The 113483-nt window shown below is 61.4% G+C and carries 112 protein-coding genes, 2 tRNA genes and 4 pseudogenes (2 of these 118 running past the window's edge); 73 read left to right on the forward strand and 45 right to left on the reverse strand.

What is annotated here, in order from left to right; translation table 11 throughout:
• Window positions 1–41, forward strand: the 3' end of a protein-coding gene (locus BN69_RS08855; protein WP_014891251.1) for a hypothetical protein. Its footprint begins 172 nt before the window's first position; only the last 41 of its 213 coding nucleotides appear in the window; the start codon falls outside the window, past its left edge; it ends in the stop codon at window positions 39–41.
• A 120-nt stretch (window positions 42–161) separates the two neighbouring features.
• Here BN69_RS08855 and ahcY read toward each other — a convergent pair whose 3' ends face one another.
• Window positions 162–1571, reverse strand: coding sequence for an adenosylhomocysteinase (gene ahcY / locus BN69_RS08860; protein WP_041927259.1), 1410 nt, complete (start codon window positions 1569–1571; stop codon window positions 162–164).
• A 670-nt stretch (window positions 1572–2241) separates the two neighbouring features.
• Between ahcY and BN69_RS08865 the strand changes: the two genes are divergently transcribed.
• From BN69_RS08865 to BN69_RS08890, 6 genes are all read left to right on the forward strand, one after another.
• On the forward strand, window positions 2242–3102 hold the full coding sequence (locus BN69_RS08865; RefSeq protein ID WP_041926887.1) for a hypothetical protein: 861 nt from the start codon (window positions 2242–2244) through the stop codon (window positions 3100–3102).
• A 135-nt stretch (window positions 3103–3237) separates the two neighbouring features.
• The gene (locus BN69_RS08870) at window positions 3238–3972 is read left to right on the forward strand and encodes a response regulator (protein ID WP_014891254.1); all 735 of its coding nucleotides are present in this window, start codon (window positions 3238–3240) and stop codon (window positions 3970–3972) included.
• Window positions 3973–4421: 449 nt separating this feature from the next.
• On the forward strand, window positions 4422–5267 hold the full coding sequence (locus tag BN69_RS08875; RefSeq protein ID WP_244435087.1) for a HAMP domain-containing sensor histidine kinase: 846 nt from the start codon (window positions 4422–4424) through the stop codon (window positions 5265–5267).
• A 47-nt stretch (window positions 5268–5314) separates the two neighbouring features.
• Window positions 5315–6643, forward strand: a complete 1329-nt coding sequence (locus tag BN69_RS08880; protein WP_014891256.1) for a glycosyltransferase — start codon at window positions 5315–5317, stop codon at window positions 6641–6643.
• A 316-nt stretch (window positions 6644–6959) separates the two neighbouring features.
• A complete protein-coding gene (locus BN69_RS08885; protein ID WP_014891257.1) occupies window positions 6960–7463 on the forward strand; it encodes a tellurite resistance TerB family protein in 504 nt (167 codons plus the stop codon).
• Complete coding sequence (locus BN69_RS08890) at window positions 7460–8245, forward strand: SDR family NAD(P)-dependent oxidoreductase (RefSeq protein WP_014891258.1); 786 nt, start codon at window positions 7460–7462, stop codon at window positions 8243–8245. Before BN69_RS08885 ends, BN69_RS08890 begins: the two co-directional genes overlap by 4 nt.
• A gap of 76 nt (window positions 8246–8321) precedes the next feature.
• Here the strand turns inward: BN69_RS08890 and BN69_RS08895 are convergent, their stop codons facing one another.
• The 4 genes from BN69_RS08895 to mgtE all read right to left on the reverse strand — a co-directional run bounded on the left by BN69_RS08895 (window position 8322) and on the right by mgtE (window position 12062).
• Window positions 8322–9083 carry a bestrophin-like domain gene (locus BN69_RS08895; RefSeq protein ID WP_014891259.1) on the reverse strand — a complete coding sequence of 254 codons (762 nt, stop codon included), beginning with the start codon at window positions 9081–9083 and terminating at the stop codon, window positions 8322–8324.
• A 183-nt stretch (window positions 9084–9266) separates the two neighbouring features.
• On the reverse strand, window positions 9267–9455 hold the full coding sequence (rpmF, locus tag BN69_RS08900; RefSeq protein ID WP_014891260.1) for a 50S ribosomal protein L32: 189 nt from the start codon (window positions 9453–9455) through the stop codon (window positions 9267–9269).
• 137 nt (window positions 9456–9592) lie between these two features.
• Window positions 9593–10597: a glycoside hydrolase family 25 protein gene (locus BN69_RS08905; protein ID WP_014891261.1), complete on the reverse strand. Its 1005-nt coding sequence runs from the start codon at window positions 10595–10597 to the stop codon at window positions 9593–9595.
• Window positions 10598–10649: 52 nt separating this feature from the next.
• Window positions 10650–12062, reverse strand: coding sequence for a magnesium transporter (gene mgtE, locus BN69_RS08910; protein WP_014891262.1), 1413 nt, complete (start codon window positions 12060–12062; stop codon window positions 10650–10652).
• A 20-nt stretch (window positions 12063–12082) separates the two neighbouring features.
• Between mgtE and BN69_RS08915 the strand changes: the two genes are divergently transcribed.
• Window positions 12083–13102: a polysaccharide deacetylase family protein gene (locus BN69_RS08915; RefSeq protein ID WP_014891263.1), complete on the forward strand. Its 1020-nt coding sequence runs from the start codon at window positions 12083–12085 to the stop codon at window positions 13100–13102.
• A 134-nt stretch (window positions 13103–13236) separates the two neighbouring features.
• Here BN69_RS08915 and BN69_RS08920 read toward each other — a convergent pair whose 3' ends face one another.
• Window positions 13237–14115 carry a hypothetical protein gene (locus tag BN69_RS08920; protein ID WP_014891264.1) on the reverse strand — a complete coding sequence of 293 codons (879 nt, stop codon included), beginning with the start codon at window positions 14113–14115 and terminating at the stop codon, window positions 13237–13239.
• A gap of 476 nt (window positions 14116–14591) precedes the next feature.
• On the opposite strand from BN69_RS08920, the gene BN69_RS08925 reads away from it, so the two are divergent.
• Window positions 14592–14837: a hypothetical protein gene (locus BN69_RS08925; protein ID WP_014891265.1), complete on the forward strand. Its 246-nt coding sequence runs from the start codon at window positions 14592–14594 to the stop codon at window positions 14835–14837.
• A gap of 97 nt (window positions 14838–14934) precedes the next feature.
• Here the strand turns inward: BN69_RS08925 and BN69_RS08930 are convergent.
• Window positions 14935–15019: transfer RNA gene (locus BN69_RS08930), tRNA-Leu, on the reverse strand.
• A gap of 154 nt (window positions 15020–15173) precedes the next feature.
• On the opposite strand from BN69_RS08930, the gene lipB reads away from it, so the two are divergent.
• The gene (lipB, locus tag BN69_RS08935; RefSeq protein WP_041927262.1) at window positions 15174–15863 is read left to right on the forward strand and encodes a lipoyl(octanoyl) transferase LipB; all 690 of its coding nucleotides are present in this window, start codon (window positions 15174–15176) and stop codon (window positions 15861–15863) included.
• Here the strand turns inward: lipB and bioB are convergent.
• Together bioB and BN69_RS08945 are read right to left on the reverse strand one after the other, a co-directional pair.
• Entirely contained in the window at window positions 15860–16843 is a 984-nt protein-coding gene (bioB, locus tag BN69_RS08940) for a biotin synthase BioB (protein ID WP_014891267.1), read from the reverse strand. The two genes, lipB and bioB, sit on opposite strands and share 4 nt — an antisense overlap.
• A complete protein-coding gene (locus tag BN69_RS08945; protein WP_014891268.1) occupies window positions 16840–17376 on the reverse strand; it encodes a hypothetical protein in 537 nt (178 codons plus the stop codon). The genes bioB and BN69_RS08945 overlap by 4 nt, the downstream gene beginning before the upstream one ends.
• A 163-nt stretch (window positions 17377–17539) precedes the next feature.
• Here BN69_RS08945 and ppc point away from each other — a divergent pair, with 163 nt between their 5' ends.
• The gene (gene ppc / locus BN69_RS08950; RefSeq protein WP_014891269.1) at window positions 17540–20350 is read left to right on the forward strand and encodes a phosphoenolpyruvate carboxylase; all 2811 of its coding nucleotides are present in this window, start codon (window positions 17540–17542) and stop codon (window positions 20348–20350) included.
• Window position 20351: 1 nt separating this feature from the next.
• Here ppc and BN69_RS08955 read toward each other — a convergent pair whose 3' ends face one another.
• Window positions 20352–21317 carry an alpha/beta fold hydrolase gene (locus BN69_RS08955; RefSeq protein WP_014891270.1) on the reverse strand — a complete coding sequence of 322 codons (966 nt, stop codon included), beginning with the start codon at window positions 21315–21317 and terminating at the stop codon, window positions 20352–20354.
• Between the two features lie 294 nt (window positions 21318–21611).
• On the opposite strand from BN69_RS08955, the gene BN69_RS08960 reads away from it, so the two are divergent.
• Window positions 21612–21950 carry a rhodanese-like domain-containing protein gene (locus BN69_RS08960; protein WP_014891271.1) on the forward strand — a complete coding sequence of 113 codons (339 nt, stop codon included), beginning with the start codon at window positions 21612–21614 and terminating at the stop codon, window positions 21948–21950.
• Window positions 21951–21977: 27 nt separating this feature from the next.
• On the opposite strand, the gene BN69_RS08965 is transcribed toward BN69_RS08960, so the two are convergent.
• Window positions 21978–22979 (reverse strand): cytochrome c oxidase subunit II, encoded by a 1002-nt coding sequence (locus BN69_RS08965; protein WP_014891272.1) that lies wholly within the window; start codon window positions 22977–22979, stop codon window positions 21978–21980.
• Window positions 22969–24117: a c-type cytochrome gene (locus BN69_RS08970; RefSeq protein WP_014891273.1), complete on the reverse strand. Its 1149-nt coding sequence runs from the start codon at window positions 24115–24117 to the stop codon at window positions 22969–22971. The genes BN69_RS08965 and BN69_RS08970 overlap by 11 nt, the downstream gene beginning before the upstream one ends.
• Before the next feature lie 299 nt (window positions 24118–24416).
• On the opposite strand from BN69_RS08970, the gene BN69_RS08975 reads away from it, so the two are divergent.
• The 4 genes from BN69_RS08975 to BN69_RS08990 are packed head-to-tail and all read left to right on the forward strand — an operon-like array spanning window position 24417 to window position 28001.
• Entirely contained in the window at window positions 24417–25157 is a 741-nt protein-coding gene (locus tag BN69_RS08975; protein ID WP_244435070.1) for a class I SAM-dependent methyltransferase, read from the forward strand.
• Between the two features lie 53 nt (window positions 25158–25210).
• Entirely contained in the window at window positions 25211–25888 is a 678-nt protein-coding gene (locus tag BN69_RS08980; protein WP_014891275.1) for a transaldolase family protein, read from the forward strand.
• Window positions 25889–25945: 57 nt separating this feature from the next.
• Window positions 25946–26377, forward strand: a complete 432-nt coding sequence (locus tag BN69_RS08985) for a hypothetical protein (protein ID WP_148277076.1) — start codon at window positions 25946–25948, stop codon at window positions 26375–26377.
• Between the two features lie 10 nt (window positions 26378–26387).
• Window positions 26388–28001, forward strand: coding sequence for a GMC family oxidoreductase (locus tag BN69_RS08990; RefSeq protein ID WP_014891277.1), 1614 nt, complete (start codon window positions 26388–26390; stop codon window positions 27999–28001).
• A 32-nt stretch (window positions 28002–28033) separates the two neighbouring features.
• Here the strand turns inward: BN69_RS08990 and BN69_RS08995 are convergent, their stop codons facing one another.
• Entirely contained in the window at window positions 28034–29143 is a 1110-nt protein-coding gene (locus BN69_RS08995) for a glycerol dehydrogenase (RefSeq protein ID WP_014891278.1), read from the reverse strand.
• A gap of 447 nt (window positions 29144–29590) precedes the next feature.
• Here BN69_RS08995 and BN69_RS09005 point away from each other — a divergent pair, with 447 nt between their 5' ends.
• The 3 genes from BN69_RS09005 (at window position 29591) to BN69_RS20045 (ending at window position 32600) form a co-directional block, all read left to right on the forward strand.
• Window positions 29591–30241 (forward strand): FABP family protein, encoded by a 651-nt coding sequence (locus BN69_RS09005; RefSeq protein ID WP_014891280.1) that lies wholly within the window; start codon window positions 29591–29593, stop codon window positions 30239–30241.
• Window positions 30242–30760: 519 nt separating this feature from the next.
• Entirely contained in the window at window positions 30761–32131 is a 1371-nt protein-coding gene (locus BN69_RS09010) for an HTH domain-containing protein (protein WP_014891281.1), read from the forward strand.
• A gap of 220 nt (window positions 32132–32351) precedes the next feature.
• Window positions 32352–32600, forward strand: a complete 249-nt coding sequence (locus BN69_RS20045) for an MGMT family protein (protein WP_158491306.1) — start codon at window positions 32352–32354, stop codon at window positions 32598–32600.
• 69 nt (window positions 32601–32669) lie between these two features.
• Here the strand turns inward: BN69_RS20045 and BN69_RS09020 are convergent, their stop codons facing one another.
• From BN69_RS09020 to BN69_RS09035, 6 genes and pseudogenes are all read right to left on the reverse strand, one after another.
• Window positions 32670–32987, reverse strand: coding sequence for an ArsR/SmtB family transcription factor (locus tag BN69_RS09020; protein ID WP_014891283.1), 318 nt, complete (start codon window positions 32985–32987; stop codon window positions 32670–32672).
• Window positions 32988–32994: 7 nt separating this feature from the next.
• Entirely contained in the window at window positions 32995–33447 is a 453-nt protein-coding gene (locus tag BN69_RS09025; RefSeq protein ID WP_014891284.1) for an SRPBCC family protein, read from the reverse strand.
• Window positions 33448–34007: 560 nt separating this feature from the next.
• Window positions 34008–34124, reverse strand: a pseudogene (locus tag BN69_RS20050) (HTH domain-containing protein); the annotation flags it as partial.
• A 42-nt stretch (window positions 34125–34166) separates the two neighbouring features.
• Window positions 34167–34658 (reverse strand): annotated as a pseudogene (locus tag BN69_RS19160) (chromate resistance protein ChrB domain-containing protein); the annotation flags it as partial.
• A gap of 526 nt (window positions 34659–35184) precedes the next feature.
• On the reverse strand, window positions 35185–35412 hold the full coding sequence (locus BN69_RS19785) for a GDCCVxC domain-containing (seleno)protein (protein ID WP_014891287.1): 228 nt from the start codon (window positions 35410–35412) through the stop codon (window positions 35185–35187).
• 1 nt (window position 35413) lies between these two features.
• Window positions 35414–35920 carry a mercury transporter MerT gene (locus tag BN69_RS09035; RefSeq protein ID WP_148277077.1) on the reverse strand — a complete coding sequence of 169 codons (507 nt, stop codon included), beginning with the start codon at window positions 35918–35920 and terminating at the stop codon, window positions 35414–35416.
• On the opposite strand from BN69_RS09035, the gene BN69_RS09040 reads away from it, so the two are divergent.
• From BN69_RS09040 to BN69_RS09070, 7 genes are all read left to right on the forward strand, one after another.
• On the forward strand, window positions 35919–36332 hold the full coding sequence (locus BN69_RS09040) for a MerR family transcriptional regulator (protein ID WP_014891289.1): 414 nt from the start codon (window positions 35919–35921) through the stop codon (window positions 36330–36332). The two genes, BN69_RS09035 and BN69_RS09040, sit on opposite strands and share 2 nt — an antisense overlap.
• 43 nt (window positions 36333–36375) lie before the next feature.
• Complete coding sequence (locus BN69_RS09045) at window positions 36376–37011, forward strand: class I SAM-dependent methyltransferase (RefSeq protein WP_014891290.1); 636 nt, start codon at window positions 36376–36378, stop codon at window positions 37009–37011.
• A 763-nt stretch (window positions 37012–37774) separates the two neighbouring features.
• Window positions 37775–38176, forward strand: a complete 402-nt coding sequence (locus BN69_RS09050; protein WP_014891291.1) for a FixH family protein — start codon at window positions 37775–37777, stop codon at window positions 38174–38176.
• Window positions 38177–38229: 53 nt separating this feature from the next.
• Window positions 38230–39420, forward strand: a complete 1191-nt coding sequence (locus BN69_RS09055) for a TolC family protein (RefSeq protein WP_244435071.1) — start codon at window positions 38230–38232, stop codon at window positions 39418–39420.
• Window positions 39417–40841, forward strand: a complete 1425-nt coding sequence (locus BN69_RS09060) for an efflux RND transporter periplasmic adaptor subunit (RefSeq protein WP_014891293.1) — start codon at window positions 39417–39419, stop codon at window positions 40839–40841. The genes BN69_RS09055 and BN69_RS09060 overlap by 4 nt, the downstream gene beginning before the upstream one ends.
• A complete protein-coding gene (locus BN69_RS09065; protein WP_014891294.1) occupies window positions 40838–43999 on the forward strand; it encodes an efflux RND transporter permease subunit in 3162 nt (1053 codons plus the stop codon). Before BN69_RS09060 ends, BN69_RS09065 begins: the two co-directional genes overlap by 4 nt.
• Before the next feature lie 692 nt (window positions 44000–44691).
• Window positions 44692–46956 carry a copper-transporting P-type ATPase gene (locus tag BN69_RS09070; protein ID WP_014891296.1) on the forward strand — a complete coding sequence of 755 codons (2265 nt, stop codon included), beginning with the start codon at window positions 44692–44694 and terminating at the stop codon, window positions 46954–46956.
• A 340-nt stretch (window positions 46957–47296) separates the two neighbouring features.
• On the opposite strand, the gene BN69_RS09075 is transcribed toward BN69_RS09070, so the two are convergent.
• From BN69_RS09075 to BN69_RS09095, 5 genes are read right to left on the reverse strand one after another with little or no spacing between them, the layout of a single operon-like run.
• Entirely contained in the window at window positions 47297–48106 is an 810-nt protein-coding gene (locus BN69_RS09075; protein ID WP_014891297.1) for a class I SAM-dependent methyltransferase, read from the reverse strand.
• Between the two features lie 36 nt (window positions 48107–48142).
• Complete coding sequence (locus BN69_RS09080; RefSeq protein WP_051013260.1) at window positions 48143–48682, reverse strand: ArsR family transcriptional regulator; 540 nt, start codon at window positions 48680–48682, stop codon at window positions 48143–48145.
• The gene (locus BN69_RS09085) at window positions 48679–49203 is read right to left on the reverse strand and encodes a GNAT family N-acetyltransferase (RefSeq protein ID WP_041926892.1); all 525 of its coding nucleotides are present in this window, start codon (window positions 49201–49203) and stop codon (window positions 48679–48681) included. Before BN69_RS09085 ends, BN69_RS09080 begins: the two co-directional genes overlap by 4 nt.
• Window positions 49204–49563 carry a type II toxin-antitoxin system TacA family antitoxin gene (locus tag BN69_RS18765; RefSeq protein ID WP_244435072.1) on the reverse strand — a complete coding sequence of 120 codons (360 nt, stop codon included), beginning with the start codon at window positions 49561–49563 and terminating at the stop codon, window positions 49204–49206.
• A gap of 24 nt (window positions 49564–49587) precedes the next feature.
• Complete coding sequence (locus BN69_RS09095; protein ID WP_014891301.1) at window positions 49588–50022, reverse strand: hypothetical protein; 435 nt, start codon at window positions 50020–50022, stop codon at window positions 49588–49590.
• A 127-nt stretch (window positions 50023–50149) separates the two neighbouring features.
• Between BN69_RS09095 and BN69_RS09100 the strand changes: the two genes are divergently transcribed.
• From BN69_RS09100 to BN69_RS09135, 8 genes are all read left to right on the forward strand, one after another.
• Window positions 50150–51721: a recombinase family protein gene (locus tag BN69_RS09100; protein WP_256364812.1), complete on the forward strand. Its 1572-nt coding sequence runs from the start codon at window positions 50150–50152 to the stop codon at window positions 51719–51721.
• Window positions 51721–52617, forward strand: coding sequence for a plasmid partitioning protein RepB C-terminal domain-containing protein (locus BN69_RS09105; RefSeq protein WP_014891303.1), 897 nt, complete (start codon window positions 51721–51723; stop codon window positions 52615–52617). The genes BN69_RS09100 and BN69_RS09105 overlap by 1 nt, the downstream gene beginning before the upstream one ends.
• 176 nt (window positions 52618–52793) lie before the next feature.
• Window positions 52794–53543, forward strand: coding sequence for a plasmid partitioning protein RepB C-terminal domain-containing protein (locus BN69_RS09110; protein WP_473086666.1), 750 nt, complete (start codon window positions 52794–52796; stop codon window positions 53541–53543).
• A 587-nt stretch (window positions 53544–54130) separates the two neighbouring features.
• Window positions 54131–54577: a hypothetical protein gene (locus BN69_RS09115; RefSeq protein ID WP_041926894.1), complete on the forward strand. Its 447-nt coding sequence runs from the start codon at window positions 54131–54133 to the stop codon at window positions 54575–54577.
• A 1-nt stretch (window position 54578) separates the two neighbouring features.
• A complete protein-coding gene (locus BN69_RS09120; RefSeq protein WP_041926895.1) occupies window positions 54579–55022 on the forward strand; it encodes a PIN domain-containing protein in 444 nt (147 codons plus the stop codon).
• Window positions 55019–55999: a CBASS cGAMP-activated phospholipase gene (locus BN69_RS09125; RefSeq protein ID WP_014891307.1), complete on the forward strand. Its 981-nt coding sequence runs from the start codon at window positions 55019–55021 to the stop codon at window positions 55997–55999. Before BN69_RS09120 ends, BN69_RS09125 begins: the two co-directional genes overlap by 4 nt.
• A gap of 90 nt (window positions 56000–56089) precedes the next feature.
• On the forward strand, window positions 56090–57394 hold the full coding sequence (locus tag BN69_RS09130) for a HEPN/Toprim-associated domain-containing protein (protein WP_041926896.1): 1305 nt from the start codon (window positions 56090–56092) through the stop codon (window positions 57392–57394).
• A 204-nt stretch (window positions 57395–57598) separates the two neighbouring features.
• Window positions 57599–58387, forward strand: coding sequence for a hypothetical protein (locus BN69_RS09135; protein WP_244434897.1), 789 nt, complete (start codon window positions 57599–57601; stop codon window positions 58385–58387).
• A gap of 62 nt (window positions 58388–58449) precedes the next feature.
• Here the strand turns inward: BN69_RS09135 and BN69_RS09140 are convergent, their stop codons facing one another.
• Window positions 58450–58812, reverse strand: a complete 363-nt coding sequence (locus tag BN69_RS09140; RefSeq protein WP_014891310.1) for a TIR domain-containing protein — start codon at window positions 58810–58812, stop codon at window positions 58450–58452.
• A gap of 167 nt (window positions 58813–58979) precedes the next feature.
• Here BN69_RS09140 and BN69_RS09145 point away from each other — a divergent pair, with 167 nt between their 5' ends.
• The 4 genes from BN69_RS09145 (at window position 58980) to BN69_RS09160 (ending at window position 64875) form a co-directional block, all read left to right on the forward strand.
• Entirely contained in the window at window positions 58980–60197 is a 1218-nt protein-coding gene (locus BN69_RS09145; RefSeq protein WP_014891311.1) for a hypothetical protein, read from the forward strand.
• A gap of 161 nt (window positions 60198–60358) precedes the next feature.
• On the forward strand, window positions 60359–62488 hold the full coding sequence (locus tag BN69_RS09150) for a ParB/RepB/Spo0J family partition protein (protein WP_014891312.1): 2130 nt from the start codon (window positions 60359–60361) through the stop codon (window positions 62486–62488).
• A gap of 70 nt (window positions 62489–62558) precedes the next feature.
• On the forward strand, window positions 62559–63599 hold the full coding sequence (locus BN69_RS09155; RefSeq protein WP_014891313.1) for a DUF7146 domain-containing protein: 1041 nt from the start codon (window positions 62559–62561) through the stop codon (window positions 63597–63599).
• Between the two features lie 337 nt (window positions 63600–63936).
• Complete coding sequence (locus BN69_RS09160) at window positions 63937–64875, forward strand: DUF2493 domain-containing protein (protein WP_014891314.1); 939 nt, start codon at window positions 63937–63939, stop codon at window positions 64873–64875.
• Window positions 64876–64948: 73 nt separating this feature from the next.
• Here BN69_RS09160 and BN69_RS09165 read toward each other — a convergent pair whose 3' ends face one another.
• Window positions 64949–65656, reverse strand: a complete 708-nt coding sequence (locus BN69_RS09165) for a superoxide dismutase (RefSeq protein ID WP_014891315.1) — start codon at window positions 65654–65656, stop codon at window positions 64949–64951.
• A 236-nt stretch (window positions 65657–65892) separates the two neighbouring features.
• On the opposite strand from BN69_RS09165, the gene BN69_RS18770 reads away from it, so the two are divergent.
• Both BN69_RS18770 and BN69_RS09175 read left to right on the forward strand, forming a co-directional pair.
• A complete protein-coding gene (locus BN69_RS18770) occupies window positions 65893–66201 on the forward strand; it encodes a TonB-dependent receptor plug domain-containing protein (RefSeq protein ID WP_041927268.1) in 309 nt (102 codons plus the stop codon).
• A 174-nt stretch (window positions 66202–66375) separates the two neighbouring features.
• Window positions 66376–66876 carry a hypothetical protein gene (locus BN69_RS09175; protein ID WP_014891317.1) on the forward strand — a complete coding sequence of 167 codons (501 nt, stop codon included), beginning with the start codon at window positions 66376–66378 and terminating at the stop codon, window positions 66874–66876.
• A gap of 132 nt (window positions 66877–67008) precedes the next feature.
• Here BN69_RS09175 and BN69_RS09180 read toward each other — a convergent pair whose 3' ends face one another.
• Complete coding sequence (locus BN69_RS09180; RefSeq protein WP_014891318.1) at window positions 67009–67359, reverse strand: hypothetical protein; 351 nt, start codon at window positions 67357–67359, stop codon at window positions 67009–67011.
• Window positions 67360–67411: 52 nt separating this feature from the next.
• On the opposite strand from BN69_RS09180, the gene BN69_RS09185 reads away from it, so the two are divergent.
• Complete coding sequence (locus BN69_RS09185) at window positions 67412–67735, forward strand: DUF736 domain-containing protein (protein ID WP_014891319.1); 324 nt, start codon at window positions 67412–67414, stop codon at window positions 67733–67735.
• A gap of 145 nt (window positions 67736–67880) precedes the next feature.
• On the opposite strand, the gene BN69_RS20055 is transcribed toward BN69_RS09185, so the two are convergent.
• Window positions 67881–68261 carry a helix-turn-helix domain-containing protein gene (locus BN69_RS20055; protein WP_014891320.1) on the reverse strand — a complete coding sequence of 127 codons (381 nt, stop codon included), beginning with the start codon at window positions 68259–68261 and terminating at the stop codon, window positions 67881–67883.
• 294 nt (window positions 68262–68555) lie between these two features.
• Between BN69_RS20055 and BN69_RS09195 the strand changes: the two genes are divergently transcribed.
• The 5 genes from BN69_RS09195 to BN69_RS09210 all read left to right on the forward strand — a co-directional run bounded on the left by BN69_RS09195 (window position 68556) and on the right by BN69_RS09210 (window position 71193).
• A complete protein-coding gene (locus tag BN69_RS09195; protein ID WP_014891322.1) occupies window positions 68556–68825 on the forward strand; it encodes a DNA -binding domain-containing protein in 270 nt (89 codons plus the stop codon).
• Between the two features lie 246 nt (window positions 68826–69071).
• Window positions 69072–69287: a transcriptional regulator domain-containing protein gene (locus BN69_RS19800; RefSeq protein ID WP_244434898.1), complete on the forward strand. Its 216-nt coding sequence runs from the start codon at window positions 69072–69074 to the stop codon at window positions 69285–69287.
• 124 nt (window positions 69288–69411) lie between these two features.
• A complete protein-coding gene (locus BN69_RS19805) occupies window positions 69412–69813 on the forward strand; it encodes a DUF2285 domain-containing protein (RefSeq protein WP_244434899.1) in 402 nt (133 codons plus the stop codon).
• 158 nt (window positions 69814–69971) lie between these two features.
• Window positions 69972–70256 carry a helix-turn-helix transcriptional regulator gene (locus BN69_RS09205; protein WP_014891325.1) on the forward strand — a complete coding sequence of 95 codons (285 nt, stop codon included), beginning with the start codon at window positions 69972–69974 and terminating at the stop codon, window positions 70254–70256.
• Between the two features lie 13 nt (window positions 70257–70269).
• Window positions 70270–71193, forward strand: coding sequence for a replication initiator protein A (locus tag BN69_RS09210; protein WP_014891326.1), 924 nt, complete (start codon window positions 70270–70272; stop codon window positions 71191–71193).
• 113 nt (window positions 71194–71306) lie between these two features.
• Here the strand turns inward: BN69_RS09210 and BN69_RS09215 are convergent, their stop codons facing one another.
• A complete protein-coding gene (locus BN69_RS09215; protein WP_014891327.1) occupies window positions 71307–71579 on the reverse strand; it encodes a hypothetical protein in 273 nt (90 codons plus the stop codon).
• Between the two features lie 35 nt (window positions 71580–71614).
• Here BN69_RS09215 and BN69_RS09220 point away from each other — a divergent pair, with 35 nt between their 5' ends.
• From BN69_RS09220 to acpS, 7 genes are all read left to right on the forward strand, one after another.
• Window positions 71615–72079 carry a DUF2840 domain-containing protein gene (locus tag BN69_RS09220; RefSeq protein WP_014891328.1) on the forward strand — a complete coding sequence of 155 codons (465 nt, stop codon included), beginning with the start codon at window positions 71615–71617 and terminating at the stop codon, window positions 72077–72079.
• A 2-nt stretch (window positions 72080–72081) separates the two neighbouring features.
• Window positions 72082–72585, forward strand: coding sequence for a S26 family signal peptidase (locus tag BN69_RS09225; RefSeq protein ID WP_014891329.1), 504 nt, complete (start codon window positions 72082–72084; stop codon window positions 72583–72585).
• Window positions 72586–72710: 125 nt separating this feature from the next.
• Window positions 72711–73433 carry a lytic transglycosylase domain-containing protein gene (locus BN69_RS09230; RefSeq protein WP_148277242.1) on the forward strand — a complete coding sequence of 241 codons (723 nt, stop codon included), beginning with the start codon at window positions 72711–72713 and terminating at the stop codon, window positions 73431–73433.
• 238 nt (window positions 73434–73671) lie between these two features.
• Window positions 73672–75420, forward strand: a complete 1749-nt coding sequence (locus BN69_RS09235; RefSeq protein ID WP_014891331.1) for a relaxase/mobilization nuclease domain-containing protein — start codon at window positions 73672–73674, stop codon at window positions 75418–75420.
• Between the two features lie 107 nt (window positions 75421–75527).
• The gene (locus BN69_RS09240; RefSeq protein ID WP_014891332.1) at window positions 75528–77531 is read left to right on the forward strand and encodes a conjugal transfer protein TraG; all 2004 of its coding nucleotides are present in this window, start codon (window positions 75528–75530) and stop codon (window positions 77529–77531) included.
• A gap of 9 nt (window positions 77532–77540) precedes the next feature.
• The gene (locus BN69_RS09245; protein WP_014891333.1) at window positions 77541–77978 is read left to right on the forward strand and encodes a ribbon-helix-helix domain-containing protein; all 438 of its coding nucleotides are present in this window, start codon (window positions 77541–77543) and stop codon (window positions 77976–77978) included.
• Window positions 77979–78007: 29 nt separating this feature from the next.
• On the forward strand, window positions 78008–78424 hold the full coding sequence (gene acpS / locus BN69_RS09250) for a holo-ACP synthase (RefSeq protein ID WP_014891334.1): 417 nt from the start codon (window positions 78008–78010) through the stop codon (window positions 78422–78424).
• Here the strand turns inward: acpS and BN69_RS09255 are convergent.
• Genes BN69_RS09255 through BN69_RS09280 form a run of 6 tightly spaced genes read right to left on the reverse strand, consistent with a single transcriptional unit; the run spans window position 78400 to window position 82897 of the window.
• Window positions 78400–79314, reverse strand: coding sequence for a nucleoside triphosphate pyrophosphohydrolase family protein (locus tag BN69_RS09255; protein WP_014891335.1), 915 nt, complete (start codon window positions 79312–79314; stop codon window positions 78400–78402). The two genes, acpS and BN69_RS09255, sit on opposite strands and share 25 nt — an antisense overlap.
• A gap of 18 nt (window positions 79315–79332) precedes the next feature.
• Window positions 79333–80493 carry a nucleotide kinase domain-containing protein gene (locus BN69_RS09260; protein ID WP_244434900.1) on the reverse strand — a complete coding sequence of 387 codons (1161 nt, stop codon included), beginning with the start codon at window positions 80491–80493 and terminating at the stop codon, window positions 79333–79335.
• A complete protein-coding gene (locus BN69_RS09265; protein ID WP_051013440.1) occupies window positions 80490–81341 on the reverse strand; it encodes a thymidylate synthase in 852 nt (283 codons plus the stop codon). The genes BN69_RS09260 and BN69_RS09265 overlap by 4 nt, the downstream gene beginning before the upstream one ends.
• Window positions 81334–82215: an ImmA/IrrE family metallo-endopeptidase gene (locus BN69_RS09270; RefSeq protein ID WP_014891338.1), complete on the reverse strand. Its 882-nt coding sequence runs from the start codon at window positions 82213–82215 to the stop codon at window positions 81334–81336. Before BN69_RS09270 ends, BN69_RS09265 begins: the two co-directional genes overlap by 8 nt.
• Window positions 82216–82223: 8 nt before the next feature.
• A complete protein-coding gene (locus tag BN69_RS09275; protein ID WP_014891339.1) occupies window positions 82224–82595 on the reverse strand; it encodes a helix-turn-helix domain-containing protein in 372 nt (123 codons plus the stop codon).
• Window positions 82592–82897, reverse strand: a complete 306-nt coding sequence (locus BN69_RS09280) for a hypothetical protein (RefSeq protein WP_014891340.1) — start codon at window positions 82895–82897, stop codon at window positions 82592–82594. Before BN69_RS09280 ends, BN69_RS09275 begins: the two co-directional genes overlap by 4 nt.
• 96 nt (window positions 82898–82993) lie before the next feature.
• Here BN69_RS09280 and BN69_RS20060 point away from each other — a divergent pair.
• From BN69_RS20060 to BN69_RS18780, 12 genes and pseudogenes are all read left to right on the forward strand, one after another.
• A pseudogene (locus tag BN69_RS20060) lies at window positions 82994–83086 on the forward strand (DUF4143 domain-containing protein); the annotation flags it as partial.
• 224 nt (window positions 83087–83310) lie between these two features.
• The gene (trbB, locus tag BN69_RS09285; RefSeq protein ID WP_014891341.1) at window positions 83311–84267 is read left to right on the forward strand and encodes a P-type conjugative transfer ATPase TrbB; all 957 of its coding nucleotides are present in this window, start codon (window positions 83311–83313) and stop codon (window positions 84265–84267) included.
• Entirely contained in the window at window positions 84260–84583 is a 324-nt protein-coding gene (locus BN69_RS09290) for a TrbC/VirB2 family type IV secretion system protein (protein WP_014891342.1), read from the forward strand. Before trbB ends, BN69_RS09290 begins: the two co-directional genes overlap by 8 nt.
• On the forward strand, window positions 84583–84867 hold the full coding sequence (locus BN69_RS09295; protein ID WP_014891343.1) for a VirB3 family type IV secretion system protein: 285 nt from the start codon (window positions 84583–84585) through the stop codon (window positions 84865–84867). Before BN69_RS09290 ends, BN69_RS09295 begins: the two co-directional genes overlap by 1 nt.
• A 12-nt stretch (window positions 84868–84879) precedes the next feature.
• Window positions 84880–87315, forward strand: coding sequence for a conjugal transfer protein TrbE (trbE, locus tag BN69_RS09300; RefSeq protein WP_014891344.1), 2436 nt, complete (start codon window positions 84880–84882; stop codon window positions 87313–87315).
• A complete protein-coding gene (gene trbJ / locus BN69_RS09305) occupies window positions 87312–88055 on the forward strand; it encodes a P-type conjugative transfer protein TrbJ (protein ID WP_014891345.1) in 744 nt (247 codons plus the stop codon). Before trbE ends, trbJ begins: the two co-directional genes overlap by 4 nt.
• Before the next feature lie 12 nt (window positions 88056–88067).
• On the forward strand, window positions 88068–88478 hold the full coding sequence (trbK-alt, locus tag BN69_RS09310) for a putative entry exclusion protein TrbK-alt (protein WP_014891346.1): 411 nt from the start codon (window positions 88068–88070) through the stop codon (window positions 88476–88478).
• 6 nt (window positions 88479–88484) lie between these two features.
• Window positions 88485–89762: a P-type conjugative transfer protein TrbL gene (trbL, locus tag BN69_RS09315; RefSeq protein WP_014891347.1), complete on the forward strand. Its 1278-nt coding sequence runs from the start codon at window positions 88485–88487 to the stop codon at window positions 89760–89762.
• Entirely contained in the window at window positions 89762–90445 is a 684-nt protein-coding gene (trbF, locus tag BN69_RS09320; protein WP_014891348.1) for a conjugal transfer protein TrbF, read from the forward strand. Before trbL ends, trbF begins: the two co-directional genes overlap by 1 nt.
• Entirely contained in the window at window positions 90442–91437 is a 996-nt protein-coding gene (trbG, locus tag BN69_RS09325; RefSeq protein WP_014891349.1) for a P-type conjugative transfer protein TrbG, read from the forward strand. Before trbF ends, trbG begins: the two co-directional genes overlap by 4 nt.
• Complete coding sequence (locus BN69_RS09330) at window positions 91434–92651, forward strand: TraB/TrbI/VirB10 family type IV secretion system protein (protein ID WP_014891350.1); 1218 nt, start codon at window positions 91434–91436, stop codon at window positions 92649–92651. Before trbG ends, BN69_RS09330 begins: the two co-directional genes overlap by 4 nt.
• The gene (locus BN69_RS18780) at window positions 92648–92932 is read left to right on the forward strand and encodes a DUF2274 domain-containing protein (protein ID WP_083858720.1); all 285 of its coding nucleotides are present in this window, start codon (window positions 92648–92650) and stop codon (window positions 92930–92932) included. The genes BN69_RS09330 and BN69_RS18780 overlap by 4 nt, the downstream gene beginning before the upstream one ends.
• On the opposite strand, the gene BN69_RS20065 is transcribed toward BN69_RS18780, so the two are convergent.
• The 5 genes from BN69_RS20065 to BN69_RS09355 all read right to left on the reverse strand — a co-directional run bounded on the left by BN69_RS20065 (window position 92883) and on the right by BN69_RS09355 (window position 96533).
• Window positions 92883–93866 carry a LysR family transcriptional regulator gene (locus tag BN69_RS20065; RefSeq protein ID WP_014891351.1) on the reverse strand — a complete coding sequence of 328 codons (984 nt, stop codon included), beginning with the start codon at window positions 93864–93866 and terminating at the stop codon, window positions 92883–92885. The genes BN69_RS18780 and BN69_RS20065 overlap by 50 nt on opposite strands.
• A gap of 9 nt (window positions 93867–93875) precedes the next feature.
• Window positions 93876–94496, reverse strand: coding sequence for a PepSY domain-containing protein (locus tag BN69_RS19815; protein ID WP_014891352.1), 621 nt, complete (start codon window positions 94494–94496; stop codon window positions 93876–93878).
• Window positions 94493–95065, reverse strand: a complete 573-nt coding sequence (locus BN69_RS19825; protein WP_014891353.1) for a TonB-dependent receptor — start codon at window positions 95063–95065, stop codon at window positions 94493–94495. Before BN69_RS19825 ends, BN69_RS19815 begins: the two co-directional genes overlap by 4 nt.
• Window positions 95066–95158: 93 nt before the next feature.
• On the reverse strand, window positions 95159–95758 hold the full coding sequence (locus tag BN69_RS09350; RefSeq protein ID WP_014891354.1) for a hypothetical protein: 600 nt from the start codon (window positions 95756–95758) through the stop codon (window positions 95159–95161).
• 64 nt (window positions 95759–95822) lie between these two features.
• Window positions 95823–96533 (reverse strand): CerR family C-terminal domain-containing protein, encoded by a 711-nt coding sequence (locus BN69_RS09355; RefSeq protein ID WP_148277079.1) that lies wholly within the window; start codon window positions 96531–96533, stop codon window positions 95823–95825.
• Window positions 96534–96978: 445 nt separating this feature from the next.
• Here BN69_RS09355 and BN69_RS09360 point away from each other — a divergent pair, with 445 nt between their 5' ends.
• The 5 genes from BN69_RS09360 to BN69_RS09380 all read left to right on the forward strand — a co-directional run bounded on the left by BN69_RS09360 (window position 96979) and on the right by BN69_RS09380 (window position 103510).
• The gene (locus BN69_RS09360; RefSeq protein ID WP_014891356.1) at window positions 96979–97314 is read left to right on the forward strand and encodes an HlyD family secretion protein; all 336 of its coding nucleotides are present in this window, start codon (window positions 96979–96981) and stop codon (window positions 97312–97314) included.
• Between the two features lie 84 nt (window positions 97315–97398).
• Window positions 97399–98415 (forward strand): HlyD family secretion protein, encoded by a 1017-nt coding sequence (locus BN69_RS09365; protein WP_014891357.1) that lies wholly within the window; start codon window positions 97399–97401, stop codon window positions 98413–98415.
• On the forward strand, window positions 98412–101144 hold the full coding sequence (rbbA, locus tag BN69_RS09370; protein WP_014891358.1) for a ribosome-associated ATPase/putative transporter RbbA: 2733 nt from the start codon (window positions 98412–98414) through the stop codon (window positions 101142–101144). The genes BN69_RS09365 and rbbA overlap by 4 nt, the downstream gene beginning before the upstream one ends.
• A 1-nt stretch (window position 101145) precedes the next feature.
• Window positions 101146–102270, forward strand: coding sequence for an ABC transporter permease (locus BN69_RS09375; RefSeq protein ID WP_014891359.1), 1125 nt, complete (start codon window positions 101146–101148; stop codon window positions 102268–102270).
• A 388-nt stretch (window positions 102271–102658) separates the two neighbouring features.
• Window positions 102659–103510 carry an ROK family protein gene (locus BN69_RS09380; protein WP_014891360.1) on the forward strand — a complete coding sequence of 284 codons (852 nt, stop codon included), beginning with the start codon at window positions 102659–102661 and terminating at the stop codon, window positions 103508–103510.
• Here the strand turns inward: BN69_RS09380 and BN69_RS09385 are convergent.
• A complete protein-coding gene (locus tag BN69_RS09385; RefSeq protein ID WP_244434902.1) occupies window positions 103459–105273 on the reverse strand; it encodes an ABC transporter ATP-binding protein/permease in 1815 nt (604 codons plus the stop codon). The genes BN69_RS09380 and BN69_RS09385 overlap by 52 nt on opposite strands.
• A gap of 162 nt (window positions 105274–105435) precedes the next feature.
• On the opposite strand from BN69_RS09385, the gene BN69_RS09390 reads away from it, so the two are divergent.
• Together BN69_RS09390 and BN69_RS09395 are read left to right on the forward strand one after the other, a co-directional pair.
• Window positions 105436–107565 (forward strand): glycoside hydrolase family 3 N-terminal domain-containing protein, encoded by a 2130-nt coding sequence (locus tag BN69_RS09390; RefSeq protein ID WP_014891362.1) that lies wholly within the window; start codon window positions 105436–105438, stop codon window positions 107563–107565.
• A gap of 18 nt (window positions 107566–107583) precedes the next feature.
• The gene (locus tag BN69_RS09395; RefSeq protein ID WP_014891363.1) at window positions 107584–109170 is read left to right on the forward strand and encodes an alpha-amylase family glycosyl hydrolase; all 1587 of its coding nucleotides are present in this window, start codon (window positions 107584–107586) and stop codon (window positions 109168–109170) included.
• A 106-nt stretch (window positions 109171–109276) separates the two neighbouring features.
• Here BN69_RS09395 and BN69_RS19830 read toward each other — a convergent pair.
• Window positions 109277–109838 (reverse strand): annotated as a pseudogene (locus BN69_RS19830) (transposase); the annotation flags it as partial.
• 453 nt (window positions 109839–110291) lie between these two features.
• Complete coding sequence (locus BN69_RS09405; RefSeq protein WP_041926900.1) at window positions 110292–110564, reverse strand: hypothetical protein; 273 nt, start codon at window positions 110562–110564, stop codon at window positions 110292–110294.
• On the opposite strand from BN69_RS09405, the gene BN69_RS18785 reads away from it, so the two are divergent.
• Window positions 110496–112124 (forward strand): recombinase family protein, encoded by a 1629-nt coding sequence (locus BN69_RS18785; RefSeq protein ID WP_014891365.1) that lies wholly within the window; start codon window positions 110496–110498, stop codon window positions 112122–112124. The two genes, BN69_RS09405 and BN69_RS18785, sit on opposite strands and share 69 nt — an antisense overlap.
• Here the strand turns inward: BN69_RS18785 and BN69_RS09420 are convergent.
• Window positions 112081–112157: transfer RNA gene (locus BN69_RS09420), tRNA-Met, on the reverse strand. The genes BN69_RS18785 and BN69_RS09420 overlap by 44 nt on opposite strands.
• A 645-nt stretch (window positions 112158–112802) precedes the next feature.
• Window positions 112803–113483, reverse strand: the 3' portion of a protein-coding gene (avs3b, locus tag BN69_RS09425) for an AVAST type 3 anti-phage protein Avs3b (protein ID WP_305808442.1). The gene runs 39 nt beyond the window's last position; the window shows 681 of its 720 coding nt (coding positions 40–720); its start codon lies off the right edge, out of view; it ends in the stop codon at window positions 112803–112805.

A 113483-nucleotide genomic window follows, 5' to 3' on the forward strand; every position in this document is an offset into this window, starting at 1 on the left:
GCTCCGAGGCGCGGCCATGGTCCTCCGCGGCGAAGAGGTGACAAAGCCCCTTCGACGCTCAGATCGGACCGCGAGGCTCTAGGCTCGCACTTTTTGCACGCTCTCGGCCATGCGGGGCCTGGAGGCGCGCGGTCCAGCGGCGCGCCCCGTCGGCCGCTCCGTCAATACCGGTAATGCTCCGGCTTGAACGGGCCGTTCTTCGGCAGGTTCAGATATTTTGCCTGCTCGTCGGTCATCTGCGTCAGCTTCACGCCGATCTTGGCGAGGTGCAGCGAGGCGACCTTCTCGTCGAGATGCTTGGGCAGCGTGTAGACGCCGACAGGATACTGGCCCTGCTTGGTCCACAATTCGATCTGCGCCAATGTCTGATTGGTGAAGGACGCCGACATCACGAAGGAGGGATGGCCCGTCGCGCAGCCGAGGTTCACGAGGCGGCCTTCGGCGAGCAGCAGGATGCGCTTGCCGTCGGCGAACTCGATCTCGTCGACCTGCGGCTTCACATTGTGCCACTTCAGGTTCTTTAGGCCGGCGACCTGAATCTCCGAGTCGAAATGGCCGATGTTGCAGACGATGGCGCGGTCCTTCATGGCGCGCATATGGTCGACGGTGATGACGTCGACATTGCCCGTCGCCGTGCAGAAGATGTCGCCGCGCGGCGCGGCGTCTTCCATCGTCGTCACTTCATAGCCTTCCATCGCCGCCTGCAGGGCGCAGATCGGGTCGATTTCGGTGACGAGCACGCGGCAACCGGCGTTGCGCAGCGAAGCGGCCGAGCCTTTGCCCACGTCGCCATAGCCGGCGATGACCGCGACCTTGCCGGCCATCATCACGTCGGTGGCGCGGCGCACGCCATCGACCAGCGACTCGCGGCAGCCATAGAGATTGTCGAATTTCGATTTGGTGACCGAGTCGTTGACGTTGATCGCCGGCCAGAGGAGCTTGCCCTCCTTGTGCATGACATAAAGGCGATGCACGCCGGTGGTCGTCTCTTCGGTGACGCCTTTGATCGCCTCGGCGTTGCGCTTGTAGAAGCCCGGATTGGCCTTCAGGCGCTTCTTGATCGAGGCGTAGAGAACCTCTTCTTCCTCATTCGATGCGGTTTCGAGGAAGGCGACGTCGCCCTGCTCGGCGCGCAGTCCAAGATGGATGAGCAGCGTCGCGTCGCCGCCGTCATCGAGGATCATGTTCGGGCAGCCGCCGTCGCCCCATTCGAAGATCTTGTGGGTGTAATCCCAATAATCTTCGAGGCTCTCGCCCTTTTTGGCGAAGACCGGCGTGCCGGTCGCGGCGATGGCGGCGGCGGCGTGGTCCTGCGTCGAATAGATGTTGCAGGAGGCCCAGCGCACGTCGGCACCAAGCGCCTTCAGCGTCTCGATCAGCACCGCCGTCTGGATGGTCATGTGCAGCGAGCCGGCGACGCGCGCGCCCTTGAGCGGCTGCGACGGGCCATATTCGGCGCGGGTCGCCATCAGGCCGGGCATTTCCGTCTCGGCGATGGCGATCTCCTTGCGGCCCCAGTCGGCCAGCGAAAGGTCGGTGACGGCGAAATCGTTAAAGTGATGTGCGGTCATGCGAAATCCTTCTGTTTCTCGTGCGCGCTCGGTCGCGGCTGTCATTCCTGACGCCTCGCCTGGGCGAAGCGAGGGCGAATCCGAGCAAGACCTTCCCTTGGCGACCCCTCGGCAAGCGAAGCGGTCGGCAATCCACAGCTACGCCAGCATCTCTACGTCGGCGCTGGATTCCCGGACAAGCCTGCGGCCTGCATGGAATGACGCGCCAATGGAATGAAATGCGAAGCGAACGGCTCAACCAAATTCCCGCCGCCGGTCCAGCCCAGCGGCTCGGAGCCAGCCTATAGCAGGGGCGGCCGAGAAAGGCAATAAAGATATAAAGATTTCTTTATGTGCTTACGCACAAGACACCTAGCTGCAATCGCGCAGGCGCTTGAAGAAGCTCGGCGGCTGTCGTGAGCCAGAGCTTCTCTGCAGGTGAATGGCTTCACAAGCGCCATCCGGGAGACTGCAGCCGGGCGGCGGGCGGCGGGCGACCTCCGTTTCGGTAAGTCATGGCCCAAATTAAACCCGTGATTAATCTTACGAAATACAGATACGCCCGGCTGTCAGAAACAAAATGAAATTGGCAAGCCGGAATCTCGACACTCCTGTGCGGAACATTCGGGCGTCCACCCGCCCGGCCAAGCCGTGAGCAATAAAACTGTTCTGCTAGGCATCAGAGACTAAAGTGACAAACGCTTTTCATATCACAGATCGCATTCGTTATTTGTTAAACAAACGCAAAAAGCTTGCATTATTTACGCACCACAAGTGCGCATCGACTTGGCTAACATCGATAGTTGCAGACATTTGCCGCGAGAATAATTTGAAATACATCGCGATCCCGTGGGGACGCCAATGCCCAGAGTCGGGATATACTATGGAAATGGCGCTCAACTCCGGCAATGATGTCATTGTCGCGCTGAATGCTGACTATTCTGGTATAAACAAACATATATCTGCGAACATGCAATGCATGCATGTGATAAGAAATCCCCTGAGCGTCGTCGTCTCCGCATACTACTCCCACCTCCGAACACATCCGATTGATGGATGGGACTTCCTGGCGCGTCAGAGGAATGTTTTAGGTGAAGTCGACAAAGACGTCGGCATGGCCTTGACCTTGTCATTTCTGGAATCGAGTCACTTTCAGCCAGAGACGAACGGTCCTTTATACGACATGAGCGCGTGGAAATATGACGATTCACGAATCGTTACGTTACGCATGGAGGACATAACCGCAAACGCAGCAAACTTCTTTCGCGAAATGTCTCGAACGGAGGTCTTAAGAAATGCATCGATGCCCGATCCTGATAGGTTTTCGTTTGCTGCGATGACCGGCCGGCAACAGGGCGTGATAGATCTCTCGTCGCACTATCGCTGTGGAAGCAGCACTGAATGGCGAGATGCTTTGCCGAGAGGCGTTATCTTATATGTACTTCATCATTACCGAGATTTTTTGCTGCGGTTCTATCCTGAAGTTATTTTTGAAGCCGGCTCCTTGAGCGACGCCAGCGTTCGTTCGAATTCGGACTGCCTCCGGGCGTGAGGTGGCGGGATGGCGTTCGACTGGAGGCTGTAATAGGCTGCCTTGCACGCGACAAAATGAAACAAACGCGCCAGAATCTCGACACAGCCATGCGGAACTTTAAGTTCGCAACTCGTCGCCGGCGCGGCGACGCGCGTGGATGAACTCCCGACCTTGAACGAACCCGCATCAAGCGCCGCCGATAGCCGATGGATCCTCATTGTAGAGGACGACGAGGATATTCGATCGCTCTTATCGAAATATCTCAGCGACAACGGGTTTGAGGTGATGCTTGCCCGTGACGGCAGACAGATGGACGAGGTCCTCGCGAACGCGCAGGTCGATCTCATCGTGCTCGACGTCAACCTTCCCGACGAGGATGGATTTTCCATCTGCATGCGCTTGCGGAACTCGGGAAGCCCCCCATTGATCATGCTGACCGCGCGCGGCGAAGACACTGACCGCATTCTTGGCATCGAACTCGGGGCCGACGATTATCTGGTCAAACCCTTCGTGCCCCGCGAACTGCTCGCGCGCATCGGGGCCGTCCTGCGCCGGACCGCCCCGGATCTTGAGTCGTCCCAGAAATTGAACGCCTATGGGTTTTCTGGATTCCTCCTCGACTCCTCCACACGGCGCCTGCTGGGTCCGACCGGCGTACGGGTGATCCTGACGAGCGCGGAATTCGACCTGCTGCTGACGCTCTGCCGCAATCCCGGGAAAATATTCTCGCGCGACGAACTGAAGGCGTCGTCCACGACCGAGCGGAGCGTCGACATCCTGATCAGCCGGCTTCGTCAAAAGATCGAGAATGACCCGCGCGACCCGACGCTCATTCAGACGGTCCGCTCGATGGGCTACACATTCACGGCGAAAGTCAGCGTTCATTGAAAACGTCTGCGCTCCGAAACATCAATGTGCAGCTCGGACTTCTCCTCCTCCTATGCGTCGGCCTGTTCCACGTGGCGGTGACGACGATCCTTTTCCTGTCGGAACCCGCTCCCGGCCACCCGCGCGACCGGAGCGCCTCCATTGTCGTGGCGACTCTGACGGCGTTGGACGCCGCTTCCGCAGCGGAGAGGCCGGCCATCGCCGCAGCCCTGAACGCAAACCTTCCCGGGTTTCACGTCGCGCTCTCAGAGCCGGGAGTCGCCGCGCGCAACGGGGGCAAGCCAGTTTATTTCCAATCTCGCCTTCCCGTCGGGGTCGAGATCGGAGCGCACGATGACAACAAGCGATTTAGCGGGTCATTGCACGACGGTCAGCAATTCCTGCTCGACGCTCCGACCCGGCCTCCCGGATTTCCGCGGTTCGCGATCATCACCCTGGGCTTCGTCGCGGTGAGCTTGTTCGTCTTCTCCCTATGGGCCGCGCTGTCGCTTACGCGCCCCCTGACGAATTTCGCGGACGCCGCCGAATCCTTCGGCCTCGACAGCGTGCCGGCGCAGCTCGCCGAGACAGGCCCCGAAGAGGTCCGCAAGGCGACGCGGGCGTTTAATCGCATGCAGCGTCGTATCGCCGAGATGGCCTCTCAGCGAACGCGGATGTTGACGTCGGTCAGCCACGATCTTCGGACCCCGATCACGCGCATGCGTCTGCGCGCCGAATACATCGAAAGCAGCGAAACGAAAGCGAAACTGCTGCGCGACCTCGATCAGATGGAGGCGATGGTCGGCGGCTGCCTGGACTACCTGCGCGGCGGTTTCCAGCAGGAAGTCGTGGCGCTGGATCTGGCGAGCCTGCTGCAGGCGATTGTCGATCAGTTCGTCGACGTCGGCGCCGATGCGCGCTACGAGGGGATCGATCGCGTCAATGTTTTGGGCAGTCCGGACGATCTCGAACGCGCATTCTCCAATCTTATAGACAATGCGGTGAAATACGGGGAGAGCCCTGAAGTCCGGCTGTGGGAAAGCGATGACGCGGCAATCGTCGAGATCGCCGACAGGGGTCCGGGAATCCCCCAGGAAAAAAGGGATTTGATGCTGGAGCCTTTCGAGCGAGGAGACGTCGACGCGTCGTCGAACGCAAACGCGGGCTTCGGGCTGGGCCTGGCGATCGCCCGCGGGATCGTGGAAGCGCACGGCGGACGCCTCACCTTGGATGAGCGGACCGGCGGCGGCCTGATCGCGAGGGTGTCGCTGGCCAAAGCCGAACTCGAAACAAAACGAAACAAACTGAGCAAATAAATGTCTCCAGGCGATCCGACCTTGATGACCCAAAGAGGATCATCGGGATGTCGATACATCAGTCAGCTCCGGGCCGCGCCGCGCTATCGGGAAAAACCGTCGCAGTCGTGCATCCTGCGTGGCATTCCTGCGGAACGCACCAGGTCATCGCCAGTCAAATAAAGGCCTATAAGAAACTTGGCGCGCGCGTGCTCTCCATTGCGCTTATGGACGACGTCACGCCCGCGATCGGCCGCGGCGCGCGCTGGGAGAACTACAGGGCGCATAGTCGGGACCTCGCCGCCGATGAGAGATATGAATCATCCGCCACGATCGCGGACCTCTTCAGGACAGCGCTCCTAAAGGACGGCTGGCTGCCCTTGATCCATGGCGACCACGCAAGCTGGCTCGTGGAGCTGGTGAAGCGCGCGCCTCTGCCCGAAGCGCTCGACACGGGCGCCATTGACCTGATCCACGCCAACCATTTCTTCGTAATGCCCTTCGTCGAAAGAATGCGCGAAAGGCGCCGCATTCCCGTCGTGCTGGACACTCACGACATTCAGGCGCGGCAGTACGAGCTGCGCAATCGCGCCGGGTTTAGCATCCCGCCGCATGTTCGCTACAACAGCATGCTCGCGATCGAACTCGAATGGATCGAGCGCGCCGACCTATGCATTCACTTGAATTCGGAAGAATATGCGACGTTCGGCCAGCTGCTGCCTCAGTCTCCTCACGAACTGATCTATCCGTCGATCGCGCCCGTGGCTCCCCAGCCCAATGGCGATCGGGCTATTTTTGTCGCCGGAGACAACGCCGCCAACTACATCAGCATCCGATGGTTTCTGAAATATATCGCGCCGCATGTTCCTGAGATGTCGATTTCGATTTTTGGCGACATCGCCGATGGCGTGAAAAGGCGCGACAGGCCGCTGTATGAAAAACACCGCAATCTTTTCCGCGGCAGGATCGCCGACATAGACTCCGCCTACGCCGACGCAGCGATGATTCTCCTCCCGACAAGAGAAGGGCACGGCCTTTCAATCAAGACCGTGGAAGCTCTGTCCAGTGGACTGCCGATCGTCGCGACGTCGAAGGCGTTCAGGGGCATGGAGATCGATCCGTCACGGCTTCGCAACGTCCATATTGCGAACGACGCCAGCGAATTCGCCGCCGCCATGGTCAAGTGTCCGGCCATGAGCAAAGGAAGCGATCCGATGGCGAGCGATACGCGCGCGCTCTACGAAGACAGATATTCTTTGGAAGGCTTTGCGCGTCGGCTCGGGGACGTCGCATGCAAGTTGATGGCGAACGCGCGCTATACGCCGTTGGATGCTGGATACAAAGCAACAGCGACCGGAGCCTCGACCGACTCCCGCTCGGCGCCGTTCGCCGGCTGATTGATCACGCCGGCGACCTGCGGCGAAACGCCGATCGGCCGCCCAGATCTAACATCCCTGCAGTCGATCGCCGGGCCGCCCGAAAGCGCGCGTCCGCGTTCTCGGCGCACATTCTGGAGACGACGAATATGACGGCGGGGTCTCGACTGGCGGCCCGCCGCCCTTCGACCGGCCTTTCGTGGCGAGCTGAACGACGAACGCTGCCGAGAGGGTCGTAGGCGGCGGATTGGCCGGATCGGCCTCACCGCCTACCCTTCCCGCTCCCCATGATCTATACGGATCACGACCCAACTCCCGTCCGGTAGCTTCGCCGCCCATGTTCTCAGCTCTCAAAAACTTCATCAACGACCTCACCGGCGAGACCGAGCGGCCCAAGGCCTTCGAGGCCGCCGACTATCAGCTGGCCGCCGCCGCGCTGCTCGTCCATATCGCCTCGGTCGACGGCGAATTCGACGCCAAGGAAAGGGCGCGCATTCATCAGCTCGTCGAGGCGCGTTTCGGCCTTCAAGGCGACGCGGCGGCCGAACTGATCGACTCCGCGCAGGAGAGCGAGCGCGACGCCGTCGACCTCTATCGCTTTACCAGCGTGCTGAAGCGCCGGCTCGATGAGGACGGGCGCCGGCAGATCGTCGGCATGCTCTGGGACATGGCGCATGCCGACGGCGCCGTTCACGAATTCGAGGAGAACGTCGTCTGGCGCGTCGCCGAATTGCTGGGCGTCTCGACGCGCGAACGCGTCGAGCTGCGCCGCGAGTTCCGCGACGCCGCCGCGCCGGCCCCAACCGGTCCCTGGTCGCCGAGCGAGGATGGCGACCAGTGACGCGCCCCGTCACGGTCATCACCGGCGCGTCCGACGGCATCGGGGCGGCGCTCGCCCGCGTCTTCGCCGCCAACGGCCATGAGCTCGCGCTCGTCGCCCGTCGCGGCGAGCGGCTGGAGGCGCTGGCCGACGAAATCGCCGCCAATGGCGCCGTCCGCCCGCTTCCCGTCGAACTCGATGTCGCAACCGAGGGCGCCGCGGACGCTCTTTCGGCGCGCTTGGCGGAGGCCGGCGCCGCCCCGCAATTCCTGGTGAACAACGCGGGATTTGGCCTCCTGGGCCGGGCCATCGACCTCGACGCCGCCGAGCAGCTCGCGATGCTCGACCTGAATACGCGCGCACTGACCGCGCTGACCTTGCGCTTTCTGCCGTCAATCGTCGCGGCGAAGGGCGGCGTGCTTAACGTCGCCTCGGTCGCGGCCTTCATGCCGGGGCCGGGCTTCGCCGTCTATTACGCCACCAAGGCCTATGTGCGTTCGCTCAGCGAAGCGCTTTCACAGGAATTGAAACCGCTGGGGGTGAAGGTCGCCTGCCTGTGCCCCGGTCCCGTGCAGACCGGCTTCCAGGCGCGGGCCGGCCTCGATTTCTCGGGCATGATGGGCGCGATGAAGCCGGCGATGCTGCCGGCGGCGGAAGTGGCCCGCCAGGGCTATGAGGGCTTGATGGCCGGCAAGCGCATCATCGTGCCGGGCCTCGTCAACCGCATGTTCGTCTGGGGCTCGGCGGCCGCGCCGCGCGCGCTGCTGCTGCCGTTGCTCGCGACGGCCCAGAAGCGGCGCTGACGCCGCCGGCGAAAACTGTCCGGCGGCCACGGCTTCGGCAAGGCTCAGCTGGCCGCCTTTGCTTACGGGAAGCGCTCTAGCCAGTTTTTATAATATCGACTGCAGATTTCAAAGGGTCGGTTGGAACAGTGAAGAATCCCTGGAACGGCCGATCGAGCTCCACCAGCAGAAAGATCGCCCCCGACACGCATAAGGAGGCCGTAACAAGCCCAAGCGCCGCTGTCCAATGATGGTGCGAAATGACGCCGAAATTAAAGAAAACCGTCACGAGCAGAGCGATCAGGAATATGACCACCTCCAGCGGTATATTGGCGTTCAAGTCGTTATATATTTTCCATCTTATGCCGGAAATTTCTTGGGTTAAATTAAGCGCGGCGGTCTTCGCCCATGATTTTTTCTCATCTTTCGCTTCTAAAGTGAGCACGGCTTCTCGAAATGAATCGATCTTGGCTTTTTTAAAAGCCTCCTTTTGATCGATGTTATTGCCGCTCGCGACCTGCAAGAGATCAATCTGACCCTGCACAGTGCGTATGATTTTTGTTCTCGCTTCGTTGGCTTCGTCGCCAAACAAATCCAACACGCGATGCAACAAAACAACCTTTGACGCTTGCGTTCTGACCTCGTCAACCTTCTTATCGAAATTGTTTTTTGCCGTTACCAATAAAAAACCGAGGCATACCGCAAGCAGTGAAGCAATCATATTTCTCACGGCTTTGAATTGATCCCTGGATATGCCGTCGAGCCAGCTCTCTTTCAGACGTAAAGTAATAGAAAATCCAAAAATGCCTGCAAGCAACGTTGCAAAAAAGGTTACTATAGCTATATCAACGCTATTCACGAGTATTTCCTCCGCAGGATCCTACCCGGTAAGTACGCCTTTTTTCAGAAGCCGCCCAGACCTTCGTCTGGCCGAAGCGATCCCCGACCGCCGGGAAATGCTAAATCCTAGCGCATACGACTGTTCGGAAACAAAAAAAGCGAGCCTCGCAGCCCGCTTTCATTTCCTCACGCGCCGGCGCGATTATTCCTCGACGGATTTCGGCTTCAGCACCTGACGGCCGCGATACATGCCGGACTTGAGGTCGACATGATGCGGCCGGCGAAGTTCGCCGGAATCCTTGTCCTCGATATAGGTCGGCGCCTTGAGGGCGTCGGCGGAGCGACGGAAGCCTCGCTTCATCGGCGAGGTCTTTCTTTTCGGAACGGCCATTTATTCTCTCTCTAAACGAAGGCCGCGGGCGGGAGCGCCGCGCGGCGGAAACTGGCGTTGCGCCTATACGCCAAATCTCGCCCCATGGCTACCCCGGCGACGGCTTTTACACGGGCGATGGGGCCTGCGGCTTTCCCCTATTGGACGGCGGCAGGTGGGACGGGAGCGCTCGCCGCCTTGTCATAGGCGTTCTTTTCGCTGCCTGACAGCATCGCCGGATCTTCCTCGATGAGCTGCTTTCCGCCGCGATCGTCGGTGGGCCGCGCGGCGACGGGCGCCGCCGCCAGGCCGGTCTGATGCGCGAGCCAGCTTCGCCAGTGATCGGCGGAGCCGTTGAACGTGTTCTGGTCCACTGCGCCGGTGATGCCCGGCACGCGCCCGTCCGAGCGATACTGCCAAAAAGTCCATTTGCGGTCGCCGTAACGCACCTGTGGGTGATATTTCGTCGAGCGCACCCAGATCGGATATTCGGACAGCGCGTCGGAGTGCAGAATCGCCTGATAGAAGTCGACCGAGGAATAGATGATCGGCTTCTTGCCGTAATGGCGCTCCATCTGCGTGAGCATGTCCTTCATGTCGCGCAGCACTTCCTCGCGATAGAGCGTGCGCTTGCAGGTTCCCGACGTCGGCGTCGCCTCGACATCGAGCACGGGCGGCAGCGCGTCGGGCTCATTCGGCACGACGCTGGCGAAATTGCCGATCTCTTCATGCGGCTGGCGGCACCAGTAAACGAAGTGATAGGCGCCGCGCGGCACGCCGGCCGCCTTCGCCGCCGCCCAATTGTAGGCGAATTTCGAATCGACCCGGTCGCCGCCTTCCGTGGCCTTGATGAAGGCGAAGGAGACGCCCGCGTCCTTGACCTGCTCCCAGTCGATATTGCCCTGATATTTCGAGACGTCGATGCCGTGGACGGCGAATTCGGCGCTGCGCGTCGCCGGAAATTTATGCAGATCCGACTCCGGCACGGCGTAGGCGAGAAAGCTCGGGTCGCGCTTGGGATTGATCAGCGGCGCGCTGGTCTGGAACCGCGGCCGGCGCGAGAAGCTCGGGTCATAGGAGCTGCCGCAGCCCGCGAGCGTCGTCGCCAGGGCGGCGCAGACCAGGGCGGCGGAAATCAGCGAAAAAAATTTCAACGGGCGCATTTCTCCAGATTATCCCGCAGGCGGTAACGGAGCGTAAACGCGCCGACGCGCCTCAGCCCAAATGGAACCACAAACTGGCGATTGTAAGGAAGGCCCCGTAGCCGACCACATCGGTGATGGTGGTCACGAAAGGCCCCGAAGCGACCGCAGGATCGAACTTGAGCTTGTCGAAGGCGAGCGGCACGACGATTCCGCCCAAGGCGCCCGCAACGAGATTCGTGAACATCGCCATGGCTATCACTGGCCCAAGTCCAACATTATGGAACCAGTTGGCGGCGACGATGCCGGTCACGAGGCCAAAGGCCGCGCCATTGACCGCGCCGATGGCCAGCTCCCTGAGAATAATCCGCAGGGCGTTGGCGCGGGTCAGCTCGCGGGTGGCGAGCGCCCGCACGGCGACGGTCATGGTCTGGGTCGCGGAATTGCCGCCCTGTCCCGCGACGATCGGTCCGAGCACCGCCAGCGCCACCATTTGCTCCAGCTGCGACTGAAAGGTCTTGAGCACGCTGGAGGTGATGAAGGCGGTCAGCATATTGACCGAGAGCCAGGTGAAGCGGCTCCGCGCGATCCACCAGAAATTGTCGGTCAGCTCTTCTTCGGGGTTCACGCCGCCGAGCGCCAGGATCTCGTCCGAGGCCTGCTCCTGAATGACGTCGACGATGTCGTCGATGGTGAGAACGCCGACGAGCCGTTCGGATTCATCCACAACCGGAACCGAGACGAGATTGTAGCGCTCGAAGAGCCGCGCCGCCTCGGCGCCGTCCTCGGTCGCATTCACCCGCCGCCGATCCTCCTGCATGATCTCGTCGAGCCGCGCGCTTGGCTTGGCCCGCACCAGAGCGTCGAGAAAAACGGTCCCCAGCAAACGGTAGCCGGGATCGACGACGAAAACTTCGAAGAAGTTTTCGGGCAGATTCTCTTCGCCGCTCTCGCGAAAAAAATCGAGCACGCGCCCCGCCGTCCAGAACGGCGGCGCGGCGACAAAAGTCGTCTGCATCAGGCGCCCGGCGGAATCCTCGGGATAGTCCAGCGAGCGGCGCAGGACGATCCGCTCTTGCGCCGGGAGAGCGTCGAGGACCTCCGCCTGTTCTTTCGGCTCCAGACCTTCGAGAATGGCGACGGCGTCGTCGCTTTCGAGTTCGCGCACGCCCTCGATGAGCGTCTCGACCGGAAGTTCCTCGAGGATGTCCTCGCGGGTCGCTTCGCCGACCTCCATCAGGGCCGTAAAGTCGAAGTCCGCGCCCATCAGCTCCACGAGGCGCGGTCGCGCTTCGTGGCTTAGGAGCTCCAGCAGGGCGCCAAGATCCGCCTCATGCAGGTCGCCGACGAGTTCGTGAATCCGCTCCGAGTCGCCCAGCGCGATCGCGCCTTCGACGTCCAGAACGAATTCCCGGCTGAGAGACGCCTCTCCGCCGTCGCGGAAGTCCTCGGCGGGGGGCGCCGTATCTTCATGATCGAGCGGCATGGGCGGTCCCGCGCTATATTATGGTCGCGCTCTTAACCCGAGGGCGCGAGAAATCAAACCGGCAAGCCGTCATGACCGCCATTTTTCTACTGTTGAAAAGATCTGAGGCGCCCGTCGCCGCTCCCCTCCTGCGGTTCGCGCTCATGCTGCTGGCGGCTTTGGCGGCCGCCGGCGGTCTTAATGCGCCGCCCGCCGCCGCCGCGGAACGGACCTGCGGACCCGACGCGCTCGGCGTGTCCCGCGTCGTCGAAATCGACCGCTCCAAGGGAACGGCGGTCGGCCTGCAAAGCTATCCGCGCACGCTCGATTTGCGCGATCATGAGGTGGTGCTGACGTTCGATGACGGACCGGCGTCTCCCACGCCGCAAGTGCTCGACGCGCTCGCCAAGGAATGCGCGCGCGTGACCTTCTTTCTGATCGGCCGGAATGCGGAAAGCCTGCCTGCTCTGGTGAAGCGCGCCGCCGCGGACGGCCACACCATCGCTCACCATTCCTACAGCCATCCGGACAAGACCCTGAGGCTCATGAGCGAGGACGCCGCCAAGGCCGACATCGACAAGGGGATCACCGCCGTGAATAAGGCGCTCGGCGCGACGGCAGCGCCCTTCTTCCGCTTTCCCGGCTTCGCCGATACGCCCGCGCTCGTCGCCGACCTCACGTCGCGCGGCTACACGATTTTCGGCTCGGATTTGTGGGCCTCGGACTGGTCGCATATGACGCCCAAGGCCGAACTCGATCTCGTGCTGTCGCGGCTTGAAAAGAACCGCAAGGGAATCGTGCTCTTCCATGATTCGCAGGCGATCACCGCGCAGATGCTGCCCGAATTCCTGCGCGAACTGAAAAAACGCGGCTATTCGCTTGTCCACATGGTTCCGGGCGACGCGCCGACCCCGATCGTCGCCGCCGGCCCGGATTGGACCTCGACGACAGAGCCGATCATCGCCAAGACGCTTGGGCCAAAGGCGAAGCAGGCGCCGAAGGAGCATGGCCATGAGCATGAGTCTGGCGCGCAAGAGGCGCCCAAATCCGGCGCGCCTTAGCGCGATGTGATCGGGAGGCGCGCTCCAAGGCTGCGCGAGGCGCCCGCCTAGATCACGCTGCTTTTTGGCGGAATCGCCAAATGCGGCGCGATCGAATTCCAAAGTTTGGAGCGCGTTCGTTCGCGAGCCGCGCTCTACCCGCTGCGATCGCAAATATAGGCGCTCTTTGAACCCCAGCAGGCGCCGCTCTTGTATACGTTTCCGAGATTTTTGCCGCCCAGCGCCACAGACCAGCTTTTTCCCCTGGCCGGAGCAAGCGTCAGCGTCTGACCGGAATATTGGAAGACCACCGCGCCGCCTTTTCGCGAGATCTGACAAGCGCCGCTGTTGAGCACGCGTCCCGAAATTCTGACGTAGCATTTGCCGCTTCGCGCTTCGGACGCGGGCGGCTCCTGATCAGCCGCGACATTCGCCGTCGCCGCCGACTCCTCCTGCTCCCCGCGGCGCGCCGATCTGCGCTTTCCCCCGAGGCCGTCGTTGAGAAATTCCGGCTGGAGTTCGAGGTTCGCGATGGATGCGGCGAGAGGGTTCGACGCTTGAGCGCCCGGCGCCGATTCCGCGCCTACCTGCGCCGATGCGGCGCGTTCTGGCGTCGCTGACGGCGCCACCGGCCCGGCGATGATGGAAGGCGGCTGTTCCTGCGAACGCAAATTGGCGGCCGGCGCGCCCGAACGCGCTTGGCTCGGCGCCCCGCGCGGCGCGGGAGGCGCGATTTTTTGAGGCCTCATCGAATCCGCCGGCGCGCCATTCTGCGGAAGCTCTCCCCAGAAGGCGGAGCCGACGACGATCGCGGAGCCGACGACGACAAGCGCCGCGGCGCCAATGTAGAAGAAGCGCTCGACCCTTTCAAAATTGCGATCGGACGCCGTCGCGTAGGACTGGCGGCGCGAACCCGCCGGCCGCGGCGACGCCGCGCGCCAATCGCCTTCGATATCATGCCAGGCGTAGCGGGCGCGCGTCTCGATAGTGTCGGCCTTTGGCGGCGGCCTGCGGTCTCTTAACGACACAGCCATGCTTCCCTCTCCGGGCGCCGTCGAACCAAAAGAGCGGCGTCGAACGCCTCGCGTCTGCGCACAGGGCGCGCGGCGCGCTCATTTGCGAAGATCGAGCAGGCGGCTTGCACTGACCAAGCGCCAGCGCGACGATATTGCATCGGGGAATGTGGCTGATGTTTGCCCGCTGCGGCGCCGCAATCGGCCGTGCGCGCTTGGGGCGCTTTTAGGCGCAAAGGTCGTTTTCGTAGAACTTCTTGCTGCGGGTTGGCCTGCTCACATAGAAACCTGCTCATCCGACCCTTGGCGGTCAAGCAGCGAAGCCACTCCCTAGGAATTCGCCATCAGGAATGCAGCAGAGTGCATAGATTAAACGAATGAATAGCATTCATTCTTTCTAATTTTCAATTGATTGGGGCTGCACACATATTAGGTCCATGCGCTTGGCGCGGCGGAGATTACGCCAGTTTGTCGAAGCGACTGAAAGGATCGAGACAATGTCCCGCTTGCTTGCCCTGACCACCGTGCTTGCCAGTGCGCTGGCCTTCAGCGCGCCTGCCGCCGCCTTCCACCTCTTCGACGACGTCGGCGACAATCGGAGCCTGAATTGCGAAATGAAGGCGAAAGATCGCTACGCCGCCGCCTGCGATCCGGCGCGCCGCGCCGGCGCCCCGGCGAAGCGTCAGGGCTATAACTGGCCGGATCAGCGCTATTACGGCCATTCCGGACTGATGTTTGACTGAGCGTTCGCGCGCGGCTGCAACAAAGAAACGGAAGTGGCGGGCGCCGATGACCCGCCCCTTCGACTTACTAAATCTCTGCTGAAAAGCCGATGGCTCTTGGTGCGGCCGAGAGGACTCGAACCTCCACTGGTTGCCCAACTAGCACCTCAAGCTAGCGCGTCTACCAATTCCGCCACGGCCGCAAGGACGCTCCGCTTAACGCGAAGCGCCGGCGCGCTGCGTCTAACAAATCGGCTCCCGGATGACAAGCGGACCGACGCTTAGGACCTCGGTTTGGTGTAAAGTGACGCGATGAGCCAAGCCGCCTGCCCTCCCGCGCCCGCCGCTGATGCGGCGATGCGCGCGCCTATAGGCGCGCCGCCAGTCGAATGGCGCGTCAGCGACGATCTCGTCCCCTATGAGGAAGCTCTGGCCTTCATGGAGGCGCGCGCCGCCGCGATCGCCGCGGGCGAGGCGCGCGAATGCGTCTGGCTGCTGGAACATCCGCCGATCTATACTGCCGGCTCCTCGGCGAAAGAGCAGGATCTGCTCGAGGCGCGCTTTCCGGTCTATCGGACCGGACGCGGCGGGCAGTTCACCTATCACGGGCCCGGGCAGCGCGTCGCTTACGTCATGCTCGATCTGACCCGCCGCCGGCGCGACGTGCGCGCCTTCGTCTGCGCGCTTGAATCATGGATCATCGCGACGCTCGCCGATTTCGGCGTCACGGGCGAGCGGCGCGCGGCGCGCGTCGGCGTTTGGGTCGCGCGGCCGGAAAAGGCCAAAGGGCCTGGCGACGAGACGGCGGAAGACAAGATCGCCGCGATCGGCGTGCGGCTGCGGCAATGGGTGAGCTTTCATGGCGTCGCGCTCAATGTCGCGCCGGATCTGACGCATTTTTCCGGCATCGCGCCCTGCGGCGTGCGCGACGCGCATCTTGGCGTCACGAGCCTCGCGGACCTCGGAGTCGCGGCGGAATTGCGTTCCGTCGACGCCGCGCTGCGCAGGAATTTCGAGGCGATCTTCGGCGCGACGGACGACGTCTAGGACGCGGCGGCGGCGCGCGTCTCGCGCGCCGCGAGCGCGGCGAAGAGCGCGTCGTCTTCATTGACCCCGGAATTGTCCGTCGTCAGCAGCTTCTCGCCGTAGAAGATCGAATTGGCGCCGGCGACGAGGCAGAGAATTTGCGCTTCGCGCGACAACGACGAGCGGCCGGCCGAGAGCCGCACCCGCGCCTTCGGCATCACGATGCGGGTCGTCGCGATCATGCGCACGAGATCGAGCGGGTCGATCCGCGCGCGCCCGGCGAGCGGCGTGCCTTCGACGGCGACCAGCGCGTTGATCGGCACGCTTTCCGGATGCGGATCGAACGACGCCAGCGTCTGCAACATGCCGGCGCGGTCCTTCACGCTTTCGCCCATGCCGATGATGCCGCCGCAGCACATCTCCAGCCCCGCGCCGCGCACCGCCTTGAGCGTGTCGAGCCGGTCCTGATAGGTGCGGGTGGTTATGATCTCGCCGTAGAACTCCGGGCCGGTGTCGAGATTATGGTTGTAGGCGGTGAGCCCCGCGTCGACGAGGCGCCGCGCCTGCGACTCATTGATCATGCCGAGCGTGACGCAGGCCTCCATGCCCAGCGCGCGCACGCCGCGCACCATGTCAAGCACGGCGTCGAAGCGCTTGCCCTCGGGCGCCGAGCGCCAGGCGGCGCCCATGCAGAAGCGATCGGCGCCGGCCTCTCTGGCGGTCTTCGCGGCGCCGAGCACCTCCGCCGTCTCCATCAGATCGACGCGATCGAGCTTGACTTCCCGGTGATGCGCCGACTGCGGGCAATAGGAACAGTCTTCCGGACAGCCGCCGGTCTTGATCGACAGCAGCGCCGCCTTCTGCACGTCATTGACGTCGTGAAAGCGGCGATGGACGGCGTTCGCCTGCGCGATGAGATCAAGCAGCGGCTGATCATGGATCGCGACGATCTCTTCGACGCCCCAGTCGTAGCGCAAGGAGAAGTCCGCGGGCGCGTTCACGCCGGACCTCCGGCGTCGCGGCTTTGCGAACGATGCTGTGACCGCGCGGCGAGTTTGCGCTGCGGCGCCTCCTTCTCGGACGCGTCTTCGGCGCGCGCCGCGCTCTTGCGAGCGCCGCGCAACGCGGCGTAAGCGACGACAAGCGCCATCACGACGTCGAACGCCGCGTTGGCGATCACGAAGGGCGCGGGGGCGAATTGCGAGGCGGCGCCGATATAGTGAAAGTAAATCGCATAGAGCGGATGCAGCGCGAAGCCCGCGGCCACCCACCACGGCGAGCCGATGATCGACATGCCGGCGAGCGTGCCGAAGACGGCGACGCCGGTCATTTCGACGCCGACCCAGGGGCCGGGCTCTTCAGCGCGAAAGGCGAAGCCGACGTAGAGGAAGCACAGCGCAATCAGCGCATAGGCGGCGATCCGCTGGACGGCCGCGCCCGACCATTTGCAGAATGCGAGAAGGCCCAAGGCGAAGACCAGGCCGACCCCGGCGAAGATAAGAATTTCGGTTGTGTCGAGCATGGCTTTGACCATTAGCGCCGCGAACTGCGGAGATTAGGCGGATCGCATCGTCGCCGACGTCTATAAGGGGCGACGTCGCCTCGAACAAGTGCCGCGTCGAAAAGGCGCCCGAAGCCTGCTATAGCTGGCGTCGAGGCGCCTTGAGGCGCGGAACGTTCAAAGGTCGCGACAGATCATGCAGCTCGAGGCGCAGGCGCAGGAAAATCTCGTTACGGCCGCTCCGCCGGCGGGCGCCGATCCCGAAGCCTTGAAGGGCGACGAATCGCTCATCGAGGACATTCGCCTTCTGGGGCGCCTGCTGGGCGACGCGGTGCGTGAACATGAGGGGAGCGCCGCCTTCGAGCGCATCGAGACGATCCGGCGGCTCTCCGTCGCCGCAAGCCGCAACGGCGACGCCGAGGCCGACAGGAATCTAGACGCGTTGTTGCGTTCGCTGACCGCCGAAGAAGCGCGCACCGTCATCCGCGCCTTCAGCTATTTCTCGCATCTCGCCAATATCGCCGAAGATTTGCATCCGCTGCAGCAGCGCGCCCGCGCCCAGGCGAGCGGCGCCTTCACCGGCGCGCCGAGCCTCGCCACGACTTTCGCGCGTCTGCGCAAGGCCGCCGTCGGCGCCGGCAGGATCGCCCAGGCGCTGGCGCGCGGCTGGATTTCGCCGGTGCTGACCGCGCATCCGACGGAAGTGCGCCGCAAAAGCCTGCTCGACGCCGAACACGCGATCTTCAAACTGCTCGCGGCGCGCGAGCATATGCGCGGCAAGGCCGAGCGCGCGCAAAACGAGATGCAGCTGCGCGCCCGCGTCTCGCAGCTCTGGCAGACCGAGCTGCTGCGTCATTCGCGCTTGACCGTGCGCGACGAAATCGAGAACACGCTGAGCTATTATCGCAGCACCTTCCTGCGCGAGATCCCGCGCCTATACGCCGACATCGAACAGCGTCTCGACGGACTGCGCGTGCCGCCGTTCCTGCGCATGGGCGCCTGGGTCGGCGGCGACCGCGACGGCAATCCGAACGTCACGGCGGAGTCGCTTTCGACCGCCCTGCGCATGCAGTGCGAGACCGTGCTGCGCTTTTATCTCATCGAAGTGCATGAGCTCGGCGCGGAGCTTTCGATTTCGCGGCGTTACGCCGGCTGCACCAAGGCGCTCGAAGCGCTAGCGGCCCGCTCGGGCGACGACAATCCGCATCGAGACGACGAGCCCTATCGGCGCGCGCTCATCGGCGTCTATTCGCGGCTCGCCGGCACGCTGGAGAAGCTGACCGGCGGCCAGGCGGCGCGTCACGCCGTGGCGCCGGGCGCGCCCTACGCCAATTCCTGGGCGCTGCTCGCCGATCTCGTCACCATCGATGCGTCGCTGCGGGTGCATCACAGCGAAGTCATCGCCACGCAGCGGCTCGAGCCGCTGATCCGCGCCGTCGAAGTCTTCGGCTTTCACCTCGCGACGCTCGACTTGCGGCAAAGCTCCGACCGCCACGAGGAAACCATCGCCGAGCTCTTGAACGTCGCCCGCGTCGTCGACGACTACGTCGCGCTGCCCGAGGCCGAAAAGCAGGCGTTACTGTTGCGGCTGCTGAGCGATCCGCGGCCGGTGCGCCTGCCGGGCGCGACATACAGCGACCGCGCCACGAGCGAATTGACGATCATGGAGCGCGCGCGCGAGATGCGCCGGCTCTATGGCGACGAGGCGATCCGCCACTACATCATCAGCCACACCGAAACGGTCAGCGACCTGCTCGAAGTGCTGCTGCTGCAGAAGGAATGCGGCTTGATGCGCGGCACGCTCGATCCGCGCGACGCGCAGCGCGTCATCGCCGATCTCATCATCGTGCCGCTCTTCGAGACGATCGACGATCTGCGCAACGCCGCGCCGATCATGCAGGAATTTTATGCGCTCCCCGGCGTCCTCAAGCTCGTCGTCAATTCCGGCGGGCAGCAGGACGTCATGCTCGGCTATTCCGACTCCAACAAGGACGGCGGAATCTTGACGAGCATCTGGGAGCTGTACCGCGCCTCAACGGCGCTCGCGGAGTTTTTCGCCTCGGCGCCGAACGTCACGCTGCGGCTTTTCCATGGGCGCGGCGGAACCGTCGGACGCGGCGGCGGACCGAGCTACGACGCCATTCTGGCGCAGCCGCCCGGCACGGTGAACGGGCAGATCCGCCTGACCGAGCAGGGCGAAGTCATCGCGGCGAAATACGCCAATCCGCAGATCGGCCATGTCAATCTCGAACTGCTCGTCGCCGCGACTCTTGAAGCGACGCTGCTCTCCGCGCACAAGACTCCGGCGCCGGAGTTCCTGGAAGCCGCTGAAGAATTATCGCAGGCCGGCATGGCCGCCTATCGCGGCCTTGTCTACGGGACCGAAGGCTTCGTCGATTTCTTCTTTTCGTCGACCCCGATTTCGGAGATCGCCTCGCTCAACATCGGCTCGCGTCCCGCCTCGCGCAAACCTTCGCGCCGCATCGAGGATTTGCGCGCGATCCCGTGGAGCTTTTCCTGGGCGCAGGCGCGCGTCGCGCTGCCGGGCTGGTACGGCTTTGGATCGGCGATCGCGCATTTCATCGCAGAGGACGAGAAGGCGCGGCTCGCGCTCTTGCGCCGGATGAGCGAAGAATGGCCGTTCTTTCGCGCGCTGCTCTCGAACATCGACATGATCCTCTCCAAAACCGACATGTCGATCGCGCATCATTACGCCGGACTCGTCGAGGACAAGGCGCTTGCCGCGCGCATTTTCGGCATGATCGAGGCGGAGCATGCGCGCGCCAATGACGCGCTTGAGAAACTTCTCGGCTCCAAGGAGCGGCTCGCCGACAATCCGACGCTCGCGCGCTCGATCAGGCACCGCTTCCCCTATATCGCGCCGCTCAACTATCTGCAGGTCGAGCTGATCCGCCGCCATCGCGCGGGCGAGCGCGGCGAAGACATTCGCGAAGGCATATTGATGTCGATCAACGGCGTCGCGGCGGGCCTGCGCAATACGGGCTAAGCTAGACGGACAGGAATTCCTCGAGTTGCGCGCAAAATTGCGCCGGCGCTTCGTCGGCGACGAAATGGCCGCTATCCTCGACGATCACGGAACTGAAATTCGTCGCCTGCGGCCGGAGCGCGTCAGCGAGTCTTTCGCCGACGCCATGTCGTCCCGCGATCGCCAGCACCGGCATGTCGAGCTTGCGGCCCTTCAAGGACGCGGCCGCGGCGGCGTCGTCCTTGAGCGCCCGGTAATAGTTGAATCCCGCCGTCATGCCGCCCTCCGAGGCGTAATGTCTGGCGAATTCCGTGATCGCGGCGTCCGGGACCGCGTCTTTCCGATGGGACCAGGCGCGGATCTGCGCCGCGATATAGTCGCGCTCGCGGCCCTTGGTCAGCATCTCCGGAAAATCTGGCGCCATGTGAAATCCGTAATGCCAGGCGCCGCCGCGCAATGAATCCATGTTCTCCGTGCCCGGAACCAGACAATCGACCATAACGAGTCTGTCGACATGCTCAGGATGCGAATGGGCGAGCATGAAGGCGGCCTTCCCGCCCATGTCATGCCCGACGACATGGGCGCGTCCTCCCGCCGCCGCGTCGATGAGGGCTCGAATGTCGCCCGCAATGGTCTGCTTGTCATATCCCGCGGCGGTCCGTTCGGACAGGCCGAGGCCGCGCAGATCGGGGGCGATCAGCGTGAACCGCGCGCAGAGCCGCTCCATCGCGCCGCGCCAAGCGAACCAGGTCTGCGGCCAGCCGTGAAGCAAGACCACATGAGGGCCGACGCCGACGCGCACGTAGTGCAGCGTGACTCCATTGACGCGCGCAAAGCGGCTCTCGCCGCCTTTTGGCAGTGGTGCGCCGCCTCCGTCATCCGCCGCGGCGGGCGAACTCGTTTCGCTGGCCGTCGGCGAAGCGGACGCCGTCGCGCCGACCGCGAGGGTCGACGCTCCAAGAAGAAAGGCGCGGCGTTCCATGCTCATGATCCGTGTTTCCTGTGCATAGGGGCAATGGAGAGGATTAAGTCTCGGCAAGCTAAAATCCCCGCGATGCGCAACATTTCCAAGTCAGACTTTTTCGTGTGGCGGCTGGCCCGGCGGAGCGGCGCGCCAGCCAACCGGTTTTCTGCCCTGAAGAGTCGAAGGAACAAATGGCGCCCTAAACATGGTATAGATATTGCGCGTCGTCAGACCGCAAACTAACACGTTGGCCACAGGGATTTCGGTTGGGTCGCGCCCAGGCATCTCACGCAGGCCATTTCGGAGGGGTTAAACGTCATGAGCGCTGGCAATCAGTTCAACGACATCAGTCTCGAGGAGTTGAAGTCCGGCCTTGCGACAGGGCGGGTCCTGCTTGTCGACGTGCGAGAGGCTGACGAATATGCGGCGGGCCATATCGCCGGCGCGATCTTCAATCCGCTGTCGAAATTCGATCCGAGCCAGCTGCCGGTCGCCGGCGAGGGCCAGCAAGTGGTCATCTACTGCCGCTCCGGCAAACGCTCGGTGTCGGCGATGGAGCAGGCGCGGCTCCTCGGCCGTCGCGACGCCAACACGCATTTTGGCGGCGGCATCCTCGCCTGGCTGAACGCCGGGGAACCTGTCGTCCAGGGCATGTAAACAGCGCGCCCGGACCGCGGCGCCGCCTCAGCGCAGGCTCGCGAGATAGCGCGACAGGGCGAGCAGTTCGCTTTCGCTGAAGATGTCAAAGGCCGGCATCAGATTGCCGGGCTTGATGTCTTGATTGTGCGTGATCCATCGCGCGATGGAGGCTTCGTCCGTCGCGAGGATCGCGGCGCCGATCGAGATCCTGCCGCCCACATGGGTAAGATCGGGTCCGAGCCGGCCGGCCGCAGGCGTGCCGCGGATCGTGTGGCACGCGCCGCAGCCGTGCGAAAGAAACAGCGCCTTGCCCTCTCGCGTCTCCTGCGTTGCGGGCTCCTGCGCAGGCTGAAACTCCCGTAATCGCCATGCGTCATATTCATTCTGCGGCATCGCCACGACATTGAACGCCATCAGCGCATGCGCCCCGCCGCAATATTCCGCGCATTGGCCCCTGCTCACGCCAGCCTTTTCGGCGCTCAGCGTCAGCGCGGTCTTGCGGCCGGGAATCATATCGAGCTTGCCGGCCAATTTCGGCGCCCAGAAACTATGGATGACGTTGTCGCTCCTGAGTTCGATCTCGACCGCGCGGCCGAGCGGAATGCGCAACTCATTGGCGCTCTCGACCACAGAGCCGGCGTCGTCGCGATAGACGACGCGCCACCACCAGCGCTCGCCCGCCACCGCTATACCAACCGGACTCGCCGCCATCTGTCCCGGCCCCGCGCCGAGCATCGCCAGTCCGTAGACGAGGAGCGCGGAGAGCGTGACGACAGGGAAGATCAGCCCGCCGGCGAGCACGACGGCGTCGCCCGCCAGGAACGCCCGGCGGCGCGCCGACGCAAAGAGCGCGATCGCCGTCAGGAGAGTGACCCCGAGCAGGATCGCGCCGCTTCCCGCGACCATGACCCAGAAGAGTTGCGCGATATGGTGCGCCTGTGGTCCGGTCGGCGCGAGCGTCGATTGAACGCCCTCGCATCCCGCAAGGATCGCGCAGGCGGCTGGAGCGGCCAGTCCGATGCGGCTGGATCGTCTTTTATCGCGCACGGCGTCCTCGACGAGGCGAAGGCGGCGCGGGCTTCTCGGGAGGCCCTGCCGCAACACTCGCGAAATAGGCGGCGACGTCTCGCGCCTGCGCGTCGGTCAGACGCGAAGCGATCGTCCCCATGATCGCGCCATATCCCGACTTTTTGCGCAGCCCGCGTTTCCAGATCTCGATCTGACCGACGATATAGGGCGCATATTGGCCGTCGAGCTTTGGAAAGGACGGCGCGCGCGTGTCGCCGTGGCAAACAAGGCAGGGCGGAACGCCCGACTCCGCGACGCCCTTTGTCGCGATTTCTTCGCCGCGCGCAATCTGATCGGCGTTCGACTCCGTCGGCGGCGCGCTCGGCGCCGGGTTCGGCGCGCCCGCGTAATATGCGCTCAGCGCCGCGATCGCGGCGCCGTCCAGCGCCGCAGCGATCGGCTCCATGATTCCGCTCGGCCTCAGCCCGCCCGCGAAATCGCGCAGCGCGCGTTCGACATAGGCCTGTGACTGTCCGGCGAGGCGGGGCACGAGCGCGCTTCTGGGCTGCGCATCGCCACGATGGCAGCGCACGCATCGCGTCAGCGCCTCGGTCGTCATGCCGTTCCGGGCGATCTCGGCGCCGTCATTCGGCCGCGCCTCGGGGACGCCTATGGCGAACAGCCGATATTGGCTCGCGCTCATCCGCGACAGCGCGCGCAGAAAGGCGACGACGGCCCATACCTCGTCGTCGCGCCGCTGCGCGACCCACGCCGGCATTCCAGTGAATTTCAGACCATGTTTGACGATCCAGAAGAGCTGCTCCGCCGACCAGTCGGATGCGGCGCGGCCGAGTTCCGGCGGCGCTGGGAGCATGCGGCCAACGATCGGGTCGCTGTGACCCCCAGGCGCGCCATGGCAAGGCGCGCAGCCTCCGTCGAAATGGCCGGCGCCGAGGATCACCAGATTTTTATCATCGAGCGTCGGCGGCGTGATGGAGGCGCTGTGCGTCGCAACGGAACGCCGCAAACCAAACTCCAGAAACCAGCGCGTGAGCGCCCAATGAGGCCGGCTGGCTGCGACGTTGTAGAGACCCGACCAAGCGAAGAACAGGACGGCCGAAGCGACAACGAGGGCGACGCCGACGCCGGCGAGCAGAGCTTTTCCGGCGACCGCCACCTGGCGTCACCGCCGCGCTGCGGCGCATCGGGGGCCAGCTGCGCTTGACTGTTCGGTTCTCTCCATACCGATCTCCCACTTGGCGCGAGCCTGGCGGCGTCGCCGACGCAGCCGCGCGTCCGTAAGAGAGATAGGGTTGGAACGCGGATCGATCAGCTCGCAAGCGCAGGCCTCGCCAAATTGCCTCATGAGGCCGTGGCGGCGGAACGGTCACTCGCTTGGCGAACCCATGGCCACCGTCGAGCTGAAGGAATAAGTTCTGATTTTAAAGCCTCGCAGCGACTTTCCGGGACATGCGCATGAGCGACCAATATCAAACCATCAGCAGGCAATATTCGGCGGCGCGCAAGGATGACAATACGAATTTCCTTGAAACGCCAACCGTCCAATCGGTTCTCGGCGATCTTTCAGGCGCGAGCGCCATCGACTACGCCTGCGGGACCGGCCATTATTCCCGGCTGCTCAAAAGACTTGGCGCAGCCAATGTGCTCGGCGTGGATCTGTCGCCCGCGATGATCGAAGCCGCGCGAGACGAAGAGATCCAAAACCCGCTGGGAATCGTCTACAGCGTCGGCGACGCGGCGGCGATGACCGTGTTCGGATCTTTTGATGTCGCGACCGCCGCCTTTCTGTTCAATTATGCCGAGGATGAGCAGACGCTTGCGCAAATGTTCAGATCCGTCGCGGCGAATGTGATCCCCGGCGGCAGATTGGTCGCCGTCGTGCCCAATCCGGACTTCGTCAACGGTCGCGAGGATACGCTTCCTTACGGGTTTTTTCTCGAGGAGATCGGGGAAGGTCCCATGCGCCTGCGCGTGCGGATGACGTTTGTCGGCGAAGAACAATTCTGGATCGAATTCACCCAGTGGAGCCGTCGCGCTTACGAGGACGCGCTGGCGCAGGCTGGGTTTGCCGACGCCGAATGGACGCCGTTCGCCGTGTCTAAGGAAGGAATCGAGCGTTACGGCCAAAATTTCTGGGACGCAATTCTCGCCAATCCAAAAAGCGTCGTGTTGAGCGCAAGGAAAAAGCCTGCGTGAACATGTCCTGGCGGCTATGGCCAAGATAAACAAAATCCCGATGTGAGGGCGCGATGCTTCTCGTCGATACGGCGGATCAAAACGCTATCCTGGACGCGCTGAAATATCCGGGCGTGCAGGGATTCACCACCAATCCGACGTTGATCGCCCGCGCCGCCGGCGCGGAAGCTTTGTCTTTGGATGAGTATGTCGGCGCGGCGCGCAAGCTCTGCAAAATATCCGCCGACGTCGACGCCATTCGGCAGCTGATGATTCAGGCGGTCGGAGGTCCGGACGAGATCCCGAGGCAAACAATTCGCTATCTTGACGAGCTGAAGACCGCCCGCGAAAAAAAGCTTTGGATCAAACTTGCGCCGACTGCGCCGAGCCTCGCCTGCTGCCGGGCGCTGAAAGACTTAGGCTGCGCATCTCTGGCGACAGCGGTGTTCACGGCGGCGCAGGCCTATGTCGCCATGGAGGCGGGCGCGGATGGCGTCGCGGTATATCTCGGCAGGCTCATGCGGCATGAAAGCGATTGGGAGAAGCAGCTCGAAGCCATCGCCGCGGTCGTCAAGAGCGCCGACCGCACCTTGCTGCTTGCGAGTTTCCCCGATCGACAAACCGTCGAAGTCGGACTTCGATATAGTCGCGACATCACCGCGCCGCCGTCTGTTCTCGAAGACGTGCTGACGTCTTCACTGTCGCAGGAAGCGATCGAAGCCTTCGACAAGCGAATCGTCATGGAACGTTGAACGGCAAGCGTGCCTATCGCAGCCCTGCCAAAAGGCCCTTCGAAAAACGAGAACGCCATGCGCGCAAAGGATCATCGTGACGTCTCGCGTCGGAAGCTGCTGATCGGCTGCGCGCTCGGCGCTCTCACGCCCTGTATGGCGGATCGGCCCGGTTTGGCCGAGACCTCCGATCTTGCGGATTTTCTTCGCCTCAGCGCCGAGCTAACGGGACGCACGCGTCTTCCGGTCGATTCGGCTCGACTTTATCTGCAGAGTCTTGGACCCGATCGCGGCGCATTGAGCGGCATACGCTCTCTACAAGATGAAGACTCGGAGCGTCTCGCGCGAAGAATTGTGGCGGATTGGTATTCCGGTCAGACCGTCGAATCGGGCCGCATGATCTGCGTCGATTACACGGGCGCGCTGATGTGGGACGCGATGGGATTTGCGCGGCCGGGCGGCGTTCCCGGCGAAGCCGCGAGTTGGGCGCTTGCGCCGACCAAGGAGTGAGGCGTTCCATATGGATCTTCAAGCCGATGTATTGGTCATAGGCTCTGGCGTCGCCGGCGCGTTGGTCGCCTCTCGCGTCGCGCGCAAAGGCGCGACGGTCATTATTATGGAGGCCGGCCCGCGCGTGGACCGCGCCGCCTCGGTGAAACGATACCAGAGCGCTTCTGCAAAGACTCCCGAGTCGGCCTATGAGCAGGCCGCGTTCGCGCCGCACCCTGAAACAGACAAGCCCTATGCGTTTTACGCGCAGAGAGGCGCTCATCCCTTCGGTTCGACCTATTTGCGTCAGGTTGGCGGCACGACATGGCACTGGCTGGGCTCGGCGATTCGGCTGGTTCCCGACGATTTCGAGATGAAATCGCGCTTCGGCCTCGCCGTTGACTGGCCGATCTCCTACGCCGATCTCGAACCCTGGTATTGCGAGGCGGAACAGGAGCTCGAAGTCGCCGGAGACAATGACGACGATCTCGGCTCGCCGCGCTCCGCGCCCTACCCCTTTCCGCCGATCGCCCAGAGCTTCCTCGATGGCGCATGGCGCAACGCGTTGCAGGAGTCCGACTACAAGGTCCGCCCGACGCCGCAGGCGCGACTCTCGAAGCCGTCCGGCGACCGACCGGCCTGTCACGGCAGCGCCAGCTGCATTCCAATCTGTCCGATCCAAGCGAAATATGATGCGACCATTCACGTCGCGCGCGCCGAGAGATTGGGCGCGAGGCTGCTGACGGAGACCTGCGCCAATTTCGTCGAATGCCGCCCGGACGGGCGCGTCGAAGCGGTCAGGTTCATACGATCCGACGGCTCGACCGGGCGCGTATTCGCGCGTGTGGTCTGCATCGCCGCCAACGGCGTCGAGACGCCGCGACTCCTGCTGGCCTCGGCCTCCGAGTCCTTTCCTGACGGCGTCGCCAATCGCTCGGATCAGCTCGGCCGAAATCTGATGGATCATCCGATCCAGCTCAGCTGGGCCCTCACGCGCCAACCCGTCTGGCCCTATCGCGGACCCGGCGCGACGTCGGGGATCGAGAATTTTCGAGATCTGAAAGACCGCGGCGCAAATTCGGCTTTGCGATTCGAATTCGGCAATGAAGGGTGGAATTGGCCGACGGGAGCGCCTCAATCGACCGCGCGCGAACTCGCGCTCGGCGGCCTGCGCGGAAAGGCGCTCGACGCGGCGCTCAGGGAGCAGACGTCACGTCACATTCGCGTGGCCGCATTGACGGAGCAACTCCCTCTGGCGAGCAACAGGGTGACGCTGGATCGGTCGCAAATCGAAAAGACCGGTCTGCCGCGCCCAGCCATCTACTTTCAACTCGACCGCTACACCGAACGCGCGCTCGGCAACGCCAAACATCTGCACGAAGACATGTTTGCGAAGATCGGCGTGGAAGCCTTTTGGCACAAGGACGACGCCCAGGCCGCCGGCCATATCATGGGCACGGCGCGCATGGGCGATGACCCCGCGACGTCGGTCGTCGACAAGGACCTGCGCGCCCACGCGCACCGCAATCTGTTTCTGGTCGGCGCCGCCGTGTTCCCGACCGGCGGAACCGCCAACCCGACGCTCACCATCGCCGCGCTCGCCCTGCGCGCCGCCGACGCCGTTCTTTCGTCTTTGCCGGAATAGGCGCAAGTCGGTCGGCGTATTGCGCCCGCCTGCTATGCACCGCGCGCCTTGAAGGCGGCGCCCAGGGAATCGGCGGCATAAATCGCGTCCATGAGAGTCGCGGCGGTCACCTCAAAGGGCTCGTTATGCGCGCTCTCGCCGACGGCGACGGCGCGCTCGGCGATCGCCCGCGCCGTCTCGCGCGATAGATTTTGCAGCCCGAGTTCGGCGAGCGTCACAGGCAAGCCGACCGAGAAGCAAAATCCCATCGCCTCATCGACCGTCGAACGCGGCCGTCCTTCGAGCACGAGCTGCACCAGCGTGCCGAAGGCGACCTTTTCGCCATGCAGCCGATCATGCGTTTCCGGCGCGGCGGTCAGACCATTGTGCACCGAATGCGCCGCCGCGAGGCCGCCCGACTCGAACCCGAGGCCGGAGAGCAGCGTGTTCGCTTCGATGATGCGTTCCAGCGCCGGCGTGATCGACCCCGCCTGCGCCGCCGCGACGGCCGACGTTCCGTCTTCGAGGAGCGTTTTGTAGCAGAGCTCGGCGATTGCGGCCGCGGCGATCGTGCTCAGGCCCCCAGCGACGTTGTTGCGGTGCGCGCGGATCGTGGCGTCCGCTTCGAAAAAAGTGGCGAGCGCATCGCCCATGCCGGAGATCAACAGGCGCACCGGCGCGCGCGCGATGACCGTGCTGTCGACAAGCACGAGATCGGGGTTGCGCCGGTAAAAAAGGCATTTCTCGAATACCCCGTCCTCGCTGTAGACGATCGAAAGCGCGCTGCAGGGCGCGTCGCTCGACGCCGTCGTTGGACAGCAGGCGACGGGAAGCTCAAGTTCCGCGGCGACGGCGCGGGCGGCGTCCAACGTCTTGCCGCCGCCGGCGCCTATGATCGAACCCGCCGAGACCCGGCGCGCTTCTTCCTTGCCCCGAGCAATCTCCGCAAAGGAACATTCGCCGCCGAAATCCAAAATCGCATGGTCGAGTCCGGCGGCCGGGAACGTCTCGCGCCAAACCCGCTCCAATTCCTTGCGCGCGGTCGGGCTCGCGATGATCAGCGCCTTTCCCGCGATGCCGAGCCGCGACAACTCCGAGGCGAGCGAACTGGTTGCGTCACGACCCTGAACATATCGCGCCGGAGCGCAGAAAACCGTCAACATGCGGGCGATCCGAGCTGATGCGTAAGCTGGTGCGATTTGAAAGCAAATGCGGCCGCAACGCAACGCATCGGCTTGAGATCAGCCGCGGCGGATCGCGGCGACTTACCCGGCGCGGCGCTCGAGAGACCAAGTCGGCGGCGCAAAAAGGCCGGCCCTGCCGGCCGGCCCGATCGCAGCGAAAAGCTAAGGTGCTTGCAACCTTCGGATCATCGCGCGTCGCGTTGGAGGCCGCCGTGCGCCGGCGCACGGCGCGCGCGGCGCGGTTCACGTCCAAAGATCGCGCGGCAACTTCACGAAATCGGCCCATCCGCCGGTTTCGCCAATATCTCCTCCGCATGCGCTGCGACGAATGTCGGCGGCGGATTGGCTATATTTGCCGCTTGAAATAAGGCGGCACACGTTCCTCAATCACCGATGCGATCAGTTGAGCGGAAAGGGACACAAAAAGTGCGCAGCATTCCAGACGATATTTTTACCGAGCCTGAGTTTTCCCCCGATACGCTCGCCAATCTGGGTCCGCTGCGCCGCTTGGCCGGCGTGTGGCGGTCTGATCGAGGCGTGGACGTCAATCCCAAGGCCGACGGGCCCGAAACGCGCGCCTACCGGGAGCATATCAGGATGGAGCCGATCGACCCGCAGACCAACGGGCCGCAACTCCTCTATGGTTTGCGCTATCACATCCATATCAACACTGCGGAGGAGGCGATCACCTTTCACGACCAAGTCGGCTATTGGCTCTGGGAGCCAGCCACGGGCCTGATCATGCAGACCATCGCGATTCCGCGCGGACAAGTCGTGCTGGCGGGCGGAACGGCGAAACCCGATGACGCGCGCATTTCCGTCGAGGCGCGGCGCGGCGACAGTCGCTTCGGCATTTGCTCGACGACCTTCCTGGAAGAAGCGTTTCGCACCGACTATTACCGGATCGACATCGCCTTCAACGACGACGACAGCTGGACTTACGTGACGCGAACTGACCTCGCCCTGCGCGGCGTCACGCCGCCGTTCAACCACCACGACACAAATACGCTGCGGCGGGTCGCGCCGCCGACGCCAAATCCGCTTGTCGGTCTGCTGAAGGACAGCCAAGTCGGCTAGCTCTGGCTGGCGACGCAGCGCCAGCGAACCGGCCTCGCCTCACTCGGCCCGGACAGTGGGTAAGATGGTAGCGGAGGAGCGCTACCGCCTTTCCCCACAACACCCAAACATACGCTATTGTCTCCGATCGTGCGCCTGACCCGAGTTCTGGCCCACAGGGCGTAGGCTTGAAAACGCACCAACCGTCACTTTGCAATCATGCCGCAGCGCGCACCATCGGCAATACCAATCTGCGTGAATCTGGAAGGCGAATGAATCCGTGGGCGGCATAAAATGCAGCCGCCGCTTCATCCAATGCGTCGACCACCACCTACGGGCTCAAGGCGAGCAACGCCGCTCTCCCTATTTTGACATCCGCCGGGACGTCCCCCAGGTCCTGATTTGTCGACGACATTTGTCTGGGACGCGGACGCGGGCCATAGCGCCTTGCAAAATTTGATGGGCCGGCTTCGTGGCGCAGGGCGCCGTTGGCGCGAATAGCTGTCAGTTTTTGACAGCATCCTATGCTATTTTGCCCCGATGGCCCGCACCCATCGGCTGTTCGAACTCCTGCAAATGTTACGACGGCGCCGCCGGCCGGTGAGCGGGGCGGAGTTGGCGCGCGAAGCGGGCGTCTCCTTGCGCACGCTCTATCGCGACATCGCCGCTTTGCAGGCGATGGGAGCGGAAATCGACGGCGAACCGGGCGTCGGCTATGTGCTGCGTCCCGGCTTTCTCCTGCCGCCCCTGATGTTTTCGGAGGAGGAAATCGAGGCGCTGGCGCTTGGCGCGAAATGGGTGGCGCGCCGCACCGACGACGCGCTGTCCGAGGCCGCCGGCAACGCAGTGGCGAAAATCTCGGCGGTTTTGCCGCGAGAGCTTAGGACCCGTTTGGAAGACGACGCGCTGCTGGTCGGCCCAGGCTGGGAGCGGCCACAGCATGTCGAACTAACGCTGTTGCGCCGCGCGTTGCGCGAAGAGCGCAAGTTCGCCATTTCCTATCGCGATGAAAAAGGCGCGCGGACGCGGCGCGTCATTTGGCCCGTAGCGCTCGGCTTTTTCGAATCCGTCCGCGTTCTCGTCGGCTGGTGCGAGTTGCGGCGCGCCTTTCGACACTTCCGAACCGATCGGGTCGAGGCGGCGCATATCCTGGACGCGCGCCCGCCGCGCCGCCGTCAGACGTTGGTGAGAGAATGGCGTCAAACCATGCTGACAGAAGCTGACAGCGTCATCGCTTACAGTCGCTCCGCATCAGGAAAGCCGAAGGGAGAATCCATGGCGAAGGAGCTTGTTTTCTACACCAATCCGCAATCGCGCGGCATGATCGCGCACTGGATGCTGGAAGAGGTCGGCGCGCCCTATTCGATCGAGGTCAAGGATTACGGAACGACGATGAAGGCGCCCGAATATCTCGCGATCAATCCCATGGGCAAGGTGCCGGCCGTCCGGCATGGGGAGACGGTGGTGACCGAGGCGGCCGCCATCTGCACCTATCTCGCCGACGCCTTTCCGGAGGCCGGGCTCGCGCCGGAGGCCGGGGCGCGCGGCGACTATTATCGCTGGCTCTTTTTTGCCGCAGGCTGCGTCGAGCCGGCGATGAGCAACCACGCCGCCGGTTGGGACCCTGCGACGCCGGAGATGCAGGCCCGCTTTGGTTACGGCTCCTATGCCGCCGTGATGGACGCGGTGGCCAAGGCTGTGGCAGGACGTCGCTATATTGCGGGCGACAGGTTCACCGCCGCAGACGTTTATGTGGGGTCGATGATCGGCTTTGGGCTGCGATTCGGCGTGATCGATAAGCGTCCGGAATTCGAAGCCTATTGGAGCGGCTTGGAAAATCGCCCAGCGCGGCTGCGCGCCGGCGCCGAGGCCGAGAAGCTGGCGTCGAAACAAGCCTGGGTACCGGCGTGATTCAGGATGATTTCCGTTATCCTGTCGCGCCGAGTTCCGAGGCTCGCGCCGCCGCGCGTAGCCCGTCATAGAGCTGCGAGTCGGTCATGCAGCGCTTTCATATTTTTCGAACCGCTATCGGTTCCTGTGGCGTTGCGTGGAGCGAAGAGGGCGTGACGCGATTCCAATTGCCGGAGCGGGACGATGCAGCTTTGGCGCGACGCATGGCGAAGGCGGATCGGTGGTCAGGCGCCCTGCCTTTGCCGATCGCGCAAGCCATCGCGGACCTCGAGCGCTATTTCCGCGGCGTGAAGGTCATTTCTCGACCCTGCGGCTGGACCTTCGCGCCTGCGGCCCGTTTCACAAGGCCGTCTATGATGCGACCCGCGCCATTGGCTGGGGCGCCGTCGCGACCTACGGCGAGATTGCCCGTGGCGTCGGATCGCCAGGCGCCGCGCGCGCGGTTGAACACCGTCGCCAAGCTCGTTAAGATCGCCGTCAAACGGTGATTTGAAGCAGCACGAAGGGCTCGCCCGACCCACTCGGGCGCGATAGCCACCTAGCCTTCAACGAATGACTTCAATCGGGCCAATGTTGCGTCCCACTGCGCGGAGACGCGATCGAGATATTGTCTGGCATCCTCAATTGGTTCCGGCTTGAACTCGAAGAGACTCTCGCGCCCGGCGCGAACGCAGCGCACGACCCCTGCGCCCTCCAAAACACGCAGGTGCTTGGTTACGGCCTGACGCGATAGTTTCGAGCCCTCAGTCAAACGAGAAATCGATTGAGGTTCACCCTTGCAGAGCTTCGCGAGCACGGTTAGGCGCGTTTCATCGCCGAGAGCCGCGAATACCGAAGCGCGAACTTGCAGCGCCATGCCTTTTCTACGACGCATTCTCGACATGCCGTGCGATGTTTTCCATTTGTATGTTCCAGCCGTCTTCGTTATCGCGCAAGACGATAAGGCGTCGGCTGCCTGGAAACTTGTCGTAACCCGACTCGACGAGGCGCAGCCGTGTGCCGTCAGCTATTGCCTCCAAAGTGAATTCGACGGTCGTCGGCGGATCCTTGGCACTGTCATCCTTGGGATCGACTGCATACGGACCCCAGGTAAATGAGAACAATCGCTCGGGTTCTATTCGCAGCACGACAATCTCGAACTGAATGTGTTCATAGCCGGGATAGGTGCTTTGTCCCCGCGTGGGATTTCCGATTACGAATGGTCCGTCCAACCGGGCGCGGAACCACGTGCCGAACTCGTTGTGATCGGTAAGAGCGCGCCAGACCCGGGAGACCGGCGCCCTGAGTTCTACGCGCTTCTCGATGCGATCATCCATATGCAACCTCCTTGTTGCATATGAGTATGACTTGCTTGCGCTAAAATGCAACTATTGTGTTGCGTATATGGCCGTGGCTTCCTCGTCGCCCGCGCGGAAAAGAAATGCACATGGGTGGGTGGCGCTGAGATATGGATGCCGATCAAGGACGCAGCCTGGTCGCGGCGCGGAAGCGAGATTGATTGAACGCATGGATTCCTTTTGTACCTCGGCGAATGGGAGCGCGACGATGGAATTCTTTGGCGGACTGGACGTGTCGATCGACGAAACGGCGATTTGTGTGGTCGACGACAAGGGCACGGTGCATCGAGTGCATCGTCGTCCAGTCGGGACTTCAGTTCCTGCGGCAAGACACCGGCGATTTTGGTGAACGCATTGCGGGCAGCGTCGGACAATTCGTCGTCAGTGCGCCGCGCGACCCATTTCGCCCCCAGCGCCAACGCCTCGATTTCCTCTTCGGAGAACATCAGAGGCGGCGGCAGAAAGCCGGAGCGAAGCACATAGCCCACTCCCGGCTCGCCGTCGATTTCGGCTCCCATCGCCTGCAAGGCGGCGAAGTCGCGATAAAGCGTGCGCAGGGAAACGCCCGCTTCGCGCGCAAGCTCCGCCCCGCTCACGGGTCGGCGGCGCCGACGCAGCATTTGCAGAAGCTCGAACAGGCGATGGGTGCGAGACATGGGGCGAAGATACGATGCCGAACTCCTCGATCATGAGCCTCCGAAACGTTCTGCCAACGCTGTTACCTCGGTCGGGGCCACAAAAAGAAAGACGGCGTTCGGATCGACGAAGCGACGAATGAGCTATGGGCACGCTATCCGATCGACCTTCGGACGAGCGCGCGTCACCCAAATCGTGCGTCCATCCTCGTTACGTGGCGGCAATTTGGTCTCTGCGACGAGAGCGCCGCCCGCCTGTGTCCACGCTTCGTAGCCGCCCTCAAGAATGTCAGCAGGCGCGCGATTATGACGAAGCCACGCGGCTGTTCCTTCACTGAGCTTTCCACCGCGTTGGCAAATCACGGTGGCCGCTCGGGCGACAAATGCCTCCGCCCATTGAGAGACAGAACGATGATCGCGCCGAATGCTCGCGGGTATGAAACGCGGATCGGCGGCAAAGTCCTCATCTGTCCGAACATCGATCAGGACCGGTGCGCGGTGCGTGCCGATCAGGCGTGCAAGTTTCTCGGACGAGATTGCGTTGATAGACGACATGAGGCGCCCTTCGCTTCCATGTGAGCGTGGACGCGATGCTTGGGCATGTCGCCTCGTGGGGAGATCGCGATCCCCATATCGGTAAGGTCGGCTAGGGAACGCGGTCTGTCAATATAGGATACCGGACCTGCCTCGGGTCGCTGGCCATCGTGTGCTTGAAGGTCGCTGGCCTGAGGAAGCTTTAGCGCTGGTAATGGAGCGGCAATGTAACTAACACGCTTCACGCCCTGAGACATGGGCGATGTTCCCGAAATGCACGCCCGTTATGGGTGCTTGGGAAGGGCCTTTCCCACATGAAAAACGCCCCGCCGGTACATCCGCACTCGGCGCGCCTACCGCACCTGCTATGTGTCGAGGCGTCACCCAGCATCTTTCCTGGGCTGATATCCATCGGCTCGTCGGCCTGATCGGCGCGTCGCGCTTACAAAACCGAGGACGACGCAGATCGAGGTCACTTCCGCCTGCGACAGGCGACAATGAGCTTTCCCATGTACCGGGGTCGCGCGGTCCAATCCCCACCGCAGTCTCACGTGCGGGAGCAGCATCCAGCAGTGTGACCACGCGCTCCCCCTTCTTGTATTGGTGGGCAAGGCAGATCGCCGTAAGAGCAGAAGACGCAGCAATCCCCCGCCTTCGGCTTGAGCAGCGCGCCGCAGCCCTTGCATTCATAAAAGAATTGGCAGGCATCCGTTGGCATCGTCTCCGTCGACTGATGGCCGCACGATGGGCAGGTGATCGTCGAGACGAGTTGCATTTCAACGCCCCCGAACGAGCTTGATGAGCATTGGGTCGATATAGCTCCAGCTTGCAGCCGCCAGCACGACGGCCGAGGCGCCTAGGAGCAGCGTTAGTGTTGCGCGTGAGCGTTCGGACGACGCGCAGCTCGAACCCGCAACGCAAGCATCAGGACGCTTCCACCACCATGCGCCCCATCCCCCAACAATGGCCAAGGCGCTGACGGATAGGAACGGGACGCGCCATTCAGCGAGCGATTCAAGGCCGCCGAAAACGCCCGCCCCCGCGCCAACCGCGGCGAGCCCGAGCGGGACGACGCAGCAGGAAGAGGCGATGACCGCCCCGAGACCAGCTGCCAACCCCAATGCCGCAAGCCACTTGGGCGCGGCCGGCGAAGCGGCGGGAGACGATGCGTTTGGCGTTGTTTCGTCTGTGGTACTGTCGATGGTCATGGTTCGCCCTTCCTCGATGGTTGGGCTATCCTGCACCCCGTAGCGGCTACGGGTGCAAGAGAAATAATCGCGCATGTCCAGGCAGCCCTTGACAATTGGAAGGCTTGCGGCGGCGGCGGGCGCCAATCTTGAGACCGTGCGTTATTACGAGCGCATCAAGCTCATGCCGCCGCCGGCGCGGACGGCGAGCGGGCATCGCGCCTATGAAGAAGGCCATATCCGAAGGCTGGCCTTTATTCGCCGCGCTCGCGAACTCGGGTTCAGCATCGAGCAAATCCGCACCCTGTTGGCTCTTGCCGAGCCGACCCGCGCTTCCTGCGCGGAGGTGCAAGAGGTTGCGCAGACGCATCTCGACGAAGTGCGGACGAAGCTCGCCGATCCCGCCAAACTTGAGCGCATTCTTGACGAGACGGTCGCCCGCTGTTTTGGCGAACCTGCCCCCACGTGTCCGGTGCTCGATATATTGACGACGCAGAAACGCGCATAGTTCCGATTTATACGACGGAGCAGCTGAGCCTCGAGGAACAGCGATGACACCGACTGACCAGCAAGCGCACTGGGAAAACATTTACACGACCAAGGGCGAGACCGAAGTTAGCTGGTTTGAGGAACCCCCCACTGAATCCCTTCGATTGCTCCAGCTTGTCGGCGCGCAGCCGTCATCGGCCATCATAGATGTTGGCGGCGGCGCATCCCGCCTAGTCGACAATCTTCTGGCGCAGGGCTTCGAGAACATCACCGTCCTGGACTTATCGGCCGCCGCGCTCAACTCAGCGCGTGCTCGGCTTGGCGACAAAGGCGAGGCGGTGAAGTGGATCGTGGCCGATGCGACGGAATGGCAGCCGAAAGATACATATGACGTCTGGCATGATCGCGCCGCCTTCCACTTCCTGACCAACGAGAAGGTACAGCAGGCCTACATCCAACGGCTCAAGCAGGCGCTCAAGCGCGGCGGTCACTTCATTATCGGGACGTTTGCGCTCGACGGCCCTGAGAAGTGCAGCGGCCTTCCGGTTGCGCGGCACAGCGCTGAAAGCCTTAGCGCGCTCTTAGCGCCTGACTTTGATCTGATTGATAGCCGCCGCCATGAGCACATAACTCCATGGCAGGCAGTCCAGAAATTTCAATTTAGTACTTTCCGTTACAATTTACGAAACACGATTTAGGCCAACATTCGTGGCCGCCCTCGCCGCCCTGGTCAGACAAGCGGCGAAGGTAAAAAGCTGGTGGGGGATGGCTTACGCCACGCCGTCACCCGCGAGGAACTCGTTATTGCTGATCCGGCCGCGCGGCGCGGCAATTACTCTACGGCCGGATAACCTTGGCCGCGATCATAAAATGAGTTGGGGCTTGCCATGGTAGTTTGCGGCTGACAGAGTAGCGAAATGCTCCGCTGCCTTCGCCTTTTGATCTCTGCGGTTATTCTCACTACAGCTTTAGCTGGGGGCGGAGCTTTTGCCGCGAAGATGAACCATGTTTGCCTTGAAATGAGCATGGACGATTGTCCCGGCCACGGCGGCGATGACGGCGCAGCACTCCCCATGTGCGCTGAGATCCTGTGCGGACCAAGTCAAGCAGCGCTTCCGCAGTTTCAACCACTTCTTGATGCCCTCTTTTGGGGGTATGCGCCGCCGCTGACTCCCTGCGATGACATTGAGTTCAGTGGATTACGAAGTCCGCCAGCTCTTCGACCTCCAATCGTCTAAAGCCGAAAGTCCAATCTCGCTCACGGTAGCGCCGCGAGCAGATTTGGCGCGACCTCAAGCGGTCGCTGCGGCTAGCCGAGGGGGATCGATATCCACGATCCCATTCCCGCAGGAACCAGCGCCGTTGTCGCATCGACGCGTGAGGCGCGATGATGTCCCTTGTCGGGATTGAGCGCAGCTCTGCGATCCGCACCCATCAGTGGGATACGGAGATAATCTGATGATGCTCGTGACCTCGGGCAAGGCGCGCTTATTCGCGCTGGTCGCGCTTGCCATCTTGAGCTCAGCGCCGCACGCTCGCGCCAACATCAACGACTACGAATTCCGACTCGTCGAAGCGCAATTCAAGACGGGGCGAGCGATCGTATCGGTGAGTCTCGTCCATAAGCCCGACGACAAGCCGGCGCCAAACTCGGTGATCTTCGCGATGCGTCTCGACATGGCTCCAGATGGCATGGAGACGATGACCAGCATGATCGAACCGGCGCCAAGCCCCGATCCCGGAGTTTATCGCTTCAAGGTCGATCTGACCGATGCGGGAACGTGGCGGATATCACTCGCTGCAAAGGTGCAGGGCGAGAGCGGCACGCTCCAGAGCCGACTAATTCTAAAGGTGGCGCCATGAATCGAAGACGGCGCCTTCGCGCCATCTCATTTGTGGGGTCGGCGGCAATATTGATGTGCTCAACATCGCTTTCGGCGACCGAACGAAACTTGCTAGGCGCCTCCGTCGAAAGTGTTGTCGCGCTTGCAAAGCAGCTAAGCCCCGAACTGGCGGCGGCCGCGCTAGATGCCGATGCGGCAGCGCATCGAGTGGGCGCGGCTGGTGTGCTCGCCGATCCGACGGTAACGCTGCAGGCGTGGGACGTGAATGGACGCGGCGTCGGCCAACGTTGGATAGGCGCCGAACAGGAATTCAAACTTTGGGGCAAACTCGACCTGGAACGCGGCGTGGCAGAGGCCGACGCCGAGGCTGCGAGGCATCAGAGCCGCGCCGTCGCCACAGATTTGATCGCCCGCGTCAAAACCGCCTATGCGCAATACGGCGCCGCGCATCGGGCGGTCGACCTTTCGCTTGGATTAAAGCGCCGGCTCGATGAGATCCTCGGTTTGTTGCGCTTGCGTTATGGCGCGAGCTCGGTCGACCAACAGGAAGTGATCAAGGCCGAGATCGAGGCGGCGACGGCTGAAACAGAGGTCGCGCGTCGTCAGGGCGAGGCTAAATCCACCGCCGCTCGCTTAAACGCCCTGATCGGCCGCGACTCGCTAGCGCCGCTCGCTGTTCCCAGAGGCTTTCGGCCGCTGAAAGCAAAGCTGACGCTCGCCGGCGTTCAGGCGCTCGCGAGAGCCGCCAATCCAGCCCTCGCCACGACCAGCGCGCAAGTCCGTGCGGCGACCGGAACGAAGGAGCTTACGGACCTGAATTACTACCCAGACGTTAAGGTTGGCGCGAACTTGGTGCAGCGTCCCACCGGCGACAATAGCGGCATGTTCACGCTCGGCTTCAAGGTGCCGCTGCAATATGAAGCGAAGGACGCCGAACAGCGCGCCGCCAGTTCACGACTCGGCGCCGCGCAGATGCGCTACGACGCCATCCGAATTCGGCTCGACGGCGATGTCGCCGAAGCGTGGTTCGGGCTGGAGGCGGTGCGCAAGGCGATCCGCATTGTCGAACAACGCCAGCTTAATCCGGCGCGCCTGTCGGTAGAGACGGCGCGAAGCGGCTTTGCGGCCGGCGCCGCCGACTTGGCGACGTCTCTGGAAGCTGAACGACGCGTGCAAGCGATCGAACTCGAAATCCTTAAGCTTAGAGTCGAAGAGCAAGCCCGATACGCTGAGCTTGAACGTCTGGCGGGAGGCTCTCTATGACTCGCCGTCACATCGTTATTCTTTTGGGCTTTGCGGTCGTCGCGGCCAGCCTCGCTTGGTTGGTCGAGGGACGTTTCAAATGGGTCACACCTACAGGAACGCTGGGCGACGCCGGGCCTAACATCTCGGATAAGGCGCCTGCAACGACGGGCCCGATCATTTACTACAGAGATCCCGACGGTCGCCCATCCTATTCCTCGACGCCCAAGAAGACATCGGCAGGCAAAGATTATCTGCCGGTGCGCGCCAGCGAGGATGTGAGTTTCGAGGACAAGCCTCCTGCAGGCGCCGCCAAGATTGGCGGCGAACGACGCGTGCGCTTCTATCGCCATCCAATGGGCCTGCCCGACACATCGCCCGTTCCCAAGAAGGACGAGATGGGAATGGATTACGTACCCGTCTACGAGGACGAGGCGGAGAACGGCGCGACCATCACGATCAGCCCCGGAAAGCTGCAAAAGACCGGCGTTCGCTCCGAACCCGTCCAACGCCGGACGCTGAGCGTCCCTGTTCGAGCGACGGGCAGGATCGACTTCGACCCGCGACGTATCTCGATCGTCTCCCTGCGCTTCGAAGGCTTCATCGAATCGGTCGGGAAGTTTGCGGAGGGCGATTACGTTCGCAAGGGCCAGACGCTGATGCGCGTGTATGGGCCGAATCTTTCGAGCGCAGCCGCCGAATATGTCGCCGTCCTCAACATGCGGCGTGGCGGCGGGATCGACGCCCAGCGTCTGGAGGGAGCCAAGCGGCGGCTCGTCAATCTCGGCCTCGACGAAAGCGCCATCGCCGCGATCGGGCGCGCCCGCAGCGTTCCACGTGTGATTGCATGGCCCGCGCCGCAAGACGGCCATGTCCTGGAGCGGGCGGCAATTAACGGCATGCACGCCGCGCCAGGCGACATGCTGTTTCGCATCGTCGATCATTCCCTAGTTTGGGTGCTGGCGGACCTCGCCGAGCGAGACATCGCCTTGATCAAGCCCGGACAAAAGGTCGACGTGCGGCCACGGGCTTACCCAGATCGAGCCTTTAAGGGGCAAGTCGCTCTGATTTATCCCCATCTCAATATGGAGACACGAACGGCGCGCGTCAGGATCGAACTGCCGAACCCCGACGGGTTGCTGCGGGGAGATATGTATGCCGAGGTCGAGATCGCAGCCGGCGGAAACGAGAAGGTGCTAACGGCGCCCGAAAGCGCCGTCATCGACACCGGTAAGCGGCAAGTGGCGATTGTCGACAAGGGCGAAGGACGCTTCGAGCCGCGCGAAGTCAAGATCGGCCGGCGCGGCGAAGGCTTCGTCGAAATCAAGAGCGGCGTGAGCGAAAACGAACGCGTGGTTACGACCGCGAACTTCCTCATCGACGCCGAAAGCAATTTGAAGGCGGCGTTACGAGCTCTCGACCAAGGGGAGGCGGGCAAGTGATCGCCCGTCTCATCGCCTGGTCGGCGCGCAACCTTTTGCTCATATTCGTGGGCGCTGCCTTCGCGGTCGCAGGGGGCGTCTATGCCTTGCGCACACTGCCACTCGACGCCATTCCCGATCTCTCCGATGTGCAAGCGATCGTTTATACGGAATATCCGGGCCAGGCGCCGCAAGTCGTCGAGGATCAAGTCACTTATCCGCTCACCACTTCGATGTTGACCGTTCCGCGCTCCAAAGTGGTGCGCGGATTTTCATTCTTCGGCGTATCCTTCGTCTACGTCATCTTCGACGATGGCGTCGATATTTATTGGGCGCGCTCGCGCGTCCTCGAATATTTGAGCGCGGCGAGTAAGAGATTGCCGGCGGGCGTGACGCCCGTTCTTGGTCCCGATGCGACGGGCGTCGGCTGGGTCTATCAATATGCGCTCATCGCCAAGGATATGACGCTCGCCGAATTGCGCTCGATCCAGGACTGGACGATCCGCTACGGCCTCGCCAAGGCTGAAGGCGTCGCTGAGATCGCGAGCGTCGGCGGCTTCGTCAAGCAGTATAATGTCGTTGTCGATCCTAACCGACTACGCGCGCTCGGCATTCCACTGTCGAAAGTGCGCGGCGCCATCCGCGCCAGCAATGCCGATGTCGGCGGTCGCACGGTCGAACTTTCCGAATTTGAATTCATTGTGCGTGGACGAGGCTATCTGCGCAGCGTGAGCGACCTGGAAAGTATTGTCCTGCGCGTCGAAAACGGCACACCACTTCTCCTGAAGGATGTCGCGCGCGTCGAGCTCGGCCCCGACGAGCGGCGTGGCGTCACCGAACTCAATGGCGAGGGCGAGGTTGCGAGCGGCATCGCGCTACAGCGTTATGGCGCCAATGCGCTCACAGTGATCGACAATGTCAAATCGACCCTTGCGCAGATGGCGACAAGCCTGCCCAAGGGCGTTGAGATCGTCTCGGTTTACGACCGCTCCCAGCTCATTCATGCAGCCATCGAGACGCTCAGGAGCACACTTGTCGAAGAAGGCGTCATTGTCGCTCTCGTCTGCGTCGTCTTTCTAATGCATGTGCGCAGCGCACTCGTCGCCATCATCATGCTTCCCGTTGGCGTATTAATGGCTTTCGCCGCGATGAAGACGCTGGGAATCGGCTCCAACATCATGAGTTTGGGCGGCATCGCCATCGCCATCGGCGCAATGGTGGACGCGGCCATCGTTATGATTGAGAACGCGCATAAGCATCTGGAGCGCGCGCTTCCCGACAAGCGGCGTATCGAGATATTGATCGATGCTGCGACCGAGGTTGGCCCCGCGCTGTTCTTCAGCCTGTTGATCATTACGGTTTCGTTCCTGCCGATCTTCACGCTCGAAGCGCAAGAGGGGCGTCTGTTCAGCCCGCTCGCCTTCACCAAGACGTTCGCTATGGCGGCGGCGGCGCTTCTTTCCGTGACACTCGTGCCGGCGCTGATGGTCGTCTTCGTGCGCGGAAAAATTGTTCCCGAGGCGAGGAACCCCATCAATCGCGCACTCATTTGGCTCTATCGGCCGATCATACGTCTGGTGCTCAAAGCGAAAGTCGCCACTATTCTGCTGGCGCTGGGCGCGCTAGCGCTGACCATCATTCCGGCCCACCAGCTCGGTAGCGAATTCATGCCGGCTCTCAATGAGGGCGCGCTCCTTTATATGCCAACGACGTTGCCGGGACTCTCGGTCACCAAGGCCGCCGAACTCCTGCAAACGCAGGACCGCATCATCAAATCCTTCCCCGAAGTTCAGTCCGCCTATGGCAAGGCCGGGCGCGCCTCAACTGCGACCGATCCGGCGCCGCTCGAAATGTCCGAGACCGTCATCCAATTGAAGCCGAAGGATCAGTGGCGTTCTGGAATAACGATCGACAAGCTCATTGCAGAAATGGACGCGGCGCTGCAATTTCCCGGCGTGTCCAACGCCTGGACCATGCCGATCCGAAACAGGATCGACATGCTGGCGACCGGGATCAGAACGCCGATCGGCGTCAAGATTTTCGGCCGCGACCTGTCGCAAATGGAGGACCTGGCGCGCCAAGTCGAGTCCGTCCTGAAGCGCGTGCCCGGAACGTCGAGCGCCTACGCCGAACGCGTCATCGGCGGCTATTATCTGGATATTGTTCCCGACCGCGCGATGCTCGCGCGCTACGGCCTGATGATCGGCGACTTGCAAGAGGTTATCGCGACGGCTCTTGGCGGCGAGACCATAACTACGACCGTCGAGGGGCGTGAACGCTATGGCGTCAATATTCGCTATCCGCGCGACTTTCGTTCGGATCCGAGGGCGATCGCCAGCGAAGTGCTGATCGCCATGCCGGGCGGCGGGACGGTTCCGCTCGGCGAGGTGGCGAGGGTGGAACTCGTTCGTGGTCCTACTTCGATCCGCACCGAAAACGGCCAGCTCGCGGTCTATATCTTCGTCGATATTCGGGACCGCGATCTTGGCGGCTATGTCGCGGAAGCGCGTAAATCGGTCACAGAAGCGATCGAGTTCCCGCCCGGGTCTTATATCACGTGGAGCGGCCAATTCGAATATCTGGAGCGCGCCGACGCGCGCATGCGGATCGTCGTGCCCCTGACGCTGCTCGTCATTTTCCTGCTGCTCTATCTGAATTTCCGCCGCTTGACCGAGACATTGATTGTCATGCTGTCGCTGCCGTTCGCGCTGGTCGGCGGCGTGTGGCTGATGTGGTGGTTGAACTTCAACATGTCCGTCGCGGTGGCGGTGGGTTTCATCGCGCTCGCCGGCGTCGCCGCCGAAACCGGCGTCGTCATGCTGATTTATCTCGACCAAGCGATGCGCGAAATCAAGACTGCACGTAACGTCTCGCGCGTTGCTTTCACGAGAGCCGATTTGCATGAGGCGATCATGCTCGGCGCTGTCGAACGTGTGCGGCCGAAGATGATGACGGTTGTCGCGATCATGGCGGGGCTTGTGCCGATCCTCTGGAGCACGGGCGCAGGATCAGAAGTTATGCAGCGTATCGCCGTTCCGATGATTGGCGGGATGGTGTCTTCGACGGCTCTGACGCTCGTTGTCATTCCGGCGATCTATGCGCTGATCAAGGGGTTTGGCCTGCCTCAAATAAGAGAGGTCAAACAGGAGTTGGGAGGAACTATCCGCGCAGCTCCATAAAGCAATGACAACGATCTTCAGAGGAGGAAGACCAATGCTTAGACTTCCTATTGCCTTAGCGACGATGCTGGCCCTATCCATCCCCGCGATGGCCCACCAAACCCAAGCACGCGACCCGCAGATTCACGGAATGGTCCCAGGCGGCCATGGCCGGCACATGCATCGCGATTGGAGCACCCCCGGTCAACACAGACATAATGTGTGCTGGCACCGCCATCATGGAAGATGGGTATGGGTCTGTCGCTGACCGAGAGAGCTTCGTGATCGACCGCATGTCCAATGCGAACCTGGCGTAAGGCAATCTCCATCGACAATAATAGAACGACCCGACAGTCGATTTGCTGTCGGGCCGCATTCCCTAGGTAAGCATAGGAGCGCTGGAGGTCTCATCGCGGCGAGATATCACTCAAGGAATCTGCGTCCTCACAATCGCCGAGCAAGAATGGCGGACCACATCGAGGGATCAGCAGTTCCGCCGTAAACTTTGTGTTGCGAGGCCTTCCGAGACACGATGCGCGATGACGACATAGCCCGAGCGGGAAACGCTGCGGTCGACGGTGGCGTTGCCGTGACCGAAGGAACCGCCATTTCTGGAAGCGCGGGGCCGCATTACCTAGCGAGCGACGACGATCGACGTTGCGCAGGGGACGACGAGATCAATTAGGATGCCGTTCTGATGGCGTAAGAGAAGGATGATCCGCGTGGCCCACGAGCATCGGCATGATCACGCCTCTCATGAGGAATCGACATCCGCCCGCGCCGGCGGCGCGACCGAAGATGCAGCTCACGGCGATACGCACGCGTCGAACGTCATCTACACATGCCCGATGCATCCGCAAATTCGCCAGATCGGCCCCGGCAATTGTCCGATCTGCGGCATGACGCTCGAGCCGCTGGTCGCTTCAAGTGAAGCCGAACCGACCGCCGAACTCGTAGATATGACCAGGCGGTTCTGGATCGGGCTGGCGTTGGCGGCGCCGGTGCTCGTCTTGGAGATGGGCGACCATTTATTCAATCTGCATCACTTGCTAGCGCCGCAGGCGTCGAACTGGCTACAGCTCGTTTTAGCGACCCCGGTCGTGCTCTGGGCCGGCTGGCCGTTTTTTGTTCGAGGCGCGCAGTCGCTCGTGACGCGCAATCTGAATATGTTCACGCTCATCGCCATGGGAACTGGCGTCGCCTGGATTTACAGCGTCGCCGCAACAATCGCGCCGTCTCTTTTTCCACCTGCATTTCGCAACATCGACGGCTCTGTCCCGATCTATTTCGAGGCGGCGGCGGTGATCACCGTCCTTGTTCTGCTTGGACAAGTTCTTGAATTGCGCGCGCGGGAACAGACCGGCGGCGCCATACGCGCGCTCCTCGATCTCGCGCCAAAAATGGCGACTCGGATTAACGCTGACGGATCCGACGAAGAGATTGTGCTGGATCTTGTGAAGGTCGGCGAGCGCCTGCGCGTCCGTCCAGGAGAAAAGGTTCCTGTGGACGGCGCACTCGTCGAGGGCCGCAGTTCGGTCGATGAGTCCATGGTCACCGGCGAATCCATGCCGGTGACCAAGACTGCAGGCGACAACGTCATTGGCGGCACGCTCAATCAGACTGGCGGCTTTGTGATGCGCGCCGAGAAGGTTGGCCACGACACCGTGCTCTCAAGGATTGTCGAGATGGTCGCATCGGCGCAGAGAAGCCGCGCGCCAATACAACGCCTCGCGGACCAAGTGGCGGGTTGGTTCGTGCCCATCGTCATTCTCGTCGCCGTTCTTGCATTTCTTGCCTGGGCGATCTGGGGACCGGAACCGCGCATGACGTATGGCCTTGTTGCGGCGGTCTCCGTTCTCATCATCGCCTGCCCCTGCGCGCTCGGTCTTGCGACGCCGATGTCGATCATGGTCGGCGTGGGACGCGGCGCGCAGTCGGGCGTGCTGATAAAAAGCGCCGAGGCGCTGGAGCGCTTGGAAAAAATAGACACGCTGGTGGTGGACAAGACCGGGACGCTTACCGAAGGCAAGCCGCGCGTCACGGCCATCCGCGTCGTTGCGGGCATCGCAGAGAACGATCTATTGGCGACGGCGGCGAGTCTTGAACGCGCCAGCGAGCATCCGCTGGCGTTGGCGATCGTTCAGGCGGCAGCCGAGCGCGGGCTCGCGCTCAAGGGCGCGACGGATTTCGATTCCCCCGTGGGCAAGGGCGTCATCGGCCGGGTCGAAGGCAATGCGGTCGCGATCGGCAATCGTCGATATCTCGTGGAGCTCGGCGTCGATGCGACGCCGCTCGATAGCGACGCCGAACGCCTGCGGGAAGACGGCGCGACAGCGATCTTCGTGGCGATCAACGGAAAGATTGCTGGCGTCATCGCCATTGCCGATCCGATTAAACCGACGACGGAAGCCGCGCTGCAATCGCTGCGCGAAGATGGCGTCGCCGTGGTGATGCTGACCGGCGATAACTGGACAACGGCGCGCGCCGTCGCCAAACGCTTGGGGATCAGCGAGATCGAAGCTGAGATCCTCCCGGAGGACAAGAGCAAGGTCGTGAGCCGCTTGCGCGAGGCGGGTCGAATCGTCGCCATGGCGGGAGACGGCGTGAATGACGCCCCTGCCTTGGCCGCCGCCGATGTCGGCATCGCCATGGGAACCGGAACCGATGTCGCGATCGAAAGTGCGGGGGTGACTTTGCTGAAGGGCGATCTCGGAGGCATCGTGCGTGGCCGACGTCTCTCCAAGACAACGATGCGCAACATCCGCGAGAATCTGTTCTTTGCATTCATTTATAATGCCGCGGGCGTGCCCATTGCGGCTGGCGCGCTCTATCCGATCTTCGGGCTACTTTTATCGCCGACGATCGCCGCCGCGGCGATGGCGCTGTCATCAGTCAGCGTCGTCGTTAATTCCCTGCGACTGAGGCAAGCGGAGATCGAACCTAAAGCCAAAATCGAGATGCCGCCGTTCTCGACCTAAGCAGAAAGCTTTGGGTTATCCGGCACGACGAGTGGAAGGCGCGCTATTGTTGTCTGAGCACGACCGGCTTTGCACTGCGCTGCCCGAACACCACACTAAGAACAACTACCGCAACTGGCCGCGGAGGGCTCCTGCGTCTATCACTGCGTCCAAGAGAGATTGGAGAATGCGAAAAATCGCGCTACTGATCGTGTCACCGCTGTTTGCCGCGGGATACGCAGGTCATCATTTCTATCCCAAGCACTTCCATCAGGATTACGGCATCACCGAAGCTTGGGATGATGCGGCCCGAGGCCTCGCTCAAAGCCCACGAGCTCCCTCCGCATAAGGCAGCCTTAATTTACCTTCGGATTCCGACCGTCAGCCAATATTCTCGCGGCACGCAGACGCCGAGATCATTTCGAAACCCCTCGTGGAAGGCGACGAAATCGCGCTCCAGCTCCGAGCGCCGCGTAGCGTCGAGATTTTCCGCGAGCGAATGCGTCGGTCCGTAGCCCGTCGAAAACGTTTTCCACGCCGCTTCGCCGCTCGGCTCGCGGTAGAACGAAGTTCCTTTTTCAAATGCGAGGTCGAAATTGGCGCCAAGCAATTCATTGATACGCTCCGTTTTTCCCCATTCGAAAGGCGACGGCGGCGCGGGCGTTGGCGGCGGCGGCATATAGGGCTTCATCACCAAGAACATCTTGAAGAGATTGCTGTCGGACAACCAGGTGGTCAATGCGATGCGTCCGCCCTTTTTGCAAACGCGCGCCAGCTCGGCCGCGGCGGCCTCCGGACGGCTTGCGAACATCACGCCACAGGTTGAAATGACGGCGTCGAATTCTCCCTCTTCGAACGGCAGACTTTCTGCGTCTCCAATTTCATAGGCAATGTCGAGTTTTTCGCTCTTTGCGCGTTCGATCGCGGTCTCGATGAGCTTCTCGCTGATGTCGACGCCGGTGACGTTCGCGCCTCGCCTCGCGAGGACGCGAGATGTCCAGCCGGTTCCAGTCGCAAGATCAAGAATGCGTTCGCCGCGCTTGGGATCAAGGCGCAGCACGCAGTGTTCGATCGAATCGGCGATGCCGCGGCTGATATCTTCGTAGTGGGCGCCGCCAGAGTTCCACACAGCTGCCGACTTTTGGTTGTGAGCCTGGATCACGCCGGTCATCTTTTCCTCCCTTAAGTTTGTTTTTCTCGACGACGGTCATTCATCAGGCCTCGGCGACGATCGGCAATCCCGCGGCGCGCCATTCGGGCAGGCCGTCCTCCAGACAGCGGGCGTTGAAGCCGCGCCTGCGCAACAACGCCGCCGCCTCGAAGGAAAGCACGCAAAAACGCCCCGGCAGTAAGCGACGACTTCTCGCGACGGATCGAGTTCGTATAGCCGCGCTTCCATCGCTTTCAGTGGAATTTTCAAGGCATTGGGAAGATGGCCGAGCGCAAACTCGTCTTCCGGCCGCACGTCCAGCACCGTGTCCGACCCGTCGCGGATTCGCTGGAACAGCTCGTCGCGCGGTACGGGCTCCAGCCTTTCTCGGTCATTGAAATAGCGGCGCATGATGCGTTCGACTTCCGCGACTTTGCGTTCCGCCAACCGACCGAGCGCCGCCAGAAGATCGAGCGCGGCTTCATCGGCAAGCCGATAGTAGACGAATTTGCCGTCGCGTCTCGCGCCCACCAGGCCGGCGCGGCGCATGTGCTGGAGATGCTGCGAGGCGTTGGCGATGGAGAGGCGGGTTGTCATTTCCTATTCGGACCGCCCGCGCGCACCATCGGCAACACCAGTCTGTTCGAGTCGGGGAGGCGAATGAACCCGTGGGAGGTATAAAATCCCGCCGCCGTTTCATCCAAGGCGTCGACGACCACCATTGAAGACCCCACCGTGCTGGCGCTCATAAACGCTCGTTGCAATGCGTCGGCTAAAAGGATCGAGCCCAAACACTTTCCCTGGAGATCCTTCGCCACCGCCAACCGGCCAATCAGCGTTGCGCTGACGAGCGGGTATCGGGGAATGAATTTTCTGGCTGCATCGGGCACCTCGCCCTGAGCAACGGTCATGGCGCAAAGCGTGTAATAACCAAGAACACGCTCTGGTTCGTTGGTTCTGGTCAAAATAAACACGGCGTTGGCGTGCCGGCGAACGTCTTGCCCAGCTTGCGCTTTGAAATAGAGATCGAGGCTCTCGACCCCGCAGGAGAAGCCCCGTCGATCATGCTGCTCGGCAAGCAAGTCAATCCGAAGATCGGCCGACGGCTGCTTCGCCATTCACCGTGTGACCCGACGCTTATGCTCGGCAAAGGCACGTTGAAGTCGCTCATTCAACACAGGCGGGTTGACCAGGGCATCAAAAAAAACGCCCCGATCACGGTCAGAGAGCACAAGCATTTCGTGTTCCGCTATCGTCTTGCGGGCAGCTTCCGTGAGCGCGGCCATACAAAAATCTGTCAACTTCCGCCGCTCAAGCTGCGCGGCGCGCTCGATCAGAGCCTTGGTCGGTTCGTCGACTCGAAATCCGAGGCGTTCCTCCCGCAGCCGCCGGTCTTTCTTCGCTGTCGTGGCCATATTCATGCCTCCCCCTAATTTGTACGTCAATTTGACGAACATTTCAAGGCCGGGTTCAGCCACGCATCAATCTTTCGCGGTTAACTCTCAGGTCCTTATCGTCCCGCGCTGGTTTTCATCCGATCCAGGCTCTTCTGGAATCGTGGGGTCGCGCCGTTGTGGCAACGCGGGACATAGCGCGTCAATTGCCGTGATCGCCTCAGAAAGCTTGGATCGCACTTGATACAATTCGGCTCCAACCAGCATTGACGACCGACCCGCCGCCGTAAGGAAGTACATCATCACGCTGTCCGAATGGCGCGCCAGCGCGATGAGGTACGGTCCGCTTGGGCCGTGCGTTCCGGCAAGCCAATGTTTTACAGTCCGTTCGCTGGCGCCGGTCCAGTTCATCACTGTTTTAACGGCTTGATGCGTCGAACCGAGTTCGCTTTTCAGCGCCCTCGCTATCGCATTTTCAAATTTCTCATTGAACGCAGGTTCTTGCGATCTCCAGTGTAACTTCTTGCCCTTTTTCGGCAACATCTTCCGCATCCTCCCCGATTAAGCTCATTAAGATGCGGAGACGGGTGGCGCAGTCTGAACGAACATTTCTTCGTTCACGGTGATCTGATGCGTTTCCTCGAACCCCCAGTGGGCAGGGTGTCGCGTCGTGACAAAGCCAACCCGACACCTCGGTTTCGAACCACCAAGACTCGAGAAGGGAACCCGGGCGGCTGAGTATGTCCGCATGTCAACTGACCATCAAAAATATTCGACCGAGAACCAGTCAGATGCGATCCGTCGCTACGCCGCCGAACGATCGCTCGATATCGTCAGAACCTATGCCGATGCGGGCAAGAGCGGTCTCAACATCGATGGACGAGACGCGCTGAAGCGCTTGATCGAAGATGTGGAGAGCAAGCGCGCTGATTTTGAAACGATACTCGTTTACGACGTTAGCCGATGGGGTCGCTTTCAGGACGCCGATGAAAGCGCCTTCTACGAGTACATCTGCAAGCGTTCCGGAATCACTGTCCGATATTGCGCGGAACAATTTGAAAATGACGGAAGCCCGGTCTCGACGATCGTAAAAGGCGTGAAGCGAGCCATGGCAGGTGAATATAGCCGCGAACTGTCGACTAAAGTGTTCGCCGGCCAGTGTAGGCTGATCGAACTCGGGTTCCGCCAAGGCGGTCCGCCTGGATTCGGATTACGCCGCAGGCTCGTCGATCAAACCGGAGTTCCAAAAGCCGAACTCTCGCGAGGAGAACATAAAAGCCTCCAGACAGATCGCGTCGTTCTTGTTTCCGGCCCCGACGCCGAGATCGCCGTGGTTCGGGAAGTTTATCATCGCTTCGTCGAAGAAAGCCTGTCGGAGCGCCACATCGCCGATGACCTCAACGTGCGAGGAATCACGACCGATGCGGGACATCCCTGGACGAGAGGAACCGTTCATCAGATTCTGATCAACGAAAAATACATTGGAAATAATGTTTGGAATCGCGTGTCTTTCAAGCTGAAAAAGAAGCGTGTCCGAAATCACCCCGATATGTGGATTCGCTCAGATGGGGTATTTCCGGCCCTCGTCGACGCAAAGCTTTTTTCAGAAGCACAAGAAATCATTCGCGCACGATCTCTTCGGTTGTCCGATACGGAGATGCTCGACCTCCTCCGCCAGCTTCGAAAAAACGTTGGACTCTTGTCGGGCTTGATCATTGACGAAGCCGAGGGGCTTCCGTCGAGCAGCGCGTATCGAACACGGTTTGGCAGCCTCTTACAAACTTATCGTCTCATTGGCTATACGCCACGGCGAGACTATTGCTACATCGAAATCAATCGCCGCCTTCGCGCACTTCATGAGAACGCGATCGCCGCCATCGTGGAAAGTCTTCGGGGCGTCGGTTGTCAGTTGTCCAATGAATCGAAAAATGGCCTCCTGTTCGTCAACAACGAAGTTACTCTCTCGATCGTGATCGCTCGCTGTGCGCGCACCCATGGCGGCTCCTATCGATGGCGGTTGCGATTCGACGCTGGTCTCCAGCCCGACGTGACAATCGCGGTGCGCATGGACGCAGAAAACCGAACGCCTCTTGATTATTATCTGTTGCCTCGAATCGATATCGCGGCCGAAAAATTGAAGCTTTCCGAGGACAACGGCCTCGCTCTAGACGCCTATCGTTTCGATTCGCTTGATCAATTTGTTGAATCCCTAGCGCCCATCACGATCACGGAGACCGCGTGATGCCTGTCTCGCGCGATCAGAAAATCGAAATGATACCGATCAACCAGATAAATGTGCTCAATCCTCGTGCGCGCAACAAGCGCCTTCACCGCGAGATTATTGATAATATCGAAACGATTGGACTAAAGCGGCCGATCACCGTCAGTCGACGGTCGGGAGCAAGCGTGAATCGGTATGATCTTGTATGTGGAGAAGGACGTCTCGAAGCTTTTCGTGTCCTGGGCGCAACGGAAATTCCAGCGGTCGTCACCGACGCTTCCGAACCTGACTGTCTCGTGATGAGTCTCGTCGAAAATATCGCGCGGCGACAACATCGTCCCATAGACATTATGCAGGAGATCGGGAGTCTCCACGAACGAGGCTACTCGGACACTGAAATCGCTCAAAAGATCGCCGTATCCGCCAATTGGGTCGGCACGATCGTTGCGTTACTGGAGCGAGGCGAGGAGCGACTGTTAACAGCTGTTGAAACAGGTCTCATACCCGTCAGTTTCGCAATCGATATTGCCCGGGCGGATCACGCCGAAGTCCAGAACGTGCTTATGGACGCCTATGCCGCTGGAAAAATCAAGGGCAAGAAGCTCGTCGCTGTTCGCCGCCTGCTCGATCAAAGGGTGAAGCGAAGCAAGACCATCCGGGGCAACCCACCCGGCCGTAAGAGTCCTCACAAGAAGATCACTCCCGACGAGCTTATGCGGCTTTATCAACGCGAGGCTGAAAAGCAGCGCCTTCTCGTCAAGAAGTCAGACTATGCTCAGGCCAAGCTCCTTTTTGTCGTCGAGGCCCTTAAAGATCTGTTGACCGAGGCGGCCTTCACGACGCTACTTCGCGCCGAACGCCTCGATACGATGCCTCGTGCTTTAACGGCGCGAATTTCGAAGGAGCATTTGCATTGACCCACCGGGACGTACGAAACGCTCCAGACATCAAACTGGGCTTTCTAAGAGAAACGATAAAACTCACTCTCAATCAAATCGTCCCGCTCAAGACGCTGCGGCCTGGAACCAAGTCCGGGAAGAAATACACGCAGATCGTCAGTTCTGTGCGCGCGATCGGACTTGTCGAGGCGCCCGTGGTGACGCCGGACAAGAGACGCGCCGGATCGTATTACCTGCTCGACGGTCATCTCCGCATAGAAGCGCTCAAGGACCTTGGCGTCAATGAAGTTGAATGTTTGATCTCAACGGACGATGAAACATACACATACAATAAGCGCCTGAATCGGCTGGCCGCGGTTCAGGAGCATCGCATGATCGTTCGGGCGGTGGATCGGGGAGTTCGACCAGAGCGAATTGCGGAAGCCTTGCACCTCGATGTCGTGACGATCCGGCGTCGCTTTCGGATGCTCGACGGAATATGCCCTGAAGCAGTAGAGCTACTGAAAGATACGACATGCCCGATGATCGTCTTCGAAATCCTTCGCGAGATGGCCCCGATCCGTCAGGTGGAGGCCGCCGAATTGATGATCGGACAAAACAATTTCTCGTCGATGTTCGCAAAGGCGCTCCTGGCGGCGACGAACGAGAAACAGCTTGTCGATCCCCGGAAGAGGAAGCCCAAAGGGCCGAACACCATTACGTCCGATCAGATCGCAAAACTGGATCGCGAACTGACCAGCTTGCAGGTTCAAGTGAAATCGATCGAGGACAGCTACGGCATCGACAATCTCCATTTGACGTTGGCCAAGGGTTATGTCGCAAAGCTCCTCGGGAACGCGCGGATCGTTCGATGGCTGGTTCAGAACCGACAGGAATATTTGAATGAATTTCAATCGATCGCTGAAATCGAGAATATCGGCACTGGAAAAGCAGCCGCCGAATGAAGATGAAGGGGACCCGGACCCGAAAGCGCGGGGACCGCAGGAGACGCCGCACTGTGGGGCGGATCAATTGTGGTGGCGGGGATGGTGGCGATCCCTCCGGAGCCCGCAAGGCTGGTCGAGCTTTCGCCGGCCGCGCTGGGCGCTGACCCAGTGTAATGATTCGGGCGCGCCGCTTGAGCTTCTAAAATGCTCGCGGCGCGTCCCCGGGAGCGACGCCGCATTCGCGCCAGTTGTGGCGCGCGGACCCGGACCAACAAGTTACGCATTCATGCTACAGTGAACTATATCGTACTCTAGCGAAAAATATCGCGCTCCAGAGGAGTAGCGGAGGAGCGCTACCGTCTTTCCCCACAACGACCAACTGTACGATATTGTCTTCGGGCGTGCGCTTGATTTTCCGGGCGAGTCAGATCGAGCTAGGCCATTCGCTGCTTCTGGCATACGACCACCATCTGCCGGTCGCGGACTGGGGCGATTTCCACGTTCGCCTTGATCGTCAGGATGGCGTACGCCTCAGGTCAGCGCACCGCTACGCGCTTGATACGTGTACACGAATACGCTATTTGTGTGTCACGTGGAGGCGCTCAATGACGATAGCGGATAAGGCTAAGCTCAAGGCCAAGACGAAGGCGCGGCGAGCGATGAAGGAAGGTATCACTCTCGAAGCGTTAGTCGATCGCCTTGGCGATCGAGCCGCCAGGGAATTCTTCAATCGGATCGACGGCACCCTTCGCGAGGGAACAGTAATCGTCGGCACCAGTGTACGCGATGCCCGTGTCGGCTTCGGTAAGGCGATGACCAGTAGCGTCAAGGTGGTCGTTCCGAGGCGTACGAGTGGCCGTAGGCGGAGCTCGGTCGATCCGTCCGAAGGATTTGTCATCATGAAGATCGACGATCTTGAGGCCGTCGTGCGCGCGGGTCAGGACGAGTTCGACTGGGGGCAGGCGTTCGCGCCGCGCGCCGGGCTCGAAGCCGCGACTACTACGCCGGTGCTCAAGCGCGGGTCCCGCGGTCGGCGTCACCTGCAGGTCTGATGTGTACCTGCTCGACACGCAACAGGTGATGGATCTGTTCAGTCGCGATGCGGCGAGACCCGTCTTCCAATGGCTCGAGGAGACCAGGCCCGGAAAAAGCGATCTTTTCGTGAGCGTCATCAGCCTGGGGCAGATCGCTCACGCCATCGAGGACATGGGTGTCACTCAGCGCAATCACTGGCGCCGTCTTTACCAGGAAGGACGTCGGGACTTCGAGCAGTCTGGTGGCGTCATCGATGTCGATGCCGCGATTGTGGACGTTTGGCAAGCCGGTCTTCGCGGCGATCGCCTGATTGATGTTCCCGATGCGGACGATGAACTCGGGGAGGATGATCGTCTGATTTTCGCAACGGCGATCGCCCGCGGCTATGCGCTCGTTACGAACGGGTCGCGGCAACTCCAGGACATCGCGGAGCGGACCACGCTCAGCATGATCGAGATATGAACAGCCGAAAACTCGATCCCGGCGAACTTCCCAGAGGGGAGCGGCGCGGGCGGCGCGAGCGACACCTTCTCGCCCTAACCGGCGGCGGTTACCGCGGGCTCTTTTCAGCCGAGATCTTGGCCGCGGCCGAAGCGGAAGGCGGCGTCCCGCTCGGCAAGCGCTTCGACATGATAGCCGGCACGTCCGTAGGTGGGATTCTCGCGATCGGGCTTGCCAGCGGCGTGCTGGCGCGCGATCTCGTGGCGTTCATGCGCGAGCATGGACCGGCGATCTTTCAACCTAGGCCGCTGTCATTCGCAGGCTTCTCCAAATCCCGCTATGGAAATGGTGGCCTGCAGCGCGCGATCGAGGCAGTCCTCGGAAAGCCCCGCGCGCAAAGGGCTTTTGCCGACATTCCCGTCCCGCTCGTGGTCTCCGCGGTGCAGGAAGGTACAGGCACACCGTATCTCTTCCGATCCAGCGCTGCGGCGACCGGAAAGGGAGACGAGGTCTCGACCCTCGATGTCGCGCTCGCAACCTCGGCGGCGCCGACCTATTTTCCCCCGCACCGGATCGGTGACCGGGTCTATGTCGACGGTGGTCTTGTGGCCAATGCCCCGGATCTGGTCGTTCTAACCGAGGCAGCGCGGCAATTCGGCTGCCGCATCGAGGAATGCCATCTGCTCAGCATCGGAACGGCTGGGGCGCCACGGGCCGGCGCCGTCGATGGCGCGCCTGGAAAGATTGGCTGGCTCGCCCGGCACGCCATCATTGACCTCATTATGACGGCGCAGGAGGCGCTGGCGATCGATCAGGTTCGGTGTTTGCATCCTGGCACGTTTCTTCGGATCGATGCCAAGCCGGCCCAACGGATCGAATTGGACGACACGAGCACCGTCGCGACGAAAACGATCATTGAGCTCGCGCAGAAGGCCATCGAGAACACCCGGCAGACGCAGGCCGCGGAGTGGCGGCGGTTTCTGGCGTACTTGGCTTGAACAATCGACCAGCGGTGGAGATCGTGCGGCTGTGGGAGGCTTCCCCCAGAGAGGGGCTGGCCGAGGCCGAGAATTCATGGGGGCTGATTTTTGGGTACTGAGATCACATTAGATGTTGGCAGCGTATCCCTCACCTATAGCAAGAATTTCTGTGGGATTGATCACGGCTCATTGTTCCAGGAACAGGATCGCAAGCGTGTTCGTGGGAAGCAGATCGACTATGATTATTTTGAGGAAACGGGAAAAAGTCCCGTGGCCATGGAGATGGCTCTCTCGCGTCCGTTGAAGGATGTCGTTCCCAGGCTCCAGTTGCTCGGCTTCTCGCTTGAACGGGTGAAGCGGGAATATGAGCGCACGGCAGAGGCATGGCGCGAGGAGCGGCGGTCTTTGGCCGACGATGAGCAAGAGCCCTTGCCGGACCTAATGAGCTTCGACGAATTTCGCCAGTTCGTGACACGGCATCCGCTCCGTAGTTTAGACGAAACGTTCGTCTCGGGTACTGGTAAAGCAAACGAGGCAAGTGTTCGCGGACGCTTCAACAACGAGGGGATCACCGCTCGACTCCCTCGCTATTCGCCTTTCGATTTCCAGGCATACTCGGAGCGAACCTATTTTGGCGAGCTTGTGAACATCATGCATCCATACTCGGTTATGCGCTTGCTAGCGGAATGCAAGGCGAACGAGGACGACGAGGTTATCTGGCACTATGGACCGCTGGTGGATGCAGGCTGGGCGAACGAAAGTGATTTCGTGCCGAACGCGCGGCGAACCGAGACCTTCCTGGTCGCCACTGAGGGGAGTTCGGACGCGCATATCCTTAAGCACGCATTTGGATTGCTTCGACCAGAGATCGCGGATTTCTTCCGGTTCATCGACGTTAGCGAAAGCCATCCATTTCCGGGCACCGGCAACCTGCTCAAGTTTGCGGAAGGGCTCGCGAAAATCGACGTGCACAATCAGGTTGTCTTCCTGTTCGACAATGACGCGGAGGGCTTTGATGCCCATCGGCGGCTCTCCAACCGCCTCCTGCCGGTCAACATGCGTGCCATCATGCTGCCTGAACTGGATCGGTTTCGCGCCTTTCGGGCGCGTGGACCTGAGGGGGTAAGCGAAACGGACATCAATCGACGGGCGGCGGCAATTGAATGCTATCTGGACCTCGACGCCGGAGGATTTCCCCCCGCGCAGGTGCTTTGGACCAATTACAAGAGGGAAGTGAAGGCCTACCAAGGCTCCTTGGAGCACAAGGAGTCCTACATCAAAGAATTCTTGAGGCAGACACCCGATACGCTGTCGGCAGGCTCTTACGACGCGAGCAAGATCAACACAGCGCTCGACGCCCTCGTATCCGAGTGCAGTTCCATCGCAGCAGCCACGCGGAACCCTACCGCGTAGATCGGTTCGATTCGCGTGATGGCGGTTCCAGTGAGTGGAGATACCCGAACGAAAATTGCAACGGATTGCAAGGCTAATGTTAAAAATTTCTCGTTCTCACCGAGCATATCATTACACCAATCACCATACCAAACCTGAGCCGTGACGATGCTATTCTTTGAAAATGAATGGAGGTTCGAGAGCCCCGGTAGCATTGAGCGAGACGTGGAAGCTGGCTTCCTCGATCTGATCAATCGCATCTGTGGTCAGGGCAATCGCCAAAACATCTTAGAACATTTCAAATCGCATTTCTCCGCTGCGGCAGGCCGTCCCCACCACGTCAGCAGCAATGCGAGTTGGGCGGCGAGTGATTTGGAAACAGAGATGAGCTACGCCGCCACCAATGCGCCGCTCTTCATTGAAGCTTTTTACAGCGCCTGCGAGGAGCTACAGCAGAGGCCAGACATCGCCCTGCCGGATATCGGCAGGATCAACCGCATTCTTTCCGATGCTGGTGCTGGGTATCAGATCGACCCACCGAATCTTGTCGCTACTCGTGTACACATTCCGATCGCGGTGCCGGAGCAGCCGCCCTCGCTCGACGTGCAGGCCCAAACCCTGATTGATGAAGCCCTTCGAGCCTCTGAGCGCGCTCTTGCTGAAGGAAATGGTCGGCAGGCAGTGCAGGAAGTCGTGTGGCTTCTGGAGACGATCGCCACTGCGTTTCGGAGCCCCGATATTTTCGACGGCAGCATTCAGGGGCGATATTTCAACAAGATCGTCCCTGAGTTGCGTCAGCGAGGGCGCGGGCATCAGGAACAAATTTTCGGGTGGATGATGACGCTGCACGGCTATCTATCTTCGCCGACCGGAGGCGGTGTCCGCCACGGCGTCGACCTGAAAGAGGGGCTGGCGCTTCAACTCCACGAGGCGCGGCTCTATTGCAATCTCATTCGCAGCTATCTGACCTTCCTGATCGCTGAGCATGAGCGGTTGAGCCGAGGCGGGGCTTGACCTCGCGGAGCCTCTCAGGAAGTTGCAACGCGCTGCAGCGAGGGTGCGGGCGTACCTCGCTATCACGCGCTCTTCATCACCTTGTTGAAATCTATGTCGTAGCCCGCCTCGTCCAGCTCCTTCGCAAGCTGCATCTTCCATGCGCCCGCGCTGTCCCATTTGACATAGGCGACGCCCACGTAGTCGGTCGCCATTTCGATATCGTCCTTGAGTAGGGCGCACACTTTGTCCCGACCGAGGCGTCCGACGAAGTATCCCAACTCAAGGATGACGTTCTGACGGGTGCGCGGCTTGTCCTCGGTTGTGTTCTTAGCGCGGCCCACGTCATCTGGGGTGAGAAGAACCACCGCGAAGCCGACGTTGCCGTGCTTGATAAGCCTCTCGGGGATCGTCATGCCCCCGTTGGCCTTCTCGTGAAAGATCACCGCCTCTGCGATCGAACGCCAGTTCTCTGTTGCCCCGCGTCAGTTTCCACGAATGCGGGCCTTCTTGGATATCGGTATTCATCGATAAAGTGAGAGTTCGGCCGGTTTTCCGTGACGGGATGGCAGGCGCGAGAGAGGCTCGCGTTGCCCGTCGTGGAGTCTTGGTTATGAACATCGATGTTGCGAGCACCGCGGCTGCGGGCGCGGGTTCGGCCGGGTTTGCCGACGAGAGCGGTTTCAAGGTGGATCTGTCACGCGGTCAGCGTATCGGCCGCGTGTCGTCGGAATGGTTTTCCCGTCCCGATGACGAGCGGTTTTTGTCCCTGTCGGAACTGTTCGTCGCCGTTCGCGGCCGCTCGGAGCGCAGCCGCACGCGGATGGTGGAGAGCGCCGAGATCCAGGTGGAGGCGCGCGGCGCCAACGCCGAGCACCTGACGCTGGCCTTGCCGGGTTCGGACGTTCCGGTCGCGCCGACGCACTGGTCCTTCGGGCAGCTTTGCAGTCTGGTCGGCGCGCCGTCGAGCTATTTGCGCGATCTCCCAGCGCCGCTCGCTGGCGTCAATCTCCAGCATGGCCTGCTGTCGCATCGTGCCGAGTTGATCAAAACGCTCGAAGCCGAGGGCGACAGGGCGGAGCTGCGCGCCGTCACCGGTCCCGATTATGGTCGTATCTGGGACCATGAACTCGTCGCCGCCGTGATGAAGATCGCGGGGAACGGAACGGGCGACACGCGCTGGAAAGTTCCTGGCGTCCTCGACTGGGCGACTATGACCCACAATCCCTTTGTCGACGTCTCCAAGGAGACGACGACGCTTTACGCCAGTGATCGCGACGTCTTTCTGTTTCTCGTCGACGATACGCATCCGATCGAGGCCGGCCGTCTGCCGAACGGCGATCCAGATGTGTTTTTTCGCGGCTTTTACTGCTGGAACAGCGAGGTCGGCTCGAAAACGCTCGGCATCGCCTCCTTCTATCTTCGTGCGGTGTGCATGAACCGGAGCCTTTGGGGCGTCGAAGGTTTTGAAGAGATCAGCATCCGGCACAGTAAATTCGCGGCGCAGCGCTTCGCCCATGAGGCGACGCCAGCGCTGACGAACTTCGCGCGTTCCTCGCCAGCGCCTTTCATCGCAGGCGTCAGAGCGGCGCGCGAACGCATCGTCGCCCGCAAGGACGAGGAACGGGAGGCGTTTCTGCGTAAGCGCGGGTTCAGCAAAGCCGAAACGGCCAAAGTGATCGCGACGGTTCTGAATGAAGAAGGCCGACCGCCGGAAAGCATCTTCGACTTCGTGCAGGGCATCACCGCGATCGCCCGCGCCAAGCCGCATCAGGATGCGCGCCTCGAGATCGAGGGCAAGGCCAAAGCGTTGTTGGAGCGCGCCGCCTGATCATCGTGACGCAATGACGCCGAGACCACGGTTCTCTGGCGCTGCGCCTTCCTCCTCTTATTTTTCGGCGTCGCCCTCAGAGTAAGAGGGCGGCGCTGCGCTTCGTGACGGGTTTCAGGTCGAGAGAAAGGCTTTCGGCCGCTCGTCGTGGAGTAACTTCCATGGCCAAGACGGTTCAGAAAATCCAGTTGAGCGCCTCGCGCGATATCCCCTTCAACAAGCTGGTGCTGTCGCAATCCAATGTGCGGCGCATCAAGGCTGGCGTTTCGATCGAGGAACTTGCGGAAGACATCGCCCGCCGCACGTTGTTGCAGAGCATCACCGTGCGGCCGGTGCTCGATGAGAACGGCGCCGAAACCGGCATGTTTGAAATCCCCGCTGGGGGACGGCGCTATCGTGCGCTGGAATTGCTGGTGAAGCAGAAGCGCCTGGCTCGCAATGCGCCGATCCCCTGCGTCGTGCGCACCGAGGGAACGCCGGAGGAGGACAGTCTTGCCGAGAATGTCCAGCGCGCCCCTTTGCATCCGCTTGATCAATTCCGGGCTTTTCTGGCGCTGCGCGAAAAAGGTCAGAGCGAAGAGGAGATCGCGGCCGCGTTTTTCGTCAGCGTCAATGTGGTCAAGCAACGGCTGCGACTTGCGTCCGTCTCGCCGAAACTGCTCGACATCTACGCCGAAGACGGCATGACGCTCGACCAGCTCATGGGTTTCACCGTCAGTTCGGACCACGAACGCCAAGAGGAAGTCTGGGAGGCGATCCAGCGCTCCTACAACAAGGAAGCCTATCAAATCCGCCGGCTTCTGACCGAGGGCGCCGTGCGCGCCAGCGACAAGCGGGCGCAATATGTCGGCGAAGATTACATCGCGGCCGGCGGCGCCGTCATGCGCGATTTGTTCCAGAACGACGACGGCGGCTGGCTGCAGGACGTTGGGCTGCTGGACCGGCTGGTCGCGGAAAAACTCGAACGCGACGCGCAAGCCATCCGCGCCGAGGGCTGGAAATGGGTCGAGGTCGCGACCGATTTTCCTTACGGCCATACATACGGCCTGCGGCACACCTCGGGAGAGCGCCAACCTCTGACGGACGAAGAAACCGCGACGCTCGACGCTTTGCGCGCCGAGGCCGAGCAGCTTGAAGAAGCCCACGCCGATGCGGACGAGATTCCCGAGGAAGTCGATCAGCGCCTCGGCGAGATCGAGACCGCGATCGCCGCGATCGAGGAGCGGCCGGTCAGCTACGATCCCGTCGAGATCGCCCGGGCGGGCGCGTTCGTCAGCATCGATGGTTCGGGCCGGCTGCGCGTCGAGCGCGGCTATGGCCGCCCCGAGGACGAAGTGTCGCTCACTGAAAGGGACGTTCCCGATCAGGAGAATGAGAACGAGATGAGCGCCTCGCCCTCATCAGCATTAGCCGCTTCCAAGGCTGTCGCGCCGAAGGGTGGCGCGGTTCAATCCGAGCCGGCGGAAGACGAGGACGTAGGTCTGCGGCCTCTGCCCGACAAATTGCACACCGAACTTACCGCCTATCGCACGCTGGCGCTGCGTGAAGCGGTGGGCAATGATCCCGGCGTCGCCTTTCGCGCGGCGCTGCATGTTCTCTGCCTGAAACTGTTCTACCATTACGGCTCCGACTCCTGTCTGGAGATCGAGCCGAAATCGGTTGCCTTCGGCGCGCAAGCCCCGGGACTTGGCGATACGCCGCTCGCTACTAAAGTCGACACGCGTCATCACGACTGGTCGCAGCAGCTTCCCGCCGATGCCGGCGATCTGTGGGACGCTTTGACGACCTTCGACGCCGGGACGCAGCAACGCCTCTTCGCCCATTGCATCTCGCTTACCGTCAACGCCGTGCATGAAGCCTGGAGCCGCCGGCCAAGGGCCATCGCTCACGCTGACCGTCTCGCACATGTCCTGTCGCTCGACATCGCCGCGACCGGCTGGACGCCGACCGTCGATAATTTCTTCGGGCGCGTGACCAAGGCGCGAATCATTGAAGCCGTGCGCGAGGCCAAGGGCGCCGAACAGGCGAAGCGCATCGAGCAGTTGAAGAAAGGAGAGCTGGCGCGGGAGGCCGAACAGATGCTCGCCGGTTCCGGATGGCTGCCCGAACCGCTGCGCACGCCGGGTCGCGCGCTGCATGGATCGGAGACGGCGAGTGTCTCAGACCATGCCGAAAGCACCGTCGAAGAAACGGCGGCGATAGAGCACGAAACGGCTATCGACGAAATCGTCGATGAAAGCGATGCTGGCGATGCGTCGGCGGACGAACCCCAGAACGTTGCCGCCGAATAGACCTCCCCGAGGCCGACCACGAGGGACTCGCCAGCCATGGCGGGTCCCTTTCGCTTTGGAGGGCGTACATTTGTCCAGCCCAGCATCAGAACTGGCGCACCGTCTCGCGCGCGAGGCCGAGGCGGTGTGCCGCCATTATCTCTCCAACGGCCGCCGCCACGGCAACTATTGGCTTGTCGGCGATGCGCGAAACACGCCCGGCCGCAGCCTGTTCGTTCGCTTGAGCGGGCCCGAAAGCGGCAAGGGCGCCGCGGGAAATTGGGTTGACGCCGCCTTGGGCGAACATGGCGATCTGCTCGATATTATCCGCAAGGCGTGTCGCCTCGACGACTTCCGGGATGTGGTCATTGAGGCCCGGCGCTTTCTCAGCCTGCCGCAAACGACGCCGGGTTCGGTCCACCCCCGAATTCAGGCAATCACGCCCATAGGGTCGCCTGAATCGGCGCGCCGCCTGTTCGCTATGTCGCAGCCGATCGCGGGCACTCTTGCCGAGGCGTATTTGCGCCATCGCGGCATTGCGGCGTTGCATGAGACCGCGAACCTGCGCTTCCATCCGCGCTGCTACTTCCGGCCCGACAATCGCTCGGCCGTTGAGACCTGGCCCGCGATCATCGCCGCCGTCACTGATCTCGACGGCAAATTCACTGGCGCGCATCGCACCTGGCTCGACCCGGCCCGCCACGACAAGGCGCCAATCGAGACGCCAAGGCGGGCGATGGGCAGTCTCCTTGGCCACGGCGTCAGATTCGGCATGGCGCGTGACGTCATGGCGGCTGGCGAAGGCATCGAATCCGTGCTGTCGCTTCGCTGCGTCATGCCCGCCATGCCGATGATGGCGGCGCTATCGTCCGCGCATCTCGCCGCCATCCTGTTTCCTGCATCGCTGCATCGTCTCTACATTCTTCGCGACAACGATGCGGCGGGCGACAATGCGTCGGCGATCCTGGTCGAGCGTGCAATCGCCGCCGGGATCGAGGCGATTATCCTGTCGCCGGCTTTTGACGACTTCAACGACGATCTTCGCCACCTCGGCGTCAACGAGTTGCGAACGGCGATCGGGGTTCAGATTGCGCCGGAAGACGTCGCCCGCTTCATGAGACTCCCGGCGTAAGCCGATAGCGACAAGATAGCCCGCGCGGATTCATGTCGGACTGGTCGCGTCGGCTCGGCGCGCTTTCCAAAATTGTCGGAGAGGACCGCGTCCCCGGCCTTCATAGAGGGCGACCTTTGCGGCAAGCGGTCCGAGCGCGCAATGGCTGCGGGCCGACTATTTTCCGTCGCGCCCTTGCGGGCGCTTTACAGCGCGAAACAAAATAGCCGGCCCTTCGCCATCCTTCGCTTTGCTTCGGCCCTTCGCGGCGCTTCGGATGCCAGCCCGGCCCACTCGCCGCCTTTCGTCGCCATGAAGGCCGCGAGGGGCGCGGTCGATCCGACGAAGGAATGCGCAAATGACGACCGACCGCGACAACCCAAGCTTCGAGCCACCGCAGTCTTCATCCCCGACCGATCGCGTTCTCGCCGAACTCCAGCTATACGGCCATCGTCCCTTCCAGGACGAACCCGACCCGAGGCCGCTTCCGCTCGCCCAAACGATCGCTGGCGCCGTCGCCGACATCTTCGACGCCCTCGTCGCCACCTTGGGCGACACCCGCCTCGAACCCGATCTTGAAGAGTTGCTCTGGTCTACCGTCAATCTTTTTCACCGCGCTATTGCCCGCATCGAGCGCGAACTCGACGACAATGAGCAGTCGCAGCGGCGCGGTCAGAAGGAACAGGACGGCTCGGAAATCCGCTCGGTGGAACTGGAGCGCCTCATCGCCGAAGGACAGACGCTCATCGAGCGGCGTGACAGCATGGAGCTGTTCCGCGATCACGCCGCCGACCAATTCGAGCGCCATGCTGGCTCAGCCTGGCGTCCGCGCTCAGGCTCCAAGGTCAACCATCGCGCGCTGACCTCGGCGATGATCGACAGCCGGGATTTTCTCGCCGCCAAACGAAAGTCCGAAAACGATGTTTTGCTCCCTATCGGACCAAAGGTAGCCTTCACCGGTGGGCTCGATTTCAACGATCATCGCGCGATCTGGGATCGGCTCGACAAAGCGCTGGCCAAGCACCCCGACATGGTGCTGCTGCATGGCGGCAGCTCCCGAGGCGCCGAGCGCATCGCCGCCTGCTGGGCCGACAATCGCAAGATCGCTCAGATCGCCTTCAAACCGGACTGGGCGCGTCACACCAAGGCGGCGCCGTTCAAGCGCAACGACCAAATGCTCGAAACCTTGCCGATCGGCGTGATCGTCTTCCCGGGCTCCGGCATCTCCGCCAACCTCGCCGACAAGGCGCGGAAGTTCGGCATTCCCCTGTGGAAATTCGAAGAGGGCGGCGCGTAAACGCCGCCAACTGCATCGCTGGTGGAGAGATGTGATGCGTGACGTGAGCGCTTATTCTATTCGAATTTCCACGTCATGCCTTACTGTAGCGCTCATATAGACGGTCGGCGTTGGACCAGTTGATTGCAGACATTATGGTCTTCACATAGTCGCCCGCCTTTGCGCCGAAATCCATCTGATAGGCGTGTTCGAACATGTCGAGGACGAGCACCGGATCGCCGCCGGCGATGATTTGGGTGTGATCGTTCGCCCAGGAATTAACGAGCCGCTTGCCATGCTTGTCATAGGCGAGAACGACCCAGCCGGAACCGCCGCCGAGCGCCTTGCCTATGCCCACGAATTCGGAGCGCCAGCGGTCGAACGAGCCAAAGTCGCGTTCGATGGCGTCGTTGAGCGCCACGCCCGGCTTGTTCGCCTCGCCGAGGCCGGCGAAATAGACTTCATGCAGGATCATGGAATTGGTCGCGATCAGCTCCTCGCGCTTGAGGCCGTTTATCTGAAAGCCCGGCGCCTTGTCGAAATCGAGCCCCGCCAACTGTTCGGCGATCGCGTTCAATCGCTTGACGGCGCCGACGTAGTTGTTTTCGTAATGCGAGACGAGAATTTTCTCGGACAGACCTTTGATTTTCTGAGGATCGAAAGGCATCGGCGCGGCGACGTGAACCGCGCTCTTGCGCGTCGGTGCGGCCTTGTCTTCCGCCCGCGCCGTGTTTGCCGCGAGCGCCGCGCCAGCCGTTGCGACGGCGCCAATGAAATATCTTCGGTCGATGTCTTGCGTCATGTTCAGCCTCCTTGAGTTGTCGATAAATTCCGCGCGCTTACCTTTACGGAGTGCGCGCCTTCTCCCGCTTTGCGGTCGAAATCGTTGCGACGACGCGCGCCGGCTTCGAAGAGGGCGGCGCGGAAACGCCGCCCCGCAGCTTGGCAATTTCGACGAGCCCGCGTTGGACCTGCGGCGCCTTCCACTATCTTATACTTTTCAGGTCATTCGCGAATGGCCGACAGAAGGACGATAAAATGTCCAGCTTGAAGATCGTGTCCACTGCGGCGGCGCTTCTGATAGTGGCGACCGGGGCGCTCGCCGATCCTCTTCAACGAGGCGTCAAGTCGAGGAAGACGCATACATCTTCGCCGGCGGCGCAACCCACGGACAATGACGGCTATTACGTACCGTATGTCGTGGGCGTTGACGGCAAGAAATATCCGATCATGGAAATTCCCGGAAGCGTCACGGTCATCCCCCGGCAACTCATGGACGATCAGCAAGCGACGACGCTCGGCGACGCCTTGAGAAATGTTTCAGGCGTCACAGTCCGCGGCCGCTGACACGGCGCCAATTCAAGGCTTGCGAGTCCTTTGTCGCGCTGTGGCCTGCACTTCATCCATGGTCGGATTGGGGCGCACCGCGGATTCCCTTTCCGTCAAAATCAGCTATTCTCTCGCTCGCGCCATGGCGGAGGTGGAGGCGCGACCGTTCGACTTTTGTCACGGAGAACCGCCATGCTCGCCTTCGGCATTGTGTTCAACCTTATCGGCCTCGGCTTCTTTTGTTGGCTGCTGTTCGCGCTTGCGGTTCACGCCTTGCCGGTTTTCGTCGGCGTCACGGTTGGCGCCGCCGCGTTCCATAGCGGCGCGGGCGCCGTCGGGTTCATGCTGGTTGCGCTGGTTTCAGGCGCCGTCTCGCTCTTTGCCGGGCAAATCGCATTTGCGGCGACGCGCTCGCCTCCGCTCCGCGCGGCGATCGCAGCGGTCTTCGCGGCGCCGGCCGCTATCGCCGGCTATCACGTGGCCTTTGGTCTCGCCGACATCGGCGCGTCATCGGCGATTTGGCGAGAAACCTTTGCAGTGATCGGCGCCATCATGGTGGGCGGAACGGCCTGGGCGCGCATCACTCTCTACACCACGACCAACTTCGAACGGCGGCTTGCGGCAGGCCTGGATCATGTCCCCCCGCATGCCGGCGATCAGGAATCGGTGAGTTCGCCGCAACTCTTGTCCTGAACGCAGATCCCGGCGAAATCTCATCCGCGAATGCGACGCCGAAGATTTGCGACGCTCGGCGACGTTTCGACCGGGCGGACCCCTTCGGAGACTCACGAAGAGCGCCGTGACAGGCGTTCGAGTCGTTGTCCGTCAGGAACCCGGCGATTCGCCGCCCCGCCATTTGCTTCCGATTGCTTCTTTTCCTTCGCCTCGAGCGACAAACTTCTTGCGCAGATGTTTGCGCCAGCGCCACTTCTCCTTGTTGACGATGCTGTCCGAACCAACGCGACCATTGCAGCCTCTCTTTTGGCTTGATCTGGCCGAAGGACGGCTGCGCCTCGATCGCCTGAGACGCAACGGCGGAACTGCGACTTTCTTCCCCTGACGCTCGTCGAGCGTCATTCCTCGCGGTACAAGAAACTCGCTTTTCCGCCGTCCTCCGCTCTGCTTCGGCCCGCCGGCGGGTGCGTCGCCGATCGCCTTCGTCCTGTTGATCGCCATCGAGGCCGCGATGGGCGCGGGCTCGAAGACAGCAGATCACAGGAGAACTATCATGGCGAACATCGGCTCCTTCAAAAAGTCCGGCAACGAGTTCCAGGGCGAGATCGTGACGCTCAGTGTCCAAGCCAGAGGCGTCCGCATCGTCCCTGAAGCTAACCGGACCAACGACAACGCACCGAGCTACCGCGTCTATATCGGTCGAGTCGAGGTGGGCGCCGCGTGGTCGAAGCGTTCGACCGAAGGCCGCGAATATCTCTCGGTCAAACTCGACGATCCGAGCTTCAACGCTCCGATCTACGCCAACCTCTTCGACGACGAAGACGGCGAAGGTTACACCCTCATCTGGTCGCGCGGGCGCAAGGCCAACGGCGACTGAACGAACCGCCGCCAAAGTCCCGTCCGAGACATCGGGCGGGGTTTTCGTTCGCGTGCTGCCTGGCCGCGCCTTTCACGCCCTCCACCTCGCATGATTTTGCGAGGCCACAGAAATATCCAAAAAACATATTCTGCGCGCGCGCCGTTCACTCTCCGCGCATTTTCTGCTTTCGGGACTTCGACGGAGTCTCCGCGCCTCGTTTGCTCGACTTGACTGAACGCTTCTTCTCGCCTGCGCCATCCGCGACCTTGTCGCCGTCGCCCAAGACACCTTCGCCTTTTGCGGCTGAGGATGCGCCAGCGACTCTTGCGGTTCGAGCGGGCTTGCGAAGCAGATCTGCCGCTTCGAGACCGAGTTCCCGAGCCAGCCGATCAACGACGTCGATGCTCGCCGCATAAACACGACGCTCTATCGAACTGATGTAGGTACGATCGATTTCCGCCCGATGGGCGAGTTCCTCCTGTGACAGGTGTTGCGCCTGCCGACATTTCCTCAGGTTGCGCGCCAGAACCTCCCGAATGTCCATGAACGCGAGAGGAACGACTTGTCGAGTATTCTACCACGGAGTATTCTCTACAAACTATCGGCGAGAGGACTGCATTTTGCTTGTTTTCGGCGGCCTCGGCGGCGAGGCCCTCTCCGACTTACATCCCCATCAGCGTCAAAAACGTTGCGGGCGCCGGCCGAGCACAGCCGGACCGATCTCGGACGCCGATTTCGGCAGTGCGTCGACGCATTCAGGCCGCATTTGTTAACTTGCGGCAAACTTTCTGCATAGAATGTCAATCTGCCGGCAAGTCGTTTGAGGAATGCTAAATCCGTGGACCCTGAAAATTCCCATCCGATCGCCGACGTCGCTCCTTCCGACGAGCATGTCACCGACTACGACCGCGTTCATTTCAAGGTTTACTTGAGGATGCTGGACGCAGCCAAGGAAGGAGCGGCATGGGAGGAAGTTTCAAGCATTCTGCTCGGCATCGACCCGCTTCGCGAACCCGTCCGAGCCAAGCGCGCGTATGAGACACATCTTGCTCGGGCGCGATGGCTGGCGAAGGACGGGTATAAGGATTTACTGGCAGGTCCCGCCTGACAGTTTTCAGACGAAGCGCTCCTTTGGGGCCAGGAGCGCTTCAAGGCACGCACCGTTGCTTGTCCCCACTCTCAGCGCCACGGCGTGACCGATGGCAATCTTCGAAATTTCTCTCTGCGTCAAATGTGCGGCAATCGGACGCCTGATCCCGGCATGACGTTATGCCTGCCAAAAAATCCAGCGCCGCGGGTTATCGACAAGATTTTCTCGATACTGAAGCTCGGCCACTCCTTCGCGAGAAAATCCATGATTGATGCGGATTGGCGCTCTCCGGGCGCGTATGACTATTTGGACAATTTGAACTGGCCCTCCATCGCTTGGGAATGTTTGCGGCGCGACAAAGAATATCACGCCGACTTCGCCAACTCTCGATTTCGAGCCGCTGTGGACTCCGGCGTTGCCGGCGCGCAGCGGCGCTGGGGGTTGCGATTTCGCCGTAGACCCCACGCTCGGCGCGAATGAAGCTGATATTTTCTGGCTTCCCGAAGCGCGCGCGAGCGCCGTCATTCTTGTGCCAAGTCCAACAAAGGCCGGCGAGTTGAGATTCTCGCCGTCAGATTGGCCAGGCCTGCATACGCGGCTGCGCGTGAATGACGGCGAGCACCTCATCGTCGGAACAGGACGCAACCAATATCAGCTATGGCTTCCCAACCCGCCGCGCGAAGGAGACCCGCTCGCCGCCGTCATTCCGCACGACAGGATGATGCCACATCGCGCTGAGGCGGCGATGCATTTCTGGCGCTTCACGAGGGGCCACGCGAAGCCGGCCACACCGTTACGCGCCGTCCGCCTCGTCAACACGCTTCGAGCGCTCGACGGCCATTTGAGCGGTGCGTCCTACCGCGTCATCGCCGAATGCCTGTTCGGATCCGCGCGAGTCGACGCCGAGTCTTGGAAATCCTCGTCCGTTCGCGACGCCACAATCCGACTCGTACGCAATGGCGTAGCGCTGATGCGCGGCGGCTATCGCAAATTCCTACGTAAATAATCATCGGATACGACTGCGGCGCCGCTTCGCGCATTCAAGGGGTGGCGAAATTCGCCTCCCCAATCTTCGCCATCCCCCCTGCCGGAATTTCTTCGCCAAAGTGATCGACGACAGCCGCCGATGTTCGGCGGCGCGCCTCGACTCGCCAAGGCTCGCCGATGTCCGCCGCCATGACCGATCTGCCGCCACGCTTTCTGCGCACGCCCGAAGCCGCGCGTTTCCTGGGGCTCTCCGGCCGAACTCTGGAAAAACACCGCACCTACGGCACGGGGCCGCTCTACTCGAAACTTGGCGGCCGCGTCGTCTATCGACTTGAGGATTTGCAGGCCTGGGCGGCGCGCGGCGCCAAAGCCTCGACCTCCGATCCGGGGGTCGGAACGGTGCTGCCGGCGAGACGCCAAGCGCCGAATGGCGCCGCCGCCACGCTTCCCGATCGCCGTTGAACGGACATCGATCATGTCCACGACACGGCGCCCCAGCGGCGAACTCGTTAAGCTCAGCCCGTTTCGCTGCGTCCCGGCCGATATCGCGCCGCGCGACGTGCAGGACCTCATGGCCTATCCGTTCTTCAGCCTCGCCAAATCACCACGCGTCACCCCGATCGACTTCCGCATGGGAGAGCTGAGCATTCGCGTCGACGCGACGCCCGAATATGGCATGGCGACGATCTGGGACGCCGACATATTGATCTGGGCCGCCTCGCAGATCATCGCGGCGCGCAACGGGGGCCGTGACACCTCTCGTCTGATGCTGGCGACCCCGCGCGAAATCCTCACCTTCATCGACCGCGGAACATCGGCGCGGGATTACCATCGCTTCCGTGCGGCCCTGGATCGCCTGCAGTCCACGACGATCGAGACCTCGATCCGCCAGCCGGCGGAACGATGGACGCGCCGCTTCTCCTGGATCAACGAGTGGAAAGAGCGGACCGACGCGAGCGGTCGCCCGCTTGGCGTCGAACTCGTTCTGACCGACTGGTTCTATCGCGCGGTGCTCGACAACGACCTCGTGCTGTCGATCGACCGGGCGTATTTCGCGCTGACCGGCGGCCTCGAACGCTGGCTCTATCGCATCGTGCGCAAGCACGGCGGGCGTCAGAAGGGCGGCTGGTCCTTCGAGCTCGACCATCTTCACCTCAAATCCGCAAGTCTGTCGCCGTTCAAACGCTTTGCTTTCGAATTGCGCGACATCGTTCGACGCCAGCCCTTGCCCGGCTATGCGTTGACGATCGAGCGCAATTCTCGAGGACACGAGTGTCTGATGTTCAAGCCGGCGGAGAGCGGCGCGCAGACAGAAATGCGCATCGAGCCCGCCACGAAATCACGCAGCCCAAAATCCACGGGCCGGAAGCCTGTGGATAACTCTGTGGATAAGCTGTGAAAACGCGCGTGCTATCAGGAACTCCCGCCACGTGCCATCAGGAACCCTTGGCGCGTGCTATCGGGAACCAAAATCACTCACAACTCTTTCTATTCGAGCGCAAAACGGCGCGCCTAACTTGTACTAACAGTGAATCTAACTTTATTGCGCGCCCATCCGGCGAATTCCGGTGTCTTGGACAGCGATTTGAGCTTTTCAAACTGACGCTGAATCTCCTGACACGACACTCGGCTTCGCAAAAAGAATGCGCCAGCGTGATTGGCGTCAGCTTCCGCATTCGCGCCATCACCCTCAAGGCAAAATCGTTCAAGCGGATCGATAGCGCCGCATCCGAAGGCTGTCGGATTGTCGCTGACATGCAGCGCGCATTGTTCGATCGGCAACACCCGCGGGTCCAAACTCCCGTTAAGGGAGGCGCGTCATGAGCGCGCTAACGGAGGTCGAACTCTATTTCCTGAAAGGCAAGATCGAGCGCTGGATTCGTTTCGGAACGCCGATCAGTGAACGCACGCTCGACCGCCGCCGACGCATCTCGACCTTCGCGCCGGATTCGATTTTCGCCTTCATGCGCTGGGCGTCGAACGGCCATGGGACGCTGGTTTCCCGCATCGACATCTTACGCGCCTGCCATGTCGGCGAACCCTGTTCGACCGTTCCCGGCGTCAGGCCCGGCGCTGAAATTCTGCTGCGATCGGTCGGCTGGGATAAAGTCCAGCGCGTCTTGAGAGCGATCGACGCCGTCGAGGCGCTCGGCTTCGCGCCGCAGGAAATCTGTCCCGATCACTGGCGTCACGTTCACAACCGATTGGCCGCCGGCCTGTCGCCTCGCCCCTATTCGCGCGAGCGCCATCGCGCCTGGCTACTTCGCTCAAAGATTGAAGTCTAACCATGAAAATCTTCCCCCTCATGTTCCTTTCCTGCGGCGCGCTCGCGTCGACTTCCTTCGTTCACCGCGAGCCGCTCGTCGTCTGGAACGCGTCGGCCAGCGTGCCGATCGGCCTCTATGCCGTGCAGCCGATCGGCGATTTGGCCGTCACCGACCTTGTCGTCGCCCGGCCGCCAGCGCCGCTCGCCGACTGGCTCACCGAACGCCATTATCTCCCCAAAGGCGCGCCGCTGATCAAACGGGTGGCGGCATTGCCCGGTCAAAAAATATGCCGCGACGGGCTCGCGGTCAGCGTCGATGGAATCGTCATGACGCAGGCGCGCGAACAGGATCACGCCGACCGACCGCTGCCCGTTTGGAGTGGGTGCTTTGTTCTCCTTCCCGGCGAGGCCTTTCTCCTCAACTGGAACGAAGCGGCGTCTCTCGACGGACGGTATTTTGGCGCGTTTCCGATCGAAGGCGTCGTGGGGCGCGCCGCGCCTCTCTGGACGAGGGAGGACGATTGATGATCGTTTTCTCGATCGCTTTCCTGCGGCTCGATGCCCATGGCGTGGGTCGTAAACGCGCGACCCGGGCAGCAGTGAGCGCCGCTCTGTTTTACACCACGGCCGTGTTGCCGGCGCATTCCGAGATGCTCGGGCTTCGCGCAGCGACAACCGCTCGATCGCCAAGAAGCGTCGTCGCAAACGCCATCCAGGAGGCGTCTCGACGATTTCATGTTCCGCCCGATTGGATACGCGCCGTCATGCGCGCCGAAAGCAATGGCGACGCCAAATCCGTCTCCGAAAAAGGCGCGATTGGCCTTATGCAGGTTATGCCGAAGACATATGCTGAGCTGCAGGCCAAACTCAGTCTTGGTCCCGATCCATTCGATCCGCACGACAATATCGTGGCGGGCGCCGCCTATCTTGCCGAGATGTTCGACCGCTACGGTGAGATAGGAGTTCTCGCCGCCTATAACGCCGGTCCACGGCGCTACGAGGATCATCTTCTTCGCGGCCGACCGCTGCCCACCGAGACCACGGACTATGTCGCGCGACTGGCGCCCGAGCTCGGCTTCGCCTGCATTCCGGCTGCGGCAATTTCGGCGCCGCCTTATGCGCTTCGTGCGCCGATGTTCGTCACGCTGGCGGCGCCGAAAATGGCGCGAGAGGCGACCGCGGACGGAGGCGCCAACCGCGTTCGGAGGAGTCAAAAAGCTGCCCTTCATCCTCTCTTTCCGGCGCCGCGCGACGACAAAATATTTGCACGCGAACCGCATTCGGACAGCGCTTCGCGAACTCTATCGCCTGCGGATTCTCTGCAGACCGCCGGCGTTTTTGTTGCCCGCACGAGGATGCAATTGCCCGAATGACCAGTTTCGTATTCTATCGCATGGTAGCGCAGTCTCTCGCGCCTTTGCGCGAGGGGACCGCTAAGGGCGCGACAGCGACCGAAGGATTGCAAGATACAAGGCGCGGCACTGCCGCCGCGCGAGCCCTTGCTGCGCAGGGCTTTCGTGCGTGCCGGTCGGATGGGCGACGTGCCATCACAGCAGCAATCTTTCGGCATCCCATCAAAACTGGTGACACTCATCGAAAAGCGAAAGTGTCGTGAGCGACGGTGGCGACGATCTGCGCGTTCGTCCGGGACGCATTCGCCAAAGCCGAAGCGGGCGTGCGCCCAAAAGCTTTGTCGGTCAGGTACTGAAGGCCGCGAACAAGGCTGGGGGCGTCGGCGCGCGAGGCCGCCTTGGGCGCGCGCGGGCTTCCACCTTTGGCCGAGGCCGTGGGCGTGCAATTGCCGCCGAGCGTGGGCTCCTGTCGAGCGCCCGCCGCGTCATCGTTAAGGCTCGCGTCGTGCGCCACAAGGGGCACGCCTTTCGAACGGCGCCGCTCGCGACGCATGTCGCCTACTTGAGGCGAGAAGGCGTCACTCGCGACGAGCAGAAGGCGCGCCTGTTCGGTGCCGGCACCAACACACCGGACCCCGCCGCTTTCGTCGAACGCTGCACGGACGACCGCCATCATTTTCGGTTCATCGTCAGCCCGGAAGACGCGACCGAATTGGAAGACCTTCGCGCCTTCACTCGCGACCTCATGCGCGAAGCCGAGCGCGATCTTGGGACCAAGCTGGACTGGGTCGGCGTCGATCATTGGAACACTGATAATCCGCACATCCATGTCCTTGTTCGCGGCAAGGCAGACGACGGCCACGATCTCGTGATCTCGCGCGACTACATTTCCAGCGGCATGCGAGTGCGGGCCGAACATCTCGTCAGCCTGGAGCTGGGACCGAAGTCCGAGCTCCAAATGTACGCAGACCTCGCCCGAGAAGTCGACGCCGAAAGATGGACGCGGCTCGACCGCGCGATCGCGGCCAGTGCCGATGAGGATGGCGTCATCGACCTGCGCCCGGCCGCGAACCAATCCAATCCGGAGCTTCAATCGCTCAAGATCGGCCGCCTGCAAAGGCTGACGCGGCTCGGTCTCGCTACCTCCATCGGGCCTGCGCAATGGATACTCGCGGAGCCGGCTGAGACTACCTTGCGCGATCTTGGCCTGCGTGGCGACATCATCAAGACCATGCATCGCGCTCTGACCGAGGCGCGGATCGAGAGAAGCATGGCGGAGTTCGCAATCCATCGCGAGGCTGAGGACGCGCCAATCGTCGGTCGGCTTATCGCACGCGGCCTCTCCGACGAGCTGACCGAGAAGGCTTACGCCATCGTCGATGGCGCGGACGGCCGCATCCATCATCTGACCTTTCCCAATGTGGAAGCGACGAGCGACGCCGCGCCCGGCGGCATCGTCGAACTGCGGCGCTATGCCGACGCCAGGGGCGTAGAGCGCGTCGCACTCGCCGTACGGTCCGACTTGTCCCTGGCCGACCAGGTCAAGGCGGAGGGCGCGACGTGGCTTGATCGACGACTTGTCGAACGCATGGAAACGCCGATCGCCCATGCCGGCTTTGGGCAGGAGGTGCGCGAAGCTCTCTCCGCGCGGATCGAACATCTTGCCGGCGCCGGTCTCGCAAGCCGCCAAGGACAGCGCGTCACTTTCGCGCGCGATCTCCTTGCGACGCTGCGGCGGCGCGAACTCGATGCCGTCGGCGCAAAACTCGCCAGCGAGACGGGACAGTCCTATCGACCCACGACCTCGGACGCCAATGTGGCTGGCGTCTACCGTCAGAGACTGTCGCTCGCCTCCGGCCGCTTCGCCATGATCGATGACGGCCTCGGCTTTCAACTCGTCCCCTGGTCGCCGTCGCTGGAGCCTAAGCGCGGTCAGCATATCTCCGGCGTCATGTCGCCCGGCGGCGTCGACTGGAGTTTTGGCAGGAAACGTGGTCTCGGGATTTGAACAGCCGGGCGGACCGCACCAGTCTTCGCGCGCGAGCCCGCGATATTCTTCGATCCCGCGCACGCGCCTCTTGCGTTTTGCCCCGCGCCGTCCCGATCTTTCGCACGATGTACGCAACGAAGATCCTTTGGGGCCAGATCGTCATCGTCCTGTCGATCGTCCTGATCGCGATCTGGCTCGCGACGCAGTGGACCGCCTGGCGTCTCGGATTTCAGCCAGAGCTGGGAGCGCCGTGGTTCGCGCTGTCCCGCGATCTTCCGATCTACCCACCGCCAATTTTCTTCATGTGGTGGTATCAGTTCGACGCCTATGCGCCGGAGGTTTTCCTTGAAGGGGCGGGTATCGCGACCTCGGGGGCTTTTGTCGCCATCGCCACGGCAATCGGCCTTTCCGTCCATCGCGCTCGCGAAGCGAAATACGCGACGACCTATGGCTCTGCCCGCTGGGCGGATGTGACCGACATTCGCCGCGGCGGCTTACTGGGTCCGGACGGCGTCGTGCTCGGGAAGTTCGCCGATAGCTATCTGCGCCATGACGGGCCGGAGCATGTGCTCTGTTTCGCGCCGACGCGCTCCGGCAAGGGCGTCGGTCTCGTCGTGCCGAGCCTCCTTGCCTGGTCCGGCTCGGCCATCGTCCACGACATCAAGGGCGAGAACTGGTCCCTGACGTCGGGTTGGCGCGCGCGCTTCGGCAGCGTCCTCCTCTTCGATCCGACCAACCCGGACAGCGCCGGCTACAACCCGCTGCTCGAAGTCCGGCGCGGCGACGCCGAAGTGCGCGACGTGCAAAATGTCGCCGACATCCTCGTTGACCCGGAGGGCGCCCTCGAGCGGCGTAATCATTGGGAGAAGACCAGCCACTCTCTTCTCGTCGGTGCGATCCTGCATGTCCTCTATGCCGAAGAAGACAAAACCCTCTCTGGCGTCGCCAACTTTCTCTCCGATCCGGAGCGCCCGATAGAAACGACGCTCAGCGCCATGATGACGACAAAACATCTGGGCGAGAGTCCGCATCCGGTCATCGCCTCGGCCGCCCGCGAGCTTCTCAACAAGAGCGAAAACGAGCGCTCCGGCGTCCTCTCTACCGCTATGTCGTTTCTGGGGCTCTACCGGGATCCCGTCGTGGCCAGGGTCACCTCGCGCTGCGACTGGCGCATCGCCGATCTGGTTTCGAGCCAAGGCCCGACGACGCTCTATCTCGTCGTGCCCCCTTCCGACATCAGCCGCACCAAGCCCTTGGTGAGGCTGATTCTCAACCAGATTGGACGCCGGTTGACGGAGGAGCTTGACGGACGATCCACCCGGCGTCGGCTCCTGCTCATGCTCGACGAGTTCCCGGCGCTCGGCCGGCTGGACTTCTTTGAGTCAGCGCTCGCCTTCATGGCGGGCTATGGGCTCAAGGCGTTTCTCATCGCCCAATCGCTCAATCAGATCGAGAAAGCCTATGGCGCCAATAACGCGATCCTCGATAACTGCCACGTGCGCGTCGCCTTTGCGACCAACGACGAACGAACCGCGAAGCGGGTTTCGGACGCGCTCGGCACCGCCACCGAAATGCGCGCGATGAAAAACTACGCCGGCCATCGTCTTTCGCCCTGGCTCGGTCACCTGATGGTCTCGCGGCAGGAGACGGCTCGCCCCCTGCTAACGCCTGGCGAGGTGATGCAGCTTCCGCAGGACGAGGAGATCGTGCTCATTTCGGGCGCGCCGCCGATCCGTGCCCGCAAGGCGCGGTATTTTGAGGATGCGCGATTTAGCGCGCGCATTCTTACGCCGCCGCGTCCATCAGCAGCCGAGCGCCCAGTCGATCGTCCTCTCGAAGAAGACTGGGCGTCGTTGCGTTCAGTTTCCGCACCGCTCCCGGCGAGAGAAGCGCAGGGTTCGACCAAGAGTGAGGAAGAATCTGACACCGCCAATAGCGGAATACGCCGCGAGCCGGCGCTACCGGAACATGAGGCGATCACGCCGGAGATACCTGCGTCACCCACGGAATTCGCCTTCGGCGATACCGAAGCCGACGATGAATCCCTGCAGGTCAAACCCGTCGGCGATCGGATGCGCTCGCTTGCTCGGCAAGCTTCTCTTGATCCCGATGATGGCCTGGAGCTTTGAGGACTGGCGATGAAGGGGCGACTGAATTGCTATTTCGACGCCGCGCTGCTCAAACGCCTTGATGAACTCGCCGCGCGCCGAGGCTTGTCCAAATCCACCATCGTTGAAGCCGCGCTTGCTTCTTTCCTCTCCCCCGACGCCGCCGATCAGCGTGAGGCCGCGATTACACGGCGTCTCGATAAGATGACGCGTGCGATCGAAAGGCTCGAACGCGACGTCGCGATCGGCAATGAAGCGCAAGCGCTTTACATCCGCGCTTGGCTCACGGCGACGCCGCCATTGCCCGAGGCTGCGCAGGCCGCCGCTCAGGCAAAGGCTCGAGAACGCTATGACAGTTTTGTCGAGGCGGTGGGTCGAAGAGTGGCGAGAGGCCAGCGCTTCGCAAAAGAAATCGTAGGCGATATAGAGTCGCGTAATGACAAATCTTCTGAGGCGCACGAGCAGTAGCTCTCTGCCTATAGAGACGGAGAGGACCGATGTGCGCAACGGTGATTGGACATGGAATTGATCTGGTGGAAATCGCGGAGTTGCAGCGTTGGGTCGACGATCCCCGCGACCCACTGATCCCGCGCTGCTTCGTCCAGGCCGAACTCGATGAAATCGGAAAAGGGCTAGATCGAATCGAACGTCTGGCGGGTCGATTCGCCGCCAAGGAGGCAGTGCTCAAAGCGCTGGGCACGGGCTTCGGCGCGGGGGTGGCCTTCACCGATGTGATAATCCACCGCACTCATGGTGCCCCACCAGATGTTCGGCTATTTGGCGGAGCCAAGAAAGCCGCGGCCGAGCGCGGCATCGTGGGGTGGAAGCTAAGTATCAGCCATGCCGGAGGGATGGCTATGGCGAGCGCGCTGGCTCTGGGCAGTGATAATCAAGTCGGTTCCTCAACTACCTGACTAGATTCAGGAGGACCGAGATAATCGATGCGACGGGCGTCGAGATCGACGATGAGTCTACCACCGCGCGTCTCCAATACGGCGCGCCAGACCGCAAATCCTTGCAAGATCGCCTGTTCCCATTCGCCGGTCGTGCGAAGATTGACCTCCAGATGCGATGTCATGTCCTTAATAGTGCGCAGCAGCTGAAAGTCGAGCGTGGTGACTCCGTCAAGCATGTGGTGCCGCTGCGCATAATTGAAGGCTAGTGCGGCCACGCCTTCTTCGATTACACCAGCTCGGCCACCGTCCTCTACTTCATCCGTTAGCGGCCGACTTTTTCGTTTACGCCGCAACAACGCCCTAGTAATCGGCGACCATCCGAGGACGGCAGCGTATGCGAAGTGGAAGATGTCGTGAAATCGATAACCGTCCGAGTCATACGCATTGTCGGTCAACTCGGCACCGAACTGTTTGCCGTCTATTATAACTCGCACACGCTGACGCTCCTCACCCTCGACATCGACCAAATCGACTTCGAACCGGCGTGGCAAACGTTCGCCCTCGGGTAACTCAGCGTCAAAGACAAGCGTCTCAGCGCTGGCGGTTGCCCAGCGGGCCTTGGTCTTGTCCAGGTTCGCAACCGCAATCTCGTCGAGCGTTAAATCAAATTTACTTGCGACATTGGCGACGTACCAGAGTAGGTCGCCGAGTTCCTCACAAACGCGCCCTTTGAACAGCCGATGAGCTTCTCCATCGCGGAGATGCTTCTTGTATTCGCTAAGCAACTGGCCCGTTTCACCGGCAAGGCCTAGCATAGGCACGATCAAAGACAACGCGTCCTCGGCCTGGCTTTGGGCGGGCACCCGATCCGTCCGCAACGCTTCGCGCTGATAGCTGTTGAAATTCACGGCGGCCTCCTCTGGGTACTACTCCGTTCCCGCGCGTTGCGGCGTTGAAGCCCGTATCTTGTCGTTAAGCTTCCATTTCGGCGGATAAAAGAGCTCGATCTGTTTGTGGATTGGCTCGAACTTCTGTTTAATTCGAGTTCGCCCGGTCCTTCCGATAACCTCTGGATGTGCGACACGCGCGTACTTGTCGACTTCGCAGAACAAATTCTGGCAGTCGATAAGTTGCAACCGGCGCCCCCATAGCGATCGGAAATTCAGTCCGAGCCGCTCGAACTCCTGTTCCTGCAAGTCGGCCATCAACCGAATGAGCTCGGGCTCGTTGAGACCGCCAGGATCGGCGAAACATTTGCGTAAACCGTCGCGAGCGCCCGGCCCGGGCACGACGAAGTCCATCTCGCTGAATTCGGTGAGCTCGCTGTAGTTGATGTCGGTGATGAATTGGTAGGCTAGGAAATCGCCGATCGTCGGATAGGCGCGCAGCTTTTCAAACCCTTCCTGCATGGTGCGGGCCTGCCCGATTCGTTCTGGCAATGCGTCCGCCATCATCCGTTCGAGTAGCAGCAGGTGGTTCTGATGCTTCGCCGGCCGGCCGAACGCACTGCTACCGGGCGGCATGATATAGGCCGCCGAATAAATTCGATGACCTGCGCGCATCGCCTGTGAGAGCAGCTCATCATAACGGTCGTAGCGATACGTTTCGAACGTGATCGGACCAGCTGCGTGCTCAAGCAATTCCCAGGTTTCGATCTTGTTAAAGAACTTAAACAGTAGGATACGAAAGAAGACCTCATGTGACGACTTTGGTAGATCCTCCCGATAGATCACATGGCGGATCAAATACTGACTCACGCGATCTGATGCGCGATAGGCATTCGTGAACTTATAAGCTGCAAGCACGGGGTTTTGCGTCCAAGGCCGCGGTTCACCGCGCGCGCGCCGGAAAAATACCGTCTGGCGTTCGGCCGCAAAGCGCCAGTAGCTCTCGTAGACCTCCGAGACTTTCGCCGGCGCAAGATGGCGAAGGATGATCGGCGCGGAGGTTGCCGCAGGCTGTAGGTCCACCGTGCGCGACGCCAAAGGCAAGTCCATCGGCAGCGACACCGATGTGTCGTCGTCGTGTATTTTTGTTGGGCGGACACGCGTTCTTTTCGCCGCCGCCAAAGGAAACTTTTTCCTCAAGACACGGCTCCCGCCATAGCAGGAGCAAGCGGCGCCGGGCTGATTTTTGCGGGCGGAGCCAAAAGCGTTTTGGCCGCGGCCACCAACGGCGCAAAATCACTGTCGCTCTTTGAAATGCGCTCAAGTTTGGCAACGCCCACCATGACGTTCAGACGGGCTAGCGGAAGGCCCATTTCACGAGACATGAAGGCGCCGAGCTGGGCAAGTCCGAGATAATTGCCGTAGGCCTTATCGAATATCTGCTGGGTAGCGTAAAAGGCATTCACGACAAGGCCCGCAGGCGTCGGTTCGAAGCTCACCTGCTGTAAGCAAGGGAACCCCAGTTGCGCGCTTGCGACATGATCGCGCTCGGGATCAAACGTTGTCGCCTGTAGCAACGAGCGGCGCACGCCTACTCGCGAATTGAACTGGGACAAAATCCACTCCAACTGATTGCCGTCGCATGGGCCGCGGCCATACATGACTAGGCGTTCAAAATAGAGGCCTCGACCGTTCGCTTTTTTGTTCATCGCTTGCCAACGCGGGAATGTCGCGCGATAGAGCGCAAATAGACGGGTGCGATCGCCTCGCGACATCTCCCAGAGACGCTGCGGAAATATTGTGAACGCAACGTCGTCGACGATAAGCTTACCTTTGCACTGCAGGAGTTTATCTAGCGACCGACGCACATTTTTGTCCTCGGCGACCGAGCCGTTCTCTCCAAAACCGCTGAGACTGAGGATCATAGGCGCGATCTCGGTACCAGCCCCCTCGAGAACGTGAAGCAACAGCCGGGACCACGCGCGCGACAGATTTGTGTCATCGATGATCACAGGTGCTGGCGCAACCCAAGTTTTCGACTTACTCATCCGGGTCATCCTCTAGATGGCGATATTTTGCGAGGCCCACATATGCTTCTGGCGCGATCCGAACAAAGGACGCCCACGCGCCTGCGTCAGCATTAACCTGTACAATCCCGGGACGGACGGCTCGGAAAAGCCTTCCATTTTCTAGGTCTTTTTCGAATGCGAGGCCGTTACCGGCGACTTCGGTGTCCCGCGGGAGCAGGAGCAGCGTCCTTACCTCCGCGTCGAGCGTCGGCGCAGCGCGATGATGGTCGGCGACAATCAACGGCTCGGGCATGAGCGCGCCGAGGATGTGAAGTCGCATGGCTTTGGGAGCGACGCGCTTCAGAGCAGCAGCCCGTCCTCGCGACAACATGTTCACGCCTGCGGAGAGGTGGGTAAGGAGTGTCGCGTAGCCGACGCCAAACTCGCAGGCGATCGTGAACATTTGCGCCGCCGTCGCGGTCTCTGGTGCCCAGCCGCGCACCGCGAAGGCGCGCCGCAAGCCGATGATCGGCATAAGGACGAAACCCGCGAAGGTGTCAGCGAGGAACTCTTTCGGATCCTCCCAACGTTGCGCCTTCGCGTCCTCGCGCAGTTCATCGATCGACGATCCGTGTCCGAACACATGGTGGCCAAGTTCGTGCGCACAATTGAATGTTCGTCGCGGCAGCGGACGCCGTGCCGAGAGATGAATACGCGGCGATGCGCTGCGCTGGTACATTCCTTCCATGTTGATGTTGTTGAAGCGCACCGTGACACCGAGCGTGTCGCATAGCCCGTATATGCAGATCGGATTAACCTGATCGAGCTTGCCCTTCGCCCTCGTGGCGGCCGCCGCCTGCATGGCCTGCGTCGCCAGCGCGCGACGATTGAAGCCGGGATTGGTGGTCCGCATCACACTCGTCAACGATCGCCTCCCTCGGCGTTCGGCTTAGAATCGCTGCGCATGGCGGCAAGGAGCTTGAGCAGGCGTTCCAGGTCGTCGGGTTTGAGTTTGGTGAGTTCGCGCGCAGCGAGTTCAAGCCGCGGATCTTGGGCGTCGATCGTCTCGGGCGCTTCTCCGAGCAGCCAAGCGACGTTGACGTCGTAGATTTCAGCGAGACGAGCTAGTTCTTCGGCGGATACGCGGCGATTGCCGGCCTCCATCTCCGAAACTGACGGGCGATGCAGACCGAGCATCTTGGCGACGTGGCCTTGAGAGAGGCCCGCAAGTTTGCGCGCCTCCTTCAGGCGTTCTGATATCTGGCTACGCTTGGTGGCATCCGGTTCGGTCATGCCGCCGCCGCTTCCTTTTCGCTCTGATGCTTAAGCAGTTCGCAGACGAACGACGCAGTCTCGTCGATGGAGCGCGGGAGCTTGGTAGTCTCGTCGACGAAGATATTCACGTCGTTGGGGATCACGGCGCCGATTTCGGTGGCTAGGATCGTGGTCGCCACGGGCCAGACCTTACTGTCGAACTTCGGGATGTGCTCGACGGGCTTCGTCGAGCCAGTCAGTGGCGGACACTCAAGGCCACTATCGACTTGGATCTGGGTCAGAATGCCGATCAATGTTTCTTTCAGCGTGGCGGGGTCCATAAGCGCCTCCTTGATTAATGGTAAGATAATCTTACAGCATGTCGGCGTCAAGAGGCGCGCCGTCGCGGTCCATAAATTTCATTTGGACGTAAGCTCTTCTCCTGTGGCGTGGTTCTGTACGATCATAAGGATGTTGTTCCGTTCGGCGATCGGCTCGCAGCGGCCCCTTTGTCGTGCCTTTGGGGTTGAGCAGGCTGCAAAGCCCAATCACACCACCAAGCGTTTGTGATCGGCCCCGGATGCTCTCTTTCCCTTTCCCTGTTTTTCCACGCCAGAGCCCTACGCCTCCGACTGACTTGTTGCATCGCGTCGGCATCGGCCTTTCTTAATCGACCCCGGTTTCGAGCCGCCGACAAGCGATTCGACGAACACCGGGGACAGCAGTGGCGGCTCACGCTCAACAAGCAGAAGCAATGTCGCGCGGCGCGCGCATGCTGCGCACGGCGCTGGGGCCGCGGATCGCGGAATGGCTCGACGACGACAGCGTCGTCGAAATCATGCTCAATCCAGATGGAAGGCTCTGGCTTGATCGGCTGACGAGCGGATTGGAAGATGCGGGCGCGCGCCTCTCGCCCGAAGATGGCGAGCGGATCGTGCGGCTCGTTGCGCACCATGTCGGCTCCGAGGTTCATCCGGGCGCGCCGCGCGTCTCGGCGGAGCTGCCCGAAACAGGCGAGCGCTTCGAGGGTTTGTTGCCGCCCGTCGTCGCGGCGCCGGCTTTTTCGATCCGCAAGCCGGCGGTCGCCGTCTTCACGCTCGATGATTATGTTGCCGCCGGCATAATGGGGTCGCAGCAGGCGTCGATCCTGCGCGCCGCGGTCGTCGAGCGAAGCAATATTCTTGTCGCTGGCGGCACCTCGACCGGCAAGACGACGCTCGTCAATGCGCTGCTGGCGGAAGTCGCCAGGACGAATGATCGCGTCGTTCTGATCGAAGACACTCGCGAACTGCAATGCGCCGCGCCGAACCTTTTGGCGCTGCGCACCAAGGAAGGCGTCGCGACGCTTTCTGAACTTGTCCGCTCATCGCTACGCCTGCGGCCGGATCGCATTCCGATCGGCGAAGTGCGCGGCAGCGAGGCTCTTGATCTTTTGAAGGCGTGGGGAACCGGACATCCGGGCGGCGTCGGCACGATCCACGCCGGTTCCGCGCACGGCGCGCTGCGCCGCCTCGAACAGCTCATCCAGGAAGCCGTCCTCACCGTGCCGCGCGCGATGATCGCCGAGACGATCCAGATCATCGCCGTGCTGGCGGGACGCGGTTCAGAGCGCCGGTTGATCGAACTCGCCGCCGTTCAGGGCCTAAACGAATCCGGCAACTACGCGCTCGCCGACCTCACTTATCTCAAACTCGGAGACGATCATGAATAGGGTTTGTTTTCGCAAACGCTTTGCCGTTGGCGCTCTCATTGTCGGCGTCGCCGTTCTCTCGAACCCCGCCTTCGCCGCCGGCTCCAACATGCCCTGGGAGCAGCCGCTCCAGCAGATCCTGCAGTCGATCGAAGGACCCGTCGCCAAGATCGTCGCGGTGATCATCATCATCACCACGGGCCTGACGCTCGCCTTCGGCGACACGTCGGGCGGGTTTCGGCGGCTAGTGCAGATCGTCTTCGGTCTTTCCATCGCCTTCGCCGCGTCGAGCTTCTTCCTGTCCTTCTTCTCCTTCGGCGGCGGAGCCCTGGTCTGATGGAGAACGCATCCATTCATAATGGCGGCTCGGTCGCTGGCTTCCGCGTTCCCGTCCATCGCGCCTTGACCGAACCGATCCTGCTCGGCGGCGCGCCGCGCGCCATCGCCATTCTCAACGGCACACTTGCCGCGGCGCTCGGTCTCGGTCTGCGTCTCTGGATCGCCGGGCTCGCCTTCTGGGTCGTGGCGCAATTTGCCGCCGTCTGGGCGGCGAAGCGCGATCCCGACTTCGTCGAAGTCGTGCGCCGGCATCTGCGCTACCCCGCGCATCTTGGCGCCTGAGGAGAGGCGTTCATGCTGAACCTCGCCGAATATCGCAAGAAGCCGCAAAGTCTCGCCGATTTCCTGCCATGGGCGGCGCTGGTTGCGCCCGGCGTCGTCCTGAACAAGGACGGCTCGTTCCAACGGACAGCGCGGTTTCGCGGGCCGGACTTAGACAGCGCGACGCCGGCCGAACTCGTCGGCGCGACGGCGCGCCTCAACAATGCGCTGCGGCGCCTCGGATCCGGCTGGGCGATCTTCGTCGAGGCGCAGCGTAATCCAGCGCAGCATTATCCCGTAAGCCGCTTTCCCGATCCCGTCTCGGTGCTCGTCGACGAAGAGCGCAGGGCGCAGTTCGAAGAGGAAGGCGCCCATTTCGAGAGCGGCTATTTTCTGACCCTTGTCTATCTGCCGCCGGAAGACGATGCGGCGGGGGCGGAGAGCTGGCTCTATGAAGGACGCGCGTCTGGCGACTCGCCACGCGCGATGCTCGCCGGCTTTATCGATCGGACCGATCGGCTGCTGCAGTTGATCGAAGGCTTCGCGCCGGAAGCCGACTGGCTCTCCGACGCCGAGACGCTGACCTATCTTCATTCCTGCGTCTCGACCAAACGCCACAATGTGCGCGTGCCCGAGACGCCGATGCATCTCGACGCCATTCTGGTCGACGAGCCGCTGACTGGCGGCCTGGAGCCGCGGCTTGGGAGCGCGCATCTGCGCACCCTCACCATCATGGGCTTCCCCTCTGCGACCTATCCGGGCGTTCTCGACGAACTCAATCGGCTCGCCTTTCCCTATCGCTGGTCGACGCGGGCGCTCACCCTCGACAAGGGCGATGCAACGAAAGTGCTCACCCGCATCCGCCGGCAATGGTTCGCCAAGCGCAAATCGATCTTCGCCATCCTCAAGGAGGTGATGACCAACGAAGCCTCCGTGCTGGTCGACACCGACGCCCACAACAAGGCGCTCGACGCCGATGCGGCGCTGCAGGATTTGGGCTCCGATCTCATTGGCGAAGCCTATGTGACGACGACGCTGACCGTCTGGGACGATGATCCGCGCCTCGCCGACGAAAAGCTGCGGCTCGCCGAGAAGGTCATTCAGGGCCGCGACTTCACTTGCATGGTCGAGACGGTCAACGCCATCGAGGCCTGGCTTGGCTCGCTCCCCGGACATGTCTACGCCAATGTCCGTCAGCCGCCGGTTTCGACGCTGAATCTCGCCCATATGATTCCGCTCTCGGCGGTCTGGGCGGGACCGCTGCAGGATGCGCATCTCTCCGCGCCGCCGCTGTTCTTCGCGCGAACCGAAGGATCGACGCCGTTTCGCTTCTCGCTGCATGTCGGCGATGTCGGTCATACGCTGATTGTCGGTCCGACCGGCGCCGGCAAGAGCGTGCTGCTGGCCTTGATGGCGCTGCAGTTTCGCCGATACGAAAATTCTCAGGTTTTCATCTTCGATTTCGGGGGATCGGCGCGGGCCGCGACCCTCGCCATGGGCGGCGACTGGAACGATCTTGGCGGCTCGCTCAATGACGACGCCGTCGATCCGATCTTCCTGCAGCCGCTCGCGCGCATCGATGACGTCGCCGAGCGCGCCTGGGCTGCCGAATGGATCGCCGCGATCCTCGCCCGCGAAAATGTCGGCGTCACGCCGGAGGTCAAAGAACATCTCTGGACGGCGCTCGGCTCCCTCGCGTCGGCGCCGGTTACTGAGCGCACGCTTACGGGCCTTTCCGTCCTGCTGCAATCGAACGCCCTCAAGCGCGCGCTAAAGCCTTTCTGCCTTGGCGGACCGCATGGACGGCTGCTCGACGCGGAGGCCGAAGTGCTTGGGGCCGAAAACATCCAGACTTTTGAAACCGAAGGGCTGATCGGCTCATCGGCCGCGCCCGCGGTTCTCACCTATCTCTTCCATCGCGTTGAGGGCCAACTGGATGGTTCCCCGAGCCTCATCATCATCGATGAAGGCTGGCTCGCGCTCGACGACAAGGGTTTTGCCGGCCAATTGCGCGAATGGCTGAAAACCTTGCGCAAGAAGAACGCCTCCGTCGTCTTCGCCACCCAGTCGCTCGCCGATATCGAAACGAGCCCGATTGCGCCCGCAATCGTCGAGAGCTGCCCGACGCGGCTCTTCCTGCCCAATGAACGCGCTTTCGAACCGCAGATCGCCGCCATCTATCGCCGCTTCGGCCTGAACGATCGCCAGATCGAGATCATCGCGCGGGCTATTCCTAAGCGCGACTATTACTGCCAGTCGCGACGCGGCAATCGCCTGTTCGAACTAGGACTCGGTCCCCTGGCCCTGGCGCTCTGCGCGGCGTCCTCGAAGACAGATCAAAAACTCATTTCCGGGCTCGTCGCCGAATATGGCCGTCGAGGCTTTGCGCGCGCCTGGCTCGTCAGTCGTGGCCTCGTCTGGGCCGCCGATCTTCTCTCCCAACAATACGAACTGGAGGCCGCGTCATGAATCACAGTCGCTTCCCTATCTCCGCAAGCCGCCTCGCGCTCGCTCTGGCGCTGTCCCTCGCGCCGCTCGGGGCACCGCGCGCGCAGTTCATGGTGTTCGACCCGAGCAATTACGCCCAGAACGTGATGACGGCGGCGAATACGCTGCAGCAGATCAACAATCAGATCACCAGCCTTCAGAACGAGGCGACGATGATCATCAATCAGGCGCGCAATCTCGCGAGTCTCCCTTACTCGTCGCTGCAGACTATCCAGCAATCGATCGCGCAGACGCAACAGCTCCTGCATCAGGCCCAGCGCATCGCCTATGACGTCCAGCAGATCGATCAGGCTTTCGCGACGCACTATGGCGCGGCGAATGTCTCGATGAGTTCGGCGTCGCTGATCGATGGCGCCCGACAGCGCTGGCAGAATTCTCTTGCGGGGTTCCAGGACGCGCTGCGCGTTCAGGCCGGGATCGTGCAGGGCATCGAGACCACCCGCTCGGAAGCAAGCACGCTGATCTCCTCCAGCCAATCGGCTGTCGGCGCCCTGCAGGCCTCGCAGGCCGGCAATCAGCTGCTCGCTCTGCAAAGCAAGCAACTCGCCGATGTGACGGCGCTACTCGCCTCGCAGGGACGCGCCCAGTCGCTCGAACTCGCGCGTCAGGCCGAAGCGCAGGAACAGGCGCGCGAACAAATGCGCCGCTTCATCGCGCCTGGCCAGGGCTATCAGCCCGGCAATGTCGCCATGTTTCATTGAGGGCGCGCCGCGATGAAAATCGAAGATTGGATCGCTCCCGAGAATATCGGCTTTATCGCGCTCGGCGTCGTGATCGGCGCCATCGCTCTTGTCGGCGTCGAGGCGGCCTGCGACGCCGACGTGGCGGCGAGAGCGCAATCGTCGTCGGTTTTGCCCACGGGCGCGCCGGTAGAAGCGCCTCGGATCGACGGAGAGCTGCTGCGCTGCGCGACGATCCCGATCGAACAGGCCGATGATCCCAAATGCCGCGCGCTTTGGGCCGCGCAGCGACGAAAATTCTTCGCGCCGCCGGCCGAGCCCGCCGAAGACGAGCCGCTCGACATGTTCCTCTCGGCGCCGCGCACGCTCGAAAAGCCCGCGCCGACGACCGCGCCCAAAACGTCGCCGACGCCAAAGCCCTTACAAAAGCTCAAGAGCGAGTGACGTCACATGGGCGGGACCGGCATCATCGATCGCTTTCTTGAGGTCTTTACCTCCTATGTCGACTCCGGCTTCGGCCTCCTCGGCGGCGAAGTCGGCTTTCTGGCGTCGACGCTGGTCGTCATCGACATCGTTCTCGCCGCGCTCTTCTGGAGCCTCGCGCCGGACGAGGACATCATCGCCCGTCTCGTCAAGAAAACCCTCTTCGTCGGCGTCTTCGCTTATCTCATCGGCAACTGGAATCATCTCGCCCGCATCATCTTTGAGAGTTTCTCCGGCCTTGGCCTCAAAGCCGCGGGCAGCGGCCTCGCTGCGGCGGATTTTCTGCGTCCCGGCCGCGTCGCGCAGGTCGGCATCGACGCCGGCCGGCCGATCCTTGAAGCGATCTCCGGCTTGATGGGTTATGTTTCCTTCTTTGAAAACTTCATTCAGATCGCCGTTCTGCTCTTCGCCTGGCTGATCGTTCTTCTCAGCTTCTTCATCCTCGCCATCCAGCTCTTCGTCACGCTGATCGAGTTCAAGCTGACGACGCTGGCCGGCTTCGTTCTCATCCCCTTTGGTCTCTTCGGCAAGACGGCCTTCCTTGCCGAACGCGTCCTCGGCAATGTCGTCTCCTCCGGCGTCAAAGTGCTGGTGCTCGCCGTCATCATCGGCATCGGCTCGACTCTGTTTGCGCAGTTCACGCAAGGGGCCGGCGGCGCGCAGCCGACGATCGACGACGCCATGACATTGGTGCTCGCGGCGCTGACGCTTCTCGGTCTCGGCGTCTTCGGTCCCGGGGTCGCGAACGGCATCGTCTCAGGCGGACCGCAGCTTGGCGCCGGCGCCGTCGTCGGAACTAGTCTCATTGTCGCTGGCGGCGCGGCCGCCGGCTATGGCGCGGCGCGATACGCCGGCGTCGCCATCGCTTCGCTTGGCGGTAACCGCGACACCGCTGCCGCGACGATGATCCCGCCGGGGAGCGGACCGGGATCGCCGAGCGCGCCGCCTTCAATGGGCGCCCCGCCGCCTTCGGGACCAAATGGCGGGCCGGGAGGAGGAACGGGCGCGGCGCGCGGGCAGTCCGCCGCTTCGACGATCGGCGTAGCGTCAGTTGCGAGCGGCGGCGCCGATGCTTCGATGACGCCAAACGCCGCTGCGTCTCCTTCCAGCGGCGAGCCGGCTTGGGCGAAACGCTTGAAGCGCGCGCAAACCGTCAGCCACGGCCTCTCTCTCGCCGCTCATTCCGTCCGCGCCGGCGACGCCCATGGCGCCGGCGCGTCCATCAACCTCTCCGAGGCGCGCTGATGTTCAAACGCTCTTCTATTCGCTACGGGCGAACGCCCGAACCCGAAACGCCTTACCAAAAAGCCGCGCAAGTCTGGGACGAACGCATCGGCTCAGCGCGCGTGCAGGCGAAGAACTGGCGGCTGATCGCGCTCTGTAATCTCTTTCTCGCCGGCGGCCTCGCTGCCGCGCTCGTCTGGCAGGGCGCGCGAGGATCGATCGTTCCCTGGGTCGTGCAGGTCGACAAGATCGGCGAAGCGCAGGCGATCGCGCCGGCAATCGCCGACTACAAGCCGACCGATCCGCAGATCGCCTGGCATCTCGCGCGCTTCGTCGAGAATGTCCGCGCGATTCCTGCCGATCCCATCATCGTCCGCCAGAACTGGCTAAAGGCCTATGATTTTGTCACCGACAAGGGCGCGGCGGCCTTAAATAACTATGCCCGCGCCAACGACCCTTTCGCCAAGATCGGCCAGATTCAAATCGGCATCGAGGTCGCCAGCGTCATTCGCGCCTCCGACGATTCCTTTCGCGTCGCCTGGACCGAACGCCGTTACGAGAACGCCAGTCTCGCATCGACCGATCGCTGGACCGCCATCCTCACCATCGTCGTTCAACCGCCGCGTGACGCCGAGCGCCTGCGCAAGAATCCGCTCGGCGTTTTCATCCACGCCGTCAACTGGTCGAAGGAACTCGGACAATGACGCTGCATTCGCTTCGCGCTTCGATCATTATGCTTCTCGGTTCCACAGCGCTGACCGGTTGCTCCACCTTCAAGCCGCCTGAGATCGAATACGACGATATCCCGTCTCCAGCCACGCTGCAGAGCGATCCGCCAGGCCCCGTCAAAATCGTCGAAGTCCCCAAACTCCTGCCGCTGCCCGGCCAGCTTAAATCCCTCGCGCGGGGCGGGGGCGAGCCTCCCGAGCCGAGCGATCCAAAAATACGAGTCGAACAGGCGAACGCCGCCGCGCGGATACAACCGCGTCGCGCCGGCTATATCAATGCCGTCCAAATCTATCCGTTTTCCGACGGCGCGCTCTATCAGGTCTACGCCTCTCCCGGCGAGATCACCGACATCGCCCTGCAGGACGGCGAGCAGCTCGTCGGCTCCGGTCCCGTCGCCGCCGGCGACACGGTGCGCTGGATTATCGGCGATACGGAAAGCGGCGCGGGGAATGCGCGAAAAACCCATATCATGGTCAAGCCGACGCGCGCCGATCTGATGACCAATCTCGTCATCAATACCGACCGGCGCACCTATCATCTCGAACTGCGCTCGACCGAGAAAACCTATATGGCCTCCGTATCCTGGCAGTATCCGCAGGACGAGCTCATTGCGCTGCGCCGCCAGAATGTAGCCGCCGAGGCTGCCGCGCCAATCGATGTCGGTCTCGATCTCTCAAGACTCAATTTTCGTTACACCATCGAGGGCGACGCCGCGCCCTGGCGGCCGCTGCGCGCCTTCGACGACGGCCGCAAGGTCTATGTCGAGTTTCCGCGCGGGATCTCCCAGGGCGAGATGCCGCCGCTCTTTATCATTGGCGCCGCCGGCGACAGCCAGCTCGTCAATTACCGCGTGCGCGGCAATCACATGATTGTCGACCGGCTCTTCGCCGCCGCGGAACTGCGCTTTGGCGCCGACTCGCAGCAAGTCGTTCGTATCGTGCGCAGCGACGGGAGGCCGGCAATATGAGCGCGCCGGAGCACGAGAAGAGGCTCGCCGAGGAACTGCGGCTTCGTCCCGAACGCCCGCCGGTGACGCGGCTCTCGCGGCGCGTGCTGATCGCGCTTTCCGGCGTCTCCGCCGCCGCCATTCTGGGACTGACCGTCTTCGCTTTGCAGCAGCGCGGGCGCTCCGGCCCCGCGCCCGAACTCTACAATACAGAAGCGAAGACGACCGCCGATGGCCTCGCGGCGCTGCCGCCGGACTATACGGGCCTTCCCAAAAATGTTCCGAAACTCGGCCCGCCGCTCCCCGGCGATCTCGGCCGGCCGATCCTCGCCGCGCAGGGCCAATTGCCGCAAACAACCGTCGATCCGGAACAGCAGCGCCTCGGCCAGGAGCGCGAAGCGGCGCGCATCGCGAAACTCTTCGCATCGACGAATGCGCATGAGCGTCCGGCGGCCGCCCCGATAACGCCAGCTTCCCCAGCATCGGCAAACGCCTCTACATCGCCGGGCGTCGAATTCGGCGAGGCGCCGCCGATTGATCCTGGCGCCATTCAAAATATGCAGGATCGCAAACTCGCCTTCATCAGCGCGCCCGCCCATCGCCACACGGTGAGTTCCGATCGTCTGGCGCAGCCCGCTTCTCGTTACGTCTTGCAGGCCGGCGCCGTCATTCCGGCGGCGCTCGTCACCGGCATCCGTTCCGATCTTCCCGGTCAGATCACCGCTCAGGTTACCGAGAACATCTATGACAGTCCGACCGGGCGCTTTCTGCTTATTCCGCAGGGCGCGAAGCTGATCGGTGTCTACGACTCCCAGATCGCTTTCGGCCAGTCGCGCGTGTTGCTGGTTTGGAATCGGCTCGTCCGTCCCGACGGCCAATCCATCGCGCTGGAGCGCCAACCCGGCGCCGACGCCGCGGGTTATTCGGGGCTGGAAGACGAGGTCGATCATCATTGGCTACGGCTGGCGGGAGCCGCCGCTCTCTCGACCATTCTCGGCGTCGGCACACAGCTCGGAACCGCAGGCGAGGAAAGCGCGCTGATCCAGGCGCTGCGCCGCGGCGGCGCGCAAAGCCTCAATCAGACCGGCCAACAGATTGTCGGCCGCAATCTCAACATTCAGCCAACGCTGACCATCAGGCCCGGCTTCCCGGTGCGCGTTATCGTCACGCGCGACCTGGTGCTTGCGCCCTATGGCGCCCCGTCGGCGATCCAGACGACCGGGCTTGATCCATGACGAAACTAAAGCTTTCCGGCGTCCAGGAAGAGAAGCCCGTCAAACTCTCCGTCACCTTGCCAGCCGGCCTGCATCTGGACCTCATCGCCTATGCGCAAATCCTCGCGCATGAGTCAGGGCAAAAGGTCGAACCGGCCCAACTCATCGCGCCCATGCTGGAGCGATTTATCGCCAGCGATCGAGGGTTCCGCAAGGCGCGTGGGGTGGATCGCAATGCAAACCCGAAACCTTCTACAACTTCGGTGAAGAGCAATCTTGCAACATTGAGCGCGCAAGACTGAGAAAGCGCCGCAACGCCGGATTGTCGTTGCCCGGCAGCCAGACGGCGCAAAAGGCGAGATGGCTGTCGTCGCGCCGGAGCTGTCGAAAAGCGACGCCGGGATAGCAAATCCAAACATTTGAATCGCTCACAAGGCCGAGGCCAAATCCCAGCACAACAAGTTTCATCACGGCGTCTTGTGAAATGTCATGGGTTTCGAGCGACATTCGGTCGCCGAACCCCGCAATGCGATCGGCTGCAACTCTGTCGAGCCCCGCGTCAATCGCCTCGCGGCCCAGAATAAAATGCTCGTCCTTCAGCAAATCCCAATCGACGATGTCACAACCGGCGAGCGGATGTTGGTCAGGCAAGGCGACGCAGACGCCGGCATTCCAATATCTTTCGATATCGCAGCCAGGCGCTGGCGTTCCATCGACCAGAAAAGCGACGTCGAGACGACGCTCCATAATTCGCGCGATCTGATCCGGAGCCGGACCTTCGTAGAATTCCATTGCGACGGCGGGATGCGCCGCCCGATAATTGTACAGCAGCGCGCTCAGGCAACCATTGATAGTGGAAGGGAGAACTCCGATGCGGATCATGCCCTCCGCGCCGCGTCCTGCCGCCAAAGCGTTCGCCACCGCATGATCGATTTCGGCGAACGCGGCCCGCGTCCGATCGAAGAAATGTTTGCCAGCGACCGTCAGTCGGACGCCGCTTAATTGTCGTTCGAACAGAGATACGCCCAGCTCATTTTCGAGCGCCTGAACGCGGCGGCTAACGGCGGATTGACGCACCCCAAGCGCCCGGGCGGCGTGACTGACGCTTGCATGGTCGGCGACGAGAAGCGCCTGCGAAATCGAGACGAAATCAATCGCTTTGTTCTTTCGTGTCGATCGTCCCGATGTTTCACTCGGTTGGCGGATCCGCCGTGGGGGATTCGAATGTCGAGCCATGGCGTGGCGTCAATATTTGTAAATGAGGCTGGCGGACACGGACCTTGGCTCGTCGCAGAACATCGAACCGTCGGACGTCCAATTGGGACGATTGGTCAGATTGGTCGCATTGATTTCGAGCTTGAGATTGTCGGTGAAATTATAGGCAAGCGAGTCGCCGAGCATTTGCTGGGGGAGGAGGGTGAACCCGTAAGTGTTGGGCAGCGTCGCCTCGGTGCGGCTGGCGTAGAAGTAGCTTACGCCCAGTTCGAGCCCTTTCAGCTCGCCCGAGACGAAGGCGTAGTGAGCATTGAAGTTATAGACCCGGCGCGGCGCGCTGAGGAGATCGCCGCCCTTCTGCGAAGGGGTGTTCGAATCCTTCGACACGAGCGCATGCAGGAAAGTGGCAAAGATTGGGCAGGATTTCCCAGCCGACATTGACCTCGATCCCGTGGCTGTGCTGCCGGCCGGTGACGACGGAATAAAAGGCTGTTCGTAGTCGAAAAACAGCTGCGTGGTTTTCGCGTAGAAGCCGTTCAAGTTCCAGTAGACGCTCGACCGGGCCAAGATGAAGAGCATCATCCAGAGCCATAAGCCGTCGGCGCGATGCAGATCGAAATTAATGCGATAGAAGGAGGCCGAAAGCTTCACGAGCCACGCCGGCTTCCAGCGCGAAAGATAGCTCTTGCCGGCGGCGAGCCGATCGCCGTGAACGGCGCGCCGGGATAGATGGCTAAGATTGGGTTGCCGTTGGCGAATAGATCGGCCGATTCAAAATATCTCGCGTTGGTTAGATTTCGGATGTTGAGTTGCGCCGTCGTCTTCGTGCCCCACCATGAATTCCAGCTATAGCCCGCCATGGCGTCGAAGCGCACATAGCCCGAAAGCTGAAACGTCCCCTGATTGTTTCCCTGCCGGTTTCCGACGACATAGGCTCCGAAGCCGAGACTCAGGCCATCGAACCCCACGCCCTTGCTTCGTTGTGGGCCGATCGCTCTCGTCGCCAAGGTGATCGGGACTGCGTCGATTTCAGATAATCTTGCTTTCGTCCATTCGATCGCCTCGTGGGCACCCGCTGGGTTAGATACTGCCTGCGCGACCAAATTCGTGAAGCCCGGATGGGGCCTGGACGTCAAGGTCGCGGTCGGCGATAGCGCCAACGCTGTTGAAGGGAAAATGAGTAAACTTACCCCAGCGATACCGGTCAGTTTTAAAGACATTTTCGCCTCCTTTCAGGCAAAACAAACTCTGAATTAGCGCCGAGCAACTCGCGCCCGTCGCTAATAAATTTCAGGCGACATTCATTCGTCGCGCTATCCAATCTTAGCTACAGCCTCAGAGATCTTCTTCCATGCGCGCTCATAGACGGAAATGGCCTCGTCCAGGCCCCCCTTGATGGCCTTCCAAGATTCATCCCCGGCCGTCGAGACTTTCCCTATCTTGGCCTCGACTTTCTCGGTTTCGGCGGCAACGTGGCGAAACGCGGCGTCGGCCTCTCCCAGCGCGTGATCAATCGAGGCCGACGCGGCGTCCCGGATGGATTGCAGGGAGGACTGCCAGGACCGGCGCTGAGCTTCGGCTCGAGCCGCGAGCGCCTTCTTTACGACGTTGGCCTGACCCTCGGCAGCGGTAAGAAAGTCCCGGAATGCTAATTCGAACTCAGTCAAATCCGCCTCGATGGCGACGTAGGCATCGTCGGCGATTGCCTTGGCAGCCGCCACTTCGGATTGGACGGCGTCGACTTTGGCCTTGAAGGCATCCCGCGCGGTCCGAATCCGAGCGATAGCATCGGTGCGAGCGTCGCTCTTCCATGCCTCTATGGAACCATCGACCGCCGCCAGCGTTGCATCGATTTCATCGAGCTTTTGTTTCGCCCACGTGAGATACTCATGAGCGAGATGTTGTTTTGTCATTGTTTCGGTCCTTTCGGTTATTGCCTCGGATTGATTTCCGGCGGCGTCGAACGGCTCTGCTGCCTCACCCGGGTTTGGACAGCAATTCGCGAAGAGCGAATTGCCTGATAGTCCTATTGAGGCGCTCAAGCCGGTCTGGATTGAACTGATCCCAGCCCAGAGTGCCCAATGTCATATTGCGAAGGGTTCGAAAGTTCACGATTGAAGCAAGCACGACGGCGACCCGGATTCGCAGCCCTTCATCGTCTGCATCACACCCGATTGCCTCGGCCGCCGCTTCGGTCAGCGCACGCCCAAAGCGGACGACAGCCTCTTCGTAAATCATTCGAAAAGCATCATCCGCCTCGTGTTCGCATCGAACGAAAAAAGAGGTCCATGCTTCTGGTTCAGAAGCGCCGATGACGAGGTCGATGTAGCTGCTGAGCGCTTCGTCGATCCGGGTGGTTTGATCCGCCCGATGCGAATCACGGAGACGTGCAACGACACCAGTTATTCGTTCGCGTGCGTAATCGGCGATTGTGCGCGCCGCAGCAAGATAGAGCCCGTGCTTTCCGCCGAAATGATAAGGGATGCTTGCCAAGTTGACGCCGGCTTTTTCTGCTAAGGCTCGCGTGCTGGCGCCTTCATAGCCATGCGCGCCAAAAACCTCGATGGCCACCTGGATCATTTTGGCTTGTGTGTCTCTGCTCAAGATGGAGTGACCATCCACCTTTTTTTCCGCTCTTAAGTCAGCTTGCCTCATCAGCTCGAAACCTCCATTTCCAATATTGATCATTCGAATGATCTTTACAAGCGTCCGCTGGGAGTTTACAAGGGTCCACTCGGAACAAGAGATCCAAGTGAGAGCGTCAGCGTGTCCGATCTGCGTCCGATGCGACCGTGGGAATCCGACCGCTCTAGCGCCCTTGATCGCGCCGGCGCCCGAAAGCCGGAGATCGATCCGTGCGACAACCTTCCGCCAAGTTGCGGCTTCCGCTCGCTGCCGCAGTTCTGTTAGCTGACCTGCCGGCCCAAGCTGCGCCAAAATCTACGATCGTATTGGGCTTGGCGGGACGTAGCGCTCGCAAGACGTTCTGTGACCTGACCCTTCAGCAATTGGCCGGAAAACCGCCCGAGCTGGCCCGGCGACCGCCAACGTAATATCCTTCAAAAAGAACCCATCCCAGGTCGCCGCTCACCCTCGCGCGCTCATTGCCTGAGACGAATCGCTAAAGGCCACCATGAACCGGAGATTTGAATGGGCGGCGATGCTCGTCGTTGCGATCGGCGTGGCTGGGGGGCTCATCTGGTGGCGGTACAGCCGTGTCGACGCGCTCCCGGCCTATCTGGCGCGAGGCAACGGACGGCTGGAGATGACGCGTATCGACATCGCCGTAAAATACCCCGGACGCATCATCGATCTACCGATCCACGAAGGCGACTCTGTGCGGGCGGGCATGATCCTCGCCCGGCAGGATACAGCCGAGGTTCAAACTCAAATCCTTGGCGCCGAAGCCCAGCGTCAGCGCGCGTTGAGCGCCATCGCGCGGGCGGAAGCCGAACTGGACGTTCGCTGATCGCCAATGTGGGTTCGATCGTGACGCGGCGACGAAATTAATTGGGGCACAGGACCTATGCGAGCCACCTCCGCGCTTCTATCGATGGCCGTCTTAATCGCCACATTGCCGAGCGGCTCTATTTTCCAAACCTACTTTGGCGCGCCTGCCTCGAGCGCTATGGCGAATGAAGCCTTCGACGCCTTCGTCCGCAAATTGCGCGGGGATAAAACGCCCGATGGCTTTGCGCTCGCCAACGGCAGGCTGGAAGCCCAGCAAATAGACATAGCGACCAAACTCCCAGGGCGCATCTCGCAGGTTCTTGCCGAAGAAGGGCAGATGGTCGATGCAGGCGAGATCGTCGCGAAAATGGACGTGATCGAACTTAAGGCGCAATTGCGAGGCGCCGAGGCGCTGGTTAGACGCGCAGGGCAAGCGAGAATTTCCGCAGAGGCGCTCATCGCCCAGCGACAGAGCGAAGTCAAACTCGCCAAGCAGCAGCTCGATCGCGTGGTGACCCTGCGAAGCAAGGGCTTTGCAACAGCCGAGCTGCTTGATCAACGGCGCTCAATTATGACGAGCGCCCAAGCGGCTCTCGACGCCGCCAAGGCGAATCTCGACGACGCCGTCGCGGCCATCGACGCCGCCAAGGCGGATGTGGCCAAAATTAATGCGACGCTCGACGACATGGTATTAAAAGCGCCTCGTCGCGGGCGAGTTCAATATAAATTGGCGCAGGCGGGCGAAGTGCTCGGCGCCGGTTCGCGCGTTCTGACTCTCGTCGATCTGGCCGACGTCTATATGACCGTGTTCTTTCCTGCCTCGGTTGCCGGGCATTTGAAATTGAATGACGACGCCAGGCTCATACTCGATCCAATCCCGCAATATGTCGTTCCGGCCAAGGTTTCCTTCGTCGCTAGCGAGGCGCAGTTCACGCCCAAGACGGTTGAAACTGCGGAAGAACGAGAAAAACTGATGTTTCGCGTGAAGTTGAGCATTGCGCCGAACCTGTTGCGGAAATACGAAGAGCAAGTCAAAGCGGGCGTGCGCGGGATCGCCTATGTGCGCGTCGACGCCAAGCGTCCATGGCCAACCAATCTCGCAGCGAAACTGCCGCAATGACGGACACGGCGGCTGAAATTCGCGCTGTAACGCACCGCTACGGGAAATTATTTGCGCTCGACAATGTGACGCTGATCGTTCCTGGCGGTTGCATGGCGGGGTTGATCGGGCCCGACGGCGTCGGCAAGTCCACGCTTCTCGCGCTCATTTCCGGCGTGCGCCGAATGCAGGAGGGCGAAATTCATGCGCTCGGCGGCGACATGCGCGCGCCGTCGCATCGAGCGGCGAGTTACGCCCGCATCGCTTACATGCCGCAGGGCCTGGGCCGAAATCTCTATCCGACATTATCCGTGCACGAAAACCTGGACTTCTTCGGTCGCTTGTTCGGCCAAAGCAAAGAGGAGCGCGTCCGCCGCATCGCCGAATTATTGGCCGCGACCGGACTGGCCCCTTTTCCCGATCGGCCAGCAGGAAATCTCTCTGGCGGGATGAAGCAAAAGCTCTCCTTATGCTGCGCGCTCATCCATGACCCGGATCTTCTGATCCTCGACGAGCCCACTACCGGCGTCGATCCTTTGTCGCGGCGACAATTTTGGGAGCTGATTGATCGGCTTCGCGCGCGGCGTCCCAATATGAGCGTGATCGTCGCCACCGCCTATATGGAGGAAGCCGAGCGGTTCGACTGGCTCGCGGCGATGGACGATGGCAAAATTCTCACGAGGGGCGCGCCCGGACAGATCATGGCCAGCGCCAGAAAAGACACTTTGGACGCAGCCTTCATTGCGCTTCTCCCTCCCGAGAAGCGCGCGGCGCATAAAACCGTCACCGTGCCGCCGCTTCAAACTGCCAATCGCGAGTTCTCGATCGAGGCCGATAATTTGACCAAGGCGTTCGGCGATTTCATCGCCGTCGATCGCGTCAGCTTTCGCATTGCACGAGGTGAAATATTCGGCTTTCTCGGGTCGAACGGCTGCGGCAAATCGACGACGATGAAAATGCTAACGGGGCTGCTACCGGCTACCGCCGGGTCTGCACGGCTGTTCGGCAAGAAACTTGATGCAGGCGACATGGAGACCCGTCGGCGCGTTGGTTATATGTCGCAATCCTTCTCGCTTTATGGCGAACTAACCGTGCGGCAAAACCTCGAGTTGCACGCCCGGCTCTTTTCGCTACCGAAGGAGCGCGGCGCCGAGCGAGTTGCAGAGATGTTGAAACGTTTCGAATTAGTCGAGGTCGCCGATAGCGCCCCGGAAGATCTTTCGCTCGGCATGCGGCAGAGACTGCAACTCGCTGTCGCAATCATTCACGAACCAGAAGTGCTGATCCTCGACGAGCCGACCTCCGGCGTCGATCCTGTCGCGCGTGATAGCTTCTGGCTCTCCCTCATCGAATTGTCGCGCAATGACGGCGTGACAATTTTCATCTCGACTCATTTCATGAATGAAGCGGAACGTTGCGACCGCATTTCCTTGATGCATGCCGGGAAGGTGCTCGCCATTGGCGCACCTGCTCGTCTTGTTGCGGAGAAGGGAAAAACCGCGCTGGAAGACGCCTTCGTCGCATATCTCGAAGATGCGGGCGGCGAAGCTGCTGTGGCGCCTCTCACGGATGCTCTCGCGTCGTCGTCAAACACAAGGGAGGCCCATCGAGCGCGCTTTTTCGGATTCGACCTCGGCCGCCTGTGGGCCAATACATATCGTGAATCGCTGGAGATTCTACGCGATCCTCTACGTCTCGCCTTCGCTTTGTTCAGCCCGCTGATCTTGATGATCACATTCGGATATGGAATTTCCTTCGACGTCGAGAATCTGCCCTATGCCGTCCTTGATCAAGACCGCACGCTGGAAAGCCGGGAGTTTCTCGAGAGCTTTTCCGGGTCGCGCTATTTTGTGCAAGAGAGCGATATCAATTCGACAGCGGAATTGGAACGACGACTCGTGAGCGGCGAGATCAAGCTCGCCGTTGAAATCCCTCCCAATTTTGGTAGGGATCTGATCAACGGCAAGACGCCGGAGGTGGCCGTATGGATCGATGGCGCGATGCCGTTTCGCGCCGAGACAATCCGCGGATATGTCGAGGGAATTACGCACAAATATCTGGCCGACCAGAGCACGCGACACGACGGCGCGGCGCCTCCCCCAGCGCTCGTTAATATGGAGACGAGATTCCGCTATAATCAATCGTTCAAGAGCGTCTACGCTATTATTCCCGGCGTGATCATGCTGATGCTCGCGCTCGTCCCGGCCATGATGACGGCGGTTAGCGTCGTGCGGGAAAAGGAAACTGGATCGATCGCCAATTTCCGTTCGACGCCGGTCCGACGATTGGAGTTCTTGCTCGGCAAACAGTTGCCATATGTCGCGATTTCTTTGTTGAGTTTCGGGATGCTCGTGCTTTCGGCGATTACGATTTTTGGCGTTCCGGTCAGAGGATCGGCGGCGACTCTCGCCATAGGCACTTTTCTTTACGTGTTTGCCACAACGGGGTTTGGTTTGCTCGTCTCGTCCTTTATCCGAACGCAAGTCGCCGCGATTTTCATTACCGCCGTGATCTCGATCATTCCAGCCGTCAATTTCTCCGGTCTTCTGGTGCCGGTGTCATCGCTGTCCGGATCGGGGCGCGTGTTGGGCCTCACCTTCCCGGCTGCATGGTACCATCAGATCAGCATCGGGACTTTTACGAAAGGATTGGGCTTCACGCTGCTATGGCCGGATCTGATTGCGCTGGGGGTCTTTACGCTCGTCTTTCTCGCCGCGGCGACCGTGGGCCTTCATAAGCAGGAGAGCTGAGATGCGATTTGCCCTGCCAAAGGCATGGTATCTCGTCATTAAGGAGTTCCACAGTCTATTGGCCGATCCTGTCCTTTTGGCTTTGATCGTGTATGTGTTCACCTTCGCCATTTATTCCATTTCGACCGGGATAAGTTTCGAGGTCGAGCACGCGAGCGTAGCGATCGTCGATGACGATCATTCGGAACTTTCGAGGCGTATCGCCGGCGCTTTGCTGGAGCCGTATTTTAGGCCTGCCGTCGTGATCGACGCTCGGGAGGTCGATGGAGCGATGGATTCCGGCCGCTTCGTTTTCGTCATTGAATTTCCGCCGAATTTCGAAGCTGACGTGCTCGCCGACAAAGGCCCCACTATTCAGGTCAATGTCGATGGCACGGCGCCGACGCTGGCAGGCAATGGCAATGTCTATTTGCAAAGCATCATTTCTCGGGAAGTGGCGAGTTTCGTAAGTCGTGACTCAGGCACCGTCCATCAACCTATCAATCTCGTGTCCCGCGCGAAATTCAATCCAAACTATCGTTCGGTGTGGTTCACGGCGATCATGCAAGTCATTAACAATATTTCCATTCTCTCGATCATTCTGACCGGAGCGGCCCTGATCCGGGAACGCGAGCACGGAACGATCGAGCATCTATTGGTGATGCCCGTTACGCCTATGGAAATCATGCTTTCAAAGATCATCGCCAATGGGTTCGTCATCATATGTGCAGCAGTTCTCTCCCTTTTTCTCGTTGTGCAAGGGTTATTGCATGTTCCGATCACCGGCTCAGTCGGACTTTTCATTTTCGGGGCGATCCTGTTTGAATTCTCGGTCACAGCGCTCGGCATTCTCATAGCTACTTATGTCAACACCATGGGTCAGTTCGGATTGCTCTCTGTGCCGGTCATCGTGATTCTCTATCTCTTGTCTGGCGGCGTCACGCCTTTAGAGACAATGCCGATATGGCTGCAAAACATCATGCGTTTCACGCCCAATACGCAATTCGTGAGCTTCGCGCAGGCGACGCTGTATCGAGGCGCGGGGCTTGAAATCGTCTGGCCGCAACTTGCAGCCCTTGTCGCCATCGGAATGGTGACGCTCCTGATCTGTCTTCTGCGATTTAGAAAAGTCGTGAGCAGCACTTGAAAAGACTGTGCAATTGCAACGAAGTCTTATGAGCACCCCTTCGGCACGATCAAGGCTCGCATGGCCGCAACCCACTTCCAGATGAAGCAGCTGCCAAACGTCGCCGGCGAGATGGCGTTGCAAGTGGCTCGACACGCTTTTTCCCGATCTACCATCGGGCAAGTAGTTTGACCTTGAAGGGGTCGACGTGGAGGATGGGTATGTGTGGGTGTGCGATTCACATTGCCGGGTGCTTCTCCAGCCGAGTGAGGACGGCGCACTCAAGGCGGGGTTGCGTCGTCGGCCAAGCCGGAATCTCCTAGCTAGCTTTTAAACCCTCGATCGATGTGCTCGAAAGGCAAGTGGCGCGCCGAAGGGGGCGAGCTGAGCAGCCGGAGGGAGCGCATCGATGTATGTTGTCGTCGACATCGGCGGGACGAAGACGCGGGTCGCCGGCTCTTCCGATCTTGCCGAACTTACCGAGGCGGTGATCCTCAAGACGCCGAGCGATTATCGTGACGCGCTAGAGCTTTTGCGCGCTGCGGCCTTGAAAGCGGCGGCCGGCGACCGAATTTTTGCTGTGGTGATCGGCGTTCCTGGCGTGCTGTCGCGCGACAAGCGCATCCTCGTCAATGCCCCCAACCTGCCAATTTGGAATGGCGCGACGTTGGCCGCCGACGTTGAGGCCAGTCTCGGCGCGCCTGTCTTACTGGAGAACGACACGGCGCTTGTGGGGCTAGGGGAAGCGACCGCCGGCGCTGGGCAAGGTTCCGCCATTCTCGCATATGTCACCATCTCCACTGGCGTGAACGGTGCGCGCATCGTCGACGGGAGAATTGACCGTGCGACCTATGGCTTCGAAATCGGCGAGCAATATATCGACGCCGGCGCGCTCAATTTCGAAGAGCTTGTCTCGGGACGCGCCGTCGCGAACCGCTTTGGCGCCGAACCCTGCGCGCTCGGAAAGGATCATCCAATATGGGATGAACTCGCCAAGATTACTGCGCGCGCGCTGCACAACGCCATCGCCCATTGGTCGCCAGACCGAATCGTAATGGGTGGGTCGATGATGCGCGAGATCGGCATCTCAATTGAACAGACAGCGACCTATCTACGGGCGCTGCCGCGAAAGACCCCCGCGCTTCCCGACATCGTCCACGCGACGCTCGGCGACTACGGTGGGTTGTGGGGCGCGCTCGCGCGACTCCGTCAAGGAGGCAAAGGCGCATCCTGCGGCGCCAAGGGTAATTCCGGCGGTTGACGTGGTTGCGCCTCGGCCGTTTCGCGCGACGCGTCCAGAGTCAGATGCAGAACTCGCCGGAAAAAGCGGTCACCGCTCTTTGGTCCGCCAATATGGATAAACGCCGTCGTCGCGAGTTCCTTTTCGAGGGCGGCGAAGAGCAGCTGCCGGGCGTGGGACGAAAGCGAGTCGAGCGCCTCATCGACAATGACGAAGCACGGCTTGTGAAGCAAGATTCTGGTGAAAGCCAGTTCCTGCTGCTCAACATCAGTCAGCTCCTGTTCCCATCGCGCGACGCGATCGAGCCAGGGAACGAAATGTCCAAGATCAAGCCGCGTCAGCGCGGCCACATAGGCTTCTTCTGGAAAGCTCGTTGGCGGCAAAGGATAGGAAAGCGAGCTTCGCAGCGACAAGTCTGGAAGGTAAGCGCGCATGGGAACGAAGAGAACGCGCTTTGCAGGCGGCGTGCGGACCATGCCGCTGCCAGCCGCCCACAAACCGGCGATCGTTTGAAACAAGCGAGTTTTGCCGGACTTGCGTTCGCCGACGATCAGCACGTGTTCGCCGGGCGCAATCTCGATGTGGGATTCGCTCAGGGTCGTGTGGCCGGCATAGGACAGGATGCGCAGATCGTCGAGAACAAGAAGATCAATTCCTGTCTCTTCGAAAGCAATGCGGCGCGCATCTGGAACGGCTTTGTCGAGATCAAGCAGCGCCTCGCGAAAGCCCGTCACGCGATGCAGGGTCGCGCGCCAATCGGCGATGACGCCGGCATTGTCGATGAACCAGCGAAGCGATTGCTGCACCTGCGTAAAAGCGCCGACCGCCATCAGCAAGCCGCCGAATGTGAGATTTCCGGCAAAATAGGCGGGCGCGGCGACGATAATCGGCGCGACGATGGTGAACCAGCCGTATCCGGCGGTGACCCAGGTCAGATTGGTCGTCGCTGCGACGAGCCGACGCAGCACCGTCAGCAGGCGATCAAACTCCTGATGCAGACGGTTTTCCTCGATATTTTCGCCGCGGCAGACGGCGATCGCCTCGATATGTTCATTGACATGCATCAACGCAAAGCGCAGGTCGGATTCGCGTCCATAACGCTCGGCGCCGAGTTCGACGAGTGGGCGGCCGAGGCGCCAGCTGCCGAAGGAAGCGATGCTGGCATAGAGCAACGCGCTCCACACCATGTAGCCTGGAATGGCGATTCTTGTTCCGAAAATGTCGAAGGTCACGCCCGTGGATAACGCCCAGAGCACTCCGATAAAACTTATGAGCAGTAAGGTGGCCTGTAGCAGGCCGACGCCGAGATCGGTCGAAAGCTCGGCGAGATGTTGCGCGTCGGCATGTATGCGCTGATCGGGATTGACGCCAATTTCGCCCATGCCGGCGATGCGGAAGCTACGATGCGGCGTCAGCCACTGAAGGAATAAGTCTCTCGTCAGTGACTCCCGCAATTTTAGCTTGGTCATGTTCGCGAGCCAAGTCTGCGTGACGTTGAGAACGAGCAGCGCGCCGGCGATGGCCGCGAAGACGATGAGCTGATCCCCGAAGCCGGAGAGATCCTTGCGGGCGAGCGCGTCATAAAAGGGCTTGTTCCAAGCATTGAGCCGAATCTGGCCATAGGCCGTGGCGCCGATGATGACCGCAAGACCGGCGCCAAGCCAAATCAGCGCGGACCGCTGGCGGGACCCCCTCAATGCGTCGAGGGTCAATCTCAAGTGCGACGAGAGACTTTCGGCCGCAATCCTGCGCTCGTTTGACGGCTGGTTCTCTGCATTCATCATCTTAGGACCGATCGCCCCCGCTTCTTGTCGACCGACTGCAACTGCTTTGTGACATTTGTGGTCTAAGAATCTGCTTAGGATAGTTTAAGCATAGAACGGATTGTTGCGCCGAAGCGAGGGTCTCGTCCTGTTGCGGCGCACCGCCAAACTGCGAGCGACGCCTTGAGCCGTATCGATGCCTTGTTGCACGCGATGACGCTGGAAGAAAAGCTTGGCCAGCTCAACCTCGTGACGGCCGGCCAGGCGGTCACTGGACCCGTCGTCTGCGGCGATACGACCAAAGACATAGCAGCTGGTCGAGTGGCCGGCGTTTTCAACCTTTGGGACCTTGAGGCGCTCATGCGCGCGCAGCGCTGCGCCGTCCAAGAGAGCAGGCTAGGCGTGCCGCTGCTGTTCGGTCTCGACGTGCTGCATGGATTTCGGACGATTTTTTCCATTCCACTCGCGGAAGCCGGCGCCTTCGATCCTCAATTATGGGAGCGCACGGCGTGCGCCGCGGCGTTGGAGGCGGCGAGCGAAGGAATCCATCTCACCTTCGCGCCGATGCTGGACGTGTCCCGCGACCCTCGTTGGGGCCGCATCGCCGAAGGGCCCGGTGAGGATCCGTTGGTGGGAGAAAGATTCGCGCAAGCAAAGATAAGAGGCTTTCAGGGCGACGACTTCTCCCGAATTTTTCCGCTGGCGGCCACCGCCAAGCATTTTTGCGCCGGCGGAGCCGCGACGGCGGGGCGCGACTACGCAGCCGTGGACGTCTCCGAACGCGCGCTGCATGAAGTCTATCTGCCGCCGTTTCGCGCCGCCGTGGAGGCGGGCTGTGCGGCGGTGATGACGGCGTTCAACAATGTCAATGGCGTGCCGATGTCGGCACAAGGCCGATTGTTGAACGGATATCTGCGGAGCCGGCTCAAATTCGACGGCGTCATCATGAGTGATTACACAGCGATCGCCGAATTAGTGGAGCATGGAGTCGCCGCCGATTCGATCGAGGCGGCGGCGATCGCGCTCAAGGCCGGCGTCGACATGGATATGGTCAGCGGCGTCTATCTTGCGCATCTGCCGGAAGCGCTCGCGCGCGGGCTCGTCGAGGAGCGCGACATCGACGTTGCGGTCGCACGTGTGCTGCAGTTGAAGGAGCGGCTGGGGCTTTTCGACGATCCCTATCGTGTCGCTCGGCTGGACGACAGCGTCAAGGAAACTCATTGCATACTGGCGCTGGAAGCAGCGCGGCGGTCAGCGACTCTCCTGATCAACCGCGGGCTTCTGCCGCTTTCCGCGAATCTGCGCCGCATTGCGGTCGTCGGACCTCTGGCGGATGCGGGCGCGGATATGCTCGGGCCCTGGTCGGCGGCAGGCGGCGCCGAGAATTGCGTCACGATCCTGGAAGGATTGCGCCGCGCTCTACCGTACTGCGAGATAGCACATCACAGCGGCGTCGCGATCGAGGGCGACGACGAGAGCGGGATCGCGCCCGCCTTCGCTCTGGCGGAAGGCGCCGACGCCGTCGTGCTCTGCCTTGGCGAAGCGGCGAGGATGAGCGGCGAGGCCGCCTGCCGCGCCTCTCTGGGACTTCCTGGCAAACAGCGCCAGCTTGCGGAGCGCGTTATGAGCGCCGGCGCGCCGACAGTCGCGCTACTGTCCTGCGGGCGCCCGCTTGCTGTCCCTTGGCTTTTCAAACGTGCGCAGGCGGTCGTCGCGGCATGGTTTCTCGGCCACAGGGCAGGCGAGGCGATCGCCGATATTCTGACGGGTCGCTTCAATCCTAGCGCGCGGCTCGCCGTCACCTGGCCGTGTGATGTTGGACAAGTTCCGATTTTCTATTCGGCGCGCTCGACTGGCCGGCCTTTCGACGCCGCCAATTTCTACACGAGTAGATATCTCGACTGTTCGAACGATCCACAATTTCCCTTTGGCCACGGCCTTTCTTTTTCGCGTACGACCTTATCGAATTTGCGCGTCGACTGTGCCGAATTGAAAACGAGCCAAACGACGAGAGTCAGAGTCGACGTGTGCAACGAGAGCGACATCGCCACCGAGGAAACGATATTTCTTTTTGCGCGCGACAGGGTCGCGAGCGTGGCGCGCCCGCTGATGGAGCTGAAGGACTGGAAGAAGATCGCTCTACAGCCGCAACAAGGCGCGACCATCGATTTCGTTCTGTGCGCGCAGGCGTTCCAGTTTCCAGGCGAGAATATGGAGCCTACCGTTGAACCCGGTGGCGTCGACATTTTTGTTGGATTCAGCGCCGATGCGGAGAAACTGCTTTCCGCCCGCCTGCGCATTGTTTCCGCTTAGCGCGGCGGGAGGCGCATCATGTCCAATGACTGGTGGCGAACGGCGACGATCTATCAGATCTATCCACGCTCCTTTCAAGATACGAATGCCGACGGCGTCGGCGACCTCAATGGCGTGCGTTATCGGCTCGATTATCTCGTCTGGCTGGGGATAGACGCGATCTGGCTTTCGCCTTTCTATCCGTCGCCGATGCATGATTTCGGCTATGATGTTGCGAACTACTGCGACGTCGATCCGCTATTCGGATCCCTAGATGATTTTGACGCGCTTGTCTCGGCGGCGCATGCAAAAAGCTTGAAGATCATCATCGACTTCGTGCCCAACCACACGTCGAATGAACATCCGTGGTTTCTCGCGAGCAGAAGCGGGCGCGATAATCCTCTGCGTGACTGGTATCTCTGGCGCGACGCCCAGCCCGACGGCGGCCCGCCCAACAATTGGTTCAGTCACTTCGGCGGCAGCGCTTGGAGTTGGGACGAGAGAACGCAGCAGTATTATTTGCATTCATTCCTGCCTGAGCAGCCCGATCTCAACTGGCGCAATCCGCAAGTGCGCGCCGCAATGTACGACGTGCTGCGCTTCTGGCTGCGGCGCGGCGTCGACGGTTTTCGCGTCGACGTCATCTCGCACATTGTTAAGGACGCCGCCTTCCGGGACAATCCGGCCAATCCGAATTTCGCCGGCGAGGGGCCGGATATTGCTCGGCTTGCGCAGACCTATTCGTCCGATCAGCCTGAGGTTCACGACGTGATCGCGGAGATTCGGCGAGTCGTCGATGAGTTTCCCGACCGGGTGCTGATCGGCGAAATCTATCTGCCGATCGAGAGGCTGGTCGCATATTACGGCAAAGAGCTTGGCGGGGTACACCTGCCGTTCAATTTTCAGTTGCTCGACGCGCGCTGGGACGCCGCGACGATCGCCAACATCATCGAAATGTATGAAGCGGCTTTGCCGCCGGGCGCCTGGCCGAATTGGGTGCTCAGCAATCACGACAGGCCGCGTATCGCCGCGCGCGTGGGCGCCGCTCAAGCGCGGCTCGCAACGATGCTACTCTTGACGCTGCACGGTACGCCGACGCTCTATTATGGCGATGAGATCGGAATCGGCCACGTCGATATTGCGCCGGAACGCGCGCAGGACCCCTGGGGCATGCGAGAGCCCGATCTTGGCGTCGGCCGCGATCCGTCGCGAACGCCGATGCAATGGGACGCCAGCGCCTTCGCAGGATTCTCGACGCGCGAGCCCTGGCTTCCGCTCACGCCTGACTTTGCGACACGTAACGTTGCGACAATGCGTGAGGACGACATGTGTATTCTCCGCCTCACCAGCAAGCTGCTTCATTACAGACACGCGCACTCCGCGCTCGGCATAGGTTCTCAGCGGCTGCTTCACGCAAGCGATCATGTTCTTGCCTATGAGCGGCTTCAGGGCGCCGACCAGATTTTGGTCGCGCTGAATTTTTGTCATGACACCCGAAGTTTTTCGCTACCAAATGGTCTTTCCGGCGCGGTCGCGCTGTCGACACATAGCGGCCGAAGCGGTGAGCGTGTCCACGCTAAGCTCGAACTTCGTGGCGATGAAGGCGTTGTGATCAAGATTGGATAGCTGAAACCCGTCGGCCTCTCGTGAGCGCGCGCAAGATTCCGACCCGAAATCAGCCATCATCGCCAAAAAAGCTCTGCGTGCGGCGAGGACGTCCCTACGCAACTCAAGGCTCTTGGTGATCGGCGCTGTCGCGCTGGCGCAGATAACGGTCGACGCTCTCTTCAATCTGCGCCATCCGTCTCGCCATCTTGGCGTGCGTGAAATTGCGATCGCGGTTGTTCACTGCCTTGAGTTACTGCCGTCGATCGCCACGCCCGTATTCTGCAAGAGGCTCATGTTCCAGCATAAAGCGACGAACCTGGCGCAGACTTTCCGGATCGCGGCGCCGTTGTCCTTTTGGAAGTCGGCGATGGTCTTATGATCGGGAACCAAACGGCCAATGAGCCACATCACCTCGATATTGCGAGCGGACTCGCGCTCCATGCGCCGGCTGGACTGCACACGATTGGGGTAGCCGTAGATATAAAGCTTTAGCAGCGTGGAAGGATGATACGACGGCCGGCCGGTCTCCTTCGCGACCACGCCCTCAAAACCATCCGATGGAGATCGAGGGCTTCCACGCACGTATCGATCACGTGGACGGAATTGTCCTCGCTTACCCCATCGTCCAGGCATTCTGGCAAAAGTGTCGGCTGGGACCGATCCGCGCCTTCAACGAAACGTCCCATCGGATCCCCCATCAAACGATGTAGGAATCATAGCTGACTCGCGCGTTTTGCCACAGCCAGGGTCAAAACCGGACGGAAAAGCGCTCTGTCCTTTCCAAGCTGAGCAAGTCGTGTGAGGCCGGTTAGACGGTTCGGTTCCCCGCTCCTTTATAAAGCGGCGCTGGCCTCCGCCTTCAATCTCAGCGGAAATTCAGTGCCTTCAGTTGGGGGGAATGGAGGTAGCGGACCTCCGTTTCCTTCAATCCCCCCATTACCATCTCTCTGAGTCTTACAGACAAATTGGAACCGCCGGCATCCGATTTGCGCGAGAGGATATCCTTTTCTTCGACGCGCAGCGCGATCGACTTTCAGCAACGGAATTGCGCAGTCATGATCGGAATATGGACAACGCCGGAAGGATTAGACGGCCCAAGAGAGGTTCGGACGCTGTTGCCGTCTTCAAGAGCGGCGCGATCAGGCAAACATGTCCTGCGAGGGACAAGGATTCTCGGCTGGATTTTCTTCGTCCACATCTTCAGCAAATTGGTGGAAATCAAATAGAAAAGCAGGCCTTGCAAGTCGGCCCAGATAGCGCGATTCTTTGTCTCGCGCGCGCCCTAGCTCGCCAAGCCGCGCGCGAAGATCATGCACGCGAGTGCGCTGACAAGGTCCGAGAATATGAAACGCGCCGCGATCTACGCCCGCTTCTCGACTGATCTTCAGGATGAACGATCGATCGAGGATCAAGTCAGTCTTTGCCGAAAATACGCCGAGCGCGAGAGCCTCAATATTGTCGCGGTCTTCGATGATCGCGCTCGCTCTGGCGGATCAATCCTCGGCCGCGACGGTTTGCTTGCCCTCATGGACAAGGCGCGCGAGCGCGCTTTTGAAGTGATCGTTGTGGAAGCGCTGGACCGCCTCTCTCGCGATATGGAAGACCTCGCCGGCATCCACAAGCGCCTGTCGTTCTTGGGTATCGAAATTCGCGCAGTGCATGAGGGCGTAGTCAACACCGTTCTGGTCGGTCTTCGCGGCTTGGTCGGTCAGCTCTACCGCGAGGATAATGCGCACAAGGTGCGAAGGGGACAGTCGGGACGCGTCGGCAAGGGCCTCAATGCCGGCGGACTCACATACGGTTACGAGACGGTGCCCGGCGATCCTGGGAGACGCATGATCGTCGAGGCGGAAGCGGAAATCGTGCGTCACATTTTTCGCGACTACGTCGATGGACGCACGCCGCGCGACATAGCTCACGATCTCAATGCGGAGTGCATTGCCCCGCCTCGTGGTAGGGCGTGGAACGCTTCGACGATCAACGGAAACATGCAGCGCGGAAACGGGATTCTAAACAATGAGCTATACGCGGGCCGGCTCGTTTGGAACAAAGTCCGCATGGTGAAGGATCCAGACACAGGAAAGCGAATCTCTCGCCCAAACGCCGAGAGCGATTGGCAGGCGACTGAAGTCCCTGACCTAGCAATCGTCAGCCGAGAACTTTTTGAAGCTGCCCAGAGGCGAAAGAAGGCGCGCAGCGTCTTGCATCCAAGTCAGCAACGCCGCCCCCGTCACATTTTATCTGGATTGCTCAAATGCGGGGTGTGCGGCGCCGGGATGGCGAGTAATGGCAAGGATCGATCGGGGCGAATTCGCATCCGTTGCTCGGCGGCGACTGAGAGCGGGATATGTCCAGATCCCAAGACCTTCTACCTGGACACCGTTGAAGCGGCAGTCCTCAGCGGACTGACGACCGAACTCCGCCACCCCGAAGTCATCGCCGAATACGTTCGGACTTATCAAGCCGAACGAAAGCGGCTCGCGGCCGAAGCGAATCGTAGTCGTCTGCGGCTCGAGCGTCGGCTTGGGGAGCTTAACCGTGAGATTGACCGTCTTGTCGACGCCATCGCGAAAGGTCTGGGAGACCCGGCCGTCCTTGGTCCCAAATCGACGCTTTTGGACGGAGAACGCAAAAACGTCGCCGCCGCACTTGGGGAGGCGGCTCCCTCGACCGAGGCCGTCGCGCTGCATCCGGCCATGCTCGCGCGCTATGAGGAGCAACTGACTCGTCTCCAGTCCGCCTTGGCGGGTGGGATCAGAGAGGGTGACACTGAATGTTCGGAGGCGATTCGGGACTTGGTCGAGACAGTGACCGTGTGCCGGGATAATGCCCGCACTGGCGGCGTCCAGGTTGAGATCACGGGCCGTTTATCGGCGCTACTGGGGGAGCAAGCGTTCCCCAACCGGGTCCGTGGAGTGTGGGGTAAGATGGTAGCGGAGGAGGGACTCGAACCCCCGACACAAGGATTATGATTCCTCTGCTCTAGCCGACTGAGCTACTCCGCCCCGAGCCGCCTCAGCGGTCTGGAAGAATTTGCGATATAGGTCGGCGTCCCCGCGCAAGTCAAGGCTGCGAATTTAGCGCGGCGGCGCCCTGGAGAAGGGTCTTCATCGAAGATCGCGTCCAGGGTCCAGGGGAGATTGTTCTCCTTGCCCCAATGCGCGCGTGGGGCCGCCGATGCGTTCCGCGAAGACGCAGATTGGTTCTCCGGAATCTGCGATCACTCAACAGCCGATCGTCGCGATGATCGAAAATTATCGCGCAGGCCTATTGTGGACCCCCGCCATGAACGATCCCAACATGCATACGGCCGGCGCCGGCTGGAAATCATAGTTCGCGGTTGACGCAGAGCCCGTGCGAAGAGGCGCGGCCGCACGGCCGAAGAGCCTGCGCGCCAGTTGATTTCGGAAGGTGAAGAGGCGTCAGGATCGGACAGACTCAGAAAGGCGACGAATTCCTTTCACGGATCGACCGGGCGCGAAGGGGAATGGTGCCAGGGGCGTCATCACGAATTTCATATAACGATCTGAAATTTAATAGACAATTGTCAGTGTGGAAATCCTAAGGCCAACAAAAAGGCCAACAGCGCTTTTGCTGTTGAAAACAGCACGGCTGGTGCAGCCTCCGCAATCACCTCCAGCGGAATCAATTCATGTCCGCTTTGGAACGCTTCGGGAGATACTTGGAACGGCTTGCCCGCGGTTGGCAGGGCGGCGTTTGGGAGAATGAGCCTGCAATCGTTGCCGCCACTCAACCGCGAGCCCTTCCGCCAGCTTGGTGAAGCCCTCCAACCGCGTTAGTCGATCCTCCAACTTACGGCGCGCTTCCGCATCCAGGTCTGGCTTATTGTCGAGATCGGCAGCCGAGGAAACGAAGCGGACCACGACTTCTGAGACACCACCATCAGCCCCAGCTGCTTCTGCCAGCTTGACCCATTCCTGGGATTTGTCGATTGAGGCACGAGCCGCTTCTGCAAGGCAGTATCCGATCAGGACCTTTGCCGAATAATCGAGGCCGTCGACCATCTTGAGCCAAGCTTCAGTCTCAGCCTTTTCCTTTCTGTCATTCGTCGATGGCCGAGCGGCACGGAAGTAGCGAGGGGTGTCGTCATCCGGGTTTAGGCTTTCAACTGCGCGAATGATGGGCTCCAGATCTTCAAACGGGCGCTTGCCATTCGGTAGCTCGGCGCGATGTTTCCAGAGCGCCAAGATAGCGTCGAAGCAGTTCTTCTGAGCTGAAGCCTTGTCTTCGCCAGTCGCGCTGTCGGCATTGGTGATCAAGTCAGCGAGATAGTGCGCCATCCAGCGGCCGAGTGTATCTACCGAGTCATC

Origin of the sequence: Methylocystis sp. SC2 (genome assembly GCF_000304315.1) — a bacterium.
In the GTDB taxonomy this organism is placed as follows: Bacteria; Pseudomonadota; Alphaproteobacteria; order Rhizobiales; family Beijerinckiaceae; genus Methylocystis.

Bases quoted from the DNA above. Each gene is read 5' to 3' on its own strand.
- ahcY (WP_041927259.1), bottom strand. From the start codon at position 1,571: ATGACCGCACATCACTTTAACGATTTCGCCGTCACCGACCTTTCGCTG.
- BN69_RS08880 (WP_014891256.1), top strand. From the start codon at position 5,315: ATGTCGATACATCAGTCAGCTCCGGGCCGCGCCGCGCTATCGGGAAAA.
- BN69_RS08885 (WP_014891257.1), top strand. From the start codon at position 6,960: ATGTTCTCAGCTCTCAAAAACTTCATCAACGACCTCACCGGCGAGACC.
- rpmF (WP_014891260.1), bottom strand. From the start codon at position 9,455: ATGGCCGTTCCGAAAAGAAAGACCTCGCCGATGAAGCGAGGCTTCCGT.
- BN69_RS08905 (WP_014891261.1), bottom strand. From the start codon at position 10,597: ATGCGCCCGTTGAAATTTTTTTCGCTGATTTCCGCCGCCCTGGTCTGC.
- mgtE (WP_014891262.1), bottom strand. From the start codon at position 12,062: ATGCCGCTCGATCATGAAGATACGGCGCCCCCCGCCGAGGACTTCCGC.
- BN69_RS08915 (WP_014891263.1), top strand. From the start codon at position 12,083: ATGGTCGCGCTCTTAACCCGAGGGCGCGAGAAATCAAACCGGCAAGCC.
- BN69_RS08920 (WP_014891264.1), bottom strand. From the start codon at position 14,115: ATGGCTGTGTCGTTAAGAGACCGCAGGCCGCCGCCAAAGGCCGACACT.
- BN69_RS08925 (WP_014891265.1), top strand. From the start codon at position 14,592: ATGTCCCGCTTGCTTGCCCTGACCACCGTGCTTGCCAGTGCGCTGGCC.
- lipB (WP_041927262.1), top strand. From the start codon at position 15,174: ATGCGCGCGCCTATAGGCGCGCCGCCAGTCGAATGGCGCGTCAGCGAC.
- BN69_RS08945 (WP_014891268.1), bottom strand. From the start codon at position 17,376: ATGGTCAAAGCCATGCTCGACACAACCGAAATTCTTATCTTCGCCGGG.
- ppc (WP_014891269.1), top strand. From the start codon at position 17,540: ATGCAGCTCGAGGCGCAGGCGCAGGAAAATCTCGTTACGGCCGCTCCG.
- BN69_RS08955 (WP_014891270.1), bottom strand. From the start codon at position 21,317: ATGAGCATGGAACGCCGCGCCTTTCTTCTTGGAGCGTCGACCCTCGCG.
- BN69_RS08960 (WP_014891271.1), top strand. From the start codon at position 21,612: ATGAGCGCTGGCAATCAGTTCAACGACATCAGTCTCGAGGAGTTGAAG.
- BN69_RS08975 (WP_244435070.1), top strand. From the start codon at position 24,417: ATGAGCGACCAATATCAAACCATCAGCAGGCAATATTCGGCGGCGCGC.
- BN69_RS08980 (WP_014891275.1), top strand. From the start codon at position 25,211: ATGCTTCTCGTCGATACGGCGGATCAAAACGCTATCCTGGACGCGCTG.
- BN69_RS08985 (WP_148277076.1), top strand. From the start codon at position 25,946: ATGCGCGCAAAGGATCATCGTGACGTCTCGCGTCGGAAGCTGCTGATC.
- BN69_RS08990 (WP_014891277.1), top strand. From the start codon at position 26,388: ATGGATCTTCAAGCCGATGTATTGGTCATAGGCTCTGGCGTCGCCGGC.
- BN69_RS08995 (WP_014891278.1), bottom strand. From the start codon at position 29,143: ATGTTGACGGTTTTCTGCGCTCCGGCGCGATATGTTCAGGGTCGTGAC.
- BN69_RS09010 (WP_014891281.1), top strand. From the start codon at position 30,761: ATGGCCCGCACCCATCGGCTGTTCGAACTCCTGCAAATGTTACGACGG.
- BN69_RS09020 (WP_014891283.1), bottom strand. From the start codon at position 32,987: ATGGCGCTGCAAGTTCGCGCTTCGGTATTCGCGGCTCTCGGCGATGAA.
- BN69_RS09025 (WP_014891284.1), bottom strand. From the start codon at position 33,447: ATGGATGATCGCATCGAGAAGCGCGTAGAACTCAGGGCGCCGGTCTCC.
- BN69_RS19785 (WP_014891287.1), bottom strand. From the start codon at position 35,412: ATGCAACTCGTCTCGACGATCACCTGCCCATCGTGCGGCCATCAGTCG.
- BN69_RS09040 (WP_014891289.1), top strand. From the start codon at position 35,919: ATGTCCAGGCAGCCCTTGACAATTGGAAGGCTTGCGGCGGCGGCGGGC.
- BN69_RS09035 (WP_148277077.1), bottom strand. From the start codon at position 35,920: ATGCGCGATTATTTCTCTTGCACCCGTAGCCGCTACGGGGTGCAGGAT.
- BN69_RS09045 (WP_014891290.1), top strand. From the start codon at position 36,376: ATGACACCGACTGACCAGCAAGCGCACTGGGAAAACATTTACACGACC.
- BN69_RS09050 (WP_014891291.1), top strand. From the start codon at position 37,775: ATGCTCGTGACCTCGGGCAAGGCGCGCTTATTCGCGCTGGTCGCGCTT.
- BN69_RS09055 (WP_244435071.1), top strand. From the start codon at position 38,230: ATGTGCTCAACATCGCTTTCGGCGACCGAACGAAACTTGCTAGGCGCC.
- BN69_RS09060 (WP_014891293.1), top strand. From the start codon at position 39,417: ATGACTCGCCGTCACATCGTTATTCTTTTGGGCTTTGCGGTCGTCGCG.
- BN69_RS09070 (WP_014891296.1), top strand. From the start codon at position 44,692: ATGATCCGCGTGGCCCACGAGCATCGGCATGATCACGCCTCTCATGAG.
- BN69_RS09075 (WP_014891297.1), bottom strand. From the start codon at position 48,106: ATGACCGGCGTGATCCAGGCTCACAACCAAAAGTCGGCAGCTGTGTGG.
- BN69_RS09080 (WP_051013260.1), bottom strand. From the start codon at position 48,682: ATGACAACCCGCCTCTCCATCGCCAACGCCTCGCAGCATCTCCAGCAC.
- BN69_RS09085 (WP_041926892.1), bottom strand. From the start codon at position 49,203: ATGGCGAAGCAGCCGTCGGCCGATCTTCGGATTGACTTGCTTGCCGAG.
- BN69_RS09095 (WP_014891301.1), bottom strand. From the start codon at position 50,022: ATGTTGCCGAAAAAGGGCAAGAAGTTACACTGGAGATCGCAAGAACCT.
- BN69_RS09105 (WP_014891303.1), top strand. From the start codon at position 51,721: ATGCCTGTCTCGCGCGATCAGAAAATCGAAATGATACCGATCAACCAG.
- BN69_RS09115 (WP_041926894.1), top strand. From the start codon at position 54,131: ATGACGATAGCGGATAAGGCTAAGCTCAAGGCCAAGACGAAGGCGCGG.
- BN69_RS09125 (WP_014891307.1), top strand. From the start codon at position 55,019: ATGAACAGCCGAAAACTCGATCCCGGCGAACTTCCCAGAGGGGAGCGG.
- BN69_RS09145 (WP_014891311.1), top strand. From the start codon at position 58,980: ATGAACATCGATGTTGCGAGCACCGCGGCTGCGGGCGCGGGTTCGGCC.
- BN69_RS09150 (WP_014891312.1), top strand. From the start codon at position 60,359: ATGGCCAAGACGGTTCAGAAAATCCAGTTGAGCGCCTCGCGCGATATC.
- BN69_RS09160 (WP_014891314.1), top strand. From the start codon at position 63,937: ATGACGACCGACCGCGACAACCCAAGCTTCGAGCCACCGCAGTCTTCA.
- BN69_RS09165 (WP_014891315.1), bottom strand. From the start codon at position 65,656: ATGACGCAAGACATCGACCGAAGATATTTCATTGGCGCCGTCGCAACG.
- BN69_RS18770 (WP_041927268.1), top strand. From the start codon at position 65,893: ATGTCCAGCTTGAAGATCGTGTCCACTGCGGCGGCGCTTCTGATAGTG.
- BN69_RS09175 (WP_014891317.1), top strand. From the start codon at position 66,376: ATGCTCGCCTTCGGCATTGTGTTCAACCTTATCGGCCTCGGCTTCTTT.
- BN69_RS09180 (WP_014891318.1), bottom strand. From the start codon at position 67,359: ATGGCGATCAACAGGACGAAGGCGATCGGCGACGCACCCGCCGGCGGG.
- BN69_RS09185 (WP_014891319.1), top strand. From the start codon at position 67,412: ATGGCGAACATCGGCTCCTTCAAAAAGTCCGGCAACGAGTTCCAGGGC.
- BN69_RS20055 (WP_014891320.1), bottom strand. From the start codon at position 68,261: ATGGACATTCGGGAGGTTCTGGCGCGCAACCTGAGGAAATGTCGGCAG.
- BN69_RS19800 (WP_244434898.1), top strand. From the start codon at position 69,072: ATGATTGATGCGGATTGGCGCTCTCCGGGCGCGTATGACTATTTGGAC.
- BN69_RS09205 (WP_014891325.1), top strand. From the start codon at position 69,972: ATGTCCGCCGCCATGACCGATCTGCCGCCACGCTTTCTGCGCACGCCC.
- BN69_RS09210 (WP_014891326.1), top strand. From the start codon at position 70,270: ATGTCCACGACACGGCGCCCCAGCGGCGAACTCGTTAAGCTCAGCCCG.
- BN69_RS09220 (WP_014891328.1), top strand. From the start codon at position 71,615: ATGAGCGCGCTAACGGAGGTCGAACTCTATTTCCTGAAAGGCAAGATC.
- BN69_RS09225 (WP_014891329.1), top strand. From the start codon at position 72,082: ATGAAAATCTTCCCCCTCATGTTCCTTTCCTGCGGCGCGCTCGCGTCG.
- BN69_RS09230 (WP_148277242.1), top strand. From the start codon at position 72,711: ATGCTCGGGCTTCGCGCAGCGACAACCGCTCGATCGCCAAGAAGCGTC.
- BN69_RS09240 (WP_014891332.1), top strand. From the start codon at position 75,528: ATGTACGCAACGAAGATCCTTTGGGGCCAGATCGTCATCGTCCTGTCG.
- BN69_RS09245 (WP_014891333.1), top strand. From the start codon at position 77,541: ATGAAGGGGCGACTGAATTGCTATTTCGACGCCGCGCTGCTCAAACGC.
- acpS (WP_014891334.1), top strand. From the start codon at position 78,008: ATGTGCGCAACGGTGATTGGACATGGAATTGATCTGGTGGAAATCGCG.
- BN69_RS09265 (WP_051013440.1), bottom strand. From the start codon at position 81,341: ATGAGTAAGTCGAAAACTTGGGTTGCGCCAGCACCTGTGATCATCGAT.
- BN69_RS09270 (WP_014891338.1), bottom strand. From the start codon at position 82,215: ATGCGGACCACCAATCCCGGCTTCAATCGTCGCGCGCTGGCGACGCAG.
- BN69_RS09275 (WP_014891339.1), bottom strand. From the start codon at position 82,595: ATGACCGAACCGGATGCCACCAAGCGTAGCCAGATATCAGAACGCCTG.
- BN69_RS09280 (WP_014891340.1), bottom strand. From the start codon at position 82,897: ATGGACCCCGCCACGCTGAAAGAAACATTGATCGGCATTCTGACCCAG.
- trbB (WP_014891341.1), top strand. From the start codon at position 83,311: ATGTCGCGCGGCGCGCGCATGCTGCGCACGGCGCTGGGGCCGCGGATC.
- BN69_RS09290 (WP_014891342.1), top strand. From the start codon at position 84,260: ATGAATAGGGTTTGTTTTCGCAAACGCTTTGCCGTTGGCGCTCTCATT.
- BN69_RS09295 (WP_014891343.1), top strand. From the start codon at position 84,583: ATGGAGAACGCATCCATTCATAATGGCGGCTCGGTCGCTGGCTTCCGC.
- trbE (WP_014891344.1), top strand. From the start codon at position 84,880: ATGCTGAACCTCGCCGAATATCGCAAGAAGCCGCAAAGTCTCGCCGAT.
- trbJ (WP_014891345.1), top strand. From the start codon at position 87,312: ATGAATCACAGTCGCTTCCCTATCTCCGCAAGCCGCCTCGCGCTCGCT.
- trbK-alt (WP_014891346.1), top strand. From the start codon at position 88,068: ATGAAAATCGAAGATTGGATCGCTCCCGAGAATATCGGCTTTATCGCG.
- trbL (WP_014891347.1), top strand. From the start codon at position 88,485: ATGGGCGGGACCGGCATCATCGATCGCTTTCTTGAGGTCTTTACCTCC.
- trbF (WP_014891348.1), top strand. From the start codon at position 89,762: ATGTTCAAACGCTCTTCTATTCGCTACGGGCGAACGCCCGAACCCGAA.
- trbG (WP_014891349.1), top strand. From the start codon at position 90,442: ATGACGCTGCATTCGCTTCGCGCTTCGATCATTATGCTTCTCGGTTCC.
- BN69_RS09330 (WP_014891350.1), top strand. From the start codon at position 91,434: ATGAGCGCGCCGGAGCACGAGAAGAGGCTCGCCGAGGAACTGCGGCTT.
- BN69_RS18780 (WP_083858720.1), top strand. From the start codon at position 92,648: ATGACGAAACTAAAGCTTTCCGGCGTCCAGGAAGAGAAGCCCGTCAAA.
- BN69_RS20065 (WP_014891351.1), bottom strand. From the start codon at position 93,866: ATGGCTCGACATTCGAATCCCCCACGGCGGATCCGCCAACCGAGTGAA.
- BN69_RS19825 (WP_014891353.1), bottom strand. From the start codon at position 95,065: ATGTCTTTAAAACTGACCGGTATCGCTGGGGTAAGTTTACTCATTTTC.
- BN69_RS09350 (WP_014891354.1), bottom strand. From the start codon at position 95,758: ATGACAAAACAACATCTCGCTCATGAGTATCTCACGTGGGCGAAACAA.
- BN69_RS09355 (WP_148277079.1), bottom strand. From the start codon at position 96,533: ATGATCAATATTGGAAATGGAGGTTTCGAGCTGATGAGGCAAGCTGAC.
- BN69_RS09360 (WP_014891356.1), top strand. From the start codon at position 96,979: ATGAACCGGAGATTTGAATGGGCGGCGATGCTCGTCGTTGCGATCGGC.
- BN69_RS09365 (WP_014891357.1), top strand. From the start codon at position 97,399: ATGGCCGTCTTAATCGCCACATTGCCGAGCGGCTCTATTTTCCAAACC.
- rbbA (WP_014891358.1), top strand. From the start codon at position 98,412: ATGACGGACACGGCGGCTGAAATTCGCGCTGTAACGCACCGCTACGGG.
- BN69_RS09375 (WP_014891359.1), top strand. From the start codon at position 101,146: ATGCGATTTGCCCTGCCAAAGGCATGGTATCTCGTCATTAAGGAGTTC.
- BN69_RS09380 (WP_014891360.1), top strand. From the start codon at position 102,659: ATGTATGTTGTCGTCGACATCGGCGGGACGAAGACGCGGGTCGCCGGC.
- BN69_RS09385 (WP_244434902.1), bottom strand. From the start codon at position 105,273: ATGATGAATGCAGAGAACCAGCCGTCAAACGAGCGCAGGATTGCGGCC.
- BN69_RS09395 (WP_014891363.1), top strand. From the start codon at position 107,584: ATGTCCAATGACTGGTGGCGAACGGCGACGATCTATCAGATCTATCCA.
- BN69_RS18785 (WP_014891365.1), top strand. From the start codon at position 110,496: ATGAAACGCGCCGCGATCTACGCCCGCTTCTCGACTGATCTTCAGGAT.